Here is a 90,211-nt window from a genome sequence, read left to right as displayed (position 1 = left end):
AATCCAGAGAAAGCGTCAGACACAATTGGTTGGATTTCTGCCGACAACTCTGTGGTCACGCTAACATACCAAGATGTCACTACACTCGTTTCCATGTTCAACACTCGTCGCCAATCTGTATTCGAACAATACGCACTATGGCGAGAGGGAGACAAACAACAGCCGTTTGTACCTGCGATCAGGTATGAATGATGAAGTGTTAAAAACCGTTTAAAAGCTATTTAAGCACAGCCCATGAACCGCCTAAATTAAACGAGAAACCGCACAAAATGACAAATTGGCGGTTTCTTATTTTATACGGTTTCAGTTGTCACGCGGCACGGCGGGCTACACAAATATCAATATATGGTTGTTTCAACAATTTCCGAAGTATCAGATTACTTCTCTTTACCGAATACGTTGTTCTCTTGCTCTTGAACGCGGATGAACGTGGTACGCTTCGTTAGCTCTTTAAGCTTTGCTGCGCCTACGTATGTACAAGTTGAACGTACACCGCCAAGGATGTCAGAAATTGTGTTGTTCACATCGCCACGGTATGGCAATAGTACGGTTTTACCTTCAGCTGCACGGTATTGAGCAACACCACCAGAGTGCTTGTCCATCGCCGACTGTGAAGACATGCCGTAGAATTTCATGAACTTCTCGCCGTCTTTCTCAACGATTTCGCCACCAGATTGCTCATGCCCTGCTAGCATACCGCCTAGCATCACGAAATCTGCGCCGCCACCGAATGCTTTAGCAACATCACCTGCACAAGAACAACCACCGTCACCGATGATCATGCCGCCAAGGCCGTGTGCTGCGTCTGCACATTCGATGATTGCAGAAAGCTGAGGGTAACCCACACCTGTTTTAACGCGTGTTGTACATACAGAACCTGGGCCAATACCCACTTTAACGATGTCTGCACCAGCTAGGATTAGCTCTTCACACATATCGCCAGTAACTACGTTACCCGCAGAGATGGTTTTCGTTGGGAATTGTGCACGCACTTTCTCAACAAACTCTACAAGGTGCTCTGAATAACCGTTAGCAATGTCGATACAGATGAACTCTAGATCGTCGCTCAGTGCCATGATCTCTTTTGTTTTCTCGAAATCACGCTCAGACGTACCCGTTGATACGAAGACTTTATTTAGCGTTTCTTTATCTGCACTTTTAACGAACTCTGCCCACTGCTCTACTGTGTAGTGTTTGTGCATTGCTGTCATTGCGCCGTGCTTGGCAAGCTCTGTTGCCATTTCGAAACTGCCCACTGAATCCATGTTAGCTGCGATGACTGGAACACCAGACCATTGACGACCACTGTGCTTGAATGTAAAATCGCGCGTTAAATTTACTTGAGAACGACTTTTTAGTGTTGATCGCTTAGGGCGAAACAGTACATCTTTAAAGCCTAACTTAAGTTCTTGTTCGATACGCATTGTGTAAATTCCTTGATTTATTAGTACATGTTCCAGTGGGCCTATGGCTTACTTACATACTTGCATGTATCAATTAAGCATAGTGCGTTGGCAACTCGTTGGCAGACGCGTTACCTTTCTTCGGACACAAAAAAACCGGAGCGTTGGCAGACGCTCCGGTTTTCAGCATTATAGGCCGTGATTTATTTGTCGCAAGACTGAATTTTCATTTTTTTTTGTGATACCATGCGTCAGAATCCATACCTGAAAAACTGTCCTTCCTTCTCTTCTACGTCAAAATATTCACACTTGATATAAAACAACAACTTAGATTAATTTCCTTGCTGCTTTGACTACGTTACCATTAAGCCAAACGTTTTCCGAAAACGATTAGCTTACTAGCTTCCACTCAGTAATGTGATGCAAATCACTTTTTGTCATTGTTAAACGTGGTTATTTTTTCACCATTTCATTAGTAAAATGATCCACATAAATTTATCACACATATTTTATATCTATAGATTTGATCGGCCTGATAGTTGCTAGATGTGTATCTAGCGTCAATGAATCGGCAACGTAAGGAATCTTGAGATGGAAAATACAGGGCAAAAGTTGTTTAACTTGATCACTCTCTCTTTGTGTTTAATCGTTTTTGCTGTTCTTTTTTCGCCGAACACCTTGGCTTCTTCTTCACCTATTCGTGACTCTGGCGCTTATGTCGATTCAGGTTACGCTAACGTCCAATATCGCGATACCTCTGATGGCGCTTGGGTAACTCAAGTTGGCTACAGCTACGCCGTAACCAATTATTTTGATTTAGATATCAGCTACTCTGAATCGGACGGTGGCCGCCCGTCTAACGTAGATTCGGCCGACTTGAATCGTGATGCCTACTACCAAGGTGTTTTTGGCGGAGTTCGTATTCAGCACCCAATTAAAGATATTGGTTTTCTTTACGCTAAAGGTGGTTTAACCCATTCAACCTTCGAAGAGAGCGTGCAAAGCACCGGGTTTAATGAAGTGCAATACAGTTCTGGCACTCACCCGTACATTGGTATTGGAGCAAAAATGCAGTCGCGTTCCGAGAAAGATTTAGAATTCAGTGTCGAGTTTAGCTACTTGGAGCTCGATAGCGATTACTCCAACTCTGCGATATTGTTTGGCGCGCGTTACAAGCTTTAAAATAGCGACTTCGGCAATCGGAAAATACAAGAAAAGCGGCAGTTATTGCCGCTTTTTAGTATCTATTGAGCGATAGTTACGCTTTCTGAGATTTAGAGATCAGTGCTTCTGCCGTTGCATCTTGAATAGATAGGAACAAAGACTTGATATCACCCGTTGGTGTACGCATCGGGTTAAGAGTGATGTTCTGGTACATAAACTCAGCCTGCTGAGTCACAGGACGTACGTTGCGGCACTTAAATAGGTAAGGGCGCTGTTGCCAAGTGATGAAGCTGCGGCAACCCAAGTCGTAAACTGGTTTAGTTTTCAGCTTAAACCAGTCTTGAGGGATCTCTGGAAACAGCTCGAACAATGACTTGTCAATGGCATCGTGTGACTGCACACCACTATGATGCGTCATGAAACCATTCCAGACTTGAACTTTGTATTCGCGGTCAATCACGATCAAGCCCATATCCACGTTTTGAACCATGTCCACCATCCAATGGAACTGCTCGAATTCTGCAGGGAGATTAAGCATTAGAAGTCCTCCATGAGATAAGAGAGTTTGTTGTCCAACAGTGGTAACGATTCATCGACAAACATAAACAGTAAATCACAGCGAATACTTGTGCCATCGATGTTGTAACTCACCTCAAACGTCATTGTCTTAGTAAATGAGCCTGACGTTGAGTTAATCACTGAATCAATTGATATGTGCTGACCTAGCAGCACTGGCGAGCTTTGGAAAAAGCGTACTTCCGATTGCTCCCCTAACCCATTCAAGAACGAACCAACTAGGATGTTCGATACGTCCATAAGGAGCTCTAGTTCTTCAAGCTCTTCACTATCAGCTGGCACCTTCATCAATTTTTTCAAGTCCGTGACACTGGAGTCGCTTAAAAGAACCAAGGCTTCGCCGGCAATCCCTTCTCCACTGAAGCCCTGACAAACACCCGATACCTGGTCATTTTCTGCCAAGTCTCGCAAAGCCATGTGAAGCTCACTAACTTCAAAGATGTTGACGTTTGGTAATGGTAGGTGAACAAAGACGTCGAAATGGCGAGCCAGTGCATCCGCTGCGCGACCAATGGAGACGTTCGCCACTTCCATATAGATATCACGACGCTTTAAAACGGGTAACTCAACCGAGACCGGGGTTATGATTTGCGGTTGAGATACCACTTCAACAAGTTCACGCAGCACGGCTTTAAGTGCGTCTTTGTTTATCGGTTTTTGAATGAAGGCTCTGGCACCGAGTGCCATGACTCTTTCTTTGGCCTTTGGCTGGATATCACCAGACACGACCACGACAGGGATATCAATTCCGCGTTTACCGATCTCTTCTAAGGTACCAAAGCCATCGAGTTCCGGCATGGTAAGATCAAGAAACATCAGTTTGAATGTATTAGCTTCCAATTGCTCTAGGGCATCAAGTCCATGTACAGCAAAGGTGATATCTGCATTTAATGATGCAGGGAGAGAACGCGCCATCTGCTTACGAGCCAATGCGGAGTCGTCGCAGATGAGTACGGGGTATGACATGCGACCACCTACTACTCTTATTATTATTCCATACAGTAGAGTGTAACAGATTGTTATCGCACTAGGAGATGTGTCGCAAAATTAACCGAGATTATCGATAGATTTAGTTAATATTTTGCCTAAATGGTTATCTAAAGAACATTGAAATGAAAAAAGCCTTCCGATTGGAAGGCTTTTTGTCTGAGTCAACTACTTGCTCATGTGAACAAGGGTTCTGCCCAATAGCCACTCGATCTCTTTTTCACTGGCTGGGCCGAATTCTGCTTCACCCATTTTGTAAAGACGGTCAATACCGTTGGCTGCAAACTCATGAGTCTTTACTGACGTAACAGTGTGATGGAATAAAAGACGCAAAATCGCAAGGAACTCTGAGTTGTCTAACGCTTTAATCCAGCTTGCTGAAAAAGCGTCTAGCCCGTTGTCAAAATCAAGATGCACAACAAACATTTTAAAGATTCGGCCATCTAACGCTGCGGTAAAGTCCGTTTTCTTCGGAAAGTGATGGCTTATACCAGTGCGGGAGACACCCGTCTGCTGGCTCAATGTGGTGTACGACATCTTGTCATACCCGAGTCTCAATAACTGATCCACCACTGCATCCATGATCGTTTGGATGGTAATCTCAGTATCTTCTTTACTACGCTTTGGCATGGTTCTTCTCTTCTAAATCAATAACCATCATCAATAGATGCGTTATTGCAAAATCAAATGTTCAACATTATTTATGCGTTACGTAGTTGGCAGCCATTCCATAATTATCAGAAATATTAATAAAAATCTTGATACTATATGGATTTACGTGCATAAATATCATATTCCCGTGTCTAGTTTTAGCGTATTCAGCAAATTAATGAATATGCACATTTGCATGGGTATTATTATATGTTATAAGGAACGATAATCTTATAAATTTTAATGACAAGCAACTCACCAAATACCATCCTTGCCATACAAATCCGAGTGTTAACCCATAAACATGACTCAGATCACACTGAGTTTTCACAACCTCTATCAGAATAGATCTTTCCTCGCCTTATATAGGCTATCATACGGTTTGGTTTTTCTTAGGTAACCCTTGTTTTTTTGTGGATTGACCTCAAATATGTCTGTAAAATATCAACAAATTGTTTAAGAGGTTTTAAATTATGAGCATTGATAACAATGTAGAAGAAGTATGCGAAGCGTGTGGTTGTGCAGGTGAGATGGGCTTTATCATTAAAGAAGGTGATGATGTCGCTGAAGTTTCGATCTTCGCTTCAAACAAGGCTCAAATCGAAGCTGAGTTCAACAAATACGTTGCTCTTGCCAAAGAAGTTTGTGAGAACGTTGAGTTTGAAGCAAGCGAGCTGACAGACGATTCAACTGAGTTAAAAGCACGCTTCAAGTTCGAAGTGAGCGCTGAAAAACTTATCTTCGAACTGAAATCACGTTCAATCTCTCGATAAGCCAATATGAATTTCTAAAAGCGGGCAATAGCCCGCTTTTTTGTGCCTGTGACCTAGGAAACCGTCTTATTTTTTTGTGACCTTCCATGCAGCCAGTCACCCTCAAATAGAATAACAGTTGAAGCTCTAAAGTAGGATGCCGATACTATAAGTATCTGCTATCAACTCATTGCGTTATGCCCAAACTCATTCTCACATTTATCTCTTTGTTGTTCGCTGTCACGGCCTTACCCACGGCTGCTGACCCGTTAGATTACTATCGCATTCTGAACCATTTAGATAACTACGGTAACTTGGATTTGCGTAACAAGCCGTATACCAGCTTGCCTGAAGGTATCGAAATCAAGGGCAACCTCAACATTGCCAAAACTTCAATCAAGTCGCTGCCGCGTGGTTTAGATGTAGGCGGAAGTTTAGATGCGTCGAACAGTGAACTCGCACGAATTCAAAAAGGCACTAAAATCAAAGGCTATGCGAACTTTCTTGGTGCTGAAATAACTCGCTGGCCGGGTGGTATTCGAGTGGGCGGCTATATCAACTTTACCGATACACCGCTAACAAGTTTGCCACCGAGGTTTCGCGTACGTGGTGACCTCAGTGTGATTCGAACTCCGTTAGAAGCTTTACCTGAAGGTATAATTGTAGAGGGTGATTTGTATATCGGGGGTTCTGCCATCACTGAATTTCCAGATACGATGACCGTTAATGGCAATATCTTTTTGGGTGGTAACCAAATCAGTAAGTGGCCCAGTAACTTAACCTTGGGCGGAGCGGTTGCTCGCTAAACGCACCAATGATAAACGCCATACACTAATCCAATAGCCAAAAAAAGAGATGCCGAGGCATCTCTTTTTCATTCATTTGTATGATTTTACGCTTGGTTTTTTACCGGATTTGCGTAGCTGTCTAACAGATATTGATGCGCACCCTCCGGTAAAGCGGCGAGCTTCTCTTCAAGCTGCTTCTTCACGCTCTCCTCTGCTCCCTCTTCTTTCGCCGCTAAGTGGTTCATCGGGAATAGACGGTAGTTATCGTGAATCTGACGATCAATCTCAGCGGCCAACGCTTCTGGCGTGTCAAAGTCACCTGTGATCACTTCACCAAACGCCACATGGACACGGCCTTTGTAACCAACAATGCCTTGAATGATGCTTTCGATGTCTTCAAACTCACCTTTTTCGTACGTGCCGCTCGTTGCTTTTTCGTATAACTCTAATGCTTTTGCGGTATCGCAAGGATCGTTTTCGTATGAGATCGCTACAGGCACGATCTTCAATGATTTGATGTAGTCAGGAAAAGCGACTTTCTGCTTACGACCTTCTACGTGGAACATTTTAAGGATTGCTGGATCGGTAAAGTCATTACCATCTTTCGCGCGCCCTTCTTTTTGTGCAATCCAAATAGAATTTGCCGTGTCCAGTGAGTGCTTAATGTAAGCAGACAGCGTGCCTAACGCTTTCATCATCTCGCGTGGCCCTTTAGCCGATCGTTTCACAATAAAGCTTTTGTTAAGACGCATCAGCTCAGTGGCACAAGGTTTCTTTAGAAGGTTATCGCCAATCGCGATACGAACAGTTTTATGGTCTGACTGATGCAGACCGTAGTTGACCAGTGCTGGGTCCATTGCGATATCACGGTGATTAGAAACGAACAGGTACGCCGTTTCCTTATCTAATTGATCAAGGCCAGAATAAGTCACACCATCGGTGGTTACTTCTAGCATTTGCTCAAGATATTTCTTCACTTCGTTTTGAATCGCTTCAACAGATGAAAGCTTCGCCCATTTCATTTTCAGATATACGCGAACGATTGGAGACATCAGCCCTTTGAACCAAGATGGGCTGTTTTTGAAACGATGCTGCAAAATCGCGCTGATAAACTCTTCATCGTTAACTAGGCGGTCAATTGCCGCTGGAATTTCGTCATCGTTGTACGGACGAATATCAATAAATGGGTCGGTATTAGAAGTCATTTTTCACTACATCATATAAAAAGCGGGTCTATTCTACGCATAGTTAACCCAGTAATCAGCAATCTATCCCTCAGTTTTAACAAGGTCAGACCAGACTTACTGTCTATGTACCACTTACTGTTGGATTTTACTATAAGAAACGGTAACCTTAGCAACCCAAGAACAATGAGAACCCATATGCATTACGCTATTTCACACCAAAGCTTCGAGTTTCCTTTCTTAAGTACCACACCCCGTAAAAAGGTACTCAAACACAGCCTAATTTGTGTAAAACAAGGTGTAATGTTGGTGCGTCTTGGTAAACAAGAATACGCGGTTGAAGCTGGCGATGATTTTTGGATTCCTTTTGACTGTTTGTGTGCGCTGACTTTCTTCCCGCAAACTGTCATTGAGCGTGTGGATTTCTCGGTTCGTTTGACTAATGCCTTTCCTGCAAAGCCGGATATGTCGAGCACACTAATCTAAGCACTGCATTGATTGAACGTTTATCTAAAGACACCAAGATGAAAGATGCGGTGAAAGACTCGATGCTCGATTTGGTGAAGCATGAAGTCACCAACATGCAGCCATTGCTCATGCAAACTGAGCGCAGCCAGCAGTTTACTCAGTGGTCTCCTAACGAGGATGCGGATTTACCGAAAGATGAACTGCTAGTGATGACAATGAGAGAAGCCCGCAAGCGCTTACTCTCAGGTACCAGCGAAGACGCAATGATTGAAGAACTTTTTGATGGCCGTGATGAAGAGTATCACCTGCTCAAGCAAATCGTATTTGGTCGTGATTCACTCACATAACCGCATCTCAACTCGCTCTGCGTCTACTAGAGCAAAATCACCAAGAGCAAAGTTAACCAGAATAAAACTGAACATAAAAAGAGGCTGAGCATAATGCTCAGCCTCTTTGCTTTTTGTGTTTTCCTGATATGGAGGTCGGTTGGGTAGTAGCATCTTAACCCTACTCTTCAAGAAGCAACATACTTGTCAGTGATGGCAGCATCATTTCCACTTTACCACTGGTATCTGGTTCAAAAGCCTTTTTGGACAACACATCCACCAGCGATTTCGGGTGGCGTAAGCTAATGTTTTGAGCTCGACTCGATTTATTGATCAACACATAACCTTTCGCGCCGCGAGAAAACACCAACAGGTCTGAGTTAGCTTCAAGCAGTTTCATCGGAGTACCATGGACCGCGTTGTGAAACTGAATCCTTGCCGCCATGTCTGGATGGTTCCACGCATTCAACCATCTTGGGTTACCGTCTTCATCCCTGATATCACTGGTATTCAGATCGGTATAGATTAGTGGTACCCCGCCATCACGGCCCAAGATATAGCTGTAAGCCAAGCTTTCTCTACACTCATCCATGACTAAATCAACGAACACGTCGTTATTGGGAATGTCGTGAGTAATGGCGAAAGTAATGGCTCGCATTTCAGAAAGCGCTTGGCCAAAACAGTACGGATTAATCAGAGCCGTTAAGTCCCCATCTGGTTTGAGTGCATCGTACACCGTCTGAAACAATGGAAAATCGTAAGCCCCCAATCGAGTATGTTTTAAGTAAGGTTCTAAAAACAACTCGTACTCTTCTTTGGTTGCGCCCCCGTCGGTAATGATCTCTCCGAAAATATGACAATCTTTCGTGATTTCATCGGTCCAGACCTTCTTTAAATGCTCGAGAGTCATATGCTTGGCCGCATCAATCCGAAAACCCTTCACACCTATAGCTTTCAGCGCTTTAAGGAAACTTTGCTGCTGCTCAACAACATGAGGGTTATCTCTAAGTGTTGGCAAACCCGGATCATGATCGCCTGCAGAGATTCGGCCGTTCTGCACTTCCCATTTGTCTTTCCAGTCTTTGATGCCAAAGGCTTCAACGAAGTCATCTTCTTCAAAAAGCGGTTTGCTTAAATCGCCAAAAAGGCATAGTGATTGATAATGTTCAGATTGGGCAGCGTACTGGGCCATTTCAACACTGCTTGGGTATTGCAAATCAAGGCGTTGACTGGATTCATTTGCCATATGGTTAAACACCACATCAACATAAGTCAGCAACCCATATTGATCCAAGGTTTGCACCATTTTGATGAATGAGAGCGTGTCCCCAAGCTGATTGTCTATCACTCGATAGTCTTGAGGTTGGTAGCGCTGCCACCACTGCGTGCCGTCTTCATGCTTAAATGATTTCATTGGCGGCGACACAAGAACGGACTTGTAGCCGATAGCCGCTATTTGCTCAGCACGTTGAGTGACTAGCTCATAAGGCCAGTCAAACGCATGTAGGATTACGTCGGTCGATTTTATTGGCATGGTAGGGTCAAACTCCATACTTCTTTTAACTCAATAACTTAATTTCTAACCGCATTATAGAGCCCTTAAGATGATTAACCTCACCCCTGTTCTCACTTTTATCGGGGTAGATAAGGGGGCGCAGATTGAAGTGGATCACTCAACCAGCAGCTACCTGTATAAAAAAGCAGCACAAATAACTATACTAAAACCATATGTAGAAACACTGATCGAAGAGGTCACCTCATGTCTAAGTTGCGAATTGATATTGTATCGGACGTCGTCTGTCCTTGGTGCGTCATAGGTTACAAACGCCTAGAAGCTGCAATGCAAATGCATCCCGATGTCGAGTTTGATCTCCACTGGCACCCGTTTGAGCTCAATCCCGCTATGCCCCATACCGGACAAAATCTACGAGAACATCTGCAAGAAAAATACCAAACCACCGATGAAGCTAGCCAAATGGCAAGACAGAGCTTAATGGAAACAGGCAAGCAACTAGGGTTCGACTTCAACTTCTTTGATGACATGAAGATCTACAACACGCGCAAAGCCCACCAGCTTGTGATGTGGGCAGCCAATGAAGGTCGCCAACTAGAGCTTACCATGCGCTGTTTAATGCCTACTTCACTCAAGGATTGAATATTGATGATGAAGAAGTACTTTTCATGGTCGCAACTAACGTCGGTTTAGAGCCTCAACAAGTTTCTTCAGTGCTCGACGACCCAAGCTGGGCAGAAGCGGTTGCTTCAACCGAGCAACAATGGCTCGAAGCAGGCATCAACGCCGTCCCTGCCTATATTCTTAATAAAAAGCACATTATTTCTGGCGCGCAAACAACTGAAATTCTATCCGACGTCATTTTGGAACTCACCACCACACAAGAATGATGCACTCAATAAGGCGTATTTAATCAGTATCAATTAGTGGGCTTCTACGCATTGAGCAGAATAATATTGATTGCTCACTCATTAAGTCGGGTTTATTCTCTAGCACACGATTTATACGCAAGGAACGATTATGCGCAGCTCATACCAATACTCTATTGGCACCCCTGGCCAAAAGTGGGGAGAAGAAGAACGCCTAGCCTGGCGCGAACAAACCACCATTAAACGCGAATACCAACAAGAAGTCGTACCGAAAATCTTAGTGCTCAAAGACCGCTTCGATGTCGAGCAGTACGGTGCATTGAGCTACAACGCTGAACGCTTTCCGCTGTTCTGTATTAAATCGAAAAACTGGAACGACTCGAAGCCGACAGTACTGATTACAGGCGGAGTACACGGCTACGAAACCAGTGGTGTTCATGGCGCACTTAAGTTTGTCGACACTCAAGGTGAGAAATACAGTGAGCAATTCAACCTAGTCATTGCCCCTTGCGTAAGCCCTTGGGGATACGAGACCATTAACCGTTGGAACCCACTTGCGTTGGATCCAAACCGATCGTTTTACGAAAACTCTCCAGCCGAAGAGTCTGCTAACCTAATGGCATTGGTGGCGACATTGGGTGACAAGGTTCTTGTTCACATCGATCTTCACGAAACGACAGACACAGACGAAACTGAATTCCGACCAGCACTGGCCGCACGCGATGGTATTGAATACATCGAAGGTATGATTCCTGATGGCTTTTACACAGTAGGCGACACTGAAAACCCACAGTCAGAGTTCCAAGCTGCTGTTATCGCCTCAGTTGCTAAAGTGACGCATATTGCACCAGCTGATGAAGATGGCAAGATTATTGGCTCGGAAGTGGTCGCGCATGGCGTTATCAACTACCCAATGAAGAAGCTCGGCTTGTGTGGTGGTGTAACAAACTGCCTATTCGGTACGACCACTGAAGTCTACCCAGACAGCCCAAAAGTCACTGACGAAGAGTGTAACGACGCGCAAGTTGCGGCAATTATTGGCGGGCTAGATTTCATTATCCAAACCCACCTTTCGTAACTAAAGCAGTTTGCTTTTATATTGCTCCGGGGTATGCCCGGAGTACTTTTTAAACATAGTAATGAACGGGCTTGCTTGGTTATAGCCCAGAGTCAGCGCCACTTCTTTTACTGACTGCCCTTTTCTAAGCAAATCCATCGAGAATAGATAGCGCACCCTCAGTCTCCACTCTGTAAAACTCATCCCCAACTCACTTTGGCAATGGCGGGCTAACGTTCGTTCTGTGGTATGCACTTTCTCGGCCCATTGCTGCAAACTGGTATTGTCGGTTGGCTCTTCTTCGACTGCTTTCAAGATTGGGGCTAAGTATTTGTTGTCTGTCGACGGCAAGAAATGATGTTCAACTTCTTGAGTGGCCAGTTGATCTAGCAGGACTTGTACCAAGCGTTTATCCTGTTCGTTGTCTGCTACATTGACGTCTCGATGTCGAAAGTCATCAATTATAGCAGACACAATTGGCGTCACTTTAATGAGGCTAGTTTGGCTCGGGAAGTGCTCCGTCAATTCATGAGCGATGTTAAGCGAACAATAATCGAGGGGTTTTCGGTTGTAGCTACAATGTGTTACACCTGCGGGCACCCAGATAGCTAAGTGAGGCGGCGCTAAGAATCGTGTGGATTCCGCTTCCATCTCCAAAATACCACCACTAATCAACTGCACTTGCCCCCATGGGTGGCTATGAACTCGGGTTTCTGTGTTCGACAAAAACGCCTCGAAATTCATAAATACATCTGATGGTGCTCTATCTATTGATAACGACGGATGAAGGTTCCGCGCACTTTTTTTCAAAATTGTCTTCCTATCGCTCACGATGTCCTTTTGGAGATATATACAATTATATCGACCTGCCAAACTATCGTCACTCCCTGCTTTTGCGATATTGGTCACATGGTATATCTATTCCCTCTTTTCACCGTTTTCATCTGGGGCGGAAACTCAATTGTTAATAAACTTGCCGCTTCGGCGATTGAACCTAGCGCAATGAGCTTCTATCGTTGGTTCTTTGCCGTGCTCGTATTAACACCATTTTGCCTACCCGGCGTTGTCAAACAGTGGAAAATCATCAAACCTTACTTATCAAAACTGGCCTTTTTGGCAATGTTAGGCATGGTGCTCAACCAATCACTTGGGTATTACGCCGGCTTAACCACCACAGCATCAAACATGTCGCTGATCACTTCATTGGTTCCATTGCTCAGCGTTTTCCTAAGTTTGCCGCTGCTTGGTAAACGTATTTCTGTGCTGAGCATTGCTGGTGCAATCGTCTCTCTAGTGGGGCTTGCTTATATGCTTGGCGAGGGTGACATGCTGTTTTTCATTCATCAAGACGTGTCGCAGGGGGACGCCCTTATGCTTCTCGCAGCAATGGTATATGCAACTTACTGTGTTTTACTGAAACGCTGGAAAATGCCACTTACCAATTGGGCTCTAATCTATATGCAAGGCTTATTTGCCGTCATCATGCTCACGCCTCTTTGGCTCAGTAGTGAAGTACTGCTACCTACACAAGCCTCATTACCGCTTATCGCATACGCAGGTTTGTTGGCATCAGTACTTGCTCCTTGGATGTGGGTCAGGGCCATCGATAGGATTGGTGCAGACTCTAGTGCTATGTTTATGAACTTGTTGCCTGTAATCTCGGTAACGTTAGCGGCTAGCTGGCTTGGCGAAACTATCCATCGCTACCATTTCCTTGGTGGGTTGATGGTTATTTCAGGAGTTATTTTGTCTCAAGTTAAACTTAAAAGTTCGACACAGAAACCGCTGGATAAGCAAAAGGCAAAGCTGTATTAGTGAACGACAAAGCTTAGCAGGGGCCAATAAAGTTTGATAAACCTATAGAAATTAGGATGTAAGCACTGTTTTTCCTATGAAATACATGCCTACATCACTCTCATCTGATATAAATATCAGTACAAATCTACAAGATACAACAGCCTATGATGCAAAAGATTTTGCAGCTTATCGAGGAGAATCAAGTCATTGATTCTCCAAAGCAGCTCGAGCAAATTTTATTAAAACTCAACAATATCATCGACCACGAATACTTCTTACTTGGAATTTCTCTCCAGCCCACTTTAGTTGATGGTAAAACGCTAATTATTGATAACTATCCCGCGTCTTGGCGAGAACAGTACGACGAGTCTGGCTTTATGCACGTGGACCCTATCGTCAAGTACAGCATGTCTCACTTTCTACCCGTTCGATGGGATTTGATGACAAAGAGTCTATCGAAGCCAAGTGTTATTTTCGAAGAGGCACGATGCAATGGACTCAACGCAGGCTTCAGCATCCCTATTCACGGCCTACGGGGAGAGTTTGGAATGTTAAGCTTCGCCACGTCGGACTCAAAGGCCTACAATGTCGATAGCGCTCGCATAGCAACTTCTCAGTTAATCGTCCCACTACTGACTCAAAATATTCATAATATTGTTTCTGACATTCGGGACGACGAACACTTGGTGTCGCTGACTAACCGGGAAGTGCAATGTTTGACTTGGGCCGCGGAGGGAAAAAGTGCTTGGGAGATCGCGGCGATTATTGGTTGCTCAGAACGTACCGCCAAGTTTCACATATCCAATGCCTGTAATAAGCTTGGCGCGACGAATCGCTACCAAGCTATCACTAAAGCGATACTCGGGGGCACATCCACCCGCATATCTAGGGAAATTTGGTCTTATTACAGCCAACTTATGCGCCAACGCTCTCCTTATAATCCTCATTCATTGGTATATGCAGTACCACTGAACGCGTCTCTCCCAGCATATGGACTTGCTGGTCACCAATTCGTGCATTCGGTATACCCATTCGGCTAATGAGTTTTTCAATAGCGACCGAGGTAACCGTCACATACGAGTCAATGTTGTGTGCCTGAGCATGTTGATACAAAGCTTGAAACATCTTCATTGTGACATTACTTACGCCTCCCGCCTGCGCAGAGAAGTCTTTGTCGACAGCAAACCGGCTAAGCTCGAATACGTTCTCTTCTTGGGGCGCTGTTTCTTCTCCAAGCAACACAGGGAAGGTATCTTTGAGCATGTAGTCCTGAGTCGTAGGCAAAACTCGCCAGCACCCGATCACTGGCCCATGCTCGTCCTTTGCATACAGATAGTGCGCCCTAGGCACATCGTATTCATCAGATTCGGTTTGCTGCTTAACGGTGAGCTCCCAATTCAATCGTTTTGCAAATACCTTGTAGCGAAGAGATAAAAGGTTGTGATAGTCAGACGATGGAATATCGTTAAATGTGTAAGAAAGTATTGAAAGTGGCATGTTACATCTCCTTTGTTTAGTGGAGATGTCAACGTAGTCAATCGTGTTCGTGGGAAAACCTGTCCGATCGGACAGTTATGTACGTAAGACCTTTAAATTATTATTAAAAAGCTTAATTACTAGCAGTCAGTTGAAAAATACTTAGAGTACACCTAAAAAACAAATCAGTACTTGCTAAGGTATTTAAAAGTAAAGCCCTTGCTCTTTCGAGCAAGGGCTTTTTCTTTTCGTATTTTAGAGTGAGACAGTTACACGATAAAATCGACAGGCTTCTATTAAGTCGTCAACTCAACATCGGTTAACGGGGTACTACAGCAGGTCAGTACCATATTGGTATTCTCACCCATGGCTTGCAGGGCAGGCACATCTTCTTGGTCAACTTTGCCCGATTTAACGGTCACGCGACACGCACCACACAAACCAGCTCGACAACTATTCGCAATGTACAAGCCTGCATCTTCAGCTTGTTCGAGTATGGTTTTTTGATTGGTACCTTCAATGACTGTGCCATTCAAAGTGATGTTCACAGTTTCTTCTTTTCGAGCTACGGGAGCAGAAACTCCAAACGCTTCTTGGTGGTAGGCATTCTCTGGAAGCCCCTGTTTAAGAAGCAAGTTCTTCGCCTTGTTCATAAAGCCATCAGGGCCACAAACGAAAACTTGTCTGTCACTCACGTTCGGCACCTGTTTTAAGTGGCTTAAGCTAAAGCGCCCTTTCAAGCCAAACCAATCAATTGGTGGCTGCGTTAGAGAGATAATGACCCGCAACCCTTGGTGCGTTTGATTCAACTTTTCAATTTCTTCACGACATGGAATATCTTCAATGGTGCGGCACTGGTGATAGAAGACAACGTCGTCAACCTGATTATGATCGGCAAGGTAGCGCAACATTGAAAGCATAGGTGTTACGCCACTTCCCGCAGACAAAAGCAACAAAGGCGATTCATGCTCCACCAGCTTGAAGTTGCCTTCTGGGGTTTGAGCTTCGAGTACATCACCCACTTGAAGGTTATCTAACAACCAGTTAGATACATGGCCGCCATCTACACGTTTTACAGATATCGCCAAACGGCCCTTGCGCGATGGGCTAGAAGAGAGCGTATAGCGACGCGCTACCTTTTTCCCATCAATCTTAAGTTCAATCGGTAAGTGTTGGCCTGGTAGGTAGTTCAGCTCCTTGTCATGCTCCGATTCAAGCCAGAATGTAACGAAATCCTTTGCAATCTCTTCTCGCTCAACACAAACAAACTGGAAAGTCGCAGGGGTATTATCGGCATAAACTTCCGCATCCTTGTATTCCAAGACTTCGATTTCATCACCTTGATGGATCATGCCTTCATTTAATGCGATTAGGTTCTGCCCAAAAAACACTTCACCTGCTCCATCGGCACGGAACTGGGAGAAGGTCTTAAGCGGCTCTTTGTTGGCGCGAAGAGAGCCTGTTTCCACATCAACAGTCGTCAAAATACAACGCTGACAAGGCTTCCTAGCTTCAAACTCAACTTCGCCGATACGGATGCGTTTCCATGTATCTTCGACAAACGGTTTGTCACCTTTTACCACGAGATTAGTTCGAAACTGATCCATGCTATGTTCTTCCGAGCTGCGACGGTTCAACTCTTCTAAAGAGTTCTCACTAATAACAAGTACAGGATAACCGTCGGCGAAACTCACGTTGTGCCCAACTTTAGGTCGTATTCGGTTTGATTGTTCGCCAGTATAGAGCAGCTCGACGCGATGCCCAAGTACTTTACTAAACCAATCATCGGCTTCATCAGTCGTCGTATAGGCTGTAAACGTATCGCTCCACACTGTTGCATCGGATTTTTGCATCTTAAATGCGTTGTAAGAGAGCTTGAGAGGTGCTAAGTCTGGGTAGCGGAAGATAATGCCATCAGGCAGTAAGCTGGACTTGACCAGCACCATTGCAGGATTTTTACGTGCGGTCACCATTGAACCGTCGGCATTGGCTACCATGAATCGACGGTCAAAGCTCAATCCTTGCTTCTCAACCCATGCGGTCGACATCGCAATCCCACCCACCGACTTGACTGGGTAGACATTAATTTGTGTAAGTGTCGCTGCTGACATTCTCGCTCCTGATATCCTTATTGTTGTTCCGCTATGATACCTGTTACTCACCCAAATAACCTCAATAAAACTGTCGCACTTTTGCTTTAAGTATTAATAGCTTGGGGGATAGACATTGCAACTCAGTCATTCACCCATAATAATGAGGCTAATAATGGACTAATTGGAGCGACTTCATGAACGATACCAACAAACTGCTGATGATCATCATCTGTGTGTTAATGCCACCTTTGGCGGTTTTCATCTCTAAGGGATTCAGCAAAGACTTTTTTATCAACCTGATTCTGACGATTTTCTTCTTTGTGCCAGGCATGATTCATGCGCTATGGTTACTGTTGAAATAACATGCAATCTTTCCCATTCGCTTCCATTTACAGAAAATAGGGTGAAATGATCAGGCTTTTCCACTATCATCCTGTCGCCTAAACGGAAGCGTTTGCGTGAATTGCAAACCCTTGAATAGGCTCCAGACACATAATAAAACTTGGTGGGAGCATAGAAATGACAACACTTACAATCACTCGTCCTGACGACTGGCACGTTCACCTTCGCGATGGTGAAGTTCTGAAGGATACGGTTCGCGATATTAGCCGCTACAATGGCCGCTCGCTCATTATGCCAAACACCATCCCACCGGTAACGACAACAGACATGGCTATCGCCTACCGCGATCGCATCATGCAGAGAAGCCAAGTGAGCAGTTCCAGCCTCTTATGGCGCTATACCTAACGGACAACACCACGCCAGAAGAAATTCGCAAGGCGAAAGAATCAGGTGCAGTGGTGGCCGCTAAGCTTTACCCAGCAGGTGCAACAACAAACTCTGACTCTGGCGTAACATCCGCTAAAAAGATTTATCACGTTCTTGAAGCGATGCAAGAAGTCGGCATGTTGCTACTGGTCCACGGCGAAGTGACGCATCATGATGTAGACATCTTCGATCGTGAAAAAGAGTTCCTAGATACCGTTCTTGCACCTATTGTTAACGACTTCCCGAACCTAAAAATCGTTCTTGAGCACATCACGACGGCAGATGCGGCAAACTTCGTAAAGAATGCCAACGAAAATGTAGCAGCAACGATTACGGCTCACCACTTGATGTATAATCGCAACCACATGCTAGTTGGCGGCATCAAGCCTCACTTCTACTGCCTACCAATTTTGAAACGTAACACACATCAGAAAGCGCTTGTTGAAGCAGCCACTAGCGGCAGCAAGAAGTTTTTCTTAGGTACGGACTCTGCGCCACATGCTAAAGGAGCTAAAGAGTCTGCTTGCGGTTGTGCTGGTTCTTACACTGCACACGCCGCGCTTGAGCTTTACGCTGAAGTCTTCGAAGCAGAAGGTAAGTTAGACAATCTAGAAGCCTTTGCAAGCCACAACGGCCCAGACTTCTATGGTCTTGCACGTAATGAAGATACGGTCACTTTGACTAAAGAGACTTGGTCTGTTCCTGAAACCATGCCGTTTGGCTCAGATATTGTTGTGCCAATTCGCGGGGGTGAAACCATCGAGTGGACAGTTAAGTAAAATCTAGTCCTTTCGATTAAACCCTGAAAAGCAGCGCACCAGCGCTGCTTTTTGTTTATCCATATTCTCTATCTGCACCGCCATCTGACAAGGCGAATTGCCCCCTCTCAGAACTCTGCCTTTAGGTCAAACGAGTTTTGCATCCCAGTATCAAAAATAAGAACCCTGTCGCCCACCCGAAATAAAATTGCGAACCAAGCCGCATTTAGCAATTGACTAAACTATTATTAGATTAACATTTCTCCTTGGAGTCAAAGGAATGCAGTTTAGGACCAGCTTGGTTGATCGTTCATGGCGTAAAACATCTAACCTCGCTAATCAGTATATTTTTCCTTCAATGCAAGCAATAAGAGAAGGCCTCATCTGGCTGATCCCTGTTTTAATGGTGTCTGCCATTGCGCTTTTTGTTGCCAGCTTGACGGAATTTATGTCTGAATCGAGTCCTGATTGGGTAAAACTCTTATACCAGTTCCAAGGCGCAGTATCGGCATTTTTTCCGTACCTGATGACCTCAACGATCAGCTATATCGTTGCCATGCAGTGGCGCTTGCCAAGAGCCCCAGCGATCTTACTGTCTTTGATGTACCTGATTGCACTCACTCACCTAGTACCTAACGAGCAAACCGTACTCACCTTTAACATTATCTTTGCGATTCTCACTCCGCTTTACGCCATCCCGATACTCGCCTACTTCGCCAATCAGAAATATCTGTTTCTGACTAAAACCGAAACTGCTGGGCGTTTGGTCAAAGAGTCTCTCAACCTTGTCCTTCCTGCGTTAATTACCACGCTGATTGTATTGTCTGTGAACTACAGCATCATGATGGGGCTGGATTCTGTGTCATGGAGTAATTTGCTCAGCATTGATTACGCCAATCGACCACTGCATTTCGGGCTTACTTTTTCAGCGTTGAACTCGATTTTGTGGTTCTTCGGCATTCACGGCTACTACGCCCTTTTGCCTCTCATAGAATTCCTACAAGAAGGTATCGCACTCAATTACACCACTGTGTTGGCTGGAGGCGAAGCCGCCTATCACATGAACCTTTCTTTCATGGGAGCATTTGTGTTTATTGGGGGAGTGGCGCCACACTTTCACTCGTCATTGGCATGCTGCTCTTTTGCAAAAACAAAAGCTTAAGACTGCTCGCCATCGCAAGTATCCCAATTGGCATCATGAACGTAAACGAGATCCTACTTTTCGGGCTTCCAATTATCTTAAACCCACGGATGTTTTTGTCTTTTTTACTTGCTCCCATGGCCAACGTCGCCATTGCATATGCTGCACTGTCTCTCGGTATTATGGGCTCACCTTGGGTATCTGTACCATTTAACTCTCCGATTCTAATCAACGCTTGGATAGCAACGGGGGAGACCTGAGCGCGGTACTTATTCAAGCCTTAAACATACTTGTCGGTATCATCATCTACTTTCCGGCAATTCATCAGCTAAACAACCAATATAGCAATAGCCAGATTGCACTTGCGGCACTTGACACTTCATACACTCGCCGCCAAGAGGAAGCTGCTAGCCTACAAGCAGACCCAATCGCTGCGGCCATTCAAAGCCAAAAAGAACAACAAGTTCTAGAAAAGCAAATTGAGCTATTGAGTCACCAAGATTTCTGCCTTGAATACCAACCGCAAATCTCCCAAATCGACAAACAGCTGATTGGGTGTGAGGCGCTCATTCGAGGTAAAGATCGTAAAGGTAACCTTGTGGCCCCTTTCCACTTTTTGCCTTGGTTAGAGAAAGCTGACTTGATGAAAGATGTCGATCTTTGGGTGTTCAGACAAGTGGTTAAAGACATACAAGTGATGGAAGAAAACGACTTACGCGTGACGGTATCCGTTAACGTTACGCCTGAGACGCTACTTGATGACCGCTACATGAGGGAGATCGAAAACACCATCAAACCCTTCGCACACTTAATCCATTTTGAGATCACCGAAGAAACACTCCTCGCCGACCAACAAAAGCTATCGCACGTTTTCAACCGACTGCACCAATTGGGAGTAAAAATACATATCGATGACTTTGGTACAGGCTATTCATCATTAAGCTACTTGAACCAGTTCCCAATCGATACCATCAAAATTGACCGCGCTTTTGTTAATGCACTAGCCAATCGTAAAGGCCAAAAGGTTTTTGCCGGTATTCTCGCGATCGCCGAGCGGCTTGAAATGGAAGTGGTGGTCGAGGGCGTTGAGACGAAGGATCAACTCAACTTCATTCCAGTTAACGACACTATTACCATACAAGGCTGGTACTACTCTCGTTCTTTACCCTTGGATAAGTTCCTAAATTACAAGGTCTAGCTCAATCACAATAACCACTCTCAATGTTGCAACATCAGTACGCTTACTTTGAAATTGCTTTGTTTTCTGATCTTTGGCTTTTTACTATGAAGCCTGATACTTCTGCTTTCCACCCAACGATTTGATATTGAGATTCCGCATATTTGCGCATCGCTTAAATATCAACCTTGTTTGTCGAGCCACGGTAGAAGCCAAATCCACTTTTTGTCTTAGTCACTCAAGGATGGAGATATGAAGAACGAAGAACTAGTCAGCCAAGATAACATTAGTGAAACCCTGCTCATTACTTTATATATGAAATCTAGGGAGTCGAAGCTAACCAATCCAATCATCAATGATGAGTCAGCTTGCCAACTCGTCGAGACTCTTGATTACGACTTTTCGAAGTTTGACCAAGCCGTAGCCAGCTCTGTAGGTGTCGCAATTCGCTCTCGCTACTTTGATCAACAACTCATACAATTTATTGAAACTAGAGAAAACCCCATTGTTGTACTGCTCGGTACAGGCCTGGACAGCCGATACCAACGCATTGGGCAAATAGCCCAGAAGGCCTCATTCTATCAGCTTGATATTCCGGCCATTATTCAAGCACGACAACAACTCATTCCATCTCAAGAAAACGAAACCTTCATTGCCTCCTCCATGTTTGAAACTCAATGGATGGATTCCCTGATTCAAGCACACCCTAACGGCCAATTTATCTTCATTGTAGAAGGTGTGTTGATGTATTTTGAACAAGACATTGTGAAGAAGTGGTTCCAAGATATGGCTCAACGCTTCGGTGGCAGTGAAATATTATTTGATGTCGTCAACAGTTGGCTAAGAGACAACTCACATCGACATGATTCACTAAAGGTCATGGAAGCACGGTTCATCTACGGCTGTGATGATGATAAACAAATGGAGTCTTGGTCTGATAACCTTGAACACGTATCCACAAAGCTTTACAACGAGTTCCCTGAATGGAAACGAGTCGGTTGGGCAAAATGCCTAGCTATGAAACTTATCCCTTCAGTTAAGTACTCGTCGAGGTTGCTGTGCTATCGGGTTAAGTAAGTCGAGTTAAATAAGCCGAGTTAAGCAAATCGAACTAAGAATATAATATCTATTAAGATGATCGCGTTCTGTTTGGCAAAGTCTCAGGCACCACCACGCTCGGCTACATTTTCGTACCATCAACCATTATCACGCCCGTTATGTAGCCAGCGTCGCCCAACCTCAAACCTTTCTGTCCATTTATGAGCGAATATTCAAGGTATTCGAGATTCTTATCTTGGTTGGGTAACCAGCCATTCGCAGTCATGACCGTTTCATAAGAGTATGGGTCGAAAACATAGAGTGATGATACAACGACACCCTGATCGGAGACATTTGCTTCCATCCCGGTGACAACTACTGCTCGGTCTGATGTTCGTGAGCTTTGAACCATCAAAATAACAGGCTTGCTCTCAACGAGTTGGTTGTAGAGGAATATAGGGGACGGCGGCCCCGCAGTATATTGGCTCAGCACTTGCACCGATTGCCCACTCTTGTCTTGCATTACCGTATTGATTGCACTCAACATTTCAACGATCTTTATACTCTCGTTGACCCCAGCTTCTTTTGCCTTGTCGACTATTGCATCCTTTTCCAAATCCATGCCTTGGTAGGAGAGCACCATCTCCACACTAGTGGCCCTGCTCCAAAACAAATCGTATTGAGCACGATAATGCGATTCAAACTTGCTCTTTTCAATGCCGACAAACTGAGCGTGACTGCTTAGCGGTATAAACAGCAGCAATATCATTAAACGTATTGGCATCTTTCGACTCTCTTTCTCTTTATGGGAAGCGCAGTGATCTGAAAAAGAATACGCAGCCCTTGAATAAACGGATCCCAATAGACAAAACAATGAAGTGGTTTCGACAAAGTGAGCTTTCTATTTAGCATTCTAAAGTTGTTAATTCAGATTAGCTATTTATGTGAAATCACTTGGTTTTCTCAAATTAAATCATTGAGTTAAAACAATCACTCTTCTAGGTTAGTCCGCAAGATACATGACACAATTTAGTGTTCGAACAATTGATAAAGGTTTTTACTATGGGCGTACTGCCGAACTTGAAGCAGCCAGAGGGAAGTTATCTGTGTGGTGCATACAGCGTGGTAGCTTGCATCCGACTATTCGAGCTAGATAACCAGGTGATCACGCTGAACAAGTTCGATCCTTCAGTTTGCGATTTCTCAGGCGAGGTTGTGAACATTGATACTTCTGCTGACGATGATGTTCTTGCAAAGCAGATTTACAAAGTGACCGGAATTTACTCGCCATTTGACATGGATAGCTTTGTCGAAAAAGACGGATTCAACCCACTCTTTTGTGTCGCTTATATCCTTCAAAAGCTTGAGCTTGATGTACGATTACTGATTAAAGCTCCTCTAGATCTAGAGCAGTTAATTAATCAGTACCCCGTTGAGGGCGAAGTGCTGAGAAAGCTTAACTGCCCTATTAGCAATTTCGATGAAACGCATCACGCCGCAGATTCAGTACTCATACCGGTAGTTGTTTACCCGCTTGTAGAGATTATGACCAGCCATTATTTGGTCAGCCATGAACAGCAGTGGTTGGATACTGAGTTAGATCAACATCCACTTCATTGGGACAAAATCCAAGATTGGGAAACTTCGCAAAACAAACGCTCAGGTGCAGTTTGGACAGGGTTTGCGCTAGAAGTTTCAAGACATTAGAAGTTCATTTTTACAAGCAACTAGTTAGAAACAACAAAGGCTGGGAAAACCCAGCCTTTTCTATTCTTCAATGCCTGTTTCTAGTGAACTGGCGTATCTGTTTTAGAGTAGAATTTTCCGAAGTGCGCTTCTAACACTTCTGGTGTTAGTTTGCCTTCCGCTTCTAGGCGCTTTAGCTCAGCAACGACTGCTTTTTGCTCTTCAAGAGAAGGCAGTTTTACTTCTGGCTCGTTCGCCATCTCTTGAGACATTTGCTCAAGCTCTTTTTCAAAATCACTCATGATTACTCACCACTTACCTAGAATAAAATACAAAATCAAACTAGGTCGAAGTTTACCTATTTCACACCACAGATGCCAATAGCAATTTTTGCCTCACAGAAAAAGGCCTGCAATCTTATTTCGTGACAAGGATGCAAGCTTGAAAATTTGTTTACTATTTCCCATGAAATTATACATTTATGGCCTTGCAAGCATGCGCTCCAAACTCCATATAATGTTTTGCTATGGCTTGTTGTTCATATGTTGTTCAAACGAACCCAAGCTCAACGGAAATCAGGAACTTTTTCCACGCATTAACCACTAAATGGAAAACTCAAAGGAGAACAAATCTTTATGCAGTCCGTTTCGCTACAACAACTTCAGCAGTATTTGAACGGCCAAGTAATCGGCCAAGAAGAATTGGTTAAACAACTGCTCGTTGCACTACTTGCCGATGGTCATATTCTTGTCGAAGGCCCTCCTGGTCTCGCAAAGACCCGCGCGGTAAAAAGCTTAGCCGACTGTATCGAAGGCGATTTCCACCGAATTCAGTTCACACCGGACTTGCTACCCGCAGATTTAACCGGTACCGATATTTTTAGAGCTGAAACAGGTGAGTTTACGTTCCAAGCAGGCCCTATTTTCAACTCCCTGCTTTTGGCAGACGAGATCAACCGCGCACCAGCTAAGGTTCAAGCCGCAATGCTGGAAGCGATGGCAGAAAAGCAGATCACTGCGGGTCGAAAAACTTATCCATTACCTGAGTTGTTTTTGGTGATGGCAACCCAAAACCCGATAGAGCAAGAAGGCACTTACCCACTTCCAGAAGCACAGTTAGATCGATTTTTACTGCACCTTGAAGTTGATTACCCAGACGCCAAGAACGAGCTTGAAATTCTTCGCCTAAATCGCGGCGAAGCTATGAGTTCTGGTAAAGAACAAACGCCGCCAAAGCTTTCCCAAGCTGACATCTTTGCTGCAAGGCAAGAAGTGCTCAACATCCACATGGCTGACGCGATTGAGCAATACATTATTCGATTAGTGATTGCGACGCGCGAGCTATCCATTACGGACAAGAGATGGCAGATTGGATTGAAATGGGTGTCAGCCCTCGAGCAACTATCGCCCTAGATCGCTGTGCACGTGCGCACGCTTGGCTGTCTGGTCGTGATTTTGTCTCTCCAGAAGATGTCCAAGCTATGGCCTACCCTGTGTTGCGACACCGCATATTGCTGACGTACCAAGCTCAAGCTGAAGGCATTACGCCGAATCGAGTTATCCAAAAGCTTCTCTCGTTGGTTGGCAGCGCCTAATGAAAGCGAAGAGTTCTGCCCAGCGCCATTCTGTTGAGATGGACGGAGTGAATCTCACTCTTAAAGAGCTGATCAGTTATAAACAGCAAAGTCTTCGCTGGTTACCTCCAGCCAAGAGCTTATGGAGCCAAATGCTTGGGCAGCACCAAAGTTCGGCTCTCGGCCGAGGGATGGACTTTGCCGAAGTGCGCCAGTATCAACCCGGTGATGACATTCGAAGTATTGACTGGCGCGTCACCGCGCGTACAGGTAAAACGCACACCAAACTTTATACAGAAGAGCGTGAGAAGCCGGTGATGCTTTACATCGACTTGAGTGAAAGCATGCGTTTTGGTTCCACTTTCATGCTTAAGTCGGTACTCGCCTCTCACATGGCGGCGCTTGTCAGCTGGCTTTCAACCGCAAACAATGACCGAGTGGGCGCCGTGATCGACTTAGGCACTCAGCTTATCGACGTTAAGCCAAGTGCTCGTAACTCTGGCCCTTTAAAGGTCATTCAGCAATTGGTGAATGAACATAGCAAGCTGCTGCAAAAAGAACTGCTTCAAAACGGCTCCACCAAAAATGACGTAAACACCGATAACCTTAACTCCATGACCGATGGGCTTACAGCCCTAAATCGCCTGTGTCCAAAAGGCAGCGAAATCATCATTATCAGTGACTTCAGTCGTTTTAACGCTCACTCTTCAGAAACGCACAATACGCAAACCGAACAAGAAATTCTGCTCACCCGTTTGAGTCGCCATAATCGAATTCGTTTAGTTCATGTTGGTGACCCGTTAGAATCTGGTCATACCCAGTTTCGTGGCGTAGAACGCGTATCAAACAGGAATCAAACGCAGTGGTTTGATTTCTCATCAAGTAAAAACAGGAAAAAACTCAAGATCAAATTTGATCGGCACCAAGCCAGTTTGGAAAAGAGATGTCGACAACTCGGTATGAGTTATCACTATCTCTCTACCGACCAGGCACTAGTCGATCAGGTGACGGGTTAATCAATAATAACAACAAAATCAGAGACAAATTGAATGACGGAATCATCAACGACACCTCTTCCATTAGAAGCCATTGTTCTTCCAGATGTACCTAGCTGGTTTCCACTCGCATGGGGTTGGTGGGCGACGTTTGCTGGAGTATTAACCTGCCTACTACTTTTCGTATTGCTTGTTCGCGGTAACAAGCGTCGCCAAGCGCCTAAAAAGGCAGCATTGACCATGTTTAATGGCAAGCGTTCGCTCACACCATCTGAAGCGATTGAACTTGTTCGCCAAGCGGCTTTAAGTTATTACCCACGAGATGAGATTGCGCATCTAACTGGTCAAGATTGGTACAACTTTCTAGACAGTCAGGTCACCAGACCAATCTTCACGCCTTATCGCTCAATTTGGGATCAAGCGTTATATCAAAAGCAACCTGTCGAAGACGCGAATGCCTTGGTTGAAAGCTGCCAACAGTGGGTAAGCCAAGCGCTTCCTCCTAAGAGAAAGTGGGGGCGCTAGTTTGGAGAACATAGAGTTCGTTTGGTGGGGTGCATTTATACTGCTTCCTTTGCCGCTGTTCGTGTACAAACTCATGCCAGCGGTCAAGCAGCGTCACGCAATCTACCTGCCGAATTTGCCGACACAAAGCGGCAGTAAAGCACCACTCGGTCATACTTCTCGATTGTTGTCTGTGGTTGTTTGGCTGATGTTAGTTACTGCGACAGCTCGTCCAGTTTGGTATGGCGATCCTGTCACCGTGCATACTGAGCATCGAGATCTCATGCTGGTTGTCGATCTATCATATTCAATGAATCAGGCCGACATGATGCACAATGGTGATTACATCGATCGTCTTAGCGCTGTCAAAAACGTCCTCAGTCAGTTCGTAGAGAACCGAGAAGGCGATCGATTGGGGCTGGTTCTTTTTGCAGACCATGCCTATCTACAGACACCACTTACATTGGACAGACGAACCATTTCAGAACAGATTAACCAAATGGTTCTGCGCCTAATTGGCGATCAAACTGCCATTGGCGATGGGATTGGCCTTGCAACCAAAACCTTTGTAGATAGCGACGCACCGCAGCGCGTGATGGTTCTTCTCAGCGATGGTTCAAACAACTCCGGTGTGCTTGACCCAATTGAAGCAGCCGAAATAGCCCAGCAATATGGCACAACCATCTATACCGTTGGGGTTGGCGCTGGCGAAATGGAAGTACGCCAATTCTTTAGTACACGCACCGTTAATACCGCTCACGACCTTGATGAAAAAACGTTAGAAGAGATTGCTACCATGACGGGTGGCCAGTACTTCCGCGCACGAAACGCCGAAGAGCTTGCCAATATTTACGACACCATTGATGCCCTAGAGCCTATCAATGAGGCCAAACAAACTTGGCGTCCACAGCAAGAATGGTTTGGCCTGCCACTGGCCATTGCGCTGTTTTTCTCGATTGTTTTGTTAGTGATGAGGAGAAATCATGTCTAGCTTTCATTCTCTGATTCCATCGTTTCTCTACCCAGAGTGGTTTTTAGCCTTATTCCCAATATTAGGCTTGACCCTTTGGCTACTCAAGCGCAGTAAAAGTGCCGTGCTCATCGCACCACACATCGCGAAAGCCTTAGGATTAGGCTCTGATAAAAGTTCCGGTTTGGGCATCAAAGTGGCAGCGACTAGTTGCTGTATCGCGGTATTTGCGCTGTCTGGTCCAAGTTGGCAAACCGTCAGTGTGTCTGGCCAACAAAATGCGAGCGCTCGAGTTTTGGTGATGGATATGTCGCGCTCTATGTACGCAACCGATCTGACGCCAAACCGACTCACGCAAGCTCGTTTCAAAGCAACAGACTTGCTTAACGGTTGGAATGAGGGCTACACAGGTTTAGTGGCCTACGCAGGTGATGCCTATACGGTAAGCCCGTTGACTAATGACACCGCAACTATTCTTAGTATATTGCCCAATCTCTCGCCTGATTTAATGCCCTTCCCGGGAGCGAACGCCGCTAAAGGGGTCGAGCAAGCGATTAGCATGCTGCAAAATGCGCAAATGGGATCTGGGGACATCATTCTTATTGCCGATGATCTGGATGATCGAGAAAAGTTAGATATTGAAGAACTGCTTTCTGGCACACCATGGAAGCTGTCGATTCTTGCCATTGGAACGCGATCGGGTGCGCCTATTCAACTCCCCGATGGAAAGTTACTGCGCGATAATGCGGGTAACACGGTGATTGCTCAAAGCAATTTTAGCAACATGCAAAAGCTTGCGAGAGCGACGTCGGGTATGTTTCGCGCTGCAGTGCCAGACAACTCAGACGTCGATGCCATTCTGGCTCGGACTATGCACTTAGCGACTAACTCAAATGCGAGCGCCGATAAAACCGGCGACGCAATGATCTCTGACCGGTTGAACAATGGATTCTGGTTTTTGCCATTGCTTATTATCCCCGCTCTTTTGATGTTCAGAAGAGGTGTTCTATTTTCGATCAGTCTGCTCATTTTGCCACTTTCTTTTCCAAACACGAGTTGGGCTAGCCCTTGGCTCACGGATGATCAGCAAGGCTATGAGTCCTTTCAATCTGGGGACTTCAACAGTGCGAAAAAAGCGTTTACTAACCCTGCTTGGAAGGGAGCAGCGGCTTACCAAGCACAAGACTATACAACAGCGATTGAATGGCTTTCTCAAGCTGAAGGATTAGAAAACAAATACAACTTGGCCAACGCTTATGCTCAATCTGGACAACTGGATGAAGCCGCAACGCTTTATCAAGAGATTCTTGAAGAAGATCCGAACTTCACTAAAGCAAGATCCAATCTAGATATCGTTGAGCAAGCCCAGCAACAGCAACAGCAACAAGACGAAAATGGCGAATCGCAACCAAATTCAGACGACAATGGCTCAGGTTCCCAAAGTCAACAAGGCGAACAAGATCAGCAATCCGGCCAAAACCAGCACAGCTCAGAAGATTCTCAAAATACTGATGACGCACAAACAAGTGACGAAGCCGATGCAAATCAATCCGAGGGGCAAGAACAAAGCGCAAACTCAAATGCTGCTCACGATAACTCAGCACCGCAACCCACAAGCGCTGAAGAACGTGACCAACAAGTCCAAAACAACGTTAACAATGCCCAGCGCGAGTTAGACAAGCGCGAACTAGACAATAACGCGGACTCTGACAGCGAATCCGACCCATTAGATTCGCAACCGAACGCTCAACCTCAGGCGGCTAGAATGGAATCCGAGCAAAGCACGGAAGACGGCGAACGAGAGCAGGAAACTCCGGTTGCTGCACCACTTTCGCCTGACAATCACCAAGACGTAGACCCTAACCTGCGACGTCTAGAACAAGTAGAGAGTGCCCGCGACCCAAGCCACCTACTGCAAGCTCAATTGCTCTTGCAGGCGCAACAAAGGCCAACACCCGAAGACACGGGAAAACATTGGTAATAAGGGATAGTGGTGATGAAGGGTAATACAGTAATGAATAACCGAAAGTTTTCTATGAACGAGTCTATGATGAAAAATGGTTTCTACCGCCCAAGCTATCGGGCGATATCACTCTTGCTTAAATCAATCATCTTATTCTTTGCACTGTCGTCCATTGCTCAAGCAGCAACAATGGTCGCCACCGTTAGCAAGAACAAAGTCGCAAAGAACGAAGTATTCCAACTGCGTATTTCTATTGATCAAAAAGTATCGTCAGATGACTTAGACCTTAGCGTTTTGGAAGAGTATTTCTTCATGAGTCGCCCTAGTTTTGGTACCTCAGTAAACATCATTAATGGCGACCGCAGTAACCGCAGCGAATGGAATGTGTCTCTGGCCGCTTTAGAACTGGGCACATTAACGATTCCTAGTTTCACACTTAACGGAGCCAAAACGCAGCCTATCCCTATTCAGGTAGAGCTCGATACTATGGCACCGGATGAGGATGATTTGATTGAGTTGCAGCATCAACTGGATCGCTCAAGCCTTTACCCAAGCGAGAGTGCTTATCTCACGACTCGCTTGATCATCAAAGCCGACCCTCGCCGGCTGCAAAACCCTAAAATTGTTCCGCCGAAAGTGGATGGTATGGCTATAGCGCTACAAGGTGAACCTAAACAGTATCAAAGCGTTCTTGATGGGGTTGAAGTAACCATCGTTGATCAAACTTATCGCATCACTGCCACAGATCCGGGTAGCTTTGAGCTTCAGACCAGCGCATTTCAAGGCGGTGTGATTTATGGGAACAACCGCACTGGCTCAACAAGTGTGATTCAAATTGATAATCCGGGTAAGCAAATTGCCATCACGGTAAAACAGCCACCTGCCGATTACGTTGGCCGCTGGTTACCAACCTCTTCACTAAAACTTAATCAACAATGGATTGACGCACAGGGCAACGCTATCGATCCAAGTCAGATCCATAGTTTATCTGTTGGCGATGCGATTACCCGCCAGATCACCCTTGATGTTGTTGGTCTCACCGTTGAACAGCTTCCAAATGTTGTCATCAATAATCCTCAGGGCGTTCGCGTCTACGAAGAAAAACCCACCTTTGAGACATTAAGTAATGACAACGGAAGTGACAACGTCACCAGAATAACATTAAAGCAGGTCCTTATTCCTCAGCAAACCGGAGAGTTTTCTCTTGAGCCTGTGTCTATCAATTGGTGGAATAGTCAACTCGATAAAGCTGACAATAGCCAAGTGAGTGGCCTAGAACTACAGGTAGACGCCGCCAGCAATTTAAACCAAGACTTCGCTGCACCTGTTACAACCATGCCACAGCAAGTTATTATTGAGAAAGACAGTGGTATTTGGCCATACCTTACAGCACTGTTTGCAACGCTTTGGCTCGCCACGCTTGCTTACGCATTAATGAAGCGAAATACTACGCAAGCGAAAGACACGGATTCTCCACTGACGCCTCTAACAAAGAGCGACTTCATTAAGGCCATCGAATCTAATGATGCAATACTGGCGTCTCAACTTTTCTCTGACTGGGTAATTGACGGTAACGCAAGCAAAGATGAAGTGGCTGAAGTAAAACTGCAACTGCAAGCTTGGCAAGCAACCCTGTATGGTTCAGATTCAGGGGATCAAGCAGCGTCGAGAAGTGCGCTTGTTTCAGCAATAAAGCGCACACAAAGCCAAGCAAAAATGACCACTAAATCTGAAGAGCAACTCGCTAAGCTATAGCTATCTAGCAATAATTTTGCCTTAGCGAAATAAAAGGGTCTAGCTCACTAGCTAGACCCTTTTTTCGTCATTATGACATTGACTATCCGCAGAACATTATTTCAGCAGGATTAATTTTTAGGACACTCGAACGCGCCAACGTAATCCCACGGCTGATAGTTAACGTTCTGATCATTTGGAGCTTTGTTCGAGTTTGCTTCTCGAGCAACGTATTCAATACCCATGTGAATGACACGATCACCGGGATGATAAGAGTGTGATGCCTCCCATCGCGTAGGCAATGCGTTGTCAGCCACGAACAACTGCCAATCCCAACTTGCCTTTGAAGGACTGCTGCCGCCATGTGCAGTACCATTGGTTGGTGTGTAAAGCTTACCTTTGTGTCTTACCACTTCACCTTTATAGTACATCCCGTTTTTGTCATTCCATTTACGTGGTTTCCATTCAGGATAGTTCGAAGTGGCTGCCTGATCATTTAAACACTGATATTGTGACGACGACTTCGATTCAAAATAGACAAACCCATCGTTTCCACACGCCCACAAACGACCTGAATCTGGATCAAACGCTAAACGTCCTAGATCATCGGCGTACTGGCAATGAGTACTTGATGGCTGCCCATCAGTCAAAGGAACACTGTCAGCGACATTTTGAGCGGCGGCTGAAAAAGAGAAAAAGGCAGACGAGGTCAAGAGTAGTAGGCTAGATGCGTTCATTATTCTTCCTTAACAATTATTGTGACTTTCATTCCAATTATTTTGCAAGAATAATACATACAACAAACAAATATACACTACTACTTTTGATGCTTAGTTCTATACGTTTCAATAATAAGACTGAAAATTGCAGAATAATAGCCTATAAAAGTACTATTTCTGCATATTTATCAAAACGACTCATGACTATTGAGTAAGCTCTTCAATTACTCTCTCAACATCTTGGCGTAGTAGTTCAAACGCTTCTTCTGGCTGCATGATTGGGACATCCTCGACTTCAAAGAACTCAATCAAATCCGCTTGTTCTAAAAAGTACTCTTCTACCATTGGGCATGCTCAACTCGGCTGGCAGCGTAGACACGATTTGCAGTGCAAATTTGCTTTGCGGTAGCAATTTTCGGCATACGCGGATGCTGCGATGATTCCACCCCTAACTCATCAAGCTTTTCAATCACTTCTTTAGCAATTGCGCCGACATTACCCGTATCACTGAGATCACGGAGCAATGCGCTAGAGTCTGCACGCCATGGTAGCCTTGAACGTTCGGCCAGGGCATTAAAGTAAAGTTCACAAAAACGACTGCGATAGTAATTACCTGAACAGAGGAAAAGGATTTGTTTCATTATTTGCTCCAAAGCAAGACAAGAAATCACACTCTACCCGTTCTAAATGACAATAACGTTCATAAAGAGCTCGATAATATGTACTATTAGCTCAAGATGAACGATTATCAGCAACAGTTCGGAGCACATTTAGTCGGAACATAGTAAAGAAACAGTCCTGAGATGATTACCAAAGAAATCCAAACTTATCCTGACCAACTCCAACTTACCGCCTATCGTAAAGTCCGCCCTGAGCTGACTTTCCATTGGCACTATCATTGGGATTGGGAAATTACCTTGACGACAAATGTACAAGGGGAGCGCTATATCGCGGATGATATTTGCGAAGTGTCTGGCTGGGATCTCACGCTAACTCGACCGGGGGTAGCTCATACTTGGGGAGGCCGAGCGCGCCACACGGCAGTAATGCCCACAGAAACAGACCAACAAGATGGCATGATCCACAGCTATATTGTGATGGTTCCAAGTAACTGGTTCACTCAATTGGCTCAATCTCAGCTCACCGAATTAGTTGAGCTGCAGAGCTATTTTGAGCGCTGCCCGGGCGCTTGGTCATATCATCCAACATGCATGACCAAAGCTTATCCTATTATTCAGCAACTGTGCGAGGGGAGATCAGCTGTTACCCGATTTTCGCTGTTTTTACTGCTCTTAGAGCTGCTTAGATCGGAAGCTCCAAATTATACGATTGCCCTTTCGCACAAATCGATTCCCCAGCTCGAAGATTCCCGCATGCTTGATGCCCTATCTTACATGACTGAGCACTACCATAATGCCATCACACTTGAAGAGACAGCTCGTTATGCGAATCTCAGCATCGCGACGCTAAAACGACACTTCAAACAGTCTATGCAGTCGAGCTTTTCACAATACCTTCAACACTTACGGCTAGGGCACGCAAGCCACCTACTCAAGCAGACGTCCAAACCCATTGATGTGATTGCCAACCAAGCCGGGTACGCCAACCTAAGCTTGTTCCACCGACATTTCAAAAAACATAGGGGCGTTACCCCAAATCAGTACCGAAAGCAGGTTAACCTCAATCACGTTAACTATGTTAAAGGTAGATAGTGCTGCCGATTGGCAATCAAACATCATTATGCTGATGTGAGTTTGGCCTGTTTTTGCTTTAGTCCATTGAACCAAACGCAGAACAATCCTAAGCTCACCCCCCAAAATGCGCTGCTCACACCGAGCATATTAATGCCCGAGGCTGTGAACAAGAAAGTCATTAAAGCCGCTTCACGATTGTTGTCATCACTCATCGCCACTGTCAATGAGTTCGCTAACGGTGCCATCACCGCAAGCCCAGCAATGGCAATGACGACAGATTGTGGAATGGCAGTAAACAGCTGCACAAATGACAAACCAAACACACCAGCTAACAGGTAAAAACATCCCATTGAAATTGCTGCCACATAACGTTTACTTGGGTCCTCGTCCGCATTCGGGCCCATGCAAATCGCACCCGTGATTGCCGCCAAATTGAAACTAAATCCACCAAATGGCGCTAACAAAACACCCGTTAATCCCGTTGTCGTTATGATTCCAGACGAACGTGTGTGATAGCCATTCGCTTTTAGCACTGCGAACCCAGGTAAGTTTTGGGATGCCATCGTCACGATAAACAGCGGGATCCCGACACTAATCATGGATGCGATATCGAGTTCGGGTGTCATCAAAACAGGTGTGGTGAACGTAAACTCGATACCAGTGACATCCAATTTTCCCATACCCATACAAGCAACGGTGACGACTATAAATATGGCGGGAATAAGCAGGTTTTTAAACCAAGCCTTGGTGAGAATAAACATACCGAGCATTACGGCGATCAACAGTGTTTCCTGCATCAGTTCAGAAAACACCCCTAGGCCAAATTGGATAAGTATCCCTGCAAGCATGGCCGACGCGATTGACAAGGGAATTCGCTCAAGCAATTTATCAAATAACCCAAAAACACCAACCAAGGTAATCAAGCTTGAGCTAAAGAGAAATACACCCACAGCTTGAGCCATGGTTAAGCCGTCTAAAGACGTGATCAGCAAAGCCGCCCCCGGTGTCGACCAAGCGGTAACGATGGGCATTTTCGATTTGTACGACATCACGATGGTCGACAGCCCCATGCCTATTCCAAGCGCCCAAAACCAAGAGCCAATTTCAGTTTGAGTTGCCCCAGCGCTAGAAGCCGCCTGATAAATAATGGCCGCTGCGCTCGCATAACCAACAAACACGGCGAGAAAGCCGGTACTAATATGGGAAAGTTTTATCTGAGTCATATCAATCTCTTTCAATGTGCGTTATAACGTCCGTCATTAAAACTTAGCACTTGTGCGCTATAACGCACAACCGTTTTTTGAAAGAGTTGTTATGAGTGAAGAAATTACTGTTGGTAAAAACTTAAAAGACTTACGGTCGGATCGGGGGTGGAGTTTAGATAAAACCTCGAAGGAGACAGGAGTCAGTAAGGCCATGCTCGGTCAGATTGAGCGTGGCGAATCTAGCCCTACCGTTGCCAAACTTTGGCAAATCGCCACCGGATTCGGAGTGTCCTTATCGAGCTTGATCTCGCTAGAGCCCAAGCAAGATCTGTCTAGCTTGTTCAGAGACGCCAATGAGATCCGGCATGAGAATTACAATCCAGGCTTTTTGGTTAGTTTAGTCTTTCCATTTGAAGTGTCACTTGGGTTCGAAGTGTACGAGCTCACGCTCACTCCTGACTATGAACACCAGTCAGAAGCGCATAGCAAAGGAGTGACTGAGCATATTCTGTGTATTTCAGGAAAGATGTCGGTTCTTTTCGATGGGAAATGGCATGATTTGGAAGCTGGCCAAGCGGTTCGATTTAACGCCCACCAGTTACACGGATACCGAAATATCGGGGATGAAAATGCGGTATTTCACAACATCATCCACTACCCCAATAGTCCGATTTAAACCCAGCCTGGCTTGAAAACAATCGACGCTTTAATGGCTTGTTGCACGAGCACTGCTTCGTGTGACTTTCTTAGACGCATCGATTATTAAGTCATCCGTCACACCACGCACTAAGTTGCGGCCTTGGTCTTTGGCAAGATACAAAGCTTTGTCTGCGCTGTCATAAACGGTGTTAAAATTGAAGTTGTTCTGCTCAAATGGCATGACATGGTAACCAATTGAAACGGTGAGATACTCGCTCGCCGTATTACTTTTGTGCGGGATCTTTTCTGTTTCAATACAATCGCGAATGCACTCTGCCAATGTCGCAATTTGCTGCTCTGTTTTGTTGGTGACGAGCAATACAAATTCTTCGCCACCAATGCGACAGAAAGTTTCATCGCCAATCTCCGCATGATGCTTAAGAATATTACCAACCCGCATCAAGGCAATATCTCCTTCGAGATGGCCATAATCATTGTTAAACAAACCAAAGTGATCGATATCGACTAAGATGACGCCGTACTCGACCACATCTCCGCCATGTTTACAGCATAAATCTTCAAGTAGGTGCTCCAACATTCGACGATTACCAAGTCGAGTTAATGGATCCATTTTGGACATCAAGTCGAGTTTTTCATTCGCTTGCTGAAGCTCTCTTGTGCGACTCTTAACCTCTTTCTCAAGGTTCTCGTTCAATTGATGAACCGCTTCTTGCGCACTGGTTTTTTGCATCACTTCCGTCAGGTTCGAGGCGAACATTCGAATCATTTCTCGAAGTTGGGAGGTAAGTGGAGTGCGCTTAATCAAATTATCGGCTGCGATGAAAGCAATTGGCTCCCCGCTGTTGTTGGTGAGCATCGTCATCGCTGTCCAACCAAAACCTACAATGTTGAAGTCGTGGTAGATTGGGACTGACTCTTCAAATACCACCTCATTCGGGTGGGCACGCGCCATGTTTACAATCGAGCGGTCTTGGGTCTCAGAGCGATAGTAGGACTCATCAACTACATTGCCATGGATGTCAGTTCCCCACGTACCTTGCATATAGGTACATTCAGGATCAGTAAGAAACACCGCCAATCGATCGATGCCTAGACGCTTGATTGAGTAAGCAACAGCAGAACGACATACATCGTGGATCGTCATACAACGTGATAACTCCACCATACTCGCATGTAACATGCGGACGTTCTGCTCTTGGCGTTTGCGAATATAAATTTGAGCAAGCAGAGACCCAAACGACTCTAACATTTGCTTTTGATAACTCGTAATGGATAGGCGGTTGATATAATTATCGAGGGCTACCCAACCGATAATCTCGTCTCCATCGCGTAAGATGAGCATACCATTCCAGCCTTGACCTACGACTTTACCCGCACTGTATAAGGGCGCGTCATCAACAATAACTAAGCTTTGCTCTCCCTCAAAAAGGGCGTTGATGTAATCTTCTTCTAGCTGATGGAGGTCATATTGAGTGTGGTGCTCACTGACCGTATCACCCTCTTCATTGGTTCCGTAAGTCCCGCTGAAACATCGTTTTTTCATATCTAGCAGTAGCAATATTGCGCGGTCAAATCCCAGCTTTTCACGAATCGATTCCACTGCGAATCTGTGCAACTCATCCAAGCTTGCAAGGTTTGACATCTCAACAGCCAGTTGTTGTACGAGCTTCATGTTGTCGATGAATTGCTCGCGCTGCTTGATGGCATCAAGATATTTGGCTTCTTTGATATCACGGTTTTTGTACTCTCGAGCGGCATCAGTTTCAGCTCGGACACATTGCCAACGCGACGCAAACAGCTGAAGAATATCGAACATACTATTCTCTGCCGCGCTTTGATATTTACTTTCGTTGACCGCTTCGATCATCAAATAGGTTCGACACTCTGGGTGATTGTCCAACATAAACACATAGGATTCACCGCCCATCAGCGCAATATAATCCCATTGGCAAGTCGCATGAAGAGAGGAAGCAGGTTATCAGAAGTATCAAATTGAGCGACCCAAGCCCAAAAGGTAGAAGGGTAGTGTGAAATTTTAGTGGCTGCATCAGTTTGATACAAAGCCTGCGCATCGCTCTTTTCAGTCGGCTCACGGAAAATCAAGCAGGCTCTGGGTTCGACAATTTCATCAAGAAAATTAAACAGCGATTTCACCAAACTAGAATGGCTTCTAGTGGACATTATTTCCTTCAGTCTTTCTCTTGGAAGCATATGCGCGAACCCGATTTAATGAGCCTATTTTAGGTTAAAAATAAGTTAATCCGGCATATGCAATCAAACGCTTCAAATAGACTGCGTTAAGTGGCTCGCAGATTGTGACAACTATATTTCACATAGTCGATATAAGGCGCATTTTTATGATCTCTTTTCCATAAATTGCACCATCTTGCAGGCTTCTTTCGCGAAAAATAACAAAAGTCTTATTTTTGAGACAATTAAGCCCAAGTGGCGATTTAGGACTAAAAACACTAAAATTACTTAAAGATCATGCATGTTGCAAAAATGTAAAATGACCCGACTTCTAGCCCTATTACTTTGGTTTTCATTACCCACTTTCTCTCACGCACAGCCTGAGATTGATTTGGTTGTGGTTGATAAGTCTAAAAGGGCGATGTATCTGTTTAGCGGTTTCGACATGATTAAGGAGTACAAGGTTGCGTTGGGCAAACAACCAAAAGGCCACAAGCAGCGCGAAGGGGACTTTAGAACACCTGAAGGTTGGTACATGCTTGACTTCGTTATCGAGGAATCGAGTTTTCACCGCTCAATGCACATCAATTACCCAAATGAGGTTGACCGATTCAAGGCACAGTCTCGCGGAGAAAAGCCCGGTGGGAATATCAAAATCCATGGACAAAAGAATGGTGAAAAAAGAAGCCCAAGCTTTACTCAAAGCTTCGACTGGACAGATGGCTGTATCGCACTTACTAATGAGGAAATGGATGAGTTTTTAAATCTCGTCCCTTCCGGAACATCCATTTACATCGAATGGTAATCAAACAGTCTTACAACCAACAATAAAAAAGGCTAAGTTGACTCAGCCTTTTGCGTTTTTCAATACGGAGTGCGTGATCTACACTATTTCCCAACTGTGAGTCATTTCAATTCCCTCACCGAGCATCAAGCACACTGAACAGTATTTCTCTAAGGAGTCTGCCGCCACTTTTGCAACGACTTCAGGCTCTAGAGCTGTGCCTGACACTTCAAAATGAATATTCACTTTAGTAAAAATTCTTGGCGCAGTCTCACGACGTTCGGTCGTCAATTTGGCAACACATTCCGAGACGTTTTGTCCTGCTTCTTTTAGCCCATCGACCACATCAACGGAACTACAACCACCAGCGGCCATCAGCACCATTTCCATTGGGCTCGGTGCCGTTGCACCACCATTTCCATCCATCACAACTGAGTGGCCTGACTGTGAATGTCCTAGGAACTTAAAATCCTCTATCCACTTTACTTCTGCTTGCATGATTATCTCTCTTGTTTCTCGCAGGAATACTTCTCAACCTATGCGTAGTTTATACCAAAGTATTACAAACTTTCTGATTTATCTGCTGGGAATACCACGCCTGTTTGCGAGCGAATTTCTGTCAGGAGCTCTGCAACTACTAGTGAGCGAGCCTTGCACTCTTCATTGATCGTGTTCGATTCTACTTGTTCTGCGAATTCTAGCGCTTCGTAATACATTGGGTTTGCATGTTGAGGCAAAGAAAGATCTTGGTTTGGTTGACCGCGTGTCACTCGCTCAAGCTTTTCACCAATAGAAATCATGGTCATTTGCAACGCGGCTTGTTCGCCTTGAAACTCTGAAGGAACATAAGAGTCGCTGGTTTTAGAGTGAAGCAGCACGACGTTAAAGTCTGGGTACTGGAGTGACACCGTACCATTTCCATCAACCCCAGAACTCAGCAAGTTCGCCTGCGCTTGAACACCGGTTGGTCGTCCGAACAGCTCTACCGCTGAACCTAAGCAGTAGTAGCCAATATCCATAATCGAACCGTTTGAGAATTCTGGATTGAACGTATTTGGATTCTCACCAGCCAGAAAACGATCGTAACGGGACGAGCGCTGACAGTAGCTAATACTTGCTTGTCTCAGAGCACCAATGTTATTGAGCTCTTCCTTTAGTTTCTTGAAGTTTGGAGTATGAGGTGACATAAATGCTTCAAATAGCACGGCGCCCGACTCTTGAGCTACTTGATACATCTGCTGAGCAAGTGCGTAATTCGACGCTAGCGGCTTTTCACAAATCACGTTTTTACCTGCGCGAAGCAACGACATGGCTTGAGGCGCATGAAAGCTATTTGGGCTAGCGACATAAACCGCTTGCGCTTTATCACTCTTTCCCAGCTCATCCAAGTCACTGAACAGAGTGACTTGTTCACTATTTTCAAACTGAGCTGCAAACGCTTTTGCGCTCTCTTCTCTGCGCGAGTACACCGCGCTTAATACGAAACGACCTGTCTCGAGCGCCGCATCGACAAATTGTTTGGTGATCCAATTAGTCCCCACTACCGCAAGCTTAATCATAATATTCTCTTAAAGGTTCTTGTTTTTAGGTCTGTTATACCGTTATGAATACTCGCACAGCCAGTAAAATCAATACAACCCCAGATAAACGATCGATTAGCTGCGCCTTTGAGCGTATCTTTTCGATCAGTAGCGGACTTGATAGCAAGAAAGTGATCAAGGTATACCAAAGGCCATCGACAATCAGAGGGGTTGCAACAATAACAACTTTAGCGGACCAAGCCTCACCCACAGAAACAAACTGGCTAAACAAGGCGATGAAGAACAACGCAATTTTTGGGCTCAGCAAAGATATTAAAAAACCTTCCCTCGCCGATTGCCAAACAGAGACGCGCTCACCTGATTCAAGTTTGGCGGCTACGCCACCTTTGGATTTCAGTGCGTTGAATCCTAAGTAAGCGAGATAACCAGCACCGCAATAACTAATGGCCTTGAACAGGATTGGAGACTGCTGCAGCAAAACCGCTAAACCGATCAGAGTGATGAAAGCATAAATCCCAATACCGAACGCATGAGCCCACGCTGTGGCTAACCCGTTTAATCGACCGCCCGCTAAACTATGTTTTGCCACAATGGCTAAACTTGGGCCGGGAGACATCGCCCCTAATAGACAAATGGTGAACAAAGAGAGCCAAACGGTAAACGTCATAATCAAAACCTGCAGTCACTTGCGAATTGACTTAATGTGACACAAATTGCCAAGCCATGAAACCCGAGTTGTTAAACCATGAAACCGAAGCTTATCTCGATAAAGATACAAATTCACCTCGCTTTTTAACGATTTATCCGTATTCTCAATGGTTCAACTCAAGGAGGAGTGAATGGCAGAATTACGCAAAGAGATCACATTGGTATCGGGTATCGGGCAGCTATCTACAACACTGCTCGGAACAGGCTTATTCATGATCCCCGCCCTTGCCGCAGGTATTGCCCAGCAACTCACGCTTTGGGCTTGGTTTATATTGTTCATTGCTATCTGCCTATTGCCCTCACCTTCGCCAAACTCGGTAAGCGTTTTCCTAACGCAGGTGGTACGGCTTACTTTGTCCAGCAGGCCTTCAATCAAAGGCTAGCGAATAGTGTCGCCTGGTTGTTTGTCAGTGTGATTCCGGTTGGCGTACCCGCGGCTGTCGCCCTCGCAGCCGGCTTTCTACAGCCTCTGTTACCTTCTGCTATCGCCACCCCACTCATCGCCCAAATTATTACGGTCGTACTGCTTATTATCGTTAACTTATTAGGGACTAAGTCATCAGGGCGTTTGCAAACTCTTATTGCTCTTTCGATATTCGCGCTAGTTATTGCTCTTCTCTATCAAGGAGAAGTATCAACCGCAGACATCATCATGCCCGCCCTTACTCCTGATGCCGTTTGGCCGATTGCCTCTGCGCTCGCAGTGATGTTTTGGTGTTTTGTAGGAATTGAAGCATTTGCACATATGGGAGAAGAGTTTAAAAACCCTGAGCGCGATTTCCCACTCGCCATCATTATCGGCTGCTTTATAGGGGGTGCAACATACTGGGCGTGCTCTGTCGTGATCCTAAAACATGGGGCTTACGGTTCGGCTTACTTTGAAACCGCCTCTATTCCTTGGCTAAGTCAGCAGCTGTTTGGTGAGAAGTTCGGTTTACTTATCAGCGTCCTCGGATTCGCTGCCTGTTTCGCGAGCATTAACCTTTATACGCAGAGCCTTTCTCGCATGGTTTGGGCACAAGCACGGCAGTATCGCCCCGACGGTATCGTTGCCAAAGTCAGTGAGCGTGGTGTTCCAGCTAACGCCACGCTAATTGTTGGTGGTGTACTCCTCATTTCCAGCATCATTGGCGAGCTTGCAGGGCTGGATTTGGAATTCTTCTTAAAGCTAGCAAACAGTGTGTTTGTCTTTGTCTATTTATTAGCAATGCTAGCGGCTTGCCAACTGTTGAGAGGATTTGAGCGAAACCTCGCGATAGTGTCTTTGATTCTCTGTATTCTGGTCTTTCTTTGCCTTGGCTGGTCGATGTTTTATGCCATAGGTGTTTTTATCTTATTAAGTTTGCCGTGGCGAAAAATAACTCGACGCCCTGTTCTGAGTTAAATAAAACCATCACTAAGACATAAACAATTAAATGCACATTCGGATTAATTGCATTTTGCAAATCCCAAAATGCAACTGATTTATATAAAACTAGTACCTATTCGCCAAGTTTTGCCACAAAACCAACAAAAACCGTCGTTTTTATTGATGTAAAACTTGGCACGTATGCTGCAAGGTACATATTGACCCTTATTAAGCCGAGGGTCACCTAGCCAACTGACGTTGTTAGTGAACCGAATTGTTCACATATATATAGCCAATCGCAGACTTTTCGCGGTTGGCTTTTTTTATTCCTGTCGTTTTGCGTATCATTGCCCCTCAACAAGAAGGATGTCCTCAGCGTTACTAACGAGAGAAAAGAAATGAAAACGGATTATCTACAACGCTTAACGCCGGTTATTCGCTATTTAGAACAGAGCTATCATAAAGATCTGAATCTCGAACAGGTCGCCAAGATCGCTTGCCTCTCTCCCTATCACTTCCACCGCATATTTAAAGCCGTTACGGGTGAAAGGCTCAATGAATATTTGAAGCGCTTAAAACTTGAATCAGCCGCAAATGATCTTTTCTATCAAAAGCCCCCTGTTACTGAAGTGGCGCTCGATTTCGGTTTCTCCAGCTCACAAAGTTTTGCCAAAGCGTTTAAACAATACTTTGGATTAACACCCAGCCAGGTGCGAAAATGTCAGCGCCTAGAAGAATTTGTCGCTCTGCTGCGAAATAGCAAGATTGGACACACGCTGCGCAAGAATGGACACGAGTTTGAGTCTCTACCGCACTATTCTAGCTCCGAACCCAAACAAAGGAGACAGATGATGGAAATTCAAGAGTTTAACGCAAGCCAGTTTGCTTATATTCGTGTAACCGGACCTTATGGCGAAAATTATCAGCCGGCCATTGAAAAACTTTATGGATGGGCAGGCCCGAATGGCTTGGCGGATAGCACCAGTATTTTTGTGTATCACGACAATCCAGAAATCACCCCGAATGAAAAGTGCCGAACCGATATTGGCCTTCTGATCCCAGAGAAAGTAGACACCAATAACGGTGTTGAGCTCATTGCTTTTGACGGCGGAAAATACGCGGTACTAAGACAAACAATTACTGACCCGTCTCAATACAAAACGGCTTGGGATGCGTTGATTGGTGAAGTGGTCGAAAACGGGATTGAGATGGATTCAAGACCGTGCTTTGAGCTTTATCATAGCTATGATCAGCAAACAGGTGTCTCTGACGTCAGTTTCTGTACGGCGATCAAGTAAGTAATCATTTCATGTCTAAAGCGTGGCGGGCGATATGACTTGCCACGCTTTGCCCACTTTATCTGTTTTTACTTACATCTATCAGTTACGCAACATCATCCTTACAAGATAACATTCCATTAAAGTTCATTCTTTTAACTAATTTAATATTTTTTATTTTCCTAACATGATGATTTAAATATCAATTAACTGACCAAAGTTTCAGCCAAACGTTTAGCTAACAAATCTATCATTGACGCCGTTATTTTTATCCCCATAATACCGCCCGTTTGCCTGAAATACGGCAAATTTTCTTGTAACTTGCTGCGGAGAGAACAATGGCTGCTGATAACAACTACAGTCTCGGACCGGTACCAAAATCGGCTAGGAAAGGGGTCGCATCGCTTACTATGGTGATGCTTGGATTAACGTTTTTCTCGGCCAGTATGTGGACCGGTGGTTCATTGGGAACCGGACTCTCTTTCAACGACTTCTTCCTTGCTGTTCTTATTGGTAACCTCATTCTCGGTATCTACACTTCTTTCCTAGGTTACATCGGCGCTTCAACTGGCCTCTCTACTCACCTTCTCGCGCGTTTCTCTTTTGGTACCAAAGGCTCTTGGCTTCCTTCCGCTCTTCTAGGTGGCACTCAAGTGGGTTGGTTTGGTGTAGGTGTGGCAATGTTTGCTATCCCTGTGCAGCGCGCAACGGGTATCGACACCAATACCCTAATTATTATTTCTGGCCTACTCATGACAGGTACTGTCTACTTCGGTATTAAAGCGCTAATGGTACTTTCTGCTATCGCCGTGCCAGCTATCGCGGTACTAGGCAGCTATTCCGTAATGACGGCTGTAGACAGCGTAGGTGGCCTAGCCGAGCTGAAACTGATTCAACCTGAAACGCCAATGGATTTTTCAGTGGCACTAGCATGGTGGTGGGTTCGTTTGTAAGTGCCGGTACCCTAACGGCTGACTTCGTCCGTTTTGGTAAGAAACCTGCCGGAGCGGTTCTTATTACCATGATTGCCTTCTTTATCGGTAACTCACTGATGTTCATTTTTGGCGCGGCAGGCGCAGCTGCGACAGGTCAAGCGATATCTCTGATGTGATGATCGCTCAAGGTCTCTTGATTCCAGCCATTATTGTGTTGGGTCTGAACATTTGGACAACGAACGAGAACGCACTCTACGCTTCAGGTCTCGGCTTTTCGAACATTACAGGCCGCTCAAGCACAACAATGTCCATTATTAATGGTTTAGTTGGTACCCTCTTCGCACTTTGGTTGTACAACAACTTTGTTGGCTGGCTGACTTTCCTATCAACCGCAATTCCGCCAATTGGCGGGGTCATCATTGCTGATTTCATCTTAAATCGTAAACGCTACCATGACTTTACTAATGCTCAGTTCAAAGAAGTAAACTGGGCAGGTATTATCGCGGTTGCAATTGGTGTAGCGGCAGGTAAGTTCATTCCAGGTATTGTTCCGCTAAACGCAGTGCTGGGCGGCGCAATTTGCTACGCTGTACTTAATCCTATTTTGAACAAGAAAACTGCCATTGCGCAGGAAGCTTAGGAAACCATAATGACAACGCTTCTCATCAAGAACGCTAAGTTAGGTCAAGGTTCGGATCTAAAACAGATCCTGATCGAAAACGGCAAGTTCACTAAAATCGTCAGTAACGACGAAAACCTTGAGTTCGACGGCAAGGTCGTTGATGCAGAAGGCGGCATTGCCATCGCCCCTTTCTGTGAACCTCACATCCATTTGGATACTACTCAGACCGCAGGTGAGCCAAGCTGGAATATCTCCGGAACTCTGTTTGAAGGTATTGAACGTTGGGCAGAGCGTAAAGAGACACTGTCGATTGAAGACGTTAAACAACGAGCCAAGCAAACGCTAAAGTGGCAAATCGCTAACGGTATCCAACACGTCCGTACTCACGTTGATGTGTCTGACCCGACACTTGTTGCTCTGAAAGCAATGATTGAAGTGCGTGAAGAGATGAAACAGTGGGTTGATATCCAGATCGTAGCTTTTCCGCAAGAAGGCATTCTTTCTTACCCTAACGGCAAAGAATTGCTTGAAGAAGCGGTTAAGCTTGGTGCCGATGTTATTGGTGCCATTCCCCACTTTGAGTTCACTCGCGAATATGGGGTTGAGTCGCTGCACTATGTGTTCGAGCTGGCACGCAAATACGATCGCCTAATTGACGTTCACTGTGATGAAATCGATGATGAACAGTCACGTTTTGTTGAAACACTGGCGGCACTCGCGCATAAATACGAAATGGGCGAAAAGGTTACGGCAAGTCACACAACCGCTATGGGTTCCTACAATGGTGCTTACGCTTCACGTTTGTTCCGCTTGTTGAAGATGTCTGGCATTAACTTTGTGGCAAATCCATTAGTTAACATCCACTTGCAAGGCCGATTCGACGACTACCCTAAACGCCGTGGCGTGACACGAGTGAAAGAGATGCTGGCTGCGAATATCAATGTGTGTTTCGGTCACGACGACGTGTTTGATCCATGGTACCCGTTAGGTACTGCAAACATGCTGCAAGTTTTGCACATGGGACTGCATGTGTGCCAAGTGATGGGTTATGACCAAATCAATAACTCTTTGAATTTGATCAGCACGAACTCTGCACGCACTCTGCACATCCAAGACAAACATGGGATTGAAGTCGATAAACCAGGTAGCCTACTGATCTTGCCTGCTGAGAACGGCTTTGATGCGGTTCGTCGCCAAGTGCCTGTTCGTTACTCCGTGCGACATGGTCAAGTGATTGCAGAAACACAGCCTGCAGTCACTAACATCGTACTTGAAGAGAAAGAAACGGTGACTTTCAAGCGCTAATCACGCGTGCTCGGCGAGACCATTTGGCAAGCCTTTCAATGAGAAAGCAAAAAGGGAGCATGGCTCCCTTTTTTGTATCTGAAATTCACGAACAAAGATCGCCAAGCAAAAAGTCACGGAGCAAACAGTTACGGAGCTAAAGACAAACTATAGACAAAAGAAAACCCCTCTAAGCTTTCGCCTAGAGGGGTCTATTCTTACTCGCAGCAATCCGGCTACTAATGGTGCTCCCTGCATCTATTCCTTGATAGTACGCTGAATCCTTCAGCACTTTCCGTATCATCGCCATCCTAGCGGTGTCCAATAGCAATCCTGCTCGTTAACATCCTAGTTAACTCACTTCGCTTAATCCGTAAGCGGTGTCCTTGCCATCATCCTGATGTTTATAGCGTTAAATCCATTAACATCCATCAACCTTCCGTAGCGCAACCATCCTAGTTACTATGCGTCCAGCTAATGTCCTTCGCTTTCCTTGCCAATTATTCATCCTGAATAATCGAATCTTCGTCCTGAAGATGACCGTTCCTTGGGACTTTCCTGTTCCGTGTCTGCATCCTGCTGACACCCTTAAGATTACGCTTTCTCAGAAAGACCTCAACTCGATATTTCAAAAAAACGCATGCTCAAGTCTTAACCAAAACAACATAATCTATATAAAACAGTCAGTTAATATAAATCAAGGGCACTAGCTCAGACAAAAACCGACGATCATCTTACGCATTTGTAAGAGATATCGCACAAAGTAACGAGCAATGGTCGTCATTCTACAAAGTTGAGGTTCGTGCTGTTATCGCACTTAAAGGCGACTTTGACGATTTTTCATACGGAAAATGCATTTGTATTGTTATAAAGTCACAGTTTGGTCTTGGAGCACAGACTAGTTAATGTATGATACGGATATCGGTTCACCCCCTATGACAGCAAAGGAATACCACATGATTTCTAAATGGGCGCAACGCTTTTACCAAATGGCAGAGCTTGTCGGTTCTTGGAGTAAAGATCCTTCAACCCAAGTTGGTGCTGTAATCACCAAAAACAACCGCATTGTGTCAGTCGGATTTAATGGCTACCCGCACGGTATTTCCGACAGTGCAAATACTGATGACCGCGATATGAAGTACCTCAAGACTTTGCATGCGGAAGAAAACGCTATCTTATTTGCAAAAAGAGACCTAGATGGATGTGAGATTTGGGTAACCCATTTTCCTTGTCCAAACTGCGCGGCGAAGATTATCCAAACTGGGATCTCGGCAGTTCACTGTCCTGAGCAATCGGAAGATTTTCTTTCTCGCTGGGGCGATAAGATCCAAGTGAGCCAAGACATGTTTATGCAAGCGGGAGTCAAAGTCAGCTGGCTGCCATTGAGTGAACTACCGAACAACGATTCAGTGCGTTCCAATTGAGCAACTTTTGGCTAATATTGAAATTAAGCAGGGTTGTTCAATCGCAAGTCATTAACTGGCAATATTGAACTCCTGCAATTTCTCAAATAGCTGTTTCGACTTGTAAGGTTTTAACAAGTAAGAATCCATTCCGGCTTCAATACAGCTATTGATTTCATCTTCCAGAACACTTGCCGTTAACGCAACAATCGGTAGTCGATGCTCATTGCCCTGCTCTTTTTCCCACTCTCTGATCTTTTTCGTCGCGGTTAAGCCATCCATCACTGGCATCATGCAGTCCATTAGCACCGCACTGTATTGAGCACCGCCAACTATCAAGTTCAGCGCCTCTTCTCCGTTACTGGCGATAGTATAGCTAAGCCCAGCTTTGTCTAGGAAAAAGCCTGCTATCTTTTGGTTCATTAAATTATCTTCCACCACCAAGATTTGGCTACCGCGAGTATCTGCGCCATTAAGGAAACTCAAACTGGTCATTGCGCTGTCTGAAGAAGATCGACCAATAATAGTCTCGAGTTGCTGCCTAAACTTCGCCCCTAGAATCGGTAAAGTCGCCATTGCGGTCACCAACGGCGCTTTGTCTGGGGTTTGCATGAGATGATGCTGTAAGGCAATAACTTCAACATGCGTGTAACGAGCACGCAGCTGAGCAATGTCTTTTCGGGTACTGCTCGATTCTGACTGACAATAGAGTACAACATTGCACTTCTCATGATTGTCGATGACATGTTCCACCTTAGGGTAAGGCGTAATATCGATGTTCAGTCGCTTACACTCAGCAACGATATGCTCAGTGTAGGATGACCCGTTTGTCACCAATACAATGTCTGATGAAATACTTGGGTAATTAGGTTGAATCGGTGATTGAGTCAAAGGCAAGGTCACGCTAAAACAACTGCCCATTCCCTTGCTAGATTCGACACTAATACTCCCGTCCATCAACTCGACCAGCTCCCGACAGATGGTTAGCCCTAAACCCGTTCCTCCGTATTGGCGTGTTATCCCAGCTTCCGCTTGATGGAAAGGTTGGAATATTACCTCTTGCTTATCTTTTTCGATGCCGATACCAGAGTCGACAATTTGAATCATTAATCCGCCCTGTACCAGATCGTAATCGTACTTCACATCCAAGGTCACAAAGCCATTCTTGGTAAACTTTATCGCATTGGTCAGCAAATTCATTAGGATCTGCTTCACACGCAACTCATCAAGCAGCAACATGGTAGGCAAAGACTTGTCGAGCGAGAGCATCACTTCGGTATGCTGCTTTAGGGCTTTGGGCAGAACCATGTTGACGCAGTCGTAACAAACTTGGCTAATGTCCGTATCTTTTTCAGCTAGCACGATATTGCCCGATTCAATTTTTGACAAATCAAGAATGTCATTGATTAACACGAGTAACACGTGTGAAGAGGTATCGATGTCCTTTAAGATCTCTTTTTGACTGGTATTCAGGTGGCTATCACCCAAGATCTCTGTCATGCCGATGATGCCATTTAAAGGCGTACGGATTTCATGAGACATGTTAGCGAGAAATGAACTCTTGGCTCGATTCGCCGCCTCTGCTAAATCCTTCGCCTCCTTCAATGCTGAAGAGTGGTGTCTTTGTTTCGAAATCACCATGTTCAGCTCAGTGGCAAAATCCGTAAACTCATCGCTACCATCAACAGTAACTTTTTCTGATGAATCTTCTGAGCGAAGATTTCTTATCGCATTCAGGGTTGCTTGAAGTTTGTTGTTGATCCGTACAAATGCGCTCATCCCCCACAGAACACAGAACGTCAGCAACAAAACGAGTGCGATAGTTAAGACAATGATCGTGATTCTATCATGACGCATTGCAGCATTTAGCTCTTCACTCAATAAGTCTGAGAAAACCTTAAACTGCTCTTGGGTATAACTATTTCTCTGCTCAAGTTGCTGAACATATTGATCAAGCTGCGCCGGAGTGGCCTGTTCGGCCAACGCACGCGCTTCTGTGAAAGCAAGGCGAAGGAAATCTCGACTCTCAAATAGATTGACTACACCTTCTAGGTCACTGTCAATAGCACTCATGGCCAGCTTATCGAGATATATATTCTGCCGCTCGGTGAGTCTGAAATAGTCAACTAAGTAGTCATCATAACTGATTGCCATCACTTGCATTTCACGAGCGAGCATGGCTTCTCTTTTCATCCAGAAGTAGAGCCAATGCAGATCTTTTAACATCAATTCAAGACGATGAACTTTTACGCTAGCGGTATGGCTTTCTATTTGATGAAGATCGCTCGTGATCTGCAGAAGAATGTCATTGGCACGATTAAGCTCAAACATCATGCTTTGAACACTTTGGCCAACACCTAGCGAATCGACAGCTTTCATGAGATTTGCAAGGTTCATCATTAAACTTTGATTTAAACCATCACCGTGATGGTGGCTAATCGATTCCAGCTCAATTTTTGAAGAGAAAGTTAGAATGTCCTGTTTAAAGTCAGTTAGAGCGTCATCAATAGACTCGGCTTTCACCGTTAAAGAAGAGATATTGTAGAGCTGCTCAATCATGGATGCGATGTCTTGTTCAGCTGTTACTTTATTTTGCAACGTGTCAAGCGCACTCAAGCGGTGGTGCATCTCTAAAGCGTAGAAGGTGCTAAATCCAACAATTGCCAGAAGCGGCACAAGACACAAGATCACTAAACGTTGCTTTATCGAAAGCCTAGCCATAAATCGATGCTCCGCCAATTTACATATATCTGTCATATTTATATTAGACAATATTCGCATAAGTTCATATTAAGTTGTGATGACATCCCAATTTTAGTTTTTGCATCACCCCGTAATGAGTCATTCCCTCTCGACTGAACCGCTTAGTTGAATTTTGAAGCATCAGACCTTGTTATTAGTTACTTATTCTGTGTTATTAAAGATTTAGATCATGTTACCGAAGTTTGTGGCACATCTTTTACAACTTGATATGTGATGTAAGTATTTCGAGATGAAAATAAAGCCCGCTTCATTTCATTTGTCAATATGCCAAAAGTCGACCTCAGCCTAGTGTTAAGCACCAACTTTTACTAAAAATCCAAATAAATAACCGCAATTATTTTTTCTAGCAGAATAAGATATCAGCCATTACAATCCTGCCACATAAAATATAACAACAATTAACGTGAGCGTTGTGCCACTCCCTACACTGGTCAACAAATCACATTTCCCCCACTACGTGAAAGGTCCAAAGTTAGTAATGAGTCCAGATAAGCACTTGTTAGATTGGCAAACCAGCCAAACCCACGCAGAAACTATCTCCCCTCTTTTAGGTCAGCTATATCGCGAAAAAGGCGTCGAAGTTATTTTATTCGGTAAAACACTCGTCAATGCCGATACCATCGATATTATTAAGACGCACAAAACCGCTCGCCGCCACCGTGGCGAAGCTTTAAAGCTCGAACAGACACTGCCAATCGTTCAATGTTTGCAGGCCATGCCGCTGTCTCCATGTCGCATCGATGTGGGTCAGTTGGCGGACATGTTTTGGAAACGCCACGACGACACTCACGGCCTTAAAGATTTTCTCCATACAGCGCTAATAGGAGCAATGGATGGCAAAAGCGTAACCGAGCCAAGAGACGTTGTACTGTACGGATTTGGTCGTATTGGCCGACTGCTGACTCGCTTACTTGTTGAGAAAAGTGGTTCAGGTTATCCGCTTCGTCTGCGCGCAATCGTCGTGCGTGGTGGAAAACAGGGTGATTTGGCCAAGCGCGCTAGCCTTTTGCGCCGCGACTCGGTACATGGACAATTTAACGGCAGTATCACTGTCGACGAAGAGCGTAAAGCCCTTATCGTTAACGGTAACTACATTCAAATCATTTACGCCAACAAGCCTGAAGATGTCGACTACACCGCTTACAGCATCAATAACGCATTGGTCGTTGATAACACAGGTGTTTGGCGCGACAGCGAAGGCTTAGGCCAACACGTGGCTTGCCCAGGCGCAGAAAAAGTTCTTCTTACCGCCCCTGGCAAGGGAGACATCAAGAATGTGGTATTTGGTGTTAATGAAGCGGTCATTCAACCAGAAGATACAATTATCTCTGCCGCAAGCTGCACAACGAATGCAATTACGCCTGTTTTGAAAGCGGTTAACGATAAATTTGGCATTGAGTCAGGCCACATTGAAACTGTCCACTCATTCACCAATGATCAAAACCTAATCGATAACTTCCATTCTGGCGATCGCCGTGGACGCAGTGCATCTTTGAATATGGTACTTACCTCAACGGGAGCGGCAAAAGCAGTATCAAAAGCATTGCCTGAGCTTACTGGCAAGCTAACGGGTAACGCGATTCGCGTGCCTACGCCAAACGTTTCGATGGCCGTTGCAAACCTTAACCTCGGACACGGTACCGATAAAGACGAGCTCAACGCGTACCTTCGCGATATGTCTTTAAGTTCTCCACTTGCTGCACAAATTGATTACACCGAATCTACGGAGATTGTATCGAGTGATCTGGTTGGTTCTCGCCATGCAGGAGTCGTTGATGGAACGGCTACTATTGCACAAGATAACCGCTGTGTACTGTACATTTGGTATGACAATGAATTTGGGTATAGCTGCCAAGTGGTGCACTGTATGGAACAAATGATGGGCGTGCGCTACAAGACTTTTCCAAGCCTAGCTTAACGCCGACTTACTCTCCACAACATAAAAATAATGATATATCCCCCGTATTTGCCGCCTAACTGATAGGCGGCTTTTTTATGGCTTCAATTCAGTTCGCTTATGAGTTGGTGCCGCCGCAAAGATAAGTCATTTATGTAAATCGACGCCTCAAAACAGAAAAAGGCCAAGCTCATGATGCTTGGCCTGCGACTAGAGAGAGTGTGTACATCCGTTAGAACTGGTATTTAAGTCCTGTGGACTCAAGCAAACTATAGATAATTCGCTGGTTATCTGTAGTGGTACCTTTGGTGCCACCAACTTCTCGTAGCTCTGCACGCATTCGTAGCCAATCTTCTGACCCCCAACGCGTTGAGTAAGACTTAAGAAGCTCAAATTCCTCGTTCAAATCTGCTACTAGTTCCTCACCTTTTAAGAAGAAACCGACCTCGTTGTTGTACAGCAGCGAGCGGAAATCTAAATTCGTGGTTCCTACAAACGCCGATTGATCAAAGATAAGAAACTTAGCATGCAACTTGCCGTAGTGCTTGTTACCACCTAGCAATACAGAATCAACTTTACCTAGCTGATAGAAATGCACTCTCGGATGATCCACAAGATTTTGCCAAGCTTCCGAGTTAATAAAATCCGGATTGTTTTCGTTCAAGTCTAAATCGCTGTCTAACCAAACCTCGCGCATTTCTTTATCCATGAGCATGGTCGGTACAGTGTGCATATCGATAACCGCTTGCGTGAAGAAGTTATCACTCGTCAGCACCGAGTTGGTGATAACTTCAATTCTTCGATCTGGGTGTTTATCTAGCCAAGCCTTTGCGACATTCAGATCTCGCTCGATTAACCCTTCATCTTTTAGTAGCTCCGACTGCAGGAAAAGATAAGGCGACACGACTTTCATCACCATGAGGTCTTCACTCACAATCGCGCCTTTGGCTAAGATGGCACTAATAGAGTTGGCATTTTGTTTCTTGTTTGAGCTATAGCGCTCAACGACATCTGTCGCATTAAGATTATCGAGCTCATGAGCCAGTTTGGTATCGGTTAAGTAGAAATCTTGCTCAAGGTAAGTTGGCATGTCTGCATAAGACTGGGCGAAAATAGGATTCGCTTTAAGTGCTTCAAGTTGAGACTCAATGAAATTTTCTGTGCGACTGTAAGCAAACCACGTCGAGAGTTTCTTGTTGCCCGGCTTGGTAAACAATACCGAGAAGTAGTATTCCGAAAGCTGGCTTGGCGACGTTTCTTTGGTCGCGCTTGCCAACGGCTTCACGACTATTTCAATATCCTTGAATGCGCTGCGATTAAGCTCGCCATCGTCTTGCAAACCATAATAACTCAATGAAACATTCCGCCCGCCAGTCACCACGTAGGCAGAGTCAGCGAAAGCGCCATCAACAATCAACAGTTTGTCGTGTGAGCGATTATTAACGCGGGAATCAGAGTCGGTCAGTGCATTGAACACAACGGCTTGAACACGTGCTTTATGCGCTGTTTGATTGCCCTGTTCATCAATCACGTAACCCGCTTCAGATTCACATTGCATTAACCCTTTTAGGTTGGTTTTATTTAGGCTGTACGAACCCAAACTATCGACCATCATACGAACATCAACGCCGCGCTTTACTGCGCCGCAAAGTGCTCCAAGAATGGCGTTTCCAGCAAGATCATCAGCAAAAATGTAATAGGTAAGATCAATGGTGTGTTTAGCATTCTCGATCAAATAGATTTTGGTCGCCAGACTTTGTACTGCATTTTCTGTACTGGTACCAATAACCTTCACTTCAGCCGGCTGAACAGGGAGCAGAGATTCAGAAGCCAACTTGATGTAATCTTGCGTCAAGTCATCAGGCTCTCGCCAACGCCTTTCATCAAGCAGCACAGCGGTTTCATCATTTGGGTCTATCGAAGTTGTTGGCGTAGACGTACAGCCTACCAACATTGTCGTCACTAGCATTAGTGTGCTCAAAATTCCTCGAGCCATTTTACATCCTCGTACCATTTACCAGAGCAGTCCAGCTAACTTAATTCGCGTAAAACGTTAGCTATTTGATTAATAACAATAATGAATACAACAGCAATTAGGAAGATCTATTTGAGGCTGTTTAAAGATCGTCATTTGCACTAGTTCATAGACCAAAACAGCTTCCATGCGATAAACAACATGATCATACCAATGATGATATCAATTGCCTGCTGAACCTTTGGCTTTTGAAGAACTGGTGCCATTTTGGCTGCCACGGTGGAAAGGCTAAAGAACCAAAAGAACGAAGCCGCCACGATACCGAGTGCAAATGGCAGTCGATCAGGTTCCGCGTAGCTCGCGCCAATAGAGCCAAGCACCACAAAGGTGTCTAAATACACATGTGGATTAAGTAAAGTAACCGCCAAAGTAGCGCCAATCACTACCTTGCGAGACATACTCTTGTGATTGACTTCAATCGATTCACTCTGTGCTCGCCATGCACGATGCAGCGAACTCAAGCCATAGAAACTTAAAAAGGCAACGCCGGAGTATGTGATAACACTTAGTGCCATTGGTGAGGCACTGAGCAACTTACTGCCGCCAAAAATACCACCAAACACTAAAATGGTATCGCACAACGCGCAAATCATCGCTACCGTCAGATGATGTTGTTTCTTAATCCCTTGATTGAGCACGAAAGCATTTTGCGCGCCGATGGGAATGATCATCGCAGCACCCATTCCAAAACCTTGTAGCCATATCCATGCGCTCATCGTTTTCTCCTCCATCCTGCTGAGCCTGACTCTTCATTTTCTACAGAGTATGAGTTAACCTAAAATAAGTAACGCTAATTAATTTAATGATTCATAAGGATTACTAATTATGGTTGATTATAAAGCTGTGGCAGCTTTGGATGCTGTTATTGCTTCGGGTAGCTTTGAACTTGCGGCCCAGAAGCTGTTTATTACTCAATCGGCCATTTCACAACGTATCAAACAGCTAGAGCAAAATATGGCTCAGCCCCTTCTTGTTCGTTCTAATCCGCCTGCCCCAACGCCTGCAGGGCAACGCTTATTAGGGCTCTATCAACAAGTTAAATTACTTGAACAAGAGTGGCTTCCAAATGAGCAACAACAGGTCACTGAGCTAGCCTTAGCGACTAACCACGACAGCTTAGCTCTGTGGCTACTTCCAGCGCTTAAAGCAGTGTTAAGCGAGCATGAAGTGTCACTGAACATTGTACTAAGCGACGAGAAGAACACGATTGATAAACTGCGCAGTGGTGAAGTACTTGGCGCAATCAGTGCCAATGAAAAACCGTTAACGGGGTGCAGTAGCGATTACTTAGGCCAGCTCAACTACCGTTGTATTGCGAGCCCCAATTTCGTCAAACGATACTTCCCCAATGGGGTGACTCGTGAAGCACTTATGTCCGCCCCTGCGGTGATCTTTGACCAATATGATGAAATGCATCATGTCTTTCTCGAGCACCATTTTGACTTAAATGAAGGAGAGTGGCGCTTCCATACTCTGCGCTCGCCAGAAGCATTCGTGAAGATGGCAGAGTTGGATATCGGGTATGGCATGGTGCCCGATTTAATGCTTGGAGATAAATTGGAAACTGGTGAGTTAGTGGATCTTTTGCCTGAACATGGGTTTGCTCGCGATCTTTATTGGCATCGCTGGGCGCTAGAACAAGGAATTCTGGCTGAAGTCACCCAATCTGTGCTCAAAGAAACTCGCTTTTTACCTCAGCGCGAGCACCCATGTGGTGTTTATTAAACTACAGGGTTCTCGTTACATCGCTCAATGAATTCAAACCAAAAAAAGCCGCCCTTACGGGCGGCAATCGTGTGAGAATCGTTATCTCTTTTTTGTCAGCTTTTATGACTAACTCTATTTAGCTAGCCTTATTTAACTAGATAGTGCAACAACTGCTCTGCTGGGCGCGTAATCGCAATTATCGCTTCATCGTAAATCTTCGCGGCGTCGTTAATGATCGCTTGGTAAGCTTGAGCATCTGCTTTACGAATAGTATCGCCAGCTTGCGCTTTTGCAATCAATGTCAGCGCTAAATCCGCCACTTCCACCGTTTTATCGGCGACAATCACAGTTTCAACTGAAGCAACGTGATCAGCAAAGAGTGGTTTTGAGGCAATCGCAGCCGACTTCGCTTTCTCGAAATGCACTATTAATGCTTCTAAAGATTCTGCATTACCTATTGTGTATTGCGCCACAAGATCTTCCATTTCATAAACGGCGTAGCTCTCAACCACTAACGCATCCACAAAACGGTTTAGACGCTCATATTGGCTGTAGAGAATGCCTTCTGGATCTGTTGCAATCCACTTCTCCCAGTTACGTGCATAGTACTGAGCAGGCTCTGTGTACTTCGCTAAATCTTGCAGGTCACGAATATCTTGACCTTTCGCTAGGCGCTTAAGCAGCATGTCAGCATTTGCATGGTGGCGCAGACCAACAGAAACCTCAGACCATGTATCCATCACACTCATACGCTTGTACATGCTGCGCTCATCGGTAAGCTCAGCGTCCGACCACAAACGCTCTGCAATCGCGTAGCTTCGCGGCCACAAATACTGCTCCACCGTGTGGCTGTCTTTCATCTCAAGCCACATGGTAATTTCACCACCCAAGATCAGCTCTTTCTCTTTTTCCGTTAACTCTGCAGGGTAGCCACCATCCGGCGCTGGGATCTTGCTACCTTCAATATTGCTGCTGGCAATGACGTCACCAGTAGTTGGCCAACGCACGTTACCAATCAGCTGGTAACTGTTGCCCGTGAAACCGTTTTGATTTAGCTCTAGGTTAAACTCAGTGTACGACATGAAGTTATCGAAATGACCAACAAACTTCTTACCCGGCTGGTAATCTTTAATGAAGATCTCTTCGCGCGACTTACCGTTGTAATCGACAAATGCTCGGAATTCACCATCCGTCCCTTCAATAATGGTCAGCATGCCGTTACGAGGGCCACCCTTGGTGCGCGGTTTAACCCACTGGTAAGTCACAAACTTCTCACCCTCATGGAGTTGGTCATCCACCGTTAAGCCTTTTGGAATTGGATCGTTACGGTAGTGGTAGCTGGTTGGTTGAGGCTGATCCAAGTAGTAACCGGTAGACAAAATACCTTGGTAACCTTCTTGTGCTGCGCGGCCAATACTGTCGTGACCTTGCCAGCTTTGAATCACGATCGATGTTGGCAGATCTTTATGCCAGATCTCATCCCAACCGGTCATCTTCTTGCCGCGTGCTTCCAGCATCTGCTCAACTTTAATGTTGAGGTAAGATTGCAAGCCACGTTCGCCATCGATGTTGTTCTCTTCAATGAACTTCTGGTGTCTTTCGCTATTGATCCACTGAGAGTAGTTTGGCTCATCACCACCGATGTGGAAGTACTCGTCTGGGAATAGCTCAACGACTTCATCAAACACATCGCCAAGCATTTCATACAATTCTGGGTTTAGGGGATCCATCAGAGGCTCAAACACGCCCCAACTACGCTCTTGTTCGTAAGTTTGACCTTCGCCACCCGACATCAGGTGAGGATAAGCATACGCCACGGCAGAAGAGTGACCCGGTAGGGAAACCTCAGGAATCACACGAATACCGAGGTTACGTGCGTATTCCACCAAGTAGCGAACTTGATCTTTGGTGTAGTAGTTACCATCTGACGTTTCAGACCATAGGCGAGTCCAGCTATCTGTCTGAATACGAATCCCTTGATCATCCCAGAAGTGCCAGTGGAACACGTTCATTTTCGCCGATGCCATTGCATCTAGCTGACGGATTAGAACGTCAAATTCGATGAAGTGACGAGACGTGTCGTAAGACACTCCACGCCAACGAAAGCGTGGCTCATCAACAATCGTCACTGCAGGAATCGAGTAACCTTCTGCCGTGGTATCCACTAGCTGAAGCAGCGTTTCAATACCACGAATCGCACCGTATGGGCTTTCTGAACTTAAGGTGATCTGCTGACCTTGAGTTAGGATCTTGTAAGTTTCGTCTGAATCAATGTTTTGAATTTCAGATTTAGGCGCGCGGGAGATATCAATAATCAGATTCGCGTCTCTGGCGTTGTCCACCTGCCAATTCAGCATTGGAACACCCGTCTGTCGCTCTAAGCGATCAATGAAGCGTTTTGCTGTGTATTCAACGCGATCAGAAGTAAAGCCTTTGATGTAAACCTTAAAGTTGCCATCGATGTTCACCTGACCCGTTGCCAGTTCAACCGACTGTGGGTAAGGCATTAAATTTAGATCTGTATTTGGAGCCATTGCATGTGCCATAGGAGCAAGTACCGAGCTAGAGATGAGTAGGGATAGTAGCGTTTTTTTCATTGTTATTCGTCCGTATACACTTCAAATATTGATAGTTTTCTTGGAGCCAATTCACGAATTGGTTCTGTTTATAAGTGATGAAAAGTTAGAAGGAAAAATTCACACCAATTCGATAGCGCCAATCTGTTTTGTCATCGTGCGATTGAATGGTGTCTGCATCCACAACTTCCATGTACGGGCGAACATTTGATTTCCATTTATATACGGCCTTCACCGTGTGTTCGCGTGCATTCAAATCTCCTGTCGCTAGCTCGTTTGTATGATGAGTAATCTGGTCAAAATAAGTAAATGCATAAGAGATCATGTATTTATCTGTGTTGTAACCAGTCCAAATGTCATAACGGTGTCGCTTGGCTGTCTCTTCATCACCGTAATCGTTAATCAGCTTTTCAGTTGAAAAGTCGTAACGGTAACGGCCATGAACAAACCATCCACTGTCGAAGTTATAATTCACTTTCAGGTATGGCATAACAAAGGTATTCGAACTTTGAAAGTTGAGTACCACACCTGGGTTTAGCATTAGGTTGTCGTTAATCGCGTGAGTGTAATAGTGAGTAAACTCGGTATTAATCACTCGGGTTTCATCGTAAGCCCCCATAGCATGTCGAACGTTGGTTAACGTCTCTAAGCCATAGCCATTATCGAAGTGATTGCCCACAATAAATCGGCTTCGATACTGGTCAGTGGTATCACGATATTCCGCTCTTAAATCGACGTATCCTCCTGCAATTGAAGTCATCGGTAATAAAACAAGTACTGCGGTTGGAATTATTTTTTTCATTGTTATTGTCATTTTCTACGTTGGATGGAACGCCACACAGACCACCTGTGTGACGCTTCGCTCCTCTTCTGCACAGCGCTTTGCTGCTAAGGGGGAAGGAGGACACGTGAATAGACAACCGAGTTTTGTTGTTATTATTATCCTAAGAGTTGAAGAACTAGTTAACTAGCTCCACCGCCTCTCGTACTAACTGACCGATTTCATCCCACTGTTGATTTTCGATCATTTTTGGCGACACCATCCATGTACCGCCACAGCACACAATTCGTTCTAACCCTAGGTAGTCATTGATATTGCCTTTACCGATACCACCTGTTGGCATAAAGGATACGTCGACATAAGGGGCCAATAAGGACTTAACCATATTAACGCCGCCAGATGCCTCAGCAGGGAAGAATTTCAGAAAGGTTAAGCCTAGCTCTAGTGCTTGCTCAACCTGACTTGGGTTGTTCACACCTGGCACAATTGGAACATTGCGCTCTTGGCACAAACGAACCGTATTTGGGTTTAAGCCAGGCGCAACAATGAATTCAGAACCCGCTTCAATCGCTTGGTCTACTTGCTCTGGCGTCAAAACTGTACCGGCACCAATACAAAGCTCTGGGTATGCTTCACGCATGGCTTTAATCGCACCTACCGCTGCGTCCGTTCTAAAGGTCACTTCTGCAACAGGCAGGCCATTTTCGACCAGTACTTTCGCCAGCGGTACCGCATCTTCCACGCGGTTGATTTGAATCACCGGGACCACTTTGTACTGATTCAGTTTGTTCAAAATTTCTTGAGACATTTTCAAATACCTAATTGGATAAGATCTAGTAGTTCAACACGGCTTAATAAGACATTAAACTCTTTTATTCACACAAGGGCAGCATTGCATTAATAGGAATAATCGCGCCAGGGAACTGAATTACAATGGACGCTAAGCGATGCCCTAGAGTTGCGGATTCTTGAGCACTTTTTCCTGTTAGTCTTGCTGCTAAATAGCCTGCTGCAAACGAATCACCTGCAGCGCAAGTATCAACGACCTTCGCAACGCGTTCGGCTGCGACATGCCACTCTTGAGCCTCTTTTGCTTCATTGCGGTCTGCATTGATGATGACTTTACAAGGCTCACAACCGCGCTTGATCACCACCTCTTTCACGCCAAAACGAGCGCAGCGACTTTGAACGGACTCTGAGACACCCCAAACAAGTTGGTCGTCATCTTCCGTAATCAGGGCAATATTCACCCAAGGAAGCAGTTGCTCGTACCAGTGTTTTGCTTGTTCTGCGCTCCATAATTGCGGGCGGAAGTTATTGTCAAAAACGACATGGCCGCCACACTCAGAGAACCCGCGAACCGCACTTAACAATCGTGCTTTATCTTCATCAGGCAGAATGGCTAAGCTAATGCCGCTGACATACAAAACGTCGATGCTTTTTGATTCGAGCGCTTGCTCAAGCTTGGTGACTTCAAGGTTTGAAAAGTAATGCTTAGCGGCAGAGTTGTCGCGCCAGTACATAAAATGGCGCTCGCCTGTCGCGTCCGTTTCAACCATGTATAGCCCAGGTAACTTGCTGTTCTTACGCTCAACATGGTCAATCGCAATGCCTTCTTCTGTCCACTGGTCGAGCATTTGGTCAGAGAGCTTGTCGACACCCAATCCCGTCGCATAAGACACTTTGATCGGCGTAGATTGTGTAAGGCGAGAGAGATAAAGCGCCGTGTTTAACGTATCGCCACCAAAGCGTTTTTCAAGCGGTGAACCGCTGATCTCAACCATACACTCGCCAAAGAATGCGACATTTAAACGTGAAGTTAAAGTCATGAGATTCCTACATCAATTACATAAGGTTAGGTGTTAAGTAAGGGGCCCGAAGACGTGAGCCCCACTAAAACATCATTAGCTATTTTGAGTTGCCTGACGGCCCGCCGCAGAGGTATCTTCTTCAAGTACACCCTTGTCAGATAGCTCCATTTCCATCAATGCGCGCTCATCATCTAAGATAGCTTGAGCCATTTCAGGCGTGACATCGTTAGCCGGAGTGAGAAGGCTCACTACCACACCAACCGTTAGGGCAAATAGACATGAAGGAATCACAGGGTTGCCCCAATATGCGGTTAGGTCTGCGCTCATCATCACAGTGAAAGACGCGATTGATGCACCGGCCAGTGTAGCTAGAGCACCCTGCCAGTTGTAGCGCTTCCAGAAGCGACCTAGCATTCCACATACGAACATGCCTGACATTACCGTTGAGATCATCTTAGTGATGTAGCTGATGATATCGTTAGATGTAAGTGCAAACAGAAGCGCAAATCCGATGACAACGACCAGTGCAAGACGAGAGTAGTTCAGCATTGACTCTTTGTTTGGAACGCGGCCAGTAAACATCACGTAAACATCGCGAAGAAGAATCGACACACCTGCAATCGCGTCTGAACTTGCACTCGACATAGTTGCTGAAAGGCCTGCAATTAGAACAATCATACCGATGCCTACAGGCAGTACCGTTGCAGCGACATATGGGAACGAGAAGTTCGGGTTGTCGAGTGTTGGGTCAATCGCATGTGCAGCCATACCGATGATTGCTGGAATGATTGAGAAAAACAGGTACAGGACGCCTGAGCCAACAAACGAGCGACGAATGGTTGATACATCTTTACCTGAGTAGATACGTTGACGGAAAGACGGCGTTGCAAGTACACCCACACCAATAACCACAGCTAGAGAGACTGCTGCACAATGCCCAACTTTTCAATCGCAAGGAAGCTAGTCGCTGCTGGATCCATCGCCGCGTAAAGATTCTCCATACCACCAATGTGCTGCACAGAAAGAACTGCCATAAGTATGAAGCCAACAAAAAGGATGATTGCCTGAATGGTGTCCGTCCAAACAACGGCCGTGTAACCACCAATCACAACGTAGATAGTAAAGGCTGCCGCGATGATGATCTTCGCAGTATTGAGGTCAATGTCGGCAATCCATGCTAGGTACATACCGCCACCGAGAATGTGCGCGCCCAACCAGCCAATCGAAGCGATGAAAATAAGCATGCCAACCACGTTTTTAACGATTTTGTTTGCGCCAACGTAATACGCCAGCTCTTCACTCATGGTCATGAAATTGAGTTTACGTACAGGGGCAAACCACAGAGCAAGAAGCAAGATACCAATCGCGCCGCCAATACCATACAGTGCACCAGCCCAGCCATTGGCATAACCAAAGCCGACTGCGCCCATACTAGAGCCGGTACCAACCATGGTCGCAACCGTTGTACCTAATACTAAAAAGAGTGGTAGGCCACGGCCACCTAATAAGAAATCTTCACCAGATTTTTGGTTTCGGGAAACAAACCAACCTAACCAAATTAAGAACAAGACATACAAGCCAAAGCCTGTGAGAAACAACGTGCTATTCATTCAACACCTCTCAGAATCACTTTTGTGTATATTATTTTAATTTGAGCGATAGTAATTAAAGCTCAATTATTATTTGAATATTATTTGTAGGGGATGAACGTACTGAAAAATAATAACAGGGAGAATTAATTCCCAGTACGTGAATTACTAGTTTATGTGAAGCTTATGCACGATCTTTACGGTAACAAGTTACGTCAACTTCTACTTTAACGTCGACAACAAGATCACACACCATGCAAATTCGCGCTGGTGGATGTTCACCAAACACTTCTTTGAATACTTTATTAAACGATTGGAAGTAACGCGCATCTGTTAGTACCACTTTTACGTGTACTACGTCTTCAAGCGTGTAGCCAGCTGTCGTCATGATGTCGATACAGTTTTGAATAGCAAGGCGCGATTGGTCAACGATGCCACCTTCAACCACTTCACCATCTGTCATTGGTGTTTGTCCAGATACATATAGGAAGCCACCCGCTTCAGTCGCACTTGAAAATGGTAGATGTTGACCACCAGTACCTGTACCGCCTTCTGCACCGTAACGTTTAATAGTCATTTTATTCTCCAGTTAACACTTGGTAATTACCAATATAAATTTTAAATACATTTGCCTTTATAAAAAGACAGTTAATTATTAATTTCAGCCAAATTTAATTATCTAGCCAATTAAATCATTAATATCAATTTCGATATATAAAACGGCCTGAACGCTTTTCGCTTACAACACCATTTTTATATGTTGATATACCATTCACAAAAACATGTTCAATTCCATCAGAGACAGAAATAGGATTTTCGAATGTCGCAGTATCTTTAACCGTATTAGGATTAAATAATACTAAGTCTGCGAATGCGCCTTCTTTAATCACGCCTCGATCTGTCATGTTATAGCGCTCAGCAGACATGCCCGTCATTTTGTGAATCGCTTCTGCCATCGAGAATAGCTTTTCATCACGACAGTAATGACCTAGAACCTTCGGGAACGTGCCCCATAACCTCGGGTGCGGATGTGGATCGTTTGGCAGCCCATCGGAGCCCACCATGGTCAGTTTGTATTTCAAGACTCGTTTAACGTCTTCTTCGTCCATGCAGTGGTATACCGCACCGGCTGGTTGCAGCGCTCGGGCTGCTTCCATCAGAGGAAGCTCCATCTCTTGAGCAATGTCTTTAAGCATTTTGCCCGCATACTCAGGCTTAGCTTCCGACCAAGTGATGAAAATATCGATTTCGTCCGTCACTTGTTTCAAGTCTAGCGTCGAAGAGCTCGCTGAATATGGGTAACAATCACAAGAGACGTCCTGATGCTCAGACACTTTGTCCATCAGATCGAGCACTTCTACTGTACGTCCCCAGTTACCCGCTCCCGCACACTTAAGGTGAGAGATCACAACAGGCACTTTTTGCGTGTTTGCCCGTTTCGAACGCCTCTTCCATTGCAGAGATGATCTCTTCGAATTCCGTACGCATGTGCGTGGTGTAGATACCATTATATTTCGCCAAAACTTCTGCAAGCTGCATCACCTCGTTGGCATTCGCTTGTTTCGCACTGGCATAAGCAAGGCCTGAGCTTAAGCCTAACGCTCCTTCTGACATCGCTTGGTCTAGCGCTTTTTGCATTACACCAATTTCATCTTGGTCAGCCGTTCTCTGTAGGGAGTCCATTGCTTGGTTTCGCAGCGTCGTGTGGCCAACCAATGCAGCTACGTTCACCGCGGGTTGCGCTTCTTCGACGGCTTGTGCATAAGAAGCAAAGGTTGGGTATTTAAAATCTTCTTTCGCACCAAGTAGGTTCATTGGATCTGGTGGATCCTGCGCTAGAATCGTTGGCATGGCGCTAATGCCACAGTTGCCGACAATCACAGATGTCACACCTTGTGTGATTTTTGGTCGGCAATCAGGAAAACGAATAACATTCGTATCGTCATGCGTATGTACATCGATAAAACCTGGCGCAAGCGCCAAACCTGAACCTTCGATAACACCCTCAGACTCGCATAGGTCAACCTGACCTACCTTTACGATACGATCGTCTTTGATAGCAACATCAGCAATAAATGGCGCACTTCCCGTTCCATCAAACACTTGTATATTTTTTATCACTGTATCGAACAACATTTACTTCTCTCGTTACCCTCAATTGGATGAGTACATATTAATAATCACCCCAACTTTTACAGTGATAAAACACACAAAAAATCTTAAATTGTTTGATAGTTTCTAACACGACAGTTATGATAATTCGCAGTTAGACACTAAAATCAATGACTTACAATATGTTAGAGCAAACATCATGAGTATAGAAAACAACCAACTAAATGTTATAAAGTATCATAACTCTGAATCTACACTGCCTACTTTTGGCCACAAGGGCCGCTTTGCTGCTTCCCAAAACACACCATATAGCCTTATTGACGAAGAAATATCGCTTCCTGCTGCCGTCATCAAACGCTCTGCGTTAAAAAGTAACATCGACTGGATGCAGAGTTTTGCTAACCATCATCAAGTGAAGTTATCACCTCATGGTAAAACCACCATGACCCCTGCGTTCTTTTCCAAACAGTTAGAAGCTGGCGCTTGGGGCATTACAGTCGCCACACCCGCTCAAGCAGAAGTTGCCGCACTGGCTGGCGCTAAGAACATCATCATGGCGAATCAACTCGTGGGTAAAGCTAACATGGCCATCGTTGCCCAGCTTATTCGAGACTACGATGTTGAGTTTTATTGCTGTGTCGACTCTCTCATTAATCTTGATGCTCTGGATGACTACTTCGCCAATGAGACTAAACCGCTGAATGTGTTCATTGAGTTTGGCGTACCGGGTGGTCGATGTGGTGTGCGCTCTGCAGAAGAATTGATCGAACTAGCTGACTCAACCCAAGGTATGGCAGGTATTAAACTAGCGGGCATCGAAGTGTATGAGGGTGTTATCGGTGGTAATAATGCAGAAGAGAAAATTCGCGAATTTTTGGCGCAATCACTAGAGCTTGTACAAAAGCTGAAATGTGTTGGCCTTATCGAAGGACAACCCATCGTGTCTGGCGCGGGTTCTGCTTGGTATGATGTCGTGGCGGAAAGCTTTGCAAACCTCACCCATACTCTCGCGATTATTCGACCGGGTTGCTACGCCATTCACGACACCGGGATTTACTTAGAAGCGCAGAGCAAAGTCATGCAGCGCGCCCAAACAAACCAAGGCTACGCTTGCGAGCTGGGTGGCGACCTGAACTCTTCACTCGAAGTATGGGCTTATGTCATCTCGAGGCCTGAAGATGAGAAGGTGATCATTGGCTTGGGCAAACGCGATGTCGCCTTCGATGCTGGCCTGCCGATCCCTGAGCGTGCCTATCGAAATGGTCAAGCAATATCAGTTGAAGGATTAGTATCAACCGATGTCATGGATCAGCATACGTTTATGAAAGTCGACCCTAACTCAGACATTCAAGTCGGTGATATGATTGCTTTCTCGACATCTCACCCATGCTTGACGTTCGACAAATGGCGCTATATCGCAATTTGTAACGATGAATATCAAGTCGAAGAGTGGGTAGAGACACGATTCTAACGTAGTGTTAAGCCGCTTAGTTGATTGACGTTCAATGATAAACAAAGCTCAATGGTAAGCTAAGCGGCGATATTCATTCCGACGGTATAGTTAGGCTATAATTGGCCCAAATTTATTACAAGAACAAAAACAAGGATCAAAGGTTTGACTCTTAAAGTAGACCTCATTTCTCAAATATCCGAACGCTACCCTGCCTTGCGTGAAGCTGAGAAAAAAGTAGCTAAGCTGATCATGGATGACATTCAGTTTTCTGCAAACGCCAGTATTTCTGAACTCGCAGAACAGGCTCAAGTGAGCGAAGCCACGATTACGCGATTCGCAAAAGCGGTTGGCTGCAATAATGTGCGTGACATGAAGATCAAACTGGCGCAAAGTTTAACCATAGGCCAGCGCTTCATTTTAGAGCCCGTTGACCACACGGGCTATCAAGGCATCTACGAGTCCATCAAACAGAGTCTGGACATCAACCGAGCGTTGATCAAAGAGCAAGATGTTGAGACAGCCGTTGATTGGCTGCAAAACGCCCGTCAGATCATCTCAATTGGTATGGGTGGCGGCTCTACCATTGCTTCCCAAGAGCTGCAACATCGACTGTTTCGCCTTGGACTACCTATTGTCGCATACAACGATGGACTAATGCTCGCATGGTGGCAGCCACTGCCAACGCCAACGACGTCCTTGTGATGATGTCTGCGACTGGCTACACCCCGGTGATCACCGAAACCGCTGAACTTGCCAAGCAATACGGTTTGAAAGTCATCGCCATTACGCCGAGTGACAGCCCACTATCAAAGATCGTCGATATCACGCTTCCTATTAAGCACATGGAAACAGACTTCATCTACAAACCATCAGCATCGCGCTACGCCATGCTAGCGTTAGTGGATGTGATCTCTATGGAGCTTGCGGTTAAACATAAGAATCGCTCTCGAGATAAACTCAGAAGATTAAAAGTGGCACTCGATTCTCATCGTGGCGGCGGCGATCGACAGCTCTTGGTGACTAGAATTGAGAGCACAGCAGTAAACTGACAATTTTATTGTGAGCGTTCATGTTTTGTTCAGAAACGCGCTGTTATAGTGGCTACATCAACAAGAGGTAATCAATATGAATCGAGTTATTCTTAGTATCGTTGCTGTCATCACTGGCTTTTTTGCGCTGGTGTTTAGCTTACTGATGGCCATTCCTCTGACTATTGCTGCATTAATTACAGGCAAACGAATTCAAAAGCAGATGCGTCAGAATAGTCAGTTCTACGCCGCTCATCAAACAGCAGGCTACGGCGCTGCGCAGGACACAGCAAATAGCGGCGCTACAATCGAAGGCGAGTTTGAAGAAGTGAAAAACCGATAAACGACTTCCACGGCATATCTAAAAGGCTGAGCATTGCTCAGCCTTTTTGCGTTTTAGGCTCAAACGCGAGCGAGCACTATCAATCGAGCCGAACTATTATATAAACATTACGGTTTTTTGATGATATTGTTATCAAAAATAACAATATAAGGAAGTACACGATGAGCACTCAACAACGCGACATCACTTTGCGCTTTTTAGCTGAGCCGGGAGACGTTAACTTCGGTGGTAAAGTCCATGGGGGTGCAGTCATGAAATGGATTGACCTTGCAGCCTACGCCTGCGCTGCGGGTTGGAGTGGTAAATATTGTATTACCGCATACGCTGGTGGTATTCGATTTGTCGAACCTATCTTTGTCGGCAACCTCGTTGAAGTCACAGGCAAAGTCATCTACACCGGCAGCTCTTCTATGCATATCGCACTTGATGTTCAAGCAAGCGACCCGAAAGAGCTCAACAACCGCCTTACCACGCACTGCATCGTCATTATGGTCGCGGTTGATGGCAATGGTAAACCAACTAAGGTACCGGAGTGGGTGCCAGAAACAGAAGAAGACATTGAGCTTCGTAACTCTGCTATTCGCTTAATGAACATGCGTAAAGAGATCGGAGAAGAGATGGAGGCCCACGTTAAGTACTTGAAATAAGCTAGCCACGCGTCCTCAATAATTTTAAAAGCAGCGACTCTTCTCAATCTGGGTCGCTGTCACATAACCTCAATACCACCTTCATCAATTTTAAAAATCTGTCATCAAACCTTCATCTTGATTTGATTAAATCCCATGCTCCTAATAATAATTACAAGGGTTTAAGATTGAACCTAGGCGAAACCACTTTGAGTGAATCGACACTCAATAACCCTAAAGCTGTCGAATATCAATGGGTAAGAACCTTATACGTTGAAGGCTATCAACCCGATGAGATCAACCACTACATTCAAGCGTGTTTTGGAGGTGATGATATCTTTGCCGATCTATTCCGCAAAGTCGCTCTCCACAAAGAAAGCCGCTACGTGCTGCTTCAATATTTAGGATGCGCGCCTTCTAGTCGCGAGTTCTAAACGCTAACAACTAAAAACCTGTACTACCGAAAGCCTAGCTCTGTAGTCGTTGAGCTGATTTCAGGGCTTACCTTCACGCACACCTTCCTCTACAAAGTGACACTTTTGTCACTTCTAAATATGTAACATATTAATTCGTTTCATAACAAAACTTGTTATGACTCGCACACTTTATTGCCTTCGTTATTCTTTCTACTATAAATTCTTATAATTGAGTCACTTAGGTTCACAGCCCTACTCAAGCTGTGGATTTAAAGGTGTTATGCAGTAGGCATAAAAAAACCCAAGCTGAGCTCGGGTTTTGGTTACAAAAACTGTTAGTTATGTTCTGTCGTAAGGAAAAGCTAACAGCCAGCTATGCGTAACGCCAAAATAGGATTGTTCTCTGTTGCAACTTGTCGGCGGCCAAACCAAATATGTTGCACGAGAAACAAAAATTTGGGCGACCCTAGTGGTCGCCCTTATCGTTTTTATCCTTTCACACCACCAGCCGTAAGTCCTCCGACTAACCAGCGCTGTGCAAGCAAAAATACGATGGTTATAGGCAACGCAGATAGTACTGCTGCCGCTGCAAAATCACCCCACAGATAGTTTTGCGGGTAGAGATATTGCTGCATACCTACTGCTAACGTATAAGAATTTACGTCAGAAAGCAATAAAGATGCGACCGGAACCTCACCAACGGTTGCAATAAATGACAAAATGAACACTACCGCAAGGATTGGCACAGACAGTGGTAATAGTACCAATCTAAAGGCCTGCCACGGTGTTGCGCCGTCAAGCGCAGCCGCTTCTTCTAAAGAGTTATCAATTGTTTCAAAGTAACCTTTAATCGTCCAAACATGCAGTGCAATACCGCCTAGGTAAGAGAAGATAAGACCGCCATGCGTGTTCAAACCAAGGAACGGAATGTACTGTCCCAGCTTGTCAAACAGAGCATAAATCGCTACCAGTGCCAGTACTGCTGGGAACATCTGGAAGATCATCATTGCCTTAAGGATTGTGTTCTTACCTTTAAAGCGCATACGAGCAAACGCATAAGCAGATGTCGTCGACAGTGCCACGATAAGAATAGACGTGATACCCGCAACTTTAACCGAGTTCCAAAGCCAAGTTAGAACCGGGAACGGAGGTGGCGTCACTGAGCCATCTGCGTGTGTCACGGTAAAGCCTAGAGCCAACTTCCAGTGCTCCAAAGATGGGTTATCTGGAATGAGACTCCCCGTTGCAAAGTTACCTTCACGGAACGAAATCGCAACTACCATCAATAGAGGAAAGATGATCATCGCAAGGAAGACCCAAAGGGCAATATGGGTTGCCCATACTCGATATTTTAGAGATTTACCTTGTACCATTGCCATGTCAATTCTCCTTAATCTTGTGAAAGCTTAGTGAAACGAAGGTTAAGCAGAGCTAACGCACCTACAAGTAGGAAGATAAGCGTCGCGATTGCACTTGCCAGACCGAAGTCTTGACCACCAGCGCCTTCGAAGGCAATACGGTATGTGTAGCTAACCAGTAAGTCTGTGTAACCTGCAGGCTCAGACGTACCAATCATGTTCGGACCACCGCCGGTTAACAGCTGAATCATTACGAAGTTATTAAAGTTAAACGCAAAGCTCGCAATCAGTAGTGGAGTCAAAGGTTTGATCATCAGTGGCAGTGTGATCTTCGTGAAATTATGGATGAAGTTCGCACCATCAATCGCTGATGCTTCATACAAGTCATCTGGAATCGCTTTCAATAGACCCATACACAGAATCATCATGTAAGGGAAACCGAGCCAAGTATTCACGATGAGAACCATGGTTTTCGCAAGGATTGGATCTGAGAACCAAGAAGGCTAATGCCGAACAAGGTCTCTAACACCATATTTATCTCACCAAAGCTTTGGTTAAACAAACCTTTAAAGATAAGAATCGAGATAAACGCTGGTACCGCATACGGAAGGATGAGCAGCACTCGGTAAACTGAGCGGCCTTTCAGCTCTTCCCACTGCACAACGCTTGCTAAAACAAGGCCAATAACCAGTGTTGCAATAACCGTGATAACAGAGAATACCACTGTCCAGATGAAGATACTGATGAATGGCTGTTTGATGCCGTCATCTTTCCATACACGCTCGAAGTTATGAGTGCCGATACCAACCACGAAACCTGGTGAAGTTGTTGAACCAAAGAACTGACCGTTCTCATCAACAGTTTGGTAGAAACCCACTTCCATGTTTGGTTTCAATGTTTCGCCAGTATCGTTGTTTAGTAGAGTTTCGCCATCTTCTTGAAGCGTATATAAAGGCATTACACCCGCAAATTTGCGCAATCCGCTCATGCGAATCTCATCACCATTCGGCAACTGAAGATCCAAGCCAGTGATAGCGGAACGGTTTTGAATGATCGTTCGGATGACCTCTTTCTCGCCAACCACTTCTTCAACTGGCTTGAGATCCATTTCCATTGCGGTTAGCTCACCAAGATTAAAGGCGTCTGTCACCAACAGTTGGTCACCGTCGTTAATCACAATCTTGTGGCCCTGCTCAGTTTTGTAAAGAGAGAATGGGTAGCTGTCACCACTTTGGTACGTTCTGTCTAGAAGAACACTTTGCGCACGCTCTAAGGTGAGCTGGTTTTTAGCGCTGTAGTTAGTAAACGCAAGCCCGACGGTGTATGCCAAAGGGAAAAGAATGAAAATAATCATTCCGGCAATACCCGGGTAGATGTAGCGATGAGCGTATGTTTTTTTGCTACCGAAAATGTAAAGGGCGAGCGCAGTGAGAATAACGGTAAGTAGCGCGAAAGCAACTTCACCGCGTGAATACATTAGAATCGTGGCGTAGCCATTGATAAGGCCAACTGTCCCTAAAAGGGACCATTTAATAAAGACACTCTTACTACTCGGTGCTGTCTTCATACCACCTTCAATGGCATCGGTACCTTGGACTGACTGCATATTGAAACCTGCTAGCGAAACAAAATTGAAAAGTAAGGAGGGGTTACCCCTCCTTAAAAGGGGTGTTACTTGGATTAACGAGTCATCTGTTTTTCAGCGTCAGAAAGCGCAGCATCAACAGTTTGACGATCGTCAACGATGTTGATGATTGCATTCTTAGCCGATTCCCAGAACGCACTCATTTGTGGGATGTTAGGCATGATTTCGCCGTTCATCGCATTGTCCATCGTCGCCGCGATGCGAGTATCTGCATCTAGCTCACGTTGGAATGAGTTTAGAGCAACAGCGCCTAGTGGCTTGTCGTCGTTCACTTTACGTAGGCCATCGTTAGTCAGTAGGTAGTTCTCTAGGAACTCAACCGCTAGGTCTTTGTTTGGCGAAGCTGTGCTGATACCCGCCGTTAGTACGCCAACGAATGGTTTAGAAGACTTACCGTTAAACTTAGGCAGTGTTGCTACGCCGTAGTTAATACCAGACGTTTCGATGTTACCCCAAGACCATGGACCGTTGATTGTCATCGCCGTGTTGCCTTGGTTAAACGCAGCTTCAGAAACTGAGTAGTCCATGTCTGGAGAGATTACGCCAGAGTCTACTAGGCCTTTAACAAAGTTCATTGCATCTTTAACGCCATCATTTGCGATACCCGCATCTTTGATGTCGTAACCAGTTGCACCGTATTTGAACGCGTAACCACCGTCAGCTGCCATTAACGGCCAAGTGAAGTACGGTTCTTTTAGGTTCCACATGATTGCAGTTTTGCCATCTTTTTGCAGCTTCTCGTTAAGAGCCGCTACTTCTTCCCAAGTCTTCGGCGGGTTAGGAACAAGATCTTTGTTGTAGATTAGAGATAGTGATTCGATTGCAATTGGGTAACCGATAATCTTGCCATCGTACTTAACTGCATCCCATGCAAAATCGACGATGCCTTCTTGAATCTCTTTCGAAGGTTTTAGTTCAGCCAGTAGACCCGCTTCTGCATAACCACCGAATCGATCGTGAGCCCAAAACACAATGTCCGGACCAGCACCAGTAGACGCAACTTGCGGGAAGCGTGCTTCTAGGCCGTCTGGGTGAGCCACGGTTACTTTGATCCCCGTGTCTTCTTCAAACTTCTTACCAACTTCAGCAAGGCCGTTGTATCCTTTATCGCCGTTAATCCAGATTGTTAGTTGACCTTCTTCGATAGCAGCGTTAGCACCAAAAGAGCCAAGAGCGACAAGCGTTCCAAGTGCTACTGTGCTTAGGGCGTTTTTCATGTTCATATCCTTTTTATTTTTGTGTTGTAGGCTTCACCAGAAGGATTCGCCATATTTCGTCATACATCATTAAAGAAAACGAGTCAGCTCTCATCCTCCTACTCCCTACGCCCTAACTATTATGGCGTATTTTCGTGATCACCATCGGTGCAGACTAATGACCAAAATCACAAAATTGGTGCATTGCGTGATTGGAGTCACCAATGTCATCTAATTTTTTTTGATCTACGTCTCGAAGTGTTGAATCCTCCCCTTCGCCTCCTCCCCTTCTACTACCCCTTTAAAAAAAATCGATAGGAGGATGTTCGCTCTGGCTAGGTCGAGCAAACTACAGACATCCAAGAGTGGATAGTAAGAACCCTTTCCAGTGATTTTGCTGATCTTCGTATCGCATGAGCTGGCTTACAACGCTGAATTGGGCTGCTGTAATAGGTCATTTACGTTTAACGCTTTAATTAAACGGGGGAGAGCGACCTATTCGGGGGAGGTATCTCAATTTTTAGCGCTGGAGGGTGATAGAGAATACGCTCATCACCCTTTTTTTCTTATTTTTGTCCAACTAACTGTATTCCTACTATTATCGCAAACGAGATAACTCATATAATGAATAGCGATAAGTATAATTTATAAAGATCGAGGACGAGCTACATGACGAGTGTCACGTTAAAAAACGTATGTAAAGCCTACGGCGATGTTCTAATTTCCAAGAACGTAGACCTAGATATCAAAGAGGGCGAGTTCGTTGTCTTTGTTGGTCCATCAGGTTGTGGTAAGTCTACACTGTTACGCTGTATCGCTGGCCTAGAAGACATCACATCTGGTGATCTCTACATTGGCGACCAACACATGAACGATGTTGAACCATCGAAACGCGGTGTTGGTATGGTATTCCAATCCTACGCGCTTTACCCACACCTAAACCTATACGACAACATGTCTTTCGGCCTAAAACTTGCGAACGCAGACAAAGGCGAGATCGAAAAACGTGTTGAGCACGCTGCTGAAATCCTGCAGCTAAGCCACCTTCTTGAGCGTCAACCAAAAGCCTATCGGGTGGTCAGCGTCAGCGTGTTGCTATTGGTCGTACACTTGTTTCTCAGCCAAATGTTTTCCTACTGGATGAGCCTCTGTCTAACCTTGATGCCGCGCTGCGTGTTCAGATGCGCTCTGAAATCACTAAGCTTCAACGCAAACTTGGCTGCACCATGATTTACGTAACGCACGATCAGGTTGAAGCCATGACCATGGCTGACAAGATTGTCGTTCTTGACGCAGGTTACGTGTCTCAAGTTGGTCGCCCACTAGAGCTGTACCACTACCCACAAAACCGCTTCGTAGCCGGCTTCATTGGCTCACCGAAAATGAACTTCATGAGCGTGTTCATTGACGAAGTAGAAAAAGAGCAAGTGAAAGTTCAACTTTCAAACGGTACGTCTTTCTGGATTCCTGTGGATGGCACTACTGTGACTCGCGGCGAGCGCATGTCACTAGGTGTACGCCCAGAGCATCTACTTTCGGCTCAAGACGGCGATGCGACAATCTCTGGTGAAGTGATGATTGTTGAGAAGCTAGGAAACGAAACGCAAGTATATCTAAACCTAGAAGGCGCAGATGCTGATGTTATCTATCGTCAACCAGACACGTTAGACGTAGAAGCAGGTGATCACCTAGAGATCGGCATTCCTGCGCACCGTTGTCACCTATTCCACTCAGACGGCAAAGCATGCCGCCGACTACACCAAGAAAACGGCGTAGAGCTACCAGTAGCGTAACTTCGAAATCTTTTCCTAATAAAAAACCAGCCATACGGCTGGTTTTTTGTTTTCTAGACCCGCTTCCAGAGTGAAGAATATTTATCCACTAAATCTTAAAATTACGACACATTAGAATTCATAATTAAGACTCTTATTAGCAGAAATTATTGACTTTAAGACAGCTTCTTTTTCCAATCAGTCAATCAAGTAAAAGTAGTTAAATTTTTCATTAAATAATTATTAATAAGACACTTAGAGATCGCAATTTTATAAACTTCGCCTCAATCGGTATATTCAGAATCAGTCACTTTCTACATAATCCAAACTGATTGATTAGAAATATGGATATAGATATTGATGATGAGAAATATAACTCTGGCAGTGATTATCACTACGTTAATTGGATGTGGTGGAGGTGATGATGATAGTAATGGTGGAAGTAACAATAACGCAGGCTCACAATCAACCTCTCAACAAGAGCCAGTAGTTCAATTATCAACGACTAGGCTCGAAGCCCAGAACAACGGTGTAATCTCGCCAAACACTTCAGTTCAACTCACACTCAATGAAAGTGAGGCCAACAACACCTTCTATCTTACTTATGAACAAGAAGCTCAGAGCTACGTTTCTGATGTTTCCTTTGACGAAATAGACGCTGCTAATGTAATCGTTTACTTCGAACTCGAACCCGGTTACAAGTTAGGAGAAGGCACCCATAATGAAACTCTAGATCTCAATATCTGTAGGGATAGTGCCTGTACGAATCCTATAGATGGATCTCCCTTCAAACTCGACTTCTCGTATACTGTCTCCCTACCCGAATCGGTATCTTTAAACATACCTTCGACACAACAGATTATTCGCGAAACTGATGATACGCAGACAGCCTACCAACTATCCAGTGTTGCAACTATTAGCGGCTTTCCCGACGCTTCCGCTTCTCATGCCGCGCATTATCGAATTCGTAGTAATCACCCGAGCATAGATCATCTGTTTGTGTGGGTAGCTAACAATGAACTAAACGTTAATCAAACGCTTAAGAGCGTTGATCAACTGTCCGAAGGGGTAACATCAGAAAAAATTTACATTGATGCTTGCTACGATACTGCCTGCGTTTACCCAATTAGCGGAAGCCCGCTTGAATTAACCTTAGAGCATAATTTGGTAGATGTTACACCAAACACTCCAACAGATAAGCTTACCCATAATAAGCAAGTGCTTCTCAGCCATAATGTAATAGACGCAGAGTACATGAAAGACTCTAGCTTTTTGATCTTAACTTCTACCTCACCTTCGAATAGCGTCTACATCTATAACACATCAATTTGGACATACATAAAGTTTGACTTAGCAGCAGCACCAACAAGTTTAAGTATTGATGAAATTGATACGCTTGGTCGCTTTGCCATTGGTCATGCCAACAGTGTTACCATTTTTGATCTTGATACTCTCACTCCAGCAAATACGAGCAGTAAGACAATCGATTTAGGATTCGAAGTTTACGATCAAGCGGTTAAGGGCGAATACCTTTGGGCGATATCTAACACCGAGCAATGGGGAAACCTTACCACTGTAAAAATATCAAACTCAGAGATTACGAGTAGCTCTGGTCAATTTTATCGTCACAGTTCTAACATGAAGATAAGCCCAAATGGCAATCAGCTCTATCTCATGAGCACCGTAGGATCACCTCGCGATCTTTATCGTGCAGACATCAGTGTACCGAGCGCGCCAGCTGGCGCCGTCGATTCTCAGTACATAGGTGAATACAGGATGTGTCCTAGCTTTTGGATTACTGAAGATGCGAGTTCATTGATTGACCAGTGCGGCAACCGCTTTTCACTATCGGAAGTCGAAGCTGATGATATGGTCTACTCTGGAAAAATGGATCGCTTGGATACGAGTATCGGTTGGGATCATCCGCTCATTCATATTACCGAAGCTTCTGCGACTCAGTTCGCCGCGGTTGATAAAGAGGACATCGCTGGAATTCGTTTTTATGATAAGGCTACACTAACACAGTCAGGACACTATTCACTCATGGATTACGATGTCGAAGTTGGCGTGCACGCTCAAACCATTCCGCTAATGGCGTTTAGTCATAGGCCGAATGAATTGCTAATTGTTACCCGCAGCACTCACTCTGGCACTGATTACTTCACGCTAATAGAGCTAATCAGCCGTAACCTATTATTGGAGCAGTTCCCTGATAACTAGGGGCTGCTCTTTTCTCGCATGGCTACAGATTTTGAGCTAAGCAAACGCTTCTCTTAACCACTGAGTCACAGCTTCACGTTCTTGTTTTGGACCGTTTACCTTGATCTACATTTCATCCAAAGCTTTGTCCATGGATATGAGGCAAGTTACGGCCAATTAAGATAAGGCCCCCTCCTCAATTCCATAAAAACAAAAAATGAATACCCCAATATTGGAGTGCTCCTTCCTATACTGGCAATGAATCCTCAGACACCTGAATAATGAATACCGGATAGCTTAGCCATTTCTTGATTCCAAGTCGCTAAATCTCGATACTCAAAGTCGCCCAAGCTCGCATGACCGCAAGCGCGTGACATTACTTGCATCAGCTCGACCGAAGCCTCAAAAAAGTTCTTGAGTTGATTGGACGCCTTGTCGACATTGAGCCGCTGGCGAAGATCCGCTTTTTGGGTCGCAATACCCGCAGGGCAATTGTTGGTGTTACACATTCGAGCCGCGACACAGCCTATCGATTGCATAGCACTGTTTGAAATCGCCACACCGTCTGCGCCCAGTGCCATCGCTTTCACAAAGTCCATTGGTACTCGTAATCCACCAGTGATAATCAGGGTTACTTTACCCGTTGAATCATGTTGATCGAGGTATTTTCGTGCCCGCGCTAATGCCGGAATCGTCGGCACACTTATGTGATCACGGAACATTTCTGGCGCTGCGCCCGTACCACCACCTCGCCCATCAAGAATGATGTAATCTGCGCTGGCATCTAACGCAAATTGAATGTCTTCTTCAATATGATTGGCACTCAGTTTAAAGCCAATTGGGATGCCACCCGTCACCTCGCGGACTCTGTCAGCAAAACGCTTAAAGTCTTCGGCCGTGTGAAGGTCAGCAAAGGTTGGCGGGGAAATCGCGTCTGTCCCCTCTGGAATACCTCGAACCTGCGAAATCTTGCCAATGTTCTTAGTGCCCGGTAAGTGACCTCCCGTGCCAGTTTTCGCCCCTTGCCCGCCTTTAAAATGGAAGGCTTGCACACTTTTGAGCTTCGACTCTTCAAAGCCAAACCCAGCACTGGCATATTCATAAAAATATCGAGAGTTAGCTTGTTGCTCCTCTGGTAACATGCCTCCTTCCCCAGAACAAATACCGGTTCCTGCTAGCTCGGCACCTTTCGCCAGTGATAATTTGGCTTCTTCCGATAGCGCACCGAAACTCATGTCAGAGACAAACAATGGAATTTTCAAGTGCAAAGGTTTTTTCGCATTTGGGCCAATAACCAACTCGGTCGCAACGTCAACATTCTCCATCAAGGGTTTTTGTGCCATTTGCGCTACCATGACTTGAATATCATCCCAATGCGGTAGCTGATGCCTAGGAACGCCCATTGACGTCATCGGTCCGTGATGACCTAGCTTTGAGAGCCCTTCTCTTGCCAGTTGATGTATAAACTCAACGGTCGGTTCTTCGATCGTGACGGTAGCGATTGGAGCACCGCTACTTACTTGCGCACTTACCCCGCCCTCCTTACCTACTTGCTCTGCGGTAAATTGTTTGTGGCTGCCATCACAGTAGGGGAAATTGGCGGAATGTTTACATTTACATAGATAGCTATCACCCGATTTATCTGCCGTAAATGCTTTAGGTTTAAAATCAGTCCCCGCATGCGAGCCATCGCAATAGGGTTGATTGGCCGAGCGGCCACAGGTACAGAAGTAATAATCTTTGCCTTCGACTAACTCAACCTTGCTGGGTTTGTTGTCGGCTACGACTGGTTTGCTCATAGTGCATCCTTATAGTGAATGTCTTCCATTGCTCATTCACAAGCATAGATGATGATTACCGATTGATGACAAGAAATTACCTTTTAGTCAGTTACATAAATCCTTTAAATCACTCGAACTCCTAAGTTTGCTTCAAGCAAATACCTCATTAGCAACTAGGTTTTTAGTGCACCTATCCTCCAATCAAACAAAAGGGTTTTGCTTTCATGCTAACTGTGAAAACACCATTACGACGCACTATTGTGCCATTAATTATTTCTGCATTCTTTGCCCCGCTTTCTCTCGCAGAGCAAGGTTTTGATGCTTTTCCTCCTTCGAAAGAATCACCAATTGCCACACAAGTCACCCCCATGTTTATCACTCTCGGATTTGATGACAATCTCGAGATTAACGGACTTTCTTGGATTATGGATCTACTGGCAAATAATCATAACCCTAACGGACACGACGCCTACGCGAACCGCGACTTAAGAGCCAGCTTCTTCATGCATTGTGAACCCGCAATGGAAAACGAAGACGTAAAAACCTTGTGGCGTCAATTAGTTCAAATCGGGCATGAAGTGGCTAACCATAGCCAAACTCACCCAGACGACAAAGTGAACTACAACCCGCTTCAGTCTTGGATGACTGCTGAGCAGTGGCAAGAAGAAGTGACTTTGTGTAACAAACTACTGACTCGATCTACTGAAGAAGGCGGAATAGGCGTAGAAACCGTCTTTGGCTTTCGCGCCCCTTTCATGACCTATAACGACAACACTCTGAATGCCGTGGTTAACAACGGCATCCGCTATGACGTGAGCTTTCCAGCAGGAATTACACCAGATCAAGACGGTACCAATAATATTTGGCCGCACACCCTAGAAAATGGCAGCCCGTCCCATGCAATGGCGGCGTCAGGAGGATGGAAACCTGTTATCGACAATTACCCAGGCCTTTGGGAGATCCCTCTCCATACCTTAATTGTGCCACCAGATTCAAAGATGGAGCACTATGGCCTAAATTATTCTCTGCGCGACAAGATTGCAGGTCGCATTGGTTACTTCGACCCAAATAACGGTAAGGGGGACAACTTTGATTGGAATCTCTACTTTACACCCAATTGGGGCGCGGCTGGGCTCAGTGAAGACGATGTAGTTGCTATCTATCAGTACAACTTAGACTTGAGGTTAGAAGGCAATCGTGCGCCGCTCACACTTGGTCTGCACTCAGCATTCTAAGGGCTACTCAATGGCGGCGAACATTTTGGTATGCCTGAAACCACGGTTGAAAGCCGACAAAATGTTCTGAAACGATTCATTCAATATGCGCTATCAAAACCCGAAGTTCGTTTCGTTACCCACAATGAACTGATTGATTGGATGAAAGATCCGGAGGCTCTAACTCTCTGCCCAAGCAATGATTGGCAGCCGCATCAAGCCTATCCAAAAGGCGAGACCGTTTTCTTTCAAGGAAAGATGTGGCGCGCTAAATGGTGGACTCAGCTTGAGATTCCAGGAAACACAGACCACTCTCCTTGGGAACCTATTAACAGCTGCACGCCAATAACACCGTTATCTCAATAGTCCACAAAACATAAAAAGCTCAGCCTACGAAGGGCTGAGCATCTTTTAGCAAGTCATCTGACTTTAAGACCTATTGGTAGTAATTCGCCATGGTGCCTAAACTTGGCTTAAACTCGCTCGTCACATCACCAAATAAATCCGCTCGGTCAGCTTGCAACGTGTAGTTTTCACCATCATTAAGTTCCTCAAAATTAACAAAGTAGTGCGTGTAAGTATCTTGATATTGATAGCGTACATTCAAGATTTGCTGATCAAGGTTGTACGTTAACGTGTACTGAGTGTCATACCCCGTCATCTCACCATCGACGACACGGTTTGCAGCATCATTCGGAACCTTGTAAGTCACGGAATCCAGTTTTGCCAATCCATTGGTATAGCTAGTAGGCTCCTTTAGCTGCTCACTCATGTAAGAGTTCCAAATGAATCTCTGACTTGAAATTACGTTACCCGGTAGCTCAAACGTACCTTGATATTCATTCGCGTTGGACGGTTTTACTTCTTCCCAGTTTTTCAGATGTTGCTGGTAGACCGGGCTGTTGGTCATCACCTTGTACTCTTTACCATGGAAGATGCTCAACTCTCCATCCACAAACTCAATGATAGCCGAATCTCCACTCGCATCTTGTAATGAGTAGTGTCCCGAAAGTTTATGCGCACCTTCACCGAACTGATGGACTTGCAACTGCTCCACCACCTCTAGAGCCTCTTCTACTGTCGCAAAGCTGTCTAGTAGGTAGGCAATAAAGCGAGTGTTAACGATCTGCTTTTTCGAATCATCAATCTCGCCGACGTTTTCTTCATCTAGAAAAAGTCCATTGGCCGAAAACCCTACTTCGTTGAACCCATCTACAAGGCCAACGCCAAACGCCGTCATACCTATTGAGGCATATTTTGACGTCCATTCCAATGCACCCTCTCCGTCATAGCCTGTGTAAGACTGTCCTTTCGTGCGAACTTCCACCGTTGGGTTACTCGGTGTGAACCAATCCATGGTTCGACTCACAAACACTCCATAGTCTTCCGTTTCCCATAAAATCCGGGAACATGCTTCCGCATAGCCGATTCCACCCGTTACTGTTGCAGCAACGAACAAGGACAAAAATGATTTACGTGCTTGATTTAACATGTCGATACCTTTGTTGTCATGATTTGCAGTTACTTTATAAAACATTGTGTGATGCGTAATCTCAGTAACGTTGGGCAACGCTTAACAACAATGAGGTGACACCGTTTAATGGGAACGATAGTATGTTTTTCGCACTCTAAAACTCACCGCATTATTGGGCAGTAGAAGTATGAGATTTACGCTTGAACAGTTGGAAGCTTTCGTTGCAGTTGTCGAAAAAGGCTCTTTCAGTAGCGCCGCGAGACAGTTACGAAAAGACCGTGCCACCGTCCATCAGCATGTTGGCAATCTAGAGATTGATCTAGGTGTCACGCTTTTTGACCGAAGTAAGAAGCTCCCAACCCCAACTCAAGAAGCCAACGACCTGTTTGTTCAAGCTAAACACATCATCTACCAAAGCCAACTATTCGAGAGCCAAAGTGACAGCATCGCCAACCAAGAAGAGGTCGAAATCACCATCTGCTACGACAACAGCATCTCTCCAGCAGTTCTTGCTAAGATTAATGCTCTCACGTCAGAACAGTACCCATTCACCAAGTTAAACTGGTTACACCGAGGGCGGGAAGCATCATTACAAGCGATCGAGAATCGAGACTGTGACCTTGCAATCACGTTCAACAAAGGCAATAACAAACCCAATAGTGGAATTCACTTTGTGAATTTGGGATATCATAAGTTCGCTCTTTATTGCCATCAAAGCAGCCCACTTGCGAAAACTCAATCTGTCGAGTTAGAAACACTCATCAAACATAAACAGTATCTCCTAGAAGATCTCGGAGAAATTCCGTTTGGAGACCAGCTGCGTTTTTCCAGTGATATCGCAACGATTAGCAATGTCGATTTGTTGCTGGAAACTCTGAAACATGGTGGATGGACGGCCCTATCCTGCGACATGATGAGCAGACACGCCGATGCTAACTCATACCATAAACTCAACCTAAGCTTTGCCTCTCAAGAGGGACGCATCGGTTACGTACTCTTTTCGCAAGCCAAAGCGGCCAAGGGTGTTGTCATTCAATTCATTGAAAAGAAAATTATCGCGGCGTTTAAGAGCGAATGACCTGTTCTCTGCGCCATAAAGAACCTATTTCTAGGCACTATTAACAAAATCGAGCATCCACCAAGAAGCAAACATAAGTGCGGAGAACAAGGTAATTGCGCCGAGCGAGCCCGCTATGACGCCTAAAATCAACATAACCTTAATGTTATTCATATAGTAAAATTTAAAATGCAATTGATAATTATTATCATAATATCTTTTGCATTGATTAAGCAAGTTGATAACATAGCGTTCACTGCTTGTTACTTGTACTCATTATGATCCCGCTTGTTTATCACCCTTGTTATTCGCAATTGCCGCTGCCAAAAGAACACCGCTATCCCATCAATAAGTATCGTTTACTGTTTGAAGAAATCACCCGACTTCAAGCCACGGATAAAGAGTGGGCGAAACACTTTGTTTTTCACCAGCCGGAGCCCCTGTCGGTTGAGCAAGTAAAACAAACACATTGCGAAGATTACGTGGACAGCTTGGTTACAGGCTCCTTACCTGCTGCCAAAATGCGTCGCATTGGCTTTCCTTGGAGCGACACTCTCATTCAGCGCACGCTCACTTCTTCGGCAGGCACACTATTAACCGCAGAGCTGGCAGTCGAGCACGGTATCGCCATTCATTTAAGTGGTGGTTATCATCATGCCCATCGAGATTATGGCAGCGGTTTCTGCCTATTTAATGACCTTGTGATCGCCGCAAATCACGCGCTCACACATGAGCAAGTTGATAAGGTGTTGATTGTCGACAGCGATGTCCACCACGGTGATGGCACAGCAACTCTTTGTGCAGATAACCCCGACATCGTTACCGTCTCATTTCATTGTGAAAAAAACTTCCCTGCAAGAAAGCCTGGCTCTGATTACGATATTGGCCTTGCTAAAGAGACTGGCGATGAAGAATTTCTTTCCCATTTTGCTGACGTGGTTGAAATGGCCATCAACTTCCACCAGCCCGATCTCATCATCTACGACGCAGGGGTCGATATCCATGTAGATGACGAGCTTGGCTTTTTTAATGTCTCTACCCAAGCTCTATATGAGAGAGATTGTAAGATGTTCGAGCTTGCCACAAACAAAAGAATTCCAATTGGATGTGTTGTTGGCGGCGGCTATCGGAGCAATCACCATGACCTTGTACCCGTTCATTTGCAACTGCTTAACGCAGCAATTGATACGTACAAACCACGCTAAAACAATGTTGGAGTCAGTGCTTTGAAAATGTGGAAATCACCCAATACCACTTTAATCTAAGCCGAAGCATCATTGCTCATTTCATAAGGTAATCATGCCTTGCAACAGTTATAGCCATTCATTCTCGCAGAAAGAAAGCGCAGCGCACTTATTCTCTGCTACATAGAGGTCAGGCTAGAGTAAAACAAACATATCAGTTACTTATCAAATAGAACCTCGTCGAATCTCGCTGTAAAGAAATTGAAATAATCCAACTCAACAAACTGGCCAAACTACTGTGAATAAGTAACACAACGTCGTGTTAATCAATCATATTTAAAGGAATAACAATGGCTAGAATTGTTCACCGTCGTAAGGCCAAGTTGGGCCTCATTACTGCTGTCCTACTACTTTCTTCAGGCTACAGCCACTCATCTTTTGCACTCTACAATGGTCAAACTGAACTCCCCGATATTTCGACAACTGTCACCGTCAACACTCAACTAGGTTCCGCCCTTTTCACTGAAAGTGCTCCGGCGAATCTCATCATCTTTTCCGAGCCTGGCGCCAGTTTTATCAAAGTTCATATTGCCGAACTGAGCTTGCCAGATGGAGCAACATTAGAGATTGCTAACCCTGATCGCAGTGAGATCTTCCATTATCGCGACGAGTTGAACACACCCAAAACTATCGATACCGCCGCAGGTGACAATGGCACGACAAGCTTTTCCGCCATGTCAGTGACCGGAGACGCGGTTGAAGTACGCCTACTTGGCAACAGCGCTAATGCCAACGTTGTCATTGATTCCATTCAGGTGGGTTTACCTAACGAACAAATCGAGCAAATCGTTAACGCGAACTCCAATGGGGAAGAGTCCATCTGTGGGAGCGATAACAAACGAGCAGCCGTCTGCTACGCCGATTCGCATTCGACCGAGTATCAACACAGTAAACCAGTCGCAAGGCTGCTCATTGATGGTCGAAGCTTATGTACCGCGTGGCGAGTAGGTCCAGACAACCTATTAATGACCAACAACCACTGTATCGAAACCGCCGCTGAAGCGGCCAACACTGAGGTTTGGTTCAACTACCAGCTGGCCAGCTGTGGCGGCAGCCGAGCCACCACCACCAAAGTACAAGCCAATCAACTACTAGAGACGGGCTACACACTCGACTACAGTTTATTCACCGTAAGCAACTATGCCGCCATCGAGTCCTTTGGCTATCTCGGCCTTGACCCTCGCATCCCAAATCAATCGGAAACGATCTATATTCCACAGCACCCTGGAGGCCGCTTAAAAGAGCTTGGCGTTGAAACTGACTATCAAGGTACACGTTGTATCGTCGATGCGCCAATCACCAATGGCCACGGCGCCAATACCGATGCAGGCTATTTGTGTGATACCGAAGGCGGGTCATCGGGATCTCCGGTACTAGCGGCAAGCAGTAACAACGTTATCGCGCTACACCACTTAGGTGGTTGCTATAACAAAGGCGCTCATATCAGCAAAATCTGGCCATCTATTTCGCAGTACTTCCCAGCAGGCGTACCCAACAGTAATGTCGGCTCAAGCAGTGGTGGCGGAAGTCAGCAGCAAGCGCCTGTCGCCAATATCGATGTTCAATGTTCACAGCTATCGTGCTCTTTCAATGCTAGTCGCTCTTACGACAGTGACGGCCAAATCTCCACATACAGCTGGAAGCTTGGCGACGGTTCAACCAGCGAGAGTATCAGTGGCAGTCATAGCTATGGCGCAGCAGGTCAATATACCCTTAGCCTAACAGTGACGGACGACTCTGGCCTGTCCGATACCGCTACTCAGGTTGTTTCCGTTCAGTATTCCCCTTCAACGGGTTGTAATGGTGTTGCGACCTGGCAAGCGAATCAGGTGTATTTGGGTGGGGATCAAGTTCAGCATCTTGGTATTCAATACGAAGCCAAATGGTGGACGCAAGGCGACAGCCCAGCTGATTTCTCAGGGCAATGGGAAGTATGGAAGTCGATTGGGCAGTGTCAGTAGTTTAAGTAACAAGAAAGTAAAGCGTCTGTAAACTCAGCGACGCTTTACTCAAATTATAGACACCAATAGAGCCAGTCCTATGTAGGACTGGCTCTATTGTATCGCTTAAGCGTTTAAATATTGCTCTGTCGTAGCCAAGTTGGCCAGCATTTGAACTTCAGCCAAAGCGGATTTATGAACAGTTTGCGCAGGCAGCACCTCTCCTTGGATCTCCAAATCGCGCGTCGCACAAGCATCGGTAATTACGGTTGCCATGTAGCCTCTTTCCATTGCCGCTCTTGTCGTTGTGCTTACACACATGTGGGTCATCATGCCGGCAATGACTAAATTCTGTATACCGTGTTCCTCAAGTACGTCCTGCAAATTGGTTTGCCAGAATGCACTTGGGAACTGTTTTTTAATCACAATTTCATCACTTCGTGCAGCAACAGATTCATGAACTTGTTGCCCTCGGGTACCGCGAAGCAGAAATGGTCGTGATTCGTCCACATTGTCGTGTTCAATATGAATAACAAGTTGTCCAGTTTGTCTGAAACTATCTAACAATTGTCGCGCGTTATTCGCCGCTGCAAGTGGGTGTTCAAGCGGTAGTTTTCCACCCTCAAAGTAATCATTTTGAATGTCGATAAGAACTAAAGCAGTTTTACTATTCATGGTGTCTTTCCCTGTTTATGACGTTAAAGACAGTCTACAAATAACGTTGCCTTTCACTAATGACCGTATTAGACTTATTTTGGTCATTTTAAGACAGAATGGATGACTTACTTGGTGAGTCTTTAGGGGGAAGCATGTGGACAGTGACCGTTGTGGAATATCAAGATGCAATGCGCGCTGCAATTTATGGTATCGAGGACCTTTTCGGTATCGCGAACCGTTTCTCACCAGAGCCCATCTTTAAGGTGGAGCATCTCTGCGTCAAATCGTTAGATTCATTTCAGGATGACAGGGCTCACCACCAGCGACTTATCTTCCTCCCCCCTGCAGTGCCGATCCGTTACCAAACTTTGAACAAAATGAGTTAACCGACTGGCTTCATAAACAATCTCAACTCAACGCCATTATTGCCGCGTCATGTGCTGGCGTTTTCTGGTTAGGCAGTGCAAAGCTTTTAAACGACAAAGTTGCAACCACTCACTGGAAACTTTGCGATGCATTGGCTAAGCGGTACCCCGAGATTGAGATGGTCGAAAAGCGAGATATCGTTGTCGACCAAGGTAATATCGTTACGGCTGCGGGGTTGTTTGCTTATCAAGATCTCGCACTTCATATGATTGCTCGCTGTGCAGGCTACGACCTTGCAAAGCAAGTTGCAGACTTCTCTCTACTGGATCTCAACGGGAGACTACAAGCTTACTATGAACGCTTTGCTCCAAACCTATCTCACGGAGATGCACTGATTTTGGACGCCCAAAAGCTATGCGAAGAAAAAGTGACTATCTCAGTAAAAGAACTTGCTGAGCATTGCCACATAAGTGAGCGTTCACTACACCGAAAGTTTGTTGCAACGACTGGCTTATCACCTAAGCAATACCTCACCTTAACCAAGATAGAACGAGCAAGAACCCTATTAGCCCTACCGACAATGTCAGTGGAGAAAGTTGCCTATGAACTCGGCTACATGGATGTCAGTAACTTTAATCGAACATTTCGCAAAGAAACGGGACTCACACCTTCGGCATTTCGGGCCCGTCAGCAATAAGGTTCGGCTAACTTGCAAACTTGAAAAGGCCTCTCGATGTTCGAGAGGCTTAATGATTATAAAAGCCGAAGCGTTCTATCTAAACAATGGATTACTGAACAGCGATTAACGCCAAACGCCCCACTCACCTGTGGTTCCTGGCTCCTCGCCAGATGTCCACCACTGCGCGGTCCACTCACGGCCGTTGTGCGTCACTACATCGCCGGTATTGTAAGTCGCGTCACTCTTCCATAAATTTACTGGGTCGACAGGTGGTGTGTCGGCTTTGATTAACGACAATGCATAGCTAAAGGTGTTATCTGGTGCGAACACTTTGTTGGCGTAGATGTTATTGGTATCAAACATGTAATGGCTCATTGCTTCATGCCAAATACCCACGTACCAATCTCCAGTCTGCTGAGAATTAAACTGGTCGGCAAGTTCCGCCGGCCAAGTGCTGGTGTTCGTTGCAGAAATTGGTAAAGAAAGGTCGACAATTTCAGTACCTATTGCGTTGAAAGTTCTAAAGCGAATAGTATCGCCAGCTTCAATTGGGCCAAATCCTTGAGGAACAAAATAACCTAAAGAAGTCAGATTGTTTGCCGGATCGGTTGGATTGCCCGGATCCGTTGGTGGGTTTGTTCCACCACTGGCGGTTAGTGTAATATCACTACAGTTGTAAAAACCTTCACCCACCACATCGATTCGCTGCCAGCGCGTGAAGAAAATCGCATCACCGCTACGGTCTGCTGGGAAGGTTACTTTCATTCTGTAGCGCTTATCTGCATCCACAGTGACATCGCCAACCGTATCAATAAGATCAAGGTCAGACCATTTTAGCGGCCGAGTGAAATCATGGCCCGGTTTGGTCAGGTAAAACTCCCAGTAAGATGGGTTATGAGGCGCTTGGCCAAAAAACACGAAATCAATTTGATTGTTCTCATCCAATGTGACTTGAGTACGCTGCCATTGAGTCGAAGCAATGCTCAAGCCTTTTTTAGCCGAATCACCTGCTGAACAAAGTTCACCATCAGGAACGATCGCCGTCACGTGGGCCATATCACGGTAGTTTGGTACGTTCGCAGACACTTCACTGCGCTGTACAAACGGGTAAGCACCCGACATATCGTAAGCTGCCTGACAGGCTGCATTTGGGATCTCATTTGTCCAAAAACCGCCATCTTCATAACATACATTTTGACGAGCATTTGGGAACTCGTTCCAGCCATGCGCTTGAACGCAGAGGGAACTTAACGCCGCTACAGCCCCTAAGCCCATTAAAGGGAGTATCGATTTGCTTTTCATCATTCATCCTTAAGGTTAACTGACAAATCGCTCATATTTTGAGCGTTAGAATAATTGCCCAATAAACCTAGACAGATGATTGTTATTTAGCTCCGACATTTTGAAGTTTATTAGTAATAATCCCATGTGCTTCCCAACATTTTTGTCGGCTGAAATGGCGTGCCACATTGTCTTTCGAGTCACTTCATATACCGAATCCACAAACTCATAGCACAAGCTTTCAGAGCGAAATTACAGATTGCGAATCTCTGTTAGCTTGAATAAACACCAAAAAATAAATCTATCAATAATCATTGCAGATACCTTCATTTTGAAACTCATTATGCGAACATTTTCTACACCGTCCGTAGCTTAGACACAACCAACTGAAATTGTTGATAATAATTTATGGCACATACCATGCTAGTTAAGGAGATCCAGCCACTGCGAGGAACAACTCATGGATGTTAGCGTACGTAAACTCAGGACAGATCAAACAACTTCGTTTGACACCGAGTACATCGATCAAAACATGTTCGACAACTTAACCAAACACATCGATATGCTCTTTCCTACTAATCTACCTTTTCACCTACTCGATGTAGGAGGAGGCAATGGCCTGTATGCCGATAAAATTCTAAATAGGTACGCAACAGCTGAAGTCACTTTACTGGAGCCTGAACGTTCGCTAATAAGTAAGAATGTTCTCCATCCACGTAAACATCTGATTGAAGCTCTATTCCAGGAAGAAAGTTGTGAGCAGCCTTTTGACATAATTCAGTTCAATTGGGTGTTGCATCACTTTGTCAGCCATACCTACCAATCCACGACTGAACTTCAACAAAGTGCTTTAACACGAGCCCACGACCAATTGAACGCGCGCGGCTTAGTTATCATCTTCGAGAATTTTTACGAAGGCATGGTGGTACGCAACCTACCGAGCTCTCTCATCTATCAATCCACCTCTTCCAAGATCCTTGCCCCCATTACCAGTAAAATGGGCGCGAATACCGCAGGTGTTGGGGTCTGCTTTAATAGTCGAAGTGCATGGCATGACATGCTTATAGAAGCGGGCTTCAAAACCATTCTGCATGTCCCCTTTTACGCATTTGGTAACTTAAGCGTGTTCAAATCGCGATTACTCCACCTAAAACAACAAAACGTTGGGCTCTTAATCGGCCGAAAAGATTAGCTAAACCCTAAGCTAAGCCTGCGTTTATTATAAATTAAGTTGCACTCAAATCTATAATCGTCATCTATACTTTTACCTACTGTATATAAGGAAAAGGAAGAGCTGAATAAATGGCAAGGATGACAACTTGGTTTGATAGCTTAACCATGAGGCGCAAGCTACTCATGGGGTTTTCTATTCCCATTATTTTACTTTTGATGGTCGCAACAATTGTTCATAGAAACACCCAGTCGATGAA

Annotated in this window: 68 protein-coding genes and 14 pseudogenes; 46 read left to right on the top strand and 36 right to left on the bottom strand. The window is 45.2% G+C overall.

Annotated features, from left to right (window positions below; genetic code table 11):
- Positions 1-192, top strand: a pseudogene (locus UA76_RS23815) (hypothetical protein); the annotation flags it as partial.
- 185 nt (positions 193-377) lie between these two features.
- Here UA76_RS23815 and UA76_RS01225 read toward each other — a convergent pair.
- Positions 378-1,424 (bottom strand): GMP reductase, encoded by a 1,047-nt coding sequence (locus tag UA76_RS01225; RefSeq protein ID WP_047042299.1) that lies wholly within the window; start codon positions 1,422-1,424, stop codon positions 378-380.
- Between the two features lie 570 nt (positions 1,425-1,994).
- Here UA76_RS01225 and UA76_RS01220 point away from each other — a divergent pair.
- On the top strand, positions 1,995-2,585 hold the full coding sequence (locus tag UA76_RS01220; protein WP_047042297.1) for an outer membrane beta-barrel protein: 591 nt from the start codon (positions 1,995-1,997) through the stop codon (positions 2,583-2,585).
- Between the two features lie 76 nt (positions 2,586-2,661).
- Here UA76_RS01220 and UA76_RS01215 read toward each other — a convergent pair whose 3' ends face one another.
- From UA76_RS01215 to UA76_RS01205, 3 genes are all read right to left on the bottom strand, one after another.
- Positions 2,662-3,105 carry a PAS domain-containing protein gene (locus UA76_RS01215; RefSeq protein ID WP_047042295.1) on the bottom strand — a complete coding sequence of 148 codons (444 nt, stop codon included), beginning with the start codon at positions 3,103-3,105 and terminating at the stop codon, positions 2,662-2,664.
- Positions 3,105-4,109, bottom strand: coding sequence for a response regulator (locus UA76_RS01210; RefSeq protein ID WP_047042293.1), 1,005 nt, complete (start codon positions 4,107-4,109; stop codon positions 3,105-3,107). Before UA76_RS01210 ends, UA76_RS01215 begins: the two co-directional genes overlap by 1 nt.
- Before the next feature lie 189 nt (positions 4,110-4,298).
- Positions 4,299-4,760, bottom strand: a complete 462-nt coding sequence (locus UA76_RS01205) for a TetR/AcrR family transcriptional regulator (protein WP_047042291.1) — start codon at positions 4,758-4,760, stop codon at positions 4,299-4,301.
- A 494-nt stretch (positions 4,761-5,254) separates the two neighbouring features.
- Here UA76_RS01205 and UA76_RS01200 point away from each other — a divergent pair, with 494 nt between their 5' ends.
- Complete coding sequence (locus tag UA76_RS01200) at positions 5,255-5,554, top strand: YfcZ/YiiS family protein (protein ID WP_047042289.1); 300 nt, start codon at positions 5,255-5,257, stop codon at positions 5,552-5,554.
- Positions 5,555-5,730: 176 nt separating this feature from the next.
- Complete coding sequence (locus UA76_RS01195) at positions 5,731-6,339, top strand: hypothetical protein (RefSeq protein ID WP_047042287.1); 609 nt, start codon at positions 5,731-5,733, stop codon at positions 6,337-6,339.
- A gap of 86 nt (positions 6,340-6,425) precedes the next feature.
- Here the strand turns inward: UA76_RS01195 and UA76_RS01190 are convergent, their stop codons facing one another.
- Positions 6,426-7,526, bottom strand: coding sequence for a 1-acyl-sn-glycerol-3-phosphate acyltransferase (locus UA76_RS01190; RefSeq protein ID WP_047042285.1), 1,101 nt, complete (start codon positions 7,524-7,526; stop codon positions 6,426-6,428).
- Between the two features lie 177 nt (positions 7,527-7,703).
- Between UA76_RS01190 and UA76_RS24230 the strand changes: the two genes are divergently transcribed.
- Entirely contained in the window at positions 7,704-7,991 is a 288-nt protein-coding gene (locus tag UA76_RS24230; RefSeq protein WP_238322125.1) for a hypothetical protein, read from the top strand.
- An 8-nt stretch (positions 7,992-7,999) separates the two neighbouring features.
- On the top strand, positions 8,000-8,320 hold the full coding sequence (locus tag UA76_RS24225) for a hypothetical protein (protein WP_238322124.1): 321 nt from the start codon (positions 8,000-8,002) through the stop codon (positions 8,318-8,320).
- Positions 8,321-8,480: 160 nt separating this feature from the next.
- Here UA76_RS24225 and UA76_RS01180 read toward each other — a convergent pair whose 3' ends face one another.
- Entirely contained in the window at positions 8,481-9,851 is a 1,371-nt protein-coding gene (locus tag UA76_RS01180; protein ID WP_238322123.1) for an alpha-amylase family protein, read from the bottom strand.
- A gap of 207 nt (positions 9,852-10,058) precedes the next feature.
- Here UA76_RS01180 and UA76_RS01175 point away from each other — a divergent pair.
- Together UA76_RS01175 and UA76_RS01170 are read left to right on the top strand one after the other, a co-directional pair.
- Positions 10,059-10,702: pseudogene (locus UA76_RS01175) on the top strand (DsbA family oxidoreductase).
- A gap of 130 nt (positions 10,703-10,832) precedes the next feature.
- The gene (locus tag UA76_RS01170; RefSeq protein WP_047042283.1) at positions 10,833-11,759 is read left to right on the top strand and encodes a M14 family metallopeptidase; all 927 of its coding nucleotides are present in this window, start codon (positions 10,833-10,835) and stop codon (positions 11,757-11,759) included.
- On the opposite strand, the gene UA76_RS01165 is transcribed toward UA76_RS01170, so the two are convergent.
- Positions 11,760-12,548 (bottom strand): AraC family transcriptional regulator, encoded by a 789-nt coding sequence (locus UA76_RS01165; RefSeq protein ID WP_047042312.1) that lies wholly within the window; start codon positions 12,546-12,548, stop codon positions 11,760-11,762. It abuts the gene before it with no gap.
- A 99-nt stretch (positions 12,549-12,647) separates the two neighbouring features.
- Here UA76_RS01165 and UA76_RS01160 point away from each other — a divergent pair, with 99 nt between their 5' ends.
- Both UA76_RS01160 and UA76_RS22770 read left to right on the top strand, forming a co-directional pair.
- On the top strand, positions 12,648-13,553 hold the full coding sequence (locus tag UA76_RS01160) for a DMT family transporter (protein WP_047042281.1): 906 nt from the start codon (positions 12,648-12,650) through the stop codon (positions 13,551-13,553).
- Between the two features lie 149 nt (positions 13,554-13,702).
- A pseudogene (locus UA76_RS22770) lies at positions 13,703-14,404 on the top strand (LuxR family transcriptional regulator); the annotation flags it as partial.
- A gap of 46 nt (positions 14,405-14,450) precedes the next feature.
- On the opposite strand, the gene UA76_RS01155 reads toward UA76_RS22770, so the two are convergent.
- Positions 14,451-15,032, bottom strand: a complete 582-nt coding sequence (locus UA76_RS01155) for an acyl-homoserine-lactone synthase (RefSeq protein ID WP_047042280.1) — start codon at positions 15,030-15,032, stop codon at positions 14,451-14,453.
- A gap of 275 nt (positions 15,033-15,307) precedes the next feature.
- The gene (locus tag UA76_RS01150; protein WP_047042278.1) at positions 15,308-17,122 is read right to left on the bottom strand and encodes a hybrid-cluster NAD(P)-dependent oxidoreductase; all 1,815 of its coding nucleotides are present in this window, start codon (positions 17,120-17,122) and stop codon (positions 15,308-15,310) included.
- A 176-nt stretch (positions 17,123-17,298) separates the two neighbouring features.
- On the opposite strand from UA76_RS01150, the gene UA76_RS22765 reads away from it, so the two are divergent.
- The 4 genes and pseudogenes from UA76_RS22765 to UA76_RS01130 all read left to right on the top strand — a co-directional run bounded on the left by UA76_RS22765 (position 17,299) and on the right by UA76_RS01130 (position 22,025).
- A complete protein-coding gene (locus tag UA76_RS22765) occupies positions 17,299-17,466 on the top strand; it encodes a YqaE/Pmp3 family membrane protein (RefSeq protein WP_047042276.1) in 168 nt (55 codons plus the stop codon).
- 157 nt (positions 17,467-17,623) lie between these two features.
- Positions 17,624-18,651: pseudogene (gene pyrC, locus UA76_RS01140) on the top strand (dihydroorotase).
- 259 nt (positions 18,652-18,910) lie between these two features.
- Positions 18,911-20,969: pseudogene (locus tag UA76_RS25515) on the top strand (PTS sugar transporter subunit IIC/EAL domain-containing protein).
- A 231-nt stretch (positions 20,970-21,200) separates the two neighbouring features.
- Positions 21,201-22,025 carry a class I SAM-dependent methyltransferase gene (locus tag UA76_RS01130; RefSeq protein WP_047042274.1) on the top strand — a complete coding sequence of 275 codons (825 nt, stop codon included), beginning with the start codon at positions 21,201-21,203 and terminating at the stop codon, positions 22,023-22,025.
- Positions 22,026-22,128: 103 nt separating this feature from the next.
- Here UA76_RS01130 and UA76_RS01125 read toward each other — a convergent pair whose 3' ends face one another.
- Complete coding sequence (locus UA76_RS01125) at positions 22,129-22,770, bottom strand: cysteine peptidase family C39 domain-containing protein (protein ID WP_047042272.1); 642 nt, start codon at positions 22,768-22,770, stop codon at positions 22,129-22,131.
- A 278-nt stretch (positions 22,771-23,048) separates the two neighbouring features.
- On the opposite strand from UA76_RS01125, the gene UA76_RS01120 reads away from it, so the two are divergent.
- Positions 23,049-23,693: a hypothetical protein gene (locus UA76_RS01120; RefSeq protein WP_047042270.1), complete on the top strand. Its 645-nt coding sequence runs from the start codon at positions 23,049-23,051 to the stop codon at positions 23,691-23,693.
- An 80-nt stretch (positions 23,694-23,773) separates the two neighbouring features.
- Here the strand turns inward: UA76_RS01120 and UA76_RS01115 are convergent, their stop codons facing one another.
- Complete coding sequence (locus tag UA76_RS01115; protein ID WP_047042268.1) at positions 23,774-23,974, bottom strand: restriction endonuclease subunit S domain-containing protein; 201 nt, start codon at positions 23,972-23,974, stop codon at positions 23,774-23,776.
- A gap of 333 nt (positions 23,975-24,307) precedes the next feature.
- On the opposite strand from UA76_RS01115, the pseudogene UA76_RS01110 reads away from it, so the two are divergent.
- From UA76_RS01110 to UA76_RS01085, 6 genes and pseudogenes are all read left to right on the top strand, one after another.
- Positions 24,308-25,266 (top strand): annotated as a pseudogene (locus UA76_RS01110) (AAA family ATPase).
- Positions 25,266-26,261: a DUF58 domain-containing protein gene (locus UA76_RS01105; RefSeq protein ID WP_047042267.1), complete on the top strand. Its 996-nt coding sequence runs from the start codon at positions 25,266-25,268 to the stop codon at positions 26,259-26,261. Before UA76_RS01110 ends, UA76_RS01105 begins: the two are co-directional and overlap by 1 nt.
- A gap of 33 nt (positions 26,262-26,294) precedes the next feature.
- On the top strand, positions 26,295-26,765 hold the full coding sequence (locus UA76_RS01100; protein ID WP_047042266.1) for a DUF4381 domain-containing protein: 471 nt from the start codon (positions 26,295-26,297) through the stop codon (positions 26,763-26,765).
- 1 nt (position 26,766) lies between these two features.
- The gene (locus tag UA76_RS01095) at positions 26,767-27,735 is read left to right on the top strand and encodes a vWA domain-containing protein (RefSeq protein ID WP_047042265.1); all 969 of its coding nucleotides are present in this window, start codon (positions 26,767-26,769) and stop codon (positions 27,733-27,735) included.
- Positions 27,728-29,695, top strand: a complete 1,968-nt coding sequence (locus tag UA76_RS01090; RefSeq protein WP_047042262.1) for a VWA domain-containing protein — start codon at positions 27,728-27,730, stop codon at positions 29,693-29,695. Before UA76_RS01095 ends, UA76_RS01090 begins: the two co-directional genes overlap by 8 nt.
- 15 nt (positions 29,696-29,710) lie before the next feature.
- Positions 29,711-31,432 carry a BatD family protein gene (locus UA76_RS01085; protein WP_052771895.1) on the top strand — a complete coding sequence of 574 codons (1,722 nt, stop codon included), beginning with the start codon at positions 29,711-29,713 and terminating at the stop codon, positions 31,430-31,432.
- A gap of 110 nt (positions 31,433-31,542) precedes the next feature.
- On the opposite strand, the gene UA76_RS01080 is transcribed toward UA76_RS01085, so the two are convergent.
- From UA76_RS01080 to UA76_RS01075, 3 genes are all read right to left on the bottom strand, one after another.
- Positions 31,543-32,148, bottom strand: coding sequence for a hypothetical protein (locus UA76_RS01080; RefSeq protein ID WP_047042260.1), 606 nt, complete (start codon positions 32,146-32,148; stop codon positions 31,543-31,545).
- Between the two features lie 186 nt (positions 32,149-32,334).
- Entirely contained in the window at positions 32,335-32,475 is a 141-nt protein-coding gene (locus UA76_RS23545) for a hypothetical protein (protein ID WP_157617533.1), read from the bottom strand.
- Complete coding sequence (locus UA76_RS01075; RefSeq protein WP_052771894.1) at positions 32,469-32,771, bottom strand: hypothetical protein; 303 nt, start codon at positions 32,769-32,771, stop codon at positions 32,469-32,471. The genes UA76_RS23545 and UA76_RS01075 overlap by 7 nt, the downstream gene beginning before the upstream one ends.
- 162 nt (positions 32,772-32,933) lie before the next feature.
- On the opposite strand from UA76_RS01075, the gene UA76_RS01070 reads away from it, so the two are divergent.
- Entirely contained in the window at positions 32,934-33,842 is a 909-nt protein-coding gene (locus tag UA76_RS01070) for a helix-turn-helix domain-containing protein (protein WP_047042258.1), read from the top strand.
- Between the two features lie 26 nt (positions 33,843-33,868).
- On the opposite strand, the gene UA76_RS01065 is transcribed toward UA76_RS01070, so the two are convergent.
- Positions 33,869-35,047 carry a benzoate/H(+) symporter BenE family transporter gene (locus UA76_RS01065; RefSeq protein WP_047042256.1) on the bottom strand — a complete coding sequence of 393 codons (1,179 nt, stop codon included), beginning with the start codon at positions 35,045-35,047 and terminating at the stop codon, positions 33,869-33,871.
- A 91-nt stretch (positions 35,048-35,138) separates the two neighbouring features.
- Between UA76_RS01065 and UA76_RS01060 the strand changes: the two genes are divergently transcribed.
- Entirely contained in the window at positions 35,139-35,705 is a 567-nt protein-coding gene (locus tag UA76_RS01060) for a helix-turn-helix domain-containing protein (RefSeq protein ID WP_047042254.1), read from the top strand.
- A 30-nt stretch (positions 35,706-35,735) separates the two neighbouring features.
- Here UA76_RS01060 and UA76_RS01055 read toward each other — a convergent pair.
- Positions 35,736-37,900, bottom strand: a pseudogene (locus UA76_RS01055) (sensor domain-containing diguanylate cyclase).
- A gap of 298 nt (positions 37,901-38,198) precedes the next feature.
- On the opposite strand from UA76_RS01055, the gene UA76_RS01050 reads away from it, so the two are divergent.
- Positions 38,199-38,684: a L,D-transpeptidase family protein gene (locus UA76_RS01050; RefSeq protein ID WP_047042308.1), complete on the top strand. Its 486-nt coding sequence runs from the start codon at positions 38,199-38,201 to the stop codon at positions 38,682-38,684.
- Between the two features lie 78 nt (positions 38,685-38,762).
- Here UA76_RS01050 and UA76_RS01045 read toward each other — a convergent pair whose 3' ends face one another.
- From UA76_RS01045 to UA76_RS01035, 3 genes are all read right to left on the bottom strand, one after another.
- Entirely contained in the window at positions 38,763-39,161 is a 399-nt protein-coding gene (locus UA76_RS01045; RefSeq protein WP_047042252.1) for an OsmC family protein, read from the bottom strand.
- A gap of 62 nt (positions 39,162-39,223) precedes the next feature.
- Positions 39,224-40,222 carry a Gfo/Idh/MocA family protein gene (locus tag UA76_RS01040; RefSeq protein ID WP_047042250.1) on the bottom strand — a complete coding sequence of 333 codons (999 nt, stop codon included), beginning with the start codon at positions 40,220-40,222 and terminating at the stop codon, positions 39,224-39,226.
- A gap of 34 nt (positions 40,223-40,256) precedes the next feature.
- The gene (locus UA76_RS01035) at positions 40,257-40,871 is read right to left on the bottom strand and encodes a LysE family translocator (RefSeq protein ID WP_047042248.1); all 615 of its coding nucleotides are present in this window, start codon (positions 40,869-40,871) and stop codon (positions 40,257-40,259) included.
- A gap of 172 nt (positions 40,872-41,043) precedes the next feature.
- Between UA76_RS01035 and yjeH the strand changes: the two are divergent.
- The 5 genes and pseudogenes from yjeH (at position 41,044) to UA76_RS01010 (ending at position 47,802) form a co-directional block, all read left to right on the top strand.
- A pseudogene (gene yjeH, locus UA76_RS01030) lies at positions 41,044-42,296 on the top strand (L-methionine/branched-chain amino acid transporter).
- 362 nt (positions 42,297-42,658) lie between these two features.
- Positions 42,659-43,558, top strand: a complete 900-nt coding sequence (locus tag UA76_RS01025; RefSeq protein ID WP_047042246.1) for an AraC family transcriptional regulator — start codon at positions 42,659-42,661, stop codon at positions 43,556-43,558.
- 317 nt (positions 43,559-43,875) lie between these two features.
- A pseudogene (gene codB, locus UA76_RS01020) lies at positions 43,876-45,112 on the top strand (cytosine permease).
- Positions 45,113-45,121: 9 nt separating this feature from the next.
- On the top strand, positions 45,122-46,399 hold the full coding sequence (locus UA76_RS01015) for a cytosine deaminase (protein WP_047042245.1): 1,278 nt from the start codon (positions 45,122-45,124) through the stop codon (positions 46,397-46,399).
- A 935-nt stretch (positions 46,400-47,334) separates the two neighbouring features.
- Positions 47,335-47,802 (top strand): dCMP deaminase family protein, encoded by a 468-nt coding sequence (locus UA76_RS01010; RefSeq protein WP_047042243.1) that lies wholly within the window; start codon positions 47,335-47,337, stop codon positions 47,800-47,802.
- 51 nt (positions 47,803-47,853) lie between these two features.
- Here UA76_RS01010 and UA76_RS01005 read toward each other — a convergent pair whose 3' ends face one another.
- Positions 47,854-50,502 (bottom strand): ATP-binding protein, encoded by a 2,649-nt coding sequence (locus tag UA76_RS01005; RefSeq protein WP_047042241.1) that lies wholly within the window; start codon positions 50,500-50,502, stop codon positions 47,854-47,856.
- 520 nt (positions 50,503-51,022) lie between these two features.
- On the opposite strand from UA76_RS01005, the gene UA76_RS01000 reads away from it, so the two are divergent.
- The gene (locus tag UA76_RS01000) at positions 51,023-52,462 is read left to right on the top strand and encodes a glyceraldehyde-3-phosphate dehydrogenase (protein WP_047042239.1); all 1,440 of its coding nucleotides are present in this window, start codon (positions 51,023-51,025) and stop codon (positions 52,460-52,462) included.
- Positions 52,463-52,673: 211 nt separating this feature from the next.
- Here the strand turns inward: UA76_RS01000 and UA76_RS00995 are convergent, their stop codons facing one another.
- Complete coding sequence (locus tag UA76_RS00995; protein ID WP_047042238.1) at positions 52,674-54,437, bottom strand: phospholipase D-like domain-containing protein; 1,764 nt, start codon at positions 54,435-54,437, stop codon at positions 52,674-52,676.
- Between the two features lie 140 nt (positions 54,438-54,577).
- Positions 54,578-55,192, bottom strand: a complete 615-nt coding sequence (locus UA76_RS00990; protein WP_047042236.1) for a LysE/ArgO family amino acid transporter — start codon at positions 55,190-55,192, stop codon at positions 54,578-54,580.
- Between the two features lie 106 nt (positions 55,193-55,298).
- Here UA76_RS00990 and UA76_RS00985 point away from each other — a divergent pair, with 106 nt between their 5' ends.
- Entirely contained in the window at positions 55,299-56,201 is a 903-nt protein-coding gene (locus UA76_RS00985) for a LysR family transcriptional regulator ArgP (protein ID WP_052771892.1), read from the top strand.
- Between the two features lie 128 nt (positions 56,202-56,329).
- Here the strand turns inward: UA76_RS00985 and UA76_RS00980 are convergent, their stop codons facing one another.
- The 7 genes and pseudogenes from UA76_RS00980 to UA76_RS00950 all read right to left on the bottom strand — a co-directional run bounded on the left by UA76_RS00980 (position 56,330) and on the right by UA76_RS00950 (position 65,076).
- Entirely contained in the window at positions 56,330-58,780 is a 2,451-nt protein-coding gene (locus UA76_RS00980; RefSeq protein ID WP_047042232.1) for a family 20 glycosylhydrolase, read from the bottom strand.
- 85 nt (positions 58,781-58,865) lie between these two features.
- Positions 58,866-59,561: an oligogalacturonate-specific porin KdgM family protein gene (locus tag UA76_RS00975; protein WP_047042230.1), complete on the bottom strand. Its 696-nt coding sequence runs from the start codon at positions 59,559-59,561 to the stop codon at positions 58,866-58,868.
- A 157-nt stretch (positions 59,562-59,718) separates the two neighbouring features.
- Positions 59,719-60,348 (bottom strand): bifunctional 4-hydroxy-2-oxoglutarate aldolase/2-dehydro-3-deoxy-phosphogluconate aldolase, encoded by a 630-nt coding sequence (locus UA76_RS00970; RefSeq protein ID WP_047042228.1) that lies wholly within the window; start codon positions 60,346-60,348, stop codon positions 59,719-59,721.
- Between the two features lie 64 nt (positions 60,349-60,412).
- Positions 60,413-61,369 carry a sugar kinase gene (locus UA76_RS00965; RefSeq protein ID WP_047042227.1) on the bottom strand — a complete coding sequence of 319 codons (957 nt, stop codon included), beginning with the start codon at positions 61,367-61,369 and terminating at the stop codon, positions 60,413-60,415.
- Positions 61,370-61,444: 75 nt separating this feature from the next.
- A pseudogene (locus UA76_RS00960) lies at positions 61,445-62,961 on the bottom strand (sodium:solute symporter family protein).
- A 163-nt stretch (positions 62,962-63,124) separates the two neighbouring features.
- Positions 63,125-63,517 carry a RidA family protein gene (locus UA76_RS00955; protein ID WP_047042225.1) on the bottom strand — a complete coding sequence of 131 codons (393 nt, stop codon included), beginning with the start codon at positions 63,515-63,517 and terminating at the stop codon, positions 63,125-63,127.
- A gap of 124 nt (positions 63,518-63,641) precedes the next feature.
- Positions 63,642-65,076: pseudogene (locus UA76_RS00950) on the bottom strand (N-acyl-D-amino-acid deacylase family protein).
- A 175-nt stretch (positions 65,077-65,251) separates the two neighbouring features.
- Here UA76_RS00950 and UA76_RS00945 point away from each other — a divergent pair.
- The 5 genes and pseudogenes from UA76_RS00945 to UA76_RS00925 all read left to right on the top strand — a co-directional run bounded on the left by UA76_RS00945 (position 65,252) and on the right by UA76_RS00925 (position 68,936).
- The gene (locus tag UA76_RS00945) at positions 65,252-66,523 is read left to right on the top strand and encodes an amino acid deaminase (RefSeq protein WP_047042223.1); all 1,272 of its coding nucleotides are present in this window, start codon (positions 65,252-65,254) and stop codon (positions 66,521-66,523) included.
- 144 nt (positions 66,524-66,667) lie between these two features.
- A pseudogene (locus tag UA76_RS00940) lies at positions 66,668-67,554 on the top strand (MurR/RpiR family transcriptional regulator).
- Between the two features lie 76 nt (positions 67,555-67,630).
- Positions 67,631-67,876 (top strand): hypothetical protein, encoded by a 246-nt coding sequence (locus tag UA76_RS00935; RefSeq protein ID WP_047042221.1) that lies wholly within the window; start codon positions 67,631-67,633, stop codon positions 67,874-67,876.
- 161 nt (positions 67,877-68,037) lie between these two features.
- Entirely contained in the window at positions 68,038-68,523 is a 486-nt protein-coding gene (locus UA76_RS00930; protein WP_047042219.1) for an acyl-CoA thioesterase, read from the top strand.
- 167 nt (positions 68,524-68,690) lie between these two features.
- On the top strand, positions 68,691-68,936 hold the full coding sequence (locus UA76_RS00925; RefSeq protein WP_047042217.1) for a hypothetical protein: 246 nt from the start codon (positions 68,691-68,693) through the stop codon (positions 68,934-68,936).
- A 470-nt stretch (positions 68,937-69,406) separates the two neighbouring features.
- Here UA76_RS00925 and malG read toward each other — a convergent pair whose 3' ends face one another.
- The 3 genes and pseudogenes from malG to malE form a co-directional block, all read right to left on the bottom strand.
- Positions 69,407-70,297, bottom strand: a complete 891-nt coding sequence (gene malG, locus UA76_RS00920) for a maltose ABC transporter permease MalG (RefSeq protein WP_047042215.1) — start codon at positions 70,295-70,297, stop codon at positions 69,407-69,409.
- An 11-nt stretch (positions 70,298-70,308) separates the two neighbouring features.
- Positions 70,309-71,882, bottom strand: a pseudogene (gene malF / locus UA76_RS00915) (maltose ABC transporter permease MalF).
- Positions 71,883-71,956: 74 nt separating this feature from the next.
- Complete coding sequence (malE, locus tag UA76_RS00910; RefSeq protein ID WP_047042213.1) at positions 71,957-73,138, bottom strand: maltose/maltodextrin ABC transporter substrate-binding protein MalE; 1,182 nt, start codon at positions 73,136-73,138, stop codon at positions 71,957-71,959.
- 648 nt (positions 73,139-73,786) lie between these two features.
- On the opposite strand from malE, the pseudogene malK reads away from it, so the two are divergent.
- Both malK and UA76_RS00900 read left to right on the top strand, forming a co-directional pair.
- Positions 73,787-74,910, top strand: a pseudogene (malK, locus tag UA76_RS00905) (maltose/maltodextrin ABC transporter ATP-binding protein MalK).
- Positions 74,911-75,249: 339 nt separating this feature from the next.
- Complete coding sequence (locus tag UA76_RS00900; RefSeq protein ID WP_047042212.1) at positions 75,250-77,109, top strand: hypothetical protein; 1,860 nt, start codon at positions 75,250-75,252, stop codon at positions 77,107-77,109.
- A 245-nt stretch (positions 77,110-77,354) separates the two neighbouring features.
- Here UA76_RS00900 and UA76_RS00895 read toward each other — a convergent pair whose 3' ends face one another.
- The gene (locus UA76_RS00895; protein ID WP_047042211.1) at positions 77,355-78,887 is read right to left on the bottom strand and encodes a glutamate synthase-related protein; all 1,533 of its coding nucleotides are present in this window, start codon (positions 78,885-78,887) and stop codon (positions 77,355-77,357) included.
- 206 nt (positions 78,888-79,093) lie between these two features.
- Between UA76_RS00895 and UA76_RS00890 the strand changes: the two genes are divergently transcribed.
- Together UA76_RS00890 and UA76_RS25365 are read left to right on the top strand one after the other, a co-directional pair.
- On the top strand, positions 79,094-80,104 hold the full coding sequence (locus tag UA76_RS00890) for a polysaccharide deacetylase family protein (RefSeq protein WP_337588487.1): 1,011 nt from the start codon (positions 79,094-79,096) through the stop codon (positions 80,102-80,104).
- A gap of 30 nt (positions 80,105-80,134) precedes the next feature.
- Entirely contained in the window at positions 80,135-80,449 is a 315-nt protein-coding gene (locus UA76_RS25365) for a carbohydrate-binding protein (protein ID WP_337588486.1), read from the top strand.
- Between the two features lie 70 nt (positions 80,450-80,519).
- Here UA76_RS25365 and UA76_RS00885 read toward each other — a convergent pair whose 3' ends face one another.
- Entirely contained in the window at positions 80,520-81,620 is a 1,101-nt protein-coding gene (locus UA76_RS00885) for a linear amide C-N hydrolase (RefSeq protein WP_202906890.1), read from the bottom strand.
- Between the two features lie 124 nt (positions 81,621-81,744).
- Here UA76_RS00885 and UA76_RS00880 point away from each other — a divergent pair, with 124 nt between their 5' ends.
- From UA76_RS00880 to UA76_RS00870, 3 genes are all read left to right on the top strand, one after another.
- A complete protein-coding gene (locus tag UA76_RS00880) occupies positions 81,745-82,635 on the top strand; it encodes a LysR family transcriptional regulator (protein WP_047042210.1) in 891 nt (296 codons plus the stop codon).
- Positions 82,636-82,892: 257 nt separating this feature from the next.
- A complete protein-coding gene (locus UA76_RS00875; RefSeq protein ID WP_047042209.1) occupies positions 82,893-83,819 on the top strand; it encodes a histone deacetylase family protein in 927 nt (308 codons plus the stop codon).
- Between the two features lie 329 nt (positions 83,820-84,148).
- Complete coding sequence (locus tag UA76_RS00870; protein WP_052771891.1) at positions 84,149-85,819, top strand: PKD domain-containing protein; 1,671 nt, start codon at positions 84,149-84,151, stop codon at positions 85,817-85,819.
- Between the two features lie 105 nt (positions 85,820-85,924).
- Here the strand turns inward: UA76_RS00870 and UA76_RS00865 are convergent, their stop codons facing one another.
- On the bottom strand, positions 85,925-86,473 hold the full coding sequence (locus UA76_RS00865) for a cysteine hydrolase family protein (RefSeq protein ID WP_047042208.1): 549 nt from the start codon (positions 86,471-86,473) through the stop codon (positions 85,925-85,927).
- Between the two features lie 134 nt (positions 86,474-86,607).
- Between UA76_RS00865 and UA76_RS00860 the strand changes: the two genes are divergently transcribed.
- Positions 86,608-86,841, top strand: a complete 234-nt coding sequence (locus tag UA76_RS00860; protein WP_157617532.1) for a hypothetical protein — start codon at positions 86,608-86,610, stop codon at positions 86,839-86,841.
- A 35-nt stretch (positions 86,842-86,876) separates the two neighbouring features.
- Positions 86,877-87,518, top strand: a complete 642-nt coding sequence (locus UA76_RS00855; RefSeq protein ID WP_337588488.1) for a GlxA family transcriptional regulator — start codon at positions 86,877-86,879, stop codon at positions 87,516-87,518.
- 105 nt (positions 87,519-87,623) lie between these two features.
- Here the strand turns inward: UA76_RS00855 and UA76_RS00850 are convergent, their stop codons facing one another.
- Positions 87,624-88,802: a lytic polysaccharide monooxygenase gene (locus UA76_RS00850; RefSeq protein ID WP_047042206.1), complete on the bottom strand. Its 1,179-nt coding sequence runs from the start codon at positions 88,800-88,802 to the stop codon at positions 87,624-87,626.
- A 439-nt stretch (positions 88,803-89,241) separates the two neighbouring features.
- Between UA76_RS00850 and UA76_RS00845 the strand changes: the two genes are divergently transcribed.
- Complete coding sequence (locus tag UA76_RS00845) at positions 89,242-89,973, top strand: class I SAM-dependent methyltransferase (protein ID WP_047042204.1); 732 nt, start codon at positions 89,242-89,244, stop codon at positions 89,971-89,973.
- Positions 89,974-90,211 lie beyond the last annotated feature (238 nt).

This window comes from Vibrio mexicanus (assembly GCF_001012815.1).
Classification (GTDB): domain Bacteria; phylum Pseudomonadota; class Gammaproteobacteria; order Enterobacterales; family Vibrionaceae; genus Vibrio; species Vibrio mexicanus.
The sequence above is the reverse complement of the archived record's forward strand: the minus strand, read 5'-3'. Positions and strand labels throughout refer to the sequence as shown.

Bases quoted from the DNA above. Each gene is read 5' to 3' on its own strand.
- UA76_RS01225 (WP_047042299.1), bottom strand. From the start codon at position 1,424: ATGCGTATCGAACAAGAACTTAAGTTAGGCTTTAAAGATGTACTGTTT.
- UA76_RS01220 (WP_047042297.1), top strand. From the start codon at position 1,995: ATGGAAAATACAGGGCAAAAGTTGTTTAACTTGATCACTCTCTCTTTG.
- UA76_RS01215 (WP_047042295.1), bottom strand. From the start codon at position 3,105: ATGCTTAATCTCCCTGCAGAATTCGAGCAGTTCCATTGGATGGTGGAC.
- UA76_RS01210 (WP_047042293.1), bottom strand. From the start codon at position 4,109: ATGTCATACCCCGTACTCATCTGCGACGACTCCGCATTGGCTCGTAAG.
- UA76_RS01205 (WP_047042291.1), bottom strand. From the start codon at position 4,760: ATGCCAAAGCGTAGTAAAGAAGATACTGAGATTACCATCCAAACGATC.
- UA76_RS01200 (WP_047042289.1), top strand. From the start codon at position 5,255: ATGAGCATTGATAACAATGTAGAAGAAGTATGCGAAGCGTGTGGTTGT.
- UA76_RS01195 (WP_047042287.1), top strand. From the start codon at position 5,731: ATGCCCAAACTCATTCTCACATTTATCTCTTTGTTGTTCGCTGTCACG.
- UA76_RS01190 (WP_047042285.1), bottom strand. From the start codon at position 7,526: ATGACTTCTAATACCGACCCATTTATTGATATTCGTCCGTACAACGAT.
- UA76_RS24230 (WP_238322125.1), top strand. From the start codon at position 7,704: ATGCATTACGCTATTTCACACCAAAGCTTCGAGTTTCCTTTCTTAAGT.
- UA76_RS01180 (WP_238322123.1), bottom strand. From the start codon at position 9,851: ATGGAGTTTGACCCTACCATGCCAATAAAATCGACCGACGTAATCCTA.
- UA76_RS01170 (WP_047042283.1), top strand. From the start codon at position 10,833: ATGCGCAGCTCATACCAATACTCTATTGGCACCCCTGGCCAAAAGTGG.
- UA76_RS01160 (WP_047042281.1), top strand. From the start codon at position 12,648: ATGGTATATCTATTCCCTCTTTTCACCGTTTTCATCTGGGGCGGAAAC.
- UA76_RS01155 (WP_047042280.1), bottom strand. From the start codon at position 15,032: ATGCCACTTTCAATACTTTCTTACACATTTAACGATATTCCATCGTCT.
- UA76_RS01150 (WP_047042278.1), bottom strand. From the start codon at position 17,122: ATGTCAGCAGCGACACTTACACAAATTAATGTCTACCCAGTCAAGTCG.
- UA76_RS22765 (WP_047042276.1), top strand. From the start codon at position 17,299: ATGAACGATACCAACAAACTGCTGATGATCATCATCTGTGTGTTAATG.
- UA76_RS01130 (WP_047042274.1), top strand. From the start codon at position 21,201: ATGAAGAACGAAGAACTAGTCAGCCAAGATAACATTAGTGAAACCCTG.
- UA76_RS01125 (WP_047042272.1), bottom strand. From the start codon at position 22,770: ATGCCAATACGTTTAATGATATTGCTGCTGTTTATACCGCTAAGCAGT.
- UA76_RS01120 (WP_047042270.1), top strand. From the start codon at position 23,049: ATGGGCGTACTGCCGAACTTGAAGCAGCCAGAGGGAAGTTATCTGTGT.
- UA76_RS01115 (WP_047042268.1), bottom strand. From the start codon at position 23,974: ATGAGTGATTTTGAAAAAGAGCTTGAGCAAATGTCTCAAGAGATGGCG.
- UA76_RS01105 (WP_047042267.1), top strand. From the start codon at position 25,266: ATGAAAGCGAAGAGTTCTGCCCAGCGCCATTCTGTTGAGATGGACGGA.
- UA76_RS01100 (WP_047042266.1), top strand. From the start codon at position 26,295: ATGACGGAATCATCAACGACACCTCTTCCATTAGAAGCCATTGTTCTT.
- UA76_RS01090 (WP_047042262.1), top strand. From the start codon at position 27,728: ATGTCTAGCTTTCATTCTCTGATTCCATCGTTTCTCTACCCAGAGTGG.
- UA76_RS01085 (WP_052771895.1), top strand. From the start codon at position 29,711: ATGAAGGGTAATACAGTAATGAATAACCGAAAGTTTTCTATGAACGAG.
- UA76_RS01080 (WP_047042260.1), bottom strand. From the start codon at position 32,148: ATGAACGCATCTAGCCTACTACTCTTGACCTCGTCTGCCTTTTTCTCT.
- UA76_RS23545 (WP_157617533.1), bottom strand. From the start codon at position 32,475: ATGGTAGAAGAGTACTTTTTAGAACAAGCGGATTTGATTGAGTTCTTT.
- UA76_RS01075 (WP_052771894.1), bottom strand. From the start codon at position 32,771: ATGAAACAAATCCTTTTCCTCTGTTCAGGTAATTACTATCGCAGTCGT.
- UA76_RS01070 (WP_047042258.1), top strand. From the start codon at position 32,934: ATGATTACCAAAGAAATCCAAACTTATCCTGACCAACTCCAACTTACC.
- UA76_RS01065 (WP_047042256.1), bottom strand. From the start codon at position 35,047: ATGACTCAGATAAAACTTTCCCATATTAGTACCGGCTTTCTCGCCGTG.
- UA76_RS01060 (WP_047042254.1), top strand. From the start codon at position 35,139: ATGAGTGAAGAAATTACTGTTGGTAAAAACTTAAAAGACTTACGGTCG.
- UA76_RS01050 (WP_047042308.1), top strand. From the start codon at position 38,199: ATGACCCGACTTCTAGCCCTATTACTTTGGTTTTCATTACCCACTTTC.
- UA76_RS01045 (WP_047042252.1), bottom strand. From the start codon at position 39,161: ATGCAAGCAGAAGTAAAGTGGATAGAGGATTTTAAGTTCCTAGGACAT.
- UA76_RS01040 (WP_047042250.1), bottom strand. From the start codon at position 40,222: ATGATTAAGCTTGCGGTAGTGGGGACTAATTGGATCACCAAACAATTT.
- UA76_RS01035 (WP_047042248.1), bottom strand. From the start codon at position 40,871: ATGACGTTTACCGTTTGGCTCTCTTTGTTCACCATTTGTCTATTAGGG.
- UA76_RS01025 (WP_047042246.1), top strand. From the start codon at position 42,659: ATGAAAACGGATTATCTACAACGCTTAACGCCGGTTATTCGCTATTTA.
- UA76_RS01015 (WP_047042245.1), top strand. From the start codon at position 45,122: ATGACAACGCTTCTCATCAAGAACGCTAAGTTAGGTCAAGGTTCGGAT.
- UA76_RS01010 (WP_047042243.1), top strand. From the start codon at position 47,335: ATGATTTCTAAATGGGCGCAACGCTTTTACCAAATGGCAGAGCTTGTC.
- UA76_RS01005 (WP_047042241.1), bottom strand. From the start codon at position 50,502: ATGGCTAGGCTTTCGATAAAGCAACGTTTAGTGATCTTGTGTCTTGTG.
- UA76_RS01000 (WP_047042239.1), top strand. From the start codon at position 51,023: ATGAGTCCAGATAAGCACTTGTTAGATTGGCAAACCAGCCAAACCCAC.
- UA76_RS00995 (WP_047042238.1), bottom strand. From the start codon at position 54,437: ATGGCTCGAGGAATTTTGAGCACACTAATGCTAGTGACGACAATGTTG.
- UA76_RS00990 (WP_047042236.1), bottom strand. From the start codon at position 55,192: ATGAGCGCATGGATATGGCTACAAGGTTTTGGAATGGGTGCTGCGATG.
- UA76_RS00980 (WP_047042232.1), bottom strand. From the start codon at position 58,780: ATGAAAAAAACGCTACTATCCCTACTCATCTCTAGCTCGGTACTTGCT.
- UA76_RS00975 (WP_047042230.1), bottom strand. From the start codon at position 59,561: ATGAAAAAAATAATTCCAACCGCAGTACTTGTTTTATTACCGATGACT.
- UA76_RS00970 (WP_047042228.1), bottom strand. From the start codon at position 60,348: ATGTCTCAAGAAATTTTGAACAAACTGAATCAGTACAAAGTGGTCCCG.
- UA76_RS00965 (WP_047042227.1), bottom strand. From the start codon at position 61,369: ATGACTTTAACTTCACGTTTAAATGTCGCATTCTTTGGCGAGTGTATG.
- UA76_RS00955 (WP_047042225.1), bottom strand. From the start codon at position 63,517: ATGACTATTAAACGTTACGGTGCAGAAGGCGGTACAGGTACTGGTGGT.
- UA76_RS00945 (WP_047042223.1), top strand. From the start codon at position 65,252: ATGAGTATAGAAAACAACCAACTAAATGTTATAAAGTATCATAACTCT.
- UA76_RS00935 (WP_047042221.1), top strand. From the start codon at position 67,631: ATGAATCGAGTTATTCTTAGTATCGTTGCTGTCATCACTGGCTTTTTT.
- UA76_RS00930 (WP_047042219.1), top strand. From the start codon at position 68,038: ATGAGCACTCAACAACGCGACATCACTTTGCGCTTTTTAGCTGAGCCG.
- malG (WP_047042215.1), bottom strand. From the start codon at position 70,297: ATGGCAATGGTACAAGGTAAATCTCTAAAATATCGAGTATGGGCAACC.
- malE (WP_047042213.1), bottom strand. From the start codon at position 73,138: ATGAAAAACGCCCTAAGCACAGTAGCACTTGGAACGCTTGTCGCTCTT.
- UA76_RS00900 (WP_047042212.1), top strand. From the start codon at position 75,250: ATGATGAGAAATATAACTCTGGCAGTGATTATCACTACGTTAATTGGA.
- UA76_RS00895 (WP_047042211.1), bottom strand. From the start codon at position 78,887: ATGAGCAAACCAGTCGTAGCCGACAACAAACCCAGCAAGGTTGAGTTA.
- UA76_RS00890 (WP_337588487.1), top strand. From the start codon at position 79,094: ATGCTAACTGTGAAAACACCATTACGACGCACTATTGTGCCATTAATT.
- UA76_RS25365 (WP_337588486.1), top strand. From the start codon at position 80,135: ATGCCTGAAACCACGGTTGAAAGCCGACAAAATGTTCTGAAACGATTC.
- UA76_RS00885 (WP_202906890.1), bottom strand. From the start codon at position 81,620: ATGTTTTATAAAGTAACTGCAAATCATGACAACAAAGGTATCGACATG.
- UA76_RS00880 (WP_047042210.1), top strand. From the start codon at position 81,745: ATGAGATTTACGCTTGAACAGTTGGAAGCTTTCGTTGCAGTTGTCGAA.
- UA76_RS00875 (WP_047042209.1), top strand. From the start codon at position 82,893: ATGATCCCGCTTGTTTATCACCCTTGTTATTCGCAATTGCCGCTGCCA.
- UA76_RS00870 (WP_052771891.1), top strand. From the start codon at position 84,149: ATGGCTAGAATTGTTCACCGTCGTAAGGCCAAGTTGGGCCTCATTACT.
- UA76_RS00865 (WP_047042208.1), bottom strand. From the start codon at position 86,473: ATGAATAGTAAAACTGCTTTAGTTCTTATCGACATTCAAAATGATTAC.
- UA76_RS00860 (WP_157617532.1), top strand. From the start codon at position 86,608: ATGTGGACAGTGACCGTTGTGGAATATCAAGATGCAATGCGCGCTGCA.
- UA76_RS00850 (WP_047042206.1), bottom strand. From the start codon at position 88,802: ATGAAAAGCAAATCGATACTCCCTTTAATGGGCTTAGGGGCTGTAGCG.
- UA76_RS00845 (WP_047042204.1), top strand. From the start codon at position 89,242: ATGGATGTTAGCGTACGTAAACTCAGGACAGATCAAACAACTTCGTTT.